The sequence below is a fragment of the Bacillus sp. SRI_025 genome (genome assembly GCF_057592095.1).
The window spans coordinates 460,761-576,103 of sequence record NZ_JBYEGB010000001.1 but is presented as its reverse complement, the minus strand read 5'-3'; the positions used below and the strand labels follow the sequence as shown (position 1 = coordinate 576,103).

General features: G+C 41.7%; 120 protein-coding genes (2 of these 120 cut by a window edge). 78 read left to right on the top strand and 42 right to left on the bottom strand.

The window, feature by feature from the left end:
- On the bottom strand, positions 1–1,100 hold the 5' portion of the coding sequence (locus AC20OE_RS02945; RefSeq protein WP_099663755.1) for a transglycosylase domain-containing protein. The gene continues 970 nt to the left of window position 1, outside the view; only the first 1,100 of its 2,070 coding nucleotides appear in the window; the start codon lies at positions 1,098–1,100; the stop codon falls past the left edge of the window.
- A gap of 224 nt (positions 1,101–1,324) precedes the next feature.
- Here AC20OE_RS02945 and speE point away from each other — a divergent pair, with 224 nt between their 5' ends.
- The 5 genes from speE to argS all read left to right on the top strand — a co-directional run bounded on the left by speE (position 1,325) and on the right by argS (position 5,739).
- The gene (gene speE, locus AC20OE_RS02940; protein WP_003214614.1) at positions 1,325–2,155 is read left to right on the top strand and encodes a spermidine synthase; all 831 of its coding nucleotides are present in this window, start codon (positions 1,325–1,327) and stop codon (positions 2,153–2,155) included.
- A 69-nt stretch (positions 2,156–2,224) separates the two neighbouring features.
- On the top strand, positions 2,225–3,097 hold the full coding sequence (gene speB / locus AC20OE_RS02935) for an agmatinase (RefSeq protein ID WP_099663756.1): 873 nt from the start codon (positions 2,225–2,227) through the stop codon (positions 3,095–3,097).
- Between the two features lie 77 nt (positions 3,098–3,174).
- Positions 3,175–3,522 (top strand): hypothetical protein, encoded by a 348-nt coding sequence (locus tag AC20OE_RS02930; RefSeq protein WP_099663757.1) that lies wholly within the window; start codon positions 3,175–3,177, stop codon positions 3,520–3,522.
- A 124-nt stretch (positions 3,523–3,646) separates the two neighbouring features.
- On the top strand, positions 3,647–4,069 hold the full coding sequence (locus AC20OE_RS02925; protein ID WP_003215400.1) for a YwiB family protein: 423 nt from the start codon (positions 3,647–3,649) through the stop codon (positions 4,067–4,069).
- A complete protein-coding gene (argS, locus tag AC20OE_RS02920; RefSeq protein WP_099663758.1) occupies positions 4,066–5,739 on the top strand; it encodes an arginine--tRNA ligase in 1,674 nt (557 codons plus the stop codon). Before AC20OE_RS02925 ends, argS begins: the two co-directional genes overlap by 4 nt.
- Positions 5,740–6,144: 405 nt before the next feature.
- Here the strand turns inward: argS and AC20OE_RS02915 are convergent, their stop codons facing one another.
- Positions 6,145–7,116 (bottom strand): S66 family peptidase, encoded by a 972-nt coding sequence (locus tag AC20OE_RS02915; RefSeq protein ID WP_487268324.1) that lies wholly within the window; start codon positions 7,114–7,116, stop codon positions 6,145–6,147.
- Positions 7,117–7,253: 137 nt separating this feature from the next.
- On the opposite strand from AC20OE_RS02915, the gene cls (AC20OE_RS02910) reads away from it, so the two are divergent.
- The 4 genes from cls (AC20OE_RS02910) (at position 7,254) to AC20OE_RS02895 (ending at position 12,072) form a co-directional block, all read left to right on the top strand.
- Entirely contained in the window at positions 7,254–8,771 is a 1,518-nt protein-coding gene (gene cls, locus AC20OE_RS02910; RefSeq protein ID WP_372555790.1) for a cardiolipin synthase, read from the top strand.
- A 105-nt stretch (positions 8,772–8,876) separates the two neighbouring features.
- Positions 8,877–10,592 (top strand): ABC transporter ATP-binding protein, encoded by a 1,716-nt coding sequence (locus AC20OE_RS02905; protein WP_047202612.1) that lies wholly within the window; start codon positions 8,877–8,879, stop codon positions 10,590–10,592.
- A 151-nt stretch (positions 10,593–10,743) separates the two neighbouring features.
- Positions 10,744–10,986, top strand: coding sequence for a hypothetical protein (locus AC20OE_RS02900; protein WP_039182177.1), 243 nt, complete (start codon positions 10,744–10,746; stop codon positions 10,984–10,986).
- An 87-nt stretch (positions 10,987–11,073) separates the two neighbouring features.
- Positions 11,074–12,072 carry a S66 family peptidase gene (locus AC20OE_RS02895; RefSeq protein WP_099663760.1) on the top strand — a complete coding sequence of 333 codons (999 nt, stop codon included), beginning with the start codon at positions 11,074–11,076 and terminating at the stop codon, positions 12,070–12,072.
- A 27-nt stretch (positions 12,073–12,099) separates the two neighbouring features.
- Here AC20OE_RS02895 and AC20OE_RS02890 read toward each other — a convergent pair whose 3' ends face one another.
- The 3 genes from AC20OE_RS02890 to cls (AC20OE_RS02880) form a co-directional block, all read right to left on the bottom strand.
- Positions 12,100–12,354, bottom strand: coding sequence for a hypothetical protein (locus AC20OE_RS02890; RefSeq protein WP_039182170.1), 255 nt, complete (start codon positions 12,352–12,354; stop codon positions 12,100–12,102).
- A 73-nt stretch (positions 12,355–12,427) separates the two neighbouring features.
- A complete protein-coding gene (gene uvsE, locus AC20OE_RS02885) occupies positions 12,428–13,390 on the bottom strand; it encodes a UV DNA damage repair endonuclease UvsE (protein ID WP_058838543.1) in 963 nt (320 codons plus the stop codon).
- Between the two features lie 12 nt (positions 13,391–13,402).
- Complete coding sequence (gene cls, locus AC20OE_RS02880) at positions 13,403–14,599, bottom strand: cardiolipin synthase (protein ID WP_099663761.1); 1,197 nt, start codon at positions 14,597–14,599, stop codon at positions 13,403–13,405.
- A gap of 143 nt (positions 14,600–14,742) precedes the next feature.
- On the opposite strand from cls (AC20OE_RS02880), the gene AC20OE_RS02875 reads away from it, so the two are divergent.
- The 8 genes from AC20OE_RS02875 to pyrG all read left to right on the top strand — a co-directional run bounded on the left by AC20OE_RS02875 (position 14,743) and on the right by pyrG (position 24,266).
- Positions 14,743–16,854 (top strand): heterodisulfide reductase-related iron-sulfur binding cluster, encoded by a 2,112-nt coding sequence (locus AC20OE_RS02875; protein WP_487268320.1) that lies wholly within the window; start codon positions 14,743–14,745, stop codon positions 16,852–16,854.
- A 103-nt stretch (positions 16,855–16,957) separates the two neighbouring features.
- Positions 16,958–18,151, top strand: coding sequence for an acetyl-CoA C-acetyltransferase (locus tag AC20OE_RS02870; protein ID WP_099663763.1), 1,194 nt, complete (start codon positions 16,958–16,960; stop codon positions 18,149–18,151).
- On the top strand, positions 18,151–19,014 hold the full coding sequence (locus AC20OE_RS02865) for a 3-hydroxybutyryl-CoA dehydrogenase (protein WP_099663764.1): 864 nt from the start codon (positions 18,151–18,153) through the stop codon (positions 19,012–19,014). The genes AC20OE_RS02870 and AC20OE_RS02865 overlap by 1 nt, the downstream gene beginning before the upstream one ends.
- An 11-nt stretch (positions 19,015–19,025) precedes the next feature.
- On the top strand, positions 19,026–20,138 hold the full coding sequence (locus AC20OE_RS02860) for an acyl-CoA dehydrogenase family protein (protein WP_099663765.1): 1,113 nt from the start codon (positions 19,026–19,028) through the stop codon (positions 20,136–20,138).
- Positions 20,139–20,154: 16 nt separating this feature from the next.
- Positions 20,155–21,297, top strand: coding sequence for an acyl-CoA dehydrogenase (locus AC20OE_RS02855; protein ID WP_099663766.1), 1,143 nt, complete (start codon positions 20,155–20,157; stop codon positions 21,295–21,297).
- Positions 21,298–21,434: 137 nt separating this feature from the next.
- A complete protein-coding gene (locus tag AC20OE_RS02850) occupies positions 21,435–21,632 on the top strand; it encodes a hypothetical protein (RefSeq protein ID WP_082700883.1) in 198 nt (65 codons plus the stop codon).
- A 247-nt stretch (positions 21,633–21,879) separates the two neighbouring features.
- Entirely contained in the window at positions 21,880–22,419 is a 540-nt protein-coding gene (rpoE, locus tag AC20OE_RS02845) for a DNA-directed RNA polymerase subunit delta (protein ID WP_058838549.1), read from the top strand.
- Between the two features lie 239 nt (positions 22,420–22,658).
- A complete protein-coding gene (gene pyrG, locus AC20OE_RS02840) occupies positions 22,659–24,266 on the top strand; it encodes a glutamine hydrolyzing CTP synthase (RefSeq protein WP_039182151.1) in 1,608 nt (535 codons plus the stop codon).
- A gap of 40 nt (positions 24,267–24,306) precedes the next feature.
- On the opposite strand, the gene AC20OE_RS02835 is transcribed toward pyrG, so the two are convergent.
- Positions 24,307–24,837, bottom strand: coding sequence for a DUF2529 domain-containing protein (locus tag AC20OE_RS02835; RefSeq protein ID WP_064498794.1), 531 nt, complete (start codon positions 24,835–24,837; stop codon positions 24,307–24,309).
- A gap of 180 nt (positions 24,838–25,017) precedes the next feature.
- Between AC20OE_RS02835 and AC20OE_RS02830 the strand changes: the two genes are divergently transcribed.
- The 10 genes from AC20OE_RS02830 (at position 25,018) to AC20OE_RS02785 (ending at position 35,411) form a co-directional block, all read left to right on the top strand.
- Positions 25,018–25,392 carry a response regulator gene (locus AC20OE_RS02830; protein ID WP_003214681.1) on the top strand — a complete coding sequence of 125 codons (375 nt, stop codon included), beginning with the start codon at positions 25,018–25,020 and terminating at the stop codon, positions 25,390–25,392.
- Between the two features lie 178 nt (positions 25,393–25,570).
- Positions 25,571–26,428 carry a class II fructose-bisphosphate aldolase gene (locus AC20OE_RS02825; RefSeq protein ID WP_024423748.1) on the top strand — a complete coding sequence of 286 codons (858 nt, stop codon included), beginning with the start codon at positions 25,571–25,573 and terminating at the stop codon, positions 26,426–26,428.
- 111 nt (positions 26,429–26,539) lie between these two features.
- Positions 26,540–27,178 carry a fructose-6-phosphate aldolase gene (gene fsa / locus AC20OE_RS02820; RefSeq protein ID WP_039182147.1) on the top strand — a complete coding sequence of 213 codons (639 nt, stop codon included), beginning with the start codon at positions 26,540–26,542 and terminating at the stop codon, positions 27,176–27,178.
- Positions 27,179–27,425: 247 nt separating this feature from the next.
- Entirely contained in the window at positions 27,426–28,715 is a 1,290-nt protein-coding gene (gene murA / locus AC20OE_RS02815; protein ID WP_024423746.1) for a UDP-N-acetylglucosamine 1-carboxyvinyltransferase, read from the top strand.
- Positions 28,716–28,747: 32 nt separating this feature from the next.
- Positions 28,748–29,713 (top strand): class II fructose-bisphosphatase, encoded by a 966-nt coding sequence (gene glpX, locus AC20OE_RS02810; RefSeq protein ID WP_012011567.1) that lies wholly within the window; start codon positions 28,748–28,750, stop codon positions 29,711–29,713.
- Positions 29,714–30,079: 366 nt separating this feature from the next.
- Entirely contained in the window at positions 30,080–31,363 is a 1,284-nt protein-coding gene (gene rho, locus AC20OE_RS02805) for a transcription termination factor Rho (RefSeq protein ID WP_008354975.1), read from the top strand.
- Between the two features lie 130 nt (positions 31,364–31,493).
- Positions 31,494–31,694, top strand: a complete 201-nt coding sequence (rpmE, locus tag AC20OE_RS02800) for a 50S ribosomal protein L31 (protein ID WP_003215407.1) — start codon at positions 31,494–31,496, stop codon at positions 31,692–31,694.
- 87 nt (positions 31,695–31,781) lie between these two features.
- Positions 31,782–32,384, top strand: a complete 603-nt coding sequence (locus AC20OE_RS02795) for a thymidine kinase (RefSeq protein WP_024426350.1) — start codon at positions 31,782–31,784, stop codon at positions 32,382–32,384.
- 279 nt (positions 32,385–32,663) lie between these two features.
- Positions 32,664–34,364: an oxaloacetate-decarboxylating malate dehydrogenase gene (gene malS, locus AC20OE_RS02790; RefSeq protein ID WP_039182140.1), complete on the top strand. Its 1,701-nt coding sequence runs from the start codon at positions 32,664–32,666 to the stop codon at positions 34,362–34,364.
- A gap of 90 nt (positions 34,365–34,454) precedes the next feature.
- A complete protein-coding gene (locus AC20OE_RS02785) occupies positions 34,455–35,411 on the top strand; it encodes an AEC family transporter (RefSeq protein WP_039182138.1) in 957 nt (318 codons plus the stop codon).
- Positions 35,412–35,459: 48 nt separating this feature from the next.
- Here the strand turns inward: AC20OE_RS02785 and racA are convergent, their stop codons facing one another.
- Positions 35,460–36,008: a chromosome-anchoring protein RacA gene (racA, locus tag AC20OE_RS02780; protein WP_058838550.1), complete on the bottom strand. Its 549-nt coding sequence runs from the start codon at positions 36,006–36,008 to the stop codon at positions 35,460–35,462.
- Between the two features lie 210 nt (positions 36,009–36,218).
- On the opposite strand from racA, the gene prfA reads away from it, so the two are divergent.
- The 21 genes from prfA (at position 36,219) to AC20OE_RS02675 (ending at position 53,169) form a co-directional block, all read left to right on the top strand.
- Positions 36,219–37,286: a peptide chain release factor 1 gene (gene prfA / locus AC20OE_RS02775; RefSeq protein WP_039182133.1), complete on the top strand. Its 1,068-nt coding sequence runs from the start codon at positions 36,219–36,221 to the stop codon at positions 37,284–37,286.
- Positions 37,276–38,160: a peptide chain release factor N(5)-glutamine methyltransferase gene (gene prmC / locus AC20OE_RS02770; protein WP_228280092.1), complete on the top strand. Its 885-nt coding sequence runs from the start codon at positions 37,276–37,278 to the stop codon at positions 38,158–38,160. The genes prfA and prmC overlap by 11 nt, the downstream gene beginning before the upstream one ends.
- Before the next feature lie 141 nt (positions 38,161–38,301).
- Positions 38,302–38,781 (top strand): hypothetical protein, encoded by a 480-nt coding sequence (locus AC20OE_RS02765; RefSeq protein WP_024423739.1) that lies wholly within the window; start codon positions 38,302–38,304, stop codon positions 38,779–38,781.
- A gap of 122 nt (positions 38,782–38,903) precedes the next feature.
- Complete coding sequence (gene spoIIR, locus AC20OE_RS02760; protein ID WP_247544068.1) at positions 38,904–39,557, top strand: stage II sporulation protein R; 654 nt, start codon at positions 38,904–38,906, stop codon at positions 39,555–39,557.
- Positions 39,558–39,621: 64 nt separating this feature from the next.
- Positions 39,622–40,065: a GNAT family N-acetyltransferase gene (locus AC20OE_RS02755; RefSeq protein ID WP_058838553.1), complete on the top strand. Its 444-nt coding sequence runs from the start codon at positions 39,622–39,624 to the stop codon at positions 40,063–40,065.
- Between the two features lie 161 nt (positions 40,066–40,226).
- Positions 40,227–41,279, top strand: coding sequence for an L-threonylcarbamoyladenylate synthase (locus AC20OE_RS02750; protein ID WP_372555783.1), 1,053 nt, complete (start codon positions 40,227–40,229; stop codon positions 41,277–41,279).
- 60 nt (positions 41,280–41,339) lie between these two features.
- The gene (locus AC20OE_RS02745) at positions 41,340–41,894 is read left to right on the top strand and encodes a manganese efflux pump MntP (protein ID WP_039182117.1); all 555 of its coding nucleotides are present in this window, start codon (positions 41,340–41,342) and stop codon (positions 41,892–41,894) included.
- A gap of 63 nt (positions 41,895–41,957) precedes the next feature.
- A complete protein-coding gene (locus AC20OE_RS02740; protein WP_059376376.1) occupies positions 41,958–42,416 on the top strand; it encodes a low molecular weight protein arginine phosphatase in 459 nt (152 codons plus the stop codon).
- Positions 42,417–42,549: 133 nt separating this feature from the next.
- Complete coding sequence (rpiB, locus tag AC20OE_RS02735) at positions 42,550–42,999, top strand: ribose 5-phosphate isomerase B (protein WP_003214714.1); 450 nt, start codon at positions 42,550–42,552, stop codon at positions 42,997–42,999.
- Between the two features lie 12 nt (positions 43,000–43,011).
- Positions 43,012–43,551, top strand: a complete 540-nt coding sequence (locus AC20OE_RS02730) for a TIGR01440 family protein (RefSeq protein WP_212043469.1) — start codon at positions 43,012–43,014, stop codon at positions 43,549–43,551.
- A 177-nt stretch (positions 43,552–43,728) separates the two neighbouring features.
- A complete protein-coding gene (glyA, locus tag AC20OE_RS02725) occupies positions 43,729–44,976 on the top strand; it encodes a serine hydroxymethyltransferase (protein WP_034281450.1) in 1,248 nt (415 codons plus the stop codon).
- Positions 44,977–45,123: 147 nt separating this feature from the next.
- Positions 45,124–45,753 (top strand): uracil phosphoribosyltransferase, encoded by a 630-nt coding sequence (gene upp, locus AC20OE_RS02720; RefSeq protein ID WP_003214553.1) that lies wholly within the window; start codon positions 45,124–45,126, stop codon positions 45,751–45,753.
- Between the two features lie 499 nt (positions 45,754–46,252).
- Positions 46,253–46,636, top strand: a complete 384-nt coding sequence (locus AC20OE_RS02715; RefSeq protein ID WP_024423731.1) for an ATP synthase subunit I — start codon at positions 46,253–46,255, stop codon at positions 46,634–46,636.
- 7 nt (positions 46,637–46,643) lie between these two features.
- Entirely contained in the window at positions 46,644–47,378 is a 735-nt protein-coding gene (gene atpB / locus AC20OE_RS02710) for a F0F1 ATP synthase subunit A (RefSeq protein ID WP_024423730.1), read from the top strand.
- A 48-nt stretch (positions 47,379–47,426) separates the two neighbouring features.
- Entirely contained in the window at positions 47,427–47,639 is a 213-nt protein-coding gene (atpE, locus tag AC20OE_RS02705; RefSeq protein ID WP_003214968.1) for a F0F1 ATP synthase subunit C, read from the top strand.
- 120 nt (positions 47,640–47,759) lie between these two features.
- Entirely contained in the window at positions 47,760–48,281 is a 522-nt protein-coding gene (gene atpF / locus AC20OE_RS02700; protein WP_034281220.1) for a F0F1 ATP synthase subunit B, read from the top strand.
- Positions 48,278–48,823, top strand: coding sequence for a F0F1 ATP synthase subunit delta (locus AC20OE_RS02695; protein ID WP_024426340.1), 546 nt, complete (start codon positions 48,278–48,280; stop codon positions 48,821–48,823). The genes atpF and AC20OE_RS02695 overlap by 4 nt, the downstream gene beginning before the upstream one ends.
- A gap of 16 nt (positions 48,824–48,839) precedes the next feature.
- Positions 48,840–50,348 carry a F0F1 ATP synthase subunit alpha gene (atpA, locus tag AC20OE_RS02690; RefSeq protein ID WP_039182105.1) on the top strand — a complete coding sequence of 503 codons (1,509 nt, stop codon included), beginning with the start codon at positions 48,840–48,842 and terminating at the stop codon, positions 50,346–50,348.
- Positions 50,349–50,436: 88 nt separating this feature from the next.
- Positions 50,437–51,303 (top strand): F0F1 ATP synthase subunit gamma, encoded by an 867-nt coding sequence (locus AC20OE_RS02685; RefSeq protein WP_024423727.1) that lies wholly within the window; start codon positions 50,437–50,439, stop codon positions 51,301–51,303.
- A gap of 24 nt (positions 51,304–51,327) precedes the next feature.
- Positions 51,328–52,749: a F0F1 ATP synthase subunit beta gene (gene atpD, locus AC20OE_RS02680; RefSeq protein ID WP_008354929.1), complete on the top strand. Its 1,422-nt coding sequence runs from the start codon at positions 51,328–51,330 to the stop codon at positions 52,747–52,749.
- A 24-nt stretch (positions 52,750–52,773) separates the two neighbouring features.
- The gene (locus tag AC20OE_RS02675; protein WP_003214592.1) at positions 52,774–53,169 is read left to right on the top strand and encodes a F0F1 ATP synthase subunit epsilon; all 396 of its coding nucleotides are present in this window, start codon (positions 52,774–52,776) and stop codon (positions 53,167–53,169) included.
- 42 nt (positions 53,170–53,211) lie between these two features.
- Here the strand turns inward: AC20OE_RS02675 and AC20OE_RS02670 are convergent, their stop codons facing one another.
- The gene (locus AC20OE_RS02670; RefSeq protein ID WP_058838604.1) at positions 53,212–53,688 is read right to left on the bottom strand and encodes a hypothetical protein; all 477 of its coding nucleotides are present in this window, start codon (positions 53,686–53,688) and stop codon (positions 53,212–53,214) included.
- A gap of 170 nt (positions 53,689–53,858) precedes the next feature.
- Between AC20OE_RS02670 and AC20OE_RS02665 the strand changes: the two genes are divergently transcribed.
- The 6 genes from AC20OE_RS02665 (at position 53,859) to AC20OE_RS02640 (ending at position 59,355) form a co-directional block, all read left to right on the top strand.
- Complete coding sequence (locus AC20OE_RS02665; protein WP_341084755.1) at positions 53,859–54,089, top strand: DUF1146 family protein; 231 nt, start codon at positions 53,859–53,861, stop codon at positions 54,087–54,089.
- A gap of 129 nt (positions 54,090–54,218) precedes the next feature.
- Positions 54,219–54,953: a YwmB family TATA-box binding protein gene (locus tag AC20OE_RS02660; RefSeq protein ID WP_341084753.1), complete on the top strand. Its 735-nt coding sequence runs from the start codon at positions 54,219–54,221 to the stop codon at positions 54,951–54,953.
- A gap of 32 nt (positions 54,954–54,985) precedes the next feature.
- A complete protein-coding gene (gene murA / locus AC20OE_RS02655) occupies positions 54,986–56,293 on the top strand; it encodes a UDP-N-acetylglucosamine 1-carboxyvinyltransferase (protein ID WP_024423722.1) in 1,308 nt (435 codons plus the stop codon).
- 254 nt (positions 56,294–56,547) lie between these two features.
- Positions 56,548–57,573, top strand: coding sequence for a stage II sporulation protein D (gene spoIID, locus AC20OE_RS02650; RefSeq protein WP_041087858.1), 1,026 nt, complete (start codon positions 56,548–56,550; stop codon positions 57,571–57,573).
- A 322-nt stretch (positions 57,574–57,895) separates the two neighbouring features.
- Positions 57,896–58,594, top strand: a complete 699-nt coding sequence (locus AC20OE_RS02645; protein ID WP_039182096.1) for a VWA domain-containing protein — start codon at positions 57,896–57,898, stop codon at positions 58,592–58,594.
- An 83-nt stretch (positions 58,595–58,677) separates the two neighbouring features.
- The gene (locus AC20OE_RS02640; protein WP_059376383.1) at positions 58,678–59,355 is read left to right on the top strand and encodes a VWA domain-containing protein; all 678 of its coding nucleotides are present in this window, start codon (positions 58,678–58,680) and stop codon (positions 59,353–59,355) included.
- A 50-nt stretch (positions 59,356–59,405) separates the two neighbouring features.
- Here AC20OE_RS02640 and AC20OE_RS02635 read toward each other — a convergent pair whose 3' ends face one another.
- Together AC20OE_RS02635 and AC20OE_RS02630 are read right to left on the bottom strand one after the other, a co-directional pair.
- Positions 59,406–61,754 carry an FdhF/YdeP family oxidoreductase gene (locus AC20OE_RS02635; protein WP_341084750.1) on the bottom strand — a complete coding sequence of 783 codons (2,349 nt, stop codon included), beginning with the start codon at positions 61,752–61,754 and terminating at the stop codon, positions 59,406–59,408.
- A gap of 82 nt (positions 61,755–61,836) precedes the next feature.
- Positions 61,837–63,102 (bottom strand): L-lactate MFS transporter, encoded by a 1,266-nt coding sequence (locus tag AC20OE_RS02630; protein ID WP_039182087.1) that lies wholly within the window; start codon positions 63,100–63,102, stop codon positions 61,837–61,839.
- Positions 63,103–63,236: 134 nt separating this feature from the next.
- On the opposite strand from AC20OE_RS02630, the gene fdhD reads away from it, so the two are divergent.
- Together fdhD and moaA are read left to right on the top strand one after the other, a co-directional pair.
- Entirely contained in the window at positions 63,237–64,025 is a 789-nt protein-coding gene (gene fdhD / locus AC20OE_RS02625) for a formate dehydrogenase accessory sulfurtransferase FdhD (protein ID WP_064497921.1), read from the top strand.
- A gap of 10 nt (positions 64,026–64,035) precedes the next feature.
- Positions 64,036–65,043, top strand: a complete 1,008-nt coding sequence (gene moaA, locus AC20OE_RS02620) for a GTP 3',8-cyclase MoaA (protein ID WP_411210386.1) — start codon at positions 64,036–64,038, stop codon at positions 65,041–65,043.
- 254 nt (positions 65,044–65,297) lie between these two features.
- On the opposite strand, the gene rpsN is transcribed toward moaA, so the two are convergent.
- The 4 genes from rpsN to AC20OE_RS02600 form a co-directional block, all read right to left on the bottom strand.
- Positions 65,298–65,567, bottom strand: coding sequence for a 30S ribosomal protein S14 (gene rpsN, locus AC20OE_RS02615; protein WP_025093900.1), 270 nt, complete (start codon positions 65,565–65,567; stop codon positions 65,298–65,300).
- A gap of 16 nt (positions 65,568–65,583) precedes the next feature.
- Complete coding sequence (locus AC20OE_RS02610) at positions 65,584–66,780, bottom strand: GTP-binding protein (protein ID WP_064497923.1); 1,197 nt, start codon at positions 66,778–66,780, stop codon at positions 65,584–65,586.
- 81 nt (positions 66,781–66,861) lie between these two features.
- Positions 66,862–67,011, bottom strand: a complete 150-nt coding sequence (gene rpmG / locus AC20OE_RS02605; protein WP_003214771.1) for a 50S ribosomal protein L33 — start codon at positions 67,009–67,011, stop codon at positions 66,862–66,864.
- Between the two features lie 144 nt (positions 67,012–67,155).
- Positions 67,156–67,578: a DUF5362 family protein gene (locus AC20OE_RS02600; RefSeq protein ID WP_039182073.1), complete on the bottom strand. Its 423-nt coding sequence runs from the start codon at positions 67,576–67,578 to the stop codon at positions 67,156–67,158.
- Between the two features lie 525 nt (positions 67,579–68,103).
- Between AC20OE_RS02600 and AC20OE_RS02595 the strand changes: the two genes are divergently transcribed.
- The gene (locus AC20OE_RS02595; protein WP_487268295.1) at positions 68,104–68,499 is read left to right on the top strand and encodes a hypothetical protein; all 396 of its coding nucleotides are present in this window, start codon (positions 68,104–68,106) and stop codon (positions 68,497–68,499) included.
- Between the two features lie 46 nt (positions 68,500–68,545).
- Here the strand turns inward: AC20OE_RS02595 and AC20OE_RS02590 are convergent, their stop codons facing one another.
- Positions 68,546–69,055, bottom strand: a complete 510-nt coding sequence (locus AC20OE_RS02590; RefSeq protein ID WP_369880019.1) for a thioredoxin fold domain-containing protein — start codon at positions 69,053–69,055, stop codon at positions 68,546–68,548.
- A 98-nt stretch (positions 69,056–69,153) separates the two neighbouring features.
- On the opposite strand from AC20OE_RS02590, the gene AC20OE_RS02585 reads away from it, so the two are divergent.
- From AC20OE_RS02585 to AC20OE_RS02575, 3 genes are read left to right on the top strand one after another with little or no spacing between them, the layout of a single operon-like run.
- Positions 69,154–70,953, top strand: a complete 1,800-nt coding sequence (locus AC20OE_RS02585) for an ABC transporter ATP-binding protein (protein WP_487268293.1) — start codon at positions 69,154–69,156, stop codon at positions 70,951–70,953.
- A gap of 1 nt (position 70,954) precedes the next feature.
- The gene (locus AC20OE_RS02580; RefSeq protein ID WP_268473618.1) at positions 70,955–71,512 is read left to right on the top strand and encodes a MauE/DoxX family redox-associated membrane protein; all 558 of its coding nucleotides are present in this window, start codon (positions 70,955–70,957) and stop codon (positions 71,510–71,512) included.
- Complete coding sequence (locus AC20OE_RS02575) at positions 71,509–72,039, top strand: TlpA family protein disulfide reductase (protein WP_106025526.1); 531 nt, start codon at positions 71,509–71,511, stop codon at positions 72,037–72,039. The genes AC20OE_RS02580 and AC20OE_RS02575 overlap by 4 nt, the downstream gene beginning before the upstream one ends.
- Positions 72,040–72,071: 32 nt before the next feature.
- Here AC20OE_RS02575 and AC20OE_RS02570 read toward each other — a convergent pair whose 3' ends face one another.
- Complete coding sequence (locus AC20OE_RS02570; RefSeq protein ID WP_047202534.1) at positions 72,072–72,581, bottom strand: GNAT family N-acetyltransferase; 510 nt, start codon at positions 72,579–72,581, stop codon at positions 72,072–72,074.
- 116 nt (positions 72,582–72,697) lie between these two features.
- Between AC20OE_RS02570 and spoIIQ the strand changes: the two genes are divergently transcribed.
- On the top strand, positions 72,698–73,594 hold the full coding sequence (spoIIQ, locus tag AC20OE_RS02565; RefSeq protein WP_034281210.1) for a stage II sporulation protein SpoIIQ: 897 nt from the start codon (positions 72,698–72,700) through the stop codon (positions 73,592–73,594).
- An 87-nt stretch (positions 73,595–73,681) separates the two neighbouring features.
- On the opposite strand, the gene AC20OE_RS02560 is transcribed toward spoIIQ, so the two are convergent.
- From AC20OE_RS02560 to AC20OE_RS02540, 5 genes are all read right to left on the bottom strand, one after another.
- On the bottom strand, positions 73,682–74,029 hold the full coding sequence (locus AC20OE_RS02560) for a P-II family nitrogen regulator (RefSeq protein ID WP_039182051.1): 348 nt from the start codon (positions 74,027–74,029) through the stop codon (positions 73,682–73,684).
- Between the two features lie 18 nt (positions 74,030–74,047).
- A complete protein-coding gene (locus tag AC20OE_RS02555; RefSeq protein ID WP_058838570.1) occupies positions 74,048–75,256 on the bottom strand; it encodes an ammonium transporter in 1,209 nt (402 codons plus the stop codon).
- A gap of 192 nt (positions 75,257–75,448) precedes the next feature.
- Positions 75,449–76,189 (bottom strand): amino acid ABC transporter ATP-binding protein, encoded by a 741-nt coding sequence (locus tag AC20OE_RS02550; RefSeq protein WP_073978880.1) that lies wholly within the window; start codon positions 76,187–76,189, stop codon positions 75,449–75,451.
- A gap of 10 nt (positions 76,190–76,199) precedes the next feature.
- Complete coding sequence (locus AC20OE_RS02545; RefSeq protein WP_487268288.1) at positions 76,200–76,877, bottom strand: amino acid ABC transporter permease; 678 nt, start codon at positions 76,875–76,877, stop codon at positions 76,200–76,202.
- A gap of 41 nt (positions 76,878–76,918) precedes the next feature.
- The gene (locus AC20OE_RS02540) at positions 76,919–77,806 is read right to left on the bottom strand and encodes a transporter substrate-binding domain-containing protein (protein WP_064497930.1); all 888 of its coding nucleotides are present in this window, start codon (positions 77,804–77,806) and stop codon (positions 76,919–76,921) included.
- Positions 77,807–77,976: 170 nt separating this feature from the next.
- Between AC20OE_RS02540 and AC20OE_RS02535 the strand changes: the two genes are divergently transcribed.
- Positions 77,977–79,365, top strand: coding sequence for an MFS transporter (locus AC20OE_RS02535; protein ID WP_487268286.1), 1,389 nt, complete (start codon positions 77,977–77,979; stop codon positions 79,363–79,365).
- A 38-nt stretch (positions 79,366–79,403) separates the two neighbouring features.
- On the opposite strand, the gene AC20OE_RS02530 is transcribed toward AC20OE_RS02535, so the two are convergent.
- The 3 genes from AC20OE_RS02530 to AC20OE_RS02520 form a co-directional block, all read right to left on the bottom strand.
- Entirely contained in the window at positions 79,404–80,003 is a 600-nt protein-coding gene (locus AC20OE_RS02530; RefSeq protein WP_024423699.1) for an undecaprenyl-diphosphatase, read from the bottom strand.
- A 114-nt stretch (positions 80,004–80,117) separates the two neighbouring features.
- Complete coding sequence (locus AC20OE_RS02525; protein WP_039182032.1) at positions 80,118–81,305, bottom strand: MFS transporter; 1,188 nt, start codon at positions 81,303–81,305, stop codon at positions 80,118–80,120.
- 15 nt (positions 81,306–81,320) lie between these two features.
- Positions 81,321–81,734: a MarR family winged helix-turn-helix transcriptional regulator gene (locus AC20OE_RS02520; protein ID WP_024423697.1), complete on the bottom strand. Its 414-nt coding sequence runs from the start codon at positions 81,732–81,734 to the stop codon at positions 81,321–81,323.
- 347 nt (positions 81,735–82,081) lie between these two features.
- On the opposite strand from AC20OE_RS02520, the gene spoIIID reads away from it, so the two are divergent.
- The 4 genes from spoIIID to AC20OE_RS02500 all read left to right on the top strand — a co-directional run bounded on the left by spoIIID (position 82,082) and on the right by AC20OE_RS02500 (position 85,358).
- On the top strand, positions 82,082–82,360 hold the full coding sequence (spoIIID, locus tag AC20OE_RS02515; protein WP_008343327.1) for a sporulation transcriptional regulator SpoIIID: 279 nt from the start codon (positions 82,082–82,084) through the stop codon (positions 82,358–82,360).
- Positions 82,361–82,544: 184 nt separating this feature from the next.
- Positions 82,545–83,546, top strand: a complete 1,002-nt coding sequence (gene mbl, locus AC20OE_RS02510) for a cell shape-determining protein Mbl (protein WP_007497573.1) — start codon at positions 82,545–82,547, stop codon at positions 83,544–83,546.
- A gap of 124 nt (positions 83,547–83,670) precedes the next feature.
- Positions 83,671–84,510: a flagellar hook-basal body protein gene (locus tag AC20OE_RS02505; RefSeq protein WP_039182029.1), complete on the top strand. Its 840-nt coding sequence runs from the start codon at positions 83,671–83,673 to the stop codon at positions 84,508–84,510.
- A gap of 29 nt (positions 84,511–84,539) precedes the next feature.
- Positions 84,540–85,358 (top strand): flagellar hook-basal body protein, encoded by an 819-nt coding sequence (locus AC20OE_RS02500; protein WP_059376406.1) that lies wholly within the window; start codon positions 84,540–84,542, stop codon positions 85,356–85,358.
- A gap of 14 nt (positions 85,359–85,372) precedes the next feature.
- Here AC20OE_RS02500 and AC20OE_RS02495 read toward each other — a convergent pair whose 3' ends face one another.
- Entirely contained in the window at positions 85,373–86,428 is a 1,056-nt protein-coding gene (locus AC20OE_RS02495) for a tetratricopeptide repeat protein (protein ID WP_059376409.1), read from the bottom strand.
- Positions 86,429–86,647: 219 nt separating this feature from the next.
- Between AC20OE_RS02495 and fabZ the strand changes: the two genes are divergently transcribed.
- Together fabZ and mscL are read left to right on the top strand one after the other, a co-directional pair.
- Positions 86,648–87,082, top strand: a complete 435-nt coding sequence (fabZ, locus tag AC20OE_RS02490; protein ID WP_012011512.1) for a 3-hydroxyacyl-ACP dehydratase FabZ — start codon at positions 86,648–86,650, stop codon at positions 87,080–87,082.
- A 127-nt stretch (positions 87,083–87,209) separates the two neighbouring features.
- Positions 87,210–87,605 carry a large conductance mechanosensitive channel protein MscL gene (mscL, locus tag AC20OE_RS02485; RefSeq protein WP_024423693.1) on the top strand — a complete coding sequence of 132 codons (396 nt, stop codon included), beginning with the start codon at positions 87,210–87,212 and terminating at the stop codon, positions 87,603–87,605.
- Positions 87,606–87,631: 26 nt separating this feature from the next.
- On the opposite strand, the gene AC20OE_RS02480 is transcribed toward mscL, so the two are convergent.
- Positions 87,632–88,042, bottom strand: coding sequence for a YwpF-like family protein (locus AC20OE_RS02480; RefSeq protein WP_024423692.1), 411 nt, complete (start codon positions 88,040–88,042; stop codon positions 87,632–87,634).
- Positions 88,043–88,159: 117 nt separating this feature from the next.
- Here AC20OE_RS02480 and AC20OE_RS02475 point away from each other — a divergent pair, with 117 nt between their 5' ends.
- The 3 genes from AC20OE_RS02475 (at position 88,160) to ytvA (ending at position 90,721) form a co-directional block, all read left to right on the top strand.
- Entirely contained in the window at positions 88,160–88,516 is a 357-nt protein-coding gene (locus AC20OE_RS02475; protein ID WP_041087904.1) for a hypothetical protein, read from the top strand.
- Positions 88,517–88,918: 402 nt separating this feature from the next.
- Positions 88,919–89,779, top strand: coding sequence for a Cof-type HAD-IIB family hydrolase (locus tag AC20OE_RS02470; protein ID WP_218963693.1), 861 nt, complete (start codon positions 88,919–88,921; stop codon positions 89,777–89,779).
- Positions 89,780–89,932: 153 nt separating this feature from the next.
- Complete coding sequence (gene ytvA / locus AC20OE_RS02465; protein WP_039182012.1) at positions 89,933–90,721, top strand: YtvA family blue-light photoreceptor; 789 nt, start codon at positions 89,933–89,935, stop codon at positions 90,719–90,721.
- A 69-nt stretch (positions 90,722–90,790) separates the two neighbouring features.
- Here the strand turns inward: ytvA and AC20OE_RS02460 are convergent, their stop codons facing one another.
- Positions 90,791–93,568, bottom strand: coding sequence for a DEAD/DEAH box helicase (locus AC20OE_RS02460; protein WP_039182010.1), 2,778 nt, complete (start codon positions 93,566–93,568; stop codon positions 90,791–90,793).
- The gene (locus tag AC20OE_RS02455; RefSeq protein ID WP_059376411.1) at positions 93,555–95,162 is read right to left on the bottom strand and encodes an SWIM zinc finger family protein; all 1,608 of its coding nucleotides are present in this window, start codon (positions 95,160–95,162) and stop codon (positions 93,555–93,557) included. The genes AC20OE_RS02460 and AC20OE_RS02455 overlap by 14 nt, the downstream gene beginning before the upstream one ends.
- Positions 95,163–95,348: 186 nt before the next feature.
- Between AC20OE_RS02455 and AC20OE_RS02450 the strand changes: the two genes are divergently transcribed.
- On the top strand, positions 95,349–95,492 hold the full coding sequence (locus AC20OE_RS02450; protein ID WP_003214884.1) for a YwzD family small protein: 144 nt from the start codon (positions 95,349–95,351) through the stop codon (positions 95,490–95,492).
- Positions 95,493–95,608: 116 nt separating this feature from the next.
- Positions 95,609–96,928: a UDP-glucose dehydrogenase family protein gene (locus AC20OE_RS02445; RefSeq protein WP_487268276.1), complete on the top strand. Its 1,320-nt coding sequence runs from the start codon at positions 95,609–95,611 to the stop codon at positions 96,926–96,928.
- A 33-nt stretch (positions 96,929–96,961) separates the two neighbouring features.
- Here the strand turns inward: AC20OE_RS02445 and chrA are convergent, their stop codons facing one another.
- The 5 genes from chrA to alsS all read right to left on the bottom strand — a co-directional run bounded on the left by chrA (position 96,962) and on the right by alsS (position 101,231).
- Positions 96,962–97,501, bottom strand: coding sequence for a chromate efflux transporter ChrA (gene chrA, locus AC20OE_RS02440; protein ID WP_369880011.1), 540 nt, complete (start codon positions 97,499–97,501; stop codon positions 96,962–96,964).
- Complete coding sequence (chrB, locus tag AC20OE_RS02435) at positions 97,498–98,079, bottom strand: chromate efflux transporter ChrB (RefSeq protein ID WP_081258417.1); 582 nt, start codon at positions 98,077–98,079, stop codon at positions 97,498–97,500. The genes chrA and chrB overlap by 4 nt, the downstream gene beginning before the upstream one ends.
- A gap of 16 nt (positions 98,080–98,095) precedes the next feature.
- Positions 98,096–98,572, bottom strand: a complete 477-nt coding sequence (gene chrS / locus AC20OE_RS02430) for a chromate efflux transcriptional regulator ChrS (protein ID WP_039183339.1) — start codon at positions 98,570–98,572, stop codon at positions 98,096–98,098.
- Between the two features lie 152 nt (positions 98,573–98,724).
- Complete coding sequence (gene budA, locus AC20OE_RS02425; RefSeq protein ID WP_064497937.1) at positions 98,725–99,495, bottom strand: acetolactate decarboxylase; 771 nt, start codon at positions 99,493–99,495, stop codon at positions 98,725–98,727.
- Positions 99,496–99,530: 35 nt separating this feature from the next.
- Positions 99,531–101,231, bottom strand: coding sequence for an acetolactate synthase AlsS (gene alsS / locus AC20OE_RS02420; RefSeq protein WP_059376416.1), 1,701 nt, complete (start codon positions 101,229–101,231; stop codon positions 99,531–99,533).
- Between the two features lie 150 nt (positions 101,232–101,381).
- On the opposite strand from alsS, the gene alsR reads away from it, so the two are divergent.
- The 4 genes from alsR to AC20OE_RS02400 all read left to right on the top strand — a co-directional run bounded on the left by alsR (position 101,382) and on the right by AC20OE_RS02400 (position 104,585).
- The gene (gene alsR / locus AC20OE_RS02415; RefSeq protein ID WP_039181993.1) at positions 101,382–102,269 is read left to right on the top strand and encodes an acetoin biosynthesis transcriptional regulator AlsR; all 888 of its coding nucleotides are present in this window, start codon (positions 101,382–101,384) and stop codon (positions 102,267–102,269) included.
- 59 nt (positions 102,270–102,328) lie between these two features.
- Positions 102,329–102,946, top strand: a complete 618-nt coding sequence (locus AC20OE_RS02410; RefSeq protein ID WP_099663735.1) for a flavin reductase family protein — start codon at positions 102,329–102,331, stop codon at positions 102,944–102,946.
- A 530-nt stretch (positions 102,947–103,476) separates the two neighbouring features.
- Entirely contained in the window at positions 103,477–103,899 is a 423-nt protein-coding gene (locus AC20OE_RS02405; RefSeq protein ID WP_059376417.1) for a hypothetical protein, read from the top strand.
- 65 nt (positions 103,900–103,964) lie between these two features.
- Entirely contained in the window at positions 103,965–104,585 is a 621-nt protein-coding gene (locus AC20OE_RS02400) for a VanZ family protein (protein ID WP_059376420.1), read from the top strand.
- 32 nt (positions 104,586–104,617) lie between these two features.
- Here AC20OE_RS02400 and rbsB read toward each other — a convergent pair whose 3' ends face one another.
- From rbsB to AC20OE_RS02355, 9 genes are all read right to left on the bottom strand, one after another.
- Positions 104,618–105,535 (bottom strand): ribose ABC transporter substrate-binding protein RbsB, encoded by a 918-nt coding sequence (rbsB, locus tag AC20OE_RS02395; protein ID WP_058838584.1) that lies wholly within the window; start codon positions 105,533–105,535, stop codon positions 104,618–104,620.
- A gap of 13 nt (positions 105,536–105,548) precedes the next feature.
- Positions 105,549–106,502: a ribose ABC transporter permease RbsC gene (gene rbsC / locus AC20OE_RS02390; protein ID WP_039181984.1), complete on the bottom strand. Its 954-nt coding sequence runs from the start codon at positions 106,500–106,502 to the stop codon at positions 105,549–105,551.
- 1 nt (position 106,503) lies between these two features.
- A complete protein-coding gene (locus tag AC20OE_RS02385) occupies positions 106,504–107,985 on the bottom strand; it encodes a sugar ABC transporter ATP-binding protein (RefSeq protein ID WP_058838585.1) in 1,482 nt (493 codons plus the stop codon).
- 15 nt (positions 107,986–108,000) lie between these two features.
- A complete protein-coding gene (gene rbsD, locus AC20OE_RS02380; RefSeq protein ID WP_039181978.1) occupies positions 108,001–108,393 on the bottom strand; it encodes a D-ribose pyranase in 393 nt (130 codons plus the stop codon).
- Positions 108,390–109,268 (bottom strand): ribokinase, encoded by an 879-nt coding sequence (gene rbsK, locus AC20OE_RS02375; protein WP_487268269.1) that lies wholly within the window; start codon positions 109,266–109,268, stop codon positions 108,390–108,392. Before rbsK ends, rbsD begins: the two co-directional genes overlap by 4 nt.
- The gene (locus AC20OE_RS02370; RefSeq protein WP_151284871.1) at positions 109,265–110,251 is read right to left on the bottom strand and encodes a LacI family DNA-binding transcriptional regulator; all 987 of its coding nucleotides are present in this window, start codon (positions 110,249–110,251) and stop codon (positions 109,265–109,267) included. Before AC20OE_RS02370 ends, rbsK begins: the two co-directional genes overlap by 4 nt.
- A gap of 117 nt (positions 110,252–110,368) precedes the next feature.
- Positions 110,369–111,511, bottom strand: a complete 1,143-nt coding sequence (locus AC20OE_RS02365) for a Ger(x)C family spore germination protein (RefSeq protein WP_126682399.1) — start codon at positions 111,509–111,511, stop codon at positions 110,369–110,371.
- Positions 111,501–112,598, bottom strand: a complete 1,098-nt coding sequence (locus AC20OE_RS02360) for a GerAB/ArcD/ProY family transporter (RefSeq protein WP_126682398.1) — start codon at positions 112,596–112,598, stop codon at positions 111,501–111,503. Before AC20OE_RS02360 ends, AC20OE_RS02365 begins: the two co-directional genes overlap by 11 nt.
- Positions 112,588–114,069 (bottom strand): spore germination protein, encoded by a 1,482-nt coding sequence (locus tag AC20OE_RS02355; protein WP_126682397.1) that lies wholly within the window; start codon positions 114,067–114,069, stop codon positions 112,588–112,590. Before AC20OE_RS02355 ends, AC20OE_RS02360 begins: the two co-directional genes overlap by 11 nt.
- A gap of 746 nt (positions 114,070–114,815) precedes the next feature.
- On the opposite strand from AC20OE_RS02355, the gene pgsB reads away from it, so the two are divergent.
- Positions 114,816–115,343: the 5' portion of a poly-gamma-glutamate synthase PgsB gene (gene pgsB, locus AC20OE_RS02350; RefSeq protein WP_039181962.1), read on the top strand. It continues 654 nt past the right edge of the window; 528 of the gene's 1,182 nt are visible here — the first part of the coding sequence; it begins with the start codon at positions 114,816–114,818; the stop codon falls past the right edge of the window.

The window sequence follows — 115,343 nt, the reverse complement described above, 5'->3', positions numbered from 1 at the left end:
GAACCGGGCTGCCTTTTTGCTTGTGTCACCCGGTTGAATGGACTTTTCTCATAATCTCTCCCACCTATGAGGGCAAGTACATGGCCTGTTTGAGGATGGATGGCGGCAAAGCCAATTTGGATATCTGATTTGGAATCCATCGTGTTTTTTAACGTCTTTTCTGCGATTTTCTGTAATTTTGGATTAAGGGTCGTTTGGATATGAAGTCCATAGGTTTCGATCTGTTCCTCTGTTAACCCCAAGCTTTGTTTCAACTCTCGAATCACATCGTCATAAAAATATGGGGCTTGCTTTGCTTGCAGCTGCTTCTTCTGCAAAGGGCGATAGGACAGCTTTTCTTTCGCAGCGTCATTGGCTGCTTTTTTCGTAATCATGCCATCCTCTTGCATTTGTCTCAAAATCATATTCTTTCTTGCGCCGGCTTTCTCCTCATTCACATAAGGGGAATAGAGAGAAGGCCCCTTTGGGATACCGGCAAGAAGGGCAGATTCAGCGAGGGTTAAGTTCTTTGCTTTTTTTCCGAAATACAGACGTGACGCTGCTTCCACACCGTACGCTCCGTGACCATAATAAATGGTGTTCAAGTATCCTTCTAAAATCTCATCTTTTGTATAGTTTTGCTCTAAACGAATCGTGTAAAAGGCTTCATTCCACTTCCGCTTCCACGTTTTATCATGATCTAAATACAGATTTCGTGCATATTGCTGGGTGATCGTGCTGGCACCTTGTACCTTAGCCATGGCACGAATATCGGCCACCGCAGCACCTGCCATCCGTTTCACATCAAAGCCATGATGCTCATAAAAGGTTTTATCCTCAACAGCCACAACAGCCTGTCTCATATGAGGAGACATATTCTTTAATGGCACCCAATATCTCTTTTCTCCAAAACTGGATTCTCCAAGCTTTGACCCATCAGCTGCATAAATGGTCGTGGATTGGGGAACTTGAACAGAAGGGGCACCTTGCCATTTAGCTATTAATAGAATCGTCAAAAAGACAGTGCCTGCAAATAGAAAAGCGAGCAAGCCGATAAAAAAACAGGCTCGAATCGTTTTCACGGTCATGCGGATTTTTTTATTACTCATGATTGTGTCCATGCAAAGCCCCCATTTTGACGGTTTTTTATCAGTATGGAACAAAGAAAACCGTTTTAAACAAGCGATTGCAGGAGCACTTTAAAAAATGAAGAGAACTCAAGCGGTTCTTTACAATTTGATATGAATCCACTATACTTTTTTCTTGGACAATCGATATAGTCAAAGCCGATAAAAGGCGCTAACAATAGATGTTTGTTTATTATTGGATGAGAGGAAGATGAACAATGAGCGAACTTTGGTATACAGAGAAGCAAACGAAGAATTTTGGTATTACATTGAAGGTGAACAAAACCCTTCACACAGAACAAACAGACTTTCAGCATTTAGAAATGGTGGAAACAGAAGAGTTTGGCAATATGCTGTTTTTAGACGGCATGGTGATGACATCTGAGAAAGATGAGTTTGTATACCACGAAATGGTGGCTCATGTTCCTCTTTTCACTCATCCAAACCCGGAAAATGTTCTTGTCGTAGGCGGAGGAGACGGCGGTGTTATTCGTGAAATCCTCAAACACCCAAGTGTGAAAAAAGCGACACTTGTTGATATTGACGGAAAGGTTATCGAATACTCGAAAAAATTCCTTCCTTCTATTGCTGGGAAATTAGACGATCCTCGTGTAGATGTCAAAGTCGGAGACGGTTTTATGCACATTGCTGAAGCTGACAACGAGTATGATGTGATCATGGTGGACTCAACTGAGCCGGTTGGACCAGCTGTGAACCTATTCTCTAAAGGATTTTACGCAGGAATCTCAAAGGCACTCAAAGAAGACGGTATTTTTGTTGCACAAACGGACAACCCTTGGTTCACACCGGAGCTGATTACAAATGTACAGCGTGATGTAAAAGAAATTTTCCCAATTACGAAGCTTTACACAGCGAATATTCCAACGTATCCAAGCGGTCTTTGGACATTCACCATCGGTTCTAAAAAATATGATCCACTTGCTGTAGAAGACAGCCGTTTCTTTGATATTGATACGAAATATTACACAAAAGAATTGCACAAAGCGGCATTCGTTCTGCCGAAATTTGTGAGCGACTTAATCAAATAAATCAAGCGAAATGGGAATGCGCAAATGACAGTTTGCGCATTTTTTGAAGCGTAAAAGGAGGAATCTTGCATGAGATTCGACGAGGCTTATTCAGGAAAAGTGTTTATTGGAAGTCATCCGACATGGGAAGATGCAAAGGTCATTTTATACGGCTTGCCGATGGACTGGACAGTCAGCTACCGCCCAGGTTCACGTTTCGGTCCGAACCGCATTCGTGAAGTATCGATCGGTTTAGAGGAATACAGCCCTTATTTAGATCGTGAGCTGCACGAGGTGCCATTCTTCGATGCGGGTGACATCCCACTTCCTTTTGGGAATGCACAAAAGAGCTTAGATTTAATTGAAGAGTATGTCGACAGTATTTTAGAAAAAGGAAAGTTTCCATTAGGAATGGGCGGCGAGCATCTTGTGTCTTGGCCGGTTTTCCGTGCGATGTATAAGAAATACCCTGATTTGGCGATCATCCATATGGACGCACATACAGATCTTCGTGAGGAATATGAGGGTGAGCCACTTTCACATTCAACACCAATTCGTAAAGTTGCAGGACTTATTGGAGCTGAAAATGTATTTTCTTTCGGCATCCGTTCTGGAATGAAAGAAGAATTTGAATGGGCAAAAGAAGCGGGTATGCACATTTCTAAATTTGAAGTGCTGGAGCCATTGAAGCAAGTATTGCCAAAGCTAAAAGGGCGTCCAGTATATGTGACGATCGATATTGATGTACTTGACCCAGCCCATGCACCTGGTACAGGAACGGTAGATGCTGGCGGTATTACATCAAAAGAGCTGCTTGCATCCATTCATGCGATTGCAGGATCTGACGTCAAAGTCGTTGGGGCAGACCTAGTCGAGGTAGCACCTGTATATGATCACTCTGACCAAACAGCGAATACAGCGAGTAAGCTTTTACGCGAAATGCTGCTTGGGTTTGTGAAATAATCAGTTGATAGAGGAGCTTGTCATCTCATGTGGACAAGCTCTTTTTTTACATTGATCAAACTTAAAGGAGGCAGCTCATGTTTTCTTCAATATTGATGGTGTCCCTCGCTTTATGCGTATTAGCGGCAGGCTTTCTCACACTGAAACGAGAGCTCGCAGCTGATCCGCCTGTCTTTGCTTCTAAAAAGGAAGCAAAGGAGGAGTTAGTTGGTTTATTTCAGGATCGGGGCTTTTTCTATCTGACGGCCATAGCGTTATTCATGCAGGTGGTATTTAAGAAGAATCAAATCGCACCAATTGATTTTTTTCAGGCATTTTTGGCAAGTTCAGGCATACAGGCTCTTTTTTATTTACTGAAAAGAAAAGACTTAGGCGTAAAGGCTGGACTTGTCGTATTGGTCAGTTGCATTTTTCTTTTTTTCTAAAGGGATGGCTGAAGATGAAAAACGAAGTTTAATCACCGTGAAGAAGAGAAATGATGGTATGATAGGCGATCATGAATATGGTATACTATTTTAGTTAAACGGGTCTTAGCAAAGGAAGTGCAAAATGACACAAAACCAAATTTCAATTCATGTAAAGTCAGTGATGAAACCAGAGACGGAGCCGGCTGAAACGATCGAATTCCGCACGACTGGAACGTATCAAGAGAAGAATGACAAAACGTATCTCACTTACCATGAAGAACATGAAATGGGTCAAGTAAAAACCGTTGTGAAAATGAGTGAAAAAGAAATTTTTGTCATGAGATCAGGGGCTATTCAAATGAAGCAGCGCTTTCTCATTGGAGAAACGACCGTCACACATTACACGATGCCATTCGGTACACTTCAGTTAGATGTGCACACACATGGCATTGATCTCGATGTGGACAAGGGGCTGCTGCACATTACGTACGATATGCTGACAGGAGAAGATCAAAAGCATTTACATACATTATCGATTTCGTATAAGGAGGATTTACGTTCATGAATATCGCAGAACAGGTCAAAGATGCGTTAAAAGAAGAAATCATTGCGGCAGTCGTCAAAGCAGGACTTGCCGATGAAAGCCAGGTGCCAGATGTCCTTTTAGAAGTGCCGAAAGACAAAACTCACGGTGATTACTCTACCAACATGGCGATGCAGCTTGCCCGCATTGCGAAAAAAGCACCTCGTCAAATCGCAGAAGACATCGTCAATGCGTTTGATAAAGGGAAAGCTTCCATTGAAAAACTGGATATCGCAGGTCCAGGATTCATTAACTTTTATATGAACAATCAGTATTTAACAAAGCTGATTCCAGCTGTCCTTGAAGCAAAAGAAGCGTATGGCGAAACGAATACAGGCGGCGGTCAAAAGGTGCAAGTCGAATTCGTCTCAGCCAACCCAACAGGTGATCTTCACCTTGGACATGCCCGCGGAGCAGCTGTAGGAGATTCCCTTTGCAACATCCTTGATAAAGCAGGGTTCGATGTGAGCCGTGAATACTATATCAACGATGCAGGGAATCAAATCAATAACCTCGCTTTATCTGTCGAAGCACGTTATTTTGAGGCACTCGGTCTTGAAAAAGAAATGCCTGAAGACGGCTACAGAGGGGAAGACATCAAAGGCATCGGACAAAAGCTTGCGGATGAATTTGGTGACCGTTTCGTTCATGAATCGGAAGAAGAGCGGATGAAGTTCTTCCGTGAATACGGATTGAAATACGAATTAGAGAAATTACGTGTAGACCTTGAGAATTTCCGTGTACCATTTGATGTATGGTATTCAGAAACCTCTTTATATGAAAACGGAAAAATCGAACTAGCGCTGGAAACACTTCGTGAAAAAGGCTATGTCTTTGAAGAAGACGGCGCAACATGGCTGCGTTCAACTGATTTTGGCGATGATAAGGACCGTGTGCTGATTAAAAAAGATGGCAGCTTCACTTACCTGCTTCCAGACATCGCATATCATAAAGACAAATTGGACAGAGGCTTTGACCAGCTTATTAACATTTGGGGAGCGGACCATCACGGCTATATCCCTCGAATGAAAGCGGCGATCCAAGCACTTGGATATCCAGCTGGCAAGCTTGAAGTAGAAATCATCCAGCTTGTGCATCTTTACAAAAACGGTGAAAAGATGAAGATGAGTAAGCGTACAGGAAAAGCTGTCACAATGCGTGATCTCATTGAAGAAGTCGGCTTAGATGCGACTCGTTATTTCTTTGCGATGAGAAGTGCGGCGACACATATGGACTTTGACCTAGACCTAGCCATTTCTACGTCTAACGAAAACCCTGTGTACTATGCACAATATGCGCATGCGAGAATTTGCAGCATGCTGCGTCAAGGAGAAGAAAAAGGCTACGAACCAAACCTTGAAAAAGCCGATTTCTCTCACATTCAATCGGAAAAAGAATACGATCTTCTCAAAATCATTGGCAGCTTCCCAGAAGTTGTAGCAGAAGCAGCTGAAAAGCGTATTCCGCACCGCGTGACGAACTATATTTATGACCTTGCATCAGCCCTTCACAGCTTCTACAATGCCGAGAAGGTCATCGATGTAGAAAACGAAACAAAAACAACAGCACGTCTTTCACTCATGAAAGCAACACAAATCACGCTCACTAATGCATTAAAACTAATTGGTGTATCGGCTCCGGAAAAGATGTAATGAAATGAAAGAAAGCCCCACTCTATTGGATGAGTGGGGCTTTTTCATATAAAAAACCCGCTATCTTCAAGCGGGCTTTGAAAATTATCCAAGCGTATTAATTATGTTAGAAATAGAATCAAATAATTGGCTAAGTACATCAGAGAACATAGAGTGTGCCTCCCTTCGGTAAGCATGTAGTATGTGTGCGTCAAATGGAATTATCCAAGTGTGTTAATAATGTTAGAGATAGAATCGAATAATTGGCTAAGTACATCAGAAAACATATTTTTGCCTCCTCTCTTTTCTTTTTACATCTACTTAACGAAGGGAATGAAGGGTTGGATCACTTTTTCTAAAAAAATTTTAAAAAAGATGGTGGCATAGAAAAAAGCACCGGCTATTCGGGTGCTTTTTTGCCTTTAGTTATGAATGAATGCGTAGCTTTATGTCTCCATTTGTACACGCTAGCTGAACGTTTCCACCAATCGGGAAGGTGAAGACGGGCTGTGTATGTCCGATATCGACATCGTAAATCACTGGGATGTGTTTGAGCATTGGGTGCTTATCTAGAATGAACCTCAAATGTTCCTCTGTCATCTTGGATTTCTTCTGAAATCGTCCGATGATCAATCCTTTGATTGATTGTGCATGCTGCAAGAGGGAGGTAAGGTCTCTGGCGAACATTTCAGGGAATACCAGCTCATCATCCTCGACAAATAAGATCGCATCCTTTACATTCGGCATAAACGATGTCCCTTGCAGTAAGTTCAGTGTACAAAGGTTTCCGCCATACAAGGTGCCTTCAGCTGTTCCTTCCTGATAAATCCCCCATGTTGTCGGATGAAACTGCCTGTTCGCTTGATCGAGATACCAAGCATCATCACTCCATTTTGTCGAAGGAATCACATCAAACGGTTCGCCGCCGTTCATCAAGCAAGCTTGAAACATGGCAGTCTGCTCCTCCTGCCCCTGCTCCATGTAAAATCTGGAAAAATGGGGGCCGGAATATGTCACCATATCACATTTCGCTGTAATGGCGTTTGCAAGTGCAGTGATGTCACTATAGCCGCAGAGGACTTTAGGGTGCTGACGGATCAAGTCGTAATCAATATAAGGCAAAAGTTCATTGCAGTTGAAGCCTCCGATGGCTGTCAAAATACCATCGACATCATGATCTCTGAACGCCTCATGCAGATCAGACAAGCGGTGTTCAATAGACGATGAGGAATGAAGGTCACATTCAAACACATGCTGTCCCAAAGAGACAGTGAAGCCTAATGCCTCTAAACGTTTTTTCGCTTGAGAAATTCCTTCTTCTGATAAAATGCTGGCACTTCGGCTTGGGGCAATAACACGTATATGGCTCCCTTTTTTAAGAGGTGAGGGGGTATGCATAAACAGATCTTCCTTTCCATCACATATTTCTCTATTATATCGGATCAAATAGCGAAAGTCTGTAAAGGCTAGGAGAAAGGAATGGGTCGTGCGTTTCATACAAGCTGTGCAAAGGGTATGGAAGAGAAAAAGACAGAATGAGGGCGGAGAATGTGAAAAAGAGAAGACTGGAATTTTTATTTTTATATTTTATGATATTTGGGGCATATGTGGTGTATTGGTGGACTGTGCCGGCGTGGAGCGTTCAGCTGTACGCAGCGATTTATATCGCCATTATTTTATTTAGTATCGTCTCACTCATGCTGGAGAATCGTACATCACAGCACACGTTATTATGGATATATGTGCTGATTTTTTTCCCGATCATTGGCTATATGTTCTATCTGTTCTCAGGACAGCTCTATGTAAAAGGTCATTTATTCAAATCAAAGAGAATGTATAACCGTGAAAAATTAAGAAGAATATCTGAGCTTGAGAGCAAGCCGGATGAATCACGTTTAACTGATAATCAGCGTGGTTTTTTTCAATACACAGAAAAAGCTACAGGCATGCATGTGAATACAAATAGTGATATGGACATTTTAAAAAATGGAGAGGAGACGTTTCCCCGAATTTTTGAAGAGTTAAAAAAAGCACAATCATTCATTCATATTGAATATTACATGTTTAAATCTGATTTCCTCGGCCACCGGATGATGGAGATTTTGATTGAAAAAGTGAAAGAAGGGGTAGAGGTTCGCTTCATATATGATGCGGCGGGCAGCATTCGTTTCTCACGAAAAGATATTAAACGCTTGAAGCAGGCAGGGGTAAAGGTCGCTCCTTTTCTACCTTTAAAATATGGATTTTTTAACCAAAAATTCAATTTCCGAAATCACCGAAAAATCGTCATTATTGATGGAGAAACAGGGTTCGTCGGCGGATTAAATGTTGGCAAGGAATACGTAGGACGGGATGAAAAGATCGGCTTTTGGCGTGATACGCATGCCATGTTAAAGGGTGAGGCTGTTCAGACCCTTCACTCCGTTTTTATGCTCGACTGGGAATATGTATCAGATGAAGTATTAATTGATGATCCGAAGTATCATACGCCGCATCCTGTGACAGGAGAGGATGTCATTCAGGTTGTACCAACTGGACCTGATATGAAAGAAAGTATGAGTGATTTATATGATGCTCTCATTTCTAATGCGAAACAATTTGTCTGGATTGCCACACCTTATTTTGTACCAAACGAATCGATTCGCACTGCGCTCAAAATCGCTGCCACAAGAGGGGTGGATGTGCGGGTGATGGTACCGGAGATCAATGACGGATTTCTCACGCAATATGCCACACGTTCCTACTTTTCTGAGCTTCTAAAAGAGGGCATCAAGGTATATCACTATCAAAAAGGGTTCATGCATCAAAAGGTGATGATCGCAGATGGAGAACTCGCCTCTGTCGGCACCGCAAATGTTGATATGAGAAGCTTTCAGCTTAATTTTGAGGTCAATGTCTTTACAGCAGCGAAAAAGCCAATTGATCAATTGATGGCCCACTATGAGGAAGATATGAAGGAATGTGAGCAAATGGGTCCTGTTCATTTTTATAAAAGAGGCTTAAAAGAGCGGTTGAAGGAATCATTTGCCCGATTGTTTTCTGGCGTATTATGAGGGTTTCCAGTCAAAGAAATCATTTCCTGATCTAGTATTTTGCAGAGGATTCCTCTATAATTGAAAATGATTATCAATTATAGAGGAAATGAGGTCCTTTTACATATGCTAAAACGCTTTTTCGCCTATTACAGGCCCTATCGCGGTCTGTTCTTTTTAGATTTCTTTTGCGCTGTCGCAGTTGGATTAATGGAACTTGGTTTCCCGCTGATCGTGAACTACTTCATTGATACGTTATTACCAACAGGGAACTGGACAGTCATTGCCTGGACCGCACTTGCTCTGTTTATCATTTATGCCCTCAGCTCAGTGATGCAATTTATTGTGTCGTACTGGGGACACATGCTTGGCATTAATATTGAAACAGATATGAGGAAGAAGCTGTTTGATCATTTTCAGCGTCTCTCATTTAAGTTTTTTGATAACAACAAAACGGGTAAGCTTATGTCTCGGATGACAAATGACCTCATGTACATTGGGGAGGTGGCTCATCACGGACCTGAGGATTTGTTTATTGCGATTATGACGATTCTTGGCGCCTTTGCTGTCATGCTAATGATTAACTGGCAGCTTGCTATTTTAACCTTCTTGATCATGCCCGTCATCATTTGGCTTGCCCTTCATTTTAATAAAAAGATGACACAGGCGATTACACAGCTGAACAATGACATTGGAGACTTTCATGCAAGGGTTGAAAACAATATCGGCGGTATTCGTCTTGTTCAAGCCTTTGCCAACGAACATTTTGAGAAAAAGCGTTTTGCTGAAAACAACAACCGCTTTCGGAAAGCGAAGCTTCTTTCATATAAAATCATGTCGGTTAACGGCTCAATCAGTTACATTCTGACACGTCTTGTGACACTGTTTGTCCTTCTAGCAGGGACATGGTTTGTTCTGCAGGGTCAATTAACGGCAGGTGGATTTATCGCGTTTGTTCTGATTACAAACGTCTTATTCAGACCGATTGATAAGATTAACACAGTGATTGAAATGTATCCAAAAGGCATTGCGGGCTTTAAAAGTTATGTCGACTTACTTGAAACAGAGCCAGATGTGAAGGATACAGAAGGAGCTCGTGATGTATTCGGGCTGAAAGGTGAAATTGAATATCGAAACGTGACATTTGGCTACGATGAGCACAGTCATGTGTTAAAGGATATCGATTTGAAGATCAAACAAGGAGAAACCGTTGCGTTTGTCGGGCCCTCAGGAGCCGGGAAATCGACGATCTGCAGTTTGCTGCCACGTTTTTATGATGTGGATGAAGGGGAGATTACGATTGATGGCGTGAGTACAAAATCGATGACCCTCTCTTCTTTAAGACAGCAGATTGGCATTGTGCAGCAGGATGTCTTTTTATTCTCAGGCACCATTCGAGAAAACATTGCGTACGGCAACCTAGAAGCCAGTGATGCAGAGATTTGGGAGGCTGTACGTCGTGCGCATTTAGAGGAACTCGTTCAGCGTTTCCCAGAAGGATTAAATACTGTCATAGGCGAGCGCGGCGTCAAATTGTCAGGCGGTCAAAAGCAGCGCCTGTCCATTGCGCGGATGTTCCTAAAAAATCCTTCAATTCTAATTTTAGATGAAGCCACATCAGCACTTGATACAGAAACAGAAAAAGCTATACAGGATGCACTAAGCGAACTGGCTGTCGGCAGGACGACACTCGTTATTGCCCACCGCCTCGCTACAATTAAGCACGCCGATCGTATCATCGTCGTAACAGAAGAAGGCATTCAAGAACAAGGCCGCCACCAAGAACTCATCCAAATGGGCGGCGTGTACAGCAGACTGCATGAAGCGCAGTTTGGTCATTGATAGTAAGGCGTAAATGAGTTCAGCTATTGAGTTGGACTCATTTTTTTACATGTGATAATAAAAAGTGGTTCGTCCTGCAAATATTTAAATCACCATTTAAATGGAATTCTGATATAATTTAAGGAAATTAGATCCAAAAGGAGAGGGTTGTTTGAGCGAAACAGCAAAAACATTCATGCTGAAAAGCATTCACTACGTGACTCTTGTTGGTTTATTTATATTGATCATTCCAGCTGGAATCAACCCAGTATTTTTTTATATCGGGATTATTTTATTTGGCATTCACCTTTTTGTAAACGTTATAGACAGTTCTTTAAGCAAAGTCAAAATATCGATAGCATTGATTATTAGTTTTACGCTCATATTACTTGGCCTTTTTAAAATATTTTTTTGAAAAGATTTTCATTCGTTCAGTAGCCCTTTTGATAAAGGGCTTTTTTTGTTAGGATAGAAAAAATGCGTGTAGGAAGGATCTGATGGAATGAAGGGGCTTCGGCGATTACAAAAGGGCGATAAGATCGGTATTTTTTCACCTTCTAGTCCTGCATCAGCGACCTCGCCTCTTAGGTATGAGCGGGCGAAGAAGTGGCTTGAGCAAAAAGGTTTCATTGTGATCCCAGGATCATTAACTGGGAAAGAGGATCACTACCGTTCCGGTACAATTCAAGAACGAGCTGATGAGCTGAATGAGCTGATGGCTAGAGAGGACTTGGCGTGCATCATGTCAATGATTGGCGGTACGAATTCAAATAGTTTGCTGCCTTATCTTGATTTTGAGCTGCTGAATCAACATCCGAAAATCATGATCGGTTATTCAGATGCGACAGCGATTCTACTAGCGGCGTACGAAAAAACGGGACTGCCTGTTTTCTACGGGCCGGCGCTTGTCCCTTCTTTTGGCGAGTTTGAACCGTTTGTCAATTTTACATATCAGTCATTTGAGGACATCTTGATGTCTCCTCAAAGCATTCCTTATCAGATTGAAAAACCGCCTTTTTGGACAGATGAACGAATCAATTGGGAAGAAAAGACGGGTGATAAAAAGCAGCGTCCGAATGATTGGCTGTGCGTCATAGAGGGACAGGCAGAAGGCAGATTGATCGGCGGGAACCTGAATGCGATGTACGGCATTTGGGGAAGTGAGTTCATGCCAGCCATCCAAAACGGAGACATCCTCCTCATTGAAGATTGCATGAAAACCGCTTCTGTTGTAGAAAAGAATTTCTCTTTATTGAAAGTAAATGGAGTGTTTGAACGGGTGTCAGGGATTCTTTTAGGAAAACATGAGCTGTTTGATGATGAAGGGACGGGCAAAGAGCCTTACGAGATTTTACTTGAGGTGCTCGGAGAGACAAAAAGACCACTCATCGCTGATTTTGACTGTGCCCATACGCACCCAATGCTTACGATGCCAATTGGGGCACAAGTGAAAATAGATGCAGCTTCTAAACAAGTTTGGCTGACAGAAGAGTGGATATAAAAAAGAGCGGCCCGAGGCTGCTCTTTTTTATGAAACCTTTTCTTTCTCAAACGGCTGTAGAAGGTCTTGCGCTTTTTTCCCCTCTACGACAATTAAATAATCAGATTCTAAATGAGTGAGCCTGAAGGTTTCAAGCTCTACGATGTTCTTAATGCTGCACATTGTTTTTTTAGAATACACATATATACGATGCTGAGCCTGCTGGCACTTTTCATAAAGAGAAATAAGCTTATGTAAATTCAACGCTTTTGCAGCGATTCGGATTGAATAGATTTGAGACATCTTCATATCCTCCTGTTAATTACTTTTTCACAATAGCTTTGTTACCCCCATTTGCACAAAGGTAAACCTTTCTCTATGATTTCCACTCAATGGTTCCTCCGCCCGTCCGCTTATTGCCCCTTATCGCAGACAGCTCTTCGACTAGACGGAGCAGAGCCTGATCCTTTAATTTTGCTTCAATCATAAAATCTACATCACGGCCATACGGTTTTAATGCTTGAAAAAGCGGTAAGACAAAGGCCATATCTACACCATCTGCATGACTACGTATGGCTTTTTCTGATTTAGGTGAAGACAAGTGGATTTTGGGTGGAATGCCAGTCTTTGTCCAAGTGTCGAACATTCTTGGAAGGATGTCATCGAGTGCGGCATCGTCATCTTTATTTGCCACATGATGATGGTAATCAAAAACAAATGGAATGTCATGCTTTTCACATACGCCAAGCGTTTCGAGCGACGTATATGTTTTGTCATCGTTCTCAAGTGTCATCCTTGCTTTGATATGAGCCGGAAGCTGTTTGATATTTTCATCAAAGCGTTGAAGAGCCGATTCTTTATCGCCGTACGCTCCGCCTATATGAATATTCATGTAACCTTCCTTTTCGAGCTTCATTGCCTCAAGCATCTGATAATGGTACGTCATATCGATGACGGCATTGTCTGTAATTGAAGGTTTTGGGCTGGTAAACAAGGTGAATTGATTGGGGTGAAAGCTTACCCGTAAGTTGTGCCGTTTCACCAACTTGCCAATCTCAAGAAATTCTTTGTGAAAAGGGGTCACGAAGTCCCAGCGCACCTCGGGATGGGTAGCGAGCGGGACGATCGAGCTTGAAAAACGGTACAGCGGGATATCATGAGCAATGGCGAAATAAAGTGTTCTTAATGTATTCACGAGATTGGCTTTCGTTGTTCGCAATAAAGCCTCTTTTCTTTCTTCCTTAGAGAGCTTGCTGTATCTTGCAAAGGTCAGCGACTTGGCAGGAGAAGCTTCCCACAAGGTGACGGCATTCGATACATAACCAAATCGATAACGCATAGGTCATCTCCTTTATAAAAAATACGATAACATGGCGGCAACCCACTCAAGCGGCCGTGTGATAAGAGGGCGCTTTGACAATGTTTCTTCTGTCAGGATCTCAGATACTTCCATATGCTCCCGAATTTTTTCCTCTACGTGTGCAGTAAAGTCGGGATCATCAATGGCTACATCTACTTCTTCGTTTAAAAACAAGCTTCGTTTATCAAAATTCGCGGTACTGATCATACAGCGGCTGTGATCAATCAATATGGCTTTCGAATGATAAAATCCTTTATAAAAACGATAAACAAGACATCCAGAGGCAATGAGATCCTTTAAATAATGAAAACCAGCCTCTTTGACAAGTGGATGATCCGCTTTCATTGGAATGATAATTTCAACTGTGACGCCCCGTTTTCGTGCATCCATCAGCGCCTTCAGAAGAGGAGCTGATGGAATAAAATACGGCGTACAGATGATGATTTGTTTCTTCGCCTGCTCAATATCTTGGAGAAATAAAGCTTCTAAAGAAAAACCGGCAGTCGCGCGTGTTGTGCATTGTAATGTTCCCGGTTCCAATGCAGGGAAAACCTCATATTGCAGCTGATGAATGCCAGACGACCGGTACAAATCATTCAGAAACACATGCTGGAGATCTGCGACAACCTGTCCAGTCATCCGCAAATGATAATCTTTCCAAATGCCAAAGCGGCCTTTTTTCCCAACATATTCATCACCTATATTAAATCCGCCAATATAGCCAATCTTCCCATCAATCACCGTAATTTTACGGTGATTTCTCATGTTTAACCGGTAAATCAAAAAAGGAAAACGAGGCTTATTTAAAAAGTAAAATTGAATGCCGCTTCTTTCTAGCATGTCAATCGACTTTTGATCAAACGGATAGGAGCCTAATCGGTCGGTCAGCAAAAAGACGGAAACGCCTTGCTCCGCTTTGGCTTTCAATGCTTGGAACACCCTTTGACCAATCTTGTCGTTCTTTACAATAAAGAACATCATATGAATAGAAGAAGAGGCCTGCTGTATATCCGTAAGCAGCTGATCGAAAAATGGTTCGCCATCATGATAAAAGGTGGCATCGCCGCTTGTTTGGTCAAAAGACCGTTCAAATGCGTGCGTAGAAAAATATTTCTTTCCCATATAAAGGTCTAACATGACGAGCAAAACGATGGCAATGAGTACGAGTAGGATGATCAATGCGATCATGAAACTTCCTCCTTTTTTGCATATTTCAATAGTGTACCCAAACGCACAAAAAATATTGACTGAATACTCATTCATTATTTATGATAGAGGTACAACATGGAAACGGAACAAAGTGGGTTTTGGGGAATGAAAGGGGGAGCAAGATGAATAGCCTTTTAATCATCAACTTGATCGCATTTGCGGCGGTGACCGCTTACGCTCTGTATTTGTTTGTTTATCTCATTCGAACACGAGCGGCGTATATTCGTCTTGGTAAAAAAGAAGAGTTTCAACAAGACATGAAGAAACGCTTAGAGCGTGTTTGGGTCAATGTATTTGGGCAAAAGAAGTTGTTAAAGGACAAGAAGAGCGGCATCATTCATGTGCTGTTTTTCTACGGTTTTATCCTTGTACAGTTCGGAGCCCTTGATTTTATTTTGAAGGGGCTTATTCCAGACAGCGGGCTTCCTTTAGGTCCGGTGTACGGCGTCTTTACGTTTTTCCAAGAGGTGGTCACACTTCTCATTTTAGTGGCCGTTGTATGGGCTTTCCATAGAAGATATGTGGAAAAACTTGTCCGTTTAAAACGAGGTTTTAAATCGGGTCTAGTGCTTTTATTTATTGGCGGATTAATGCTGACAGTCTTACTAGGGAACGGCATGAACATCATCTGGCATGGACACTCTCTATCATTAACTGAGCCAATCGCTTCTGGTATTGCTTTCTTGCTGGGCGGAATTTCACCTCTTGCGGCTGCGATTGTTTTTTATGCCGCATGGTGGATGCATCTGCTCATTTTGCTGACATTTTTAGTATATGTTCCTCAGTCAAAGCACGCCCATTTGATTGCAGGGCCTGTCAACGTATTTGTCAGCAGATTAGACCCGCCAGGCAAGCTGCAAAAAATCGATTTTGAAGATGAGACACAAGAGACCTTCGGTGTGGGAAAAATTGAAGACTTCCGTCAGTCTCAGCTGATTGATCTTTACGCCTGTGTGGAATGCGGGCGCTGCACGAATATGTGCCCGGCAACAGGGACAGGAAAGATGCTGTCTCCAATGGATTTGATTTTAAGGTTAAGAGATCATTTAACCAATAAAGGGGCCGCTATTACATCGAAAACACCTTGGGTCCCGCAGCTTGCCTTCAAGCAGACAACAGGAAACCAGTTGGCACTGCAGGCGAGAGGAGCAGGTGCGGAAGAGTCGGCTGCCAGCTCTATATACCATCCTTCTCTTATTGGAGAGGTCATTACAGAAGAAGAGATCTGGGCATGTACGACATGCCGAAACTGTGAAGACCAATGCCCTGTCATGAATGAACATGTCGACAAGATTATTGATATGCGCAGATATCTTGTGCTGACCGAAGGAAAAATGGACGCGGATGCACAGCGTGCCATGACAAGCATTGAGCGCCAAGGAAACCCGTGGGGATTGAACCGGAAAGAAAGAGAAAATTGGCGTGAACTGAGAGAAGATGTGCATGTGCCGACAGTGAAAGAGCTGAAAAAAGCAGAGCAAACCTTTGATTATTTATTCTGGGTTGGTTCAATGGGGGCATATGACAATCGAAGCCAAAAGATTGCACTTGCCTTTGCAAAACTCCTCAATGAAGCGGGGGTATCCTTTGCGATCCTAGGCAATAAAGAGAAAAACTCAGGCGATACACCAAGAAGACTCGGAAACGAATTTTTATTCCAAGAGCTTGCTGCAAAAAATATTGAAGAATTTCAGAAAAACGGCGTCACAAAGATCGTCACGATTGATCCACACGCCTACAACTTATTTAAAAATGAATATCCAGACTTTGGACTTGAGGCAGAAGTGTACCATCATACAGAATTATTGGCAGAGTTAGTGAAAGAAGGGAAAATAACGCCTGTACATGAAGTGAACGAGGTAATTACCTTCCACGACTCATGCTACTTAGGCAGATATAACGAAGTGTACGACCCGCCAAGAGACATTTTAAAAGCCATTCCAGGTGTGACGCTGAAAGAAATGGAACGCAACCGTGAAACTGGTATGTGCTGCGGTGCAGGCGGGGGCTTAATGTGGATGGAAGAAGAGACGGGTACCCGGATTAACACTGCACGAACGGAGCAGGCGTTACAGGTTCAGCCGTCCATCATCAGCTCAGGGTGTCCTTATTGCTTAACGATGCTGGGAGATGGGACGAAGGCGAAGGAAGTAGAGGAGCAAGTAGGCACATTTGATGTCGCCGAACTTCTTGAAAAATCAGTGTTTGGTGAGCCTGGAAAACAGGTGTCGTAAAGATGACAGGCCGATGAATAGGATGTTCATCGGCTTATCCATGGCGCTGTTTCATTAGCTGTCTAAATGATATGTAAGCGTTAACAAATGGGGAGGGGCATACATGAGTACGACGGTCATTGTATCTGGTGCAAGAACACCATTTGGAAAACTAGGCGGTGCTCTCAGTGGTTTGACTGCCGCAGAACTAGGCGGTATAGCGATCAAGGCTGCACTGGAAAGAGTTTCGGGTTCTCATGAAATAGATGAGGTCATTATGGGAAGTGTTTTACAAGGAGGGCAAGGGCAGATTCCTTCAAGGCAAGCAGCAAGATATGCTGATCTTCCTTGGTCTGTTCCAACACAAACCATCAATAAAGTCTGTGCATCGGGCATGCGCAGTGTGAGCACGGCAGATCAAATCATTCGAGCCGGTGATGCTGAGGTCATCGCGGCGGGCGGTATGGAATCCATGTCTCACGCTCCTTATCTGCTAAAAAAAGCGCGATGGGGCTACAAAATGGGAGATGGTGCAGTACAAGATGCGATGATTTTAGATGGCTTAACCTGTTCGTTTACAGGCGTTCATATGGGTGAGTATGGAAGTATGGCTGCAAAGGAGCTTGGCATCACGCGGGAAGAGCAGGATCTGTGGGCACTCAGAAGTCATGAACGGGCCATCGAAGCGCAAAAAAGTGGCTTTTTTCAATATGAAATCACCCCCGTCACCGTCAAAACAAAAACGGGAGAAAGGCTTATCACAGAAGATGAATCTCCGCGGCGTGATACCTCATATGAACGGCTGTCAAAGCTCATGCCTGTTTTTGATCAGAAGGGTACCATCACCGCTGGAAATGCACCAGGTGTCAATGATGGTGCAAGTGCACTTCTTCTAATGAAAGACACGTATGCTGCACGGCATGGTGTAAAGCCAATGGCAGTCATTCTCGGTCATACTCAGGTTGCTGTAGAGGCGAAGGATTTCCCGAAAACACCAGCCCTTGCCATCGAGAAGCTTTTAAAGAAAACAGGAAAGCGCCTAGAGGATATCGAATTGTTTGAAATCAATGAGGCCTTCTCAGCTGTGGCTCTGGCATGTGAAAAAACGACCGGGATCGACCGGCGGAAAATGAATATCAACGGAGGGGCTGTCGCACTCGGTCATCCGATTGGGGCAAGCGGAACACGTATCATATTGACATTGATACATGCATTAAGACAAAGAGGCGGTGGCATTGGCATTGCGGCGATTTGCAGTGGAGGCGGTCAAGGAGATGCGTTCATGATAAAGGTAGATGAAAAGGGGGGCGTTTTTTGATGAGCATAGAAGAGACCGTTCTGGTCGTTGGAGCCGGTCAAATGGGATCAGGCATTGCCCAAGTGTTTGCACAGTCAGGCTATACAGTCCTGCTCCATGATGCATCAGAAAAGCAGATTCATCGAGCGATTTCCTCCATGACCAAACAACTGACAAAGCAGGCAGAAAAAGGAAAGCTGGCACATCAGGCCGTCCGAGATATCACGCAGCGGCTTGCCGTATCCACAGATTTAAAAGACGTCCAGCAGGCTCATTTAGTGATTGAAGCTGCTTCTGAACAAATGAGTGTGAAAAAACAAATCTTTGAAACACTTGATCAATTTGCAGAGGCGGAGGCCATATTTGCGACAAACACGTCTTCCTTGTCGATCACAGAATTAGCAGCTGTGACGAGCAGACCGGAGAAAGTGATTGGCATGCATTTTATGAATCCCGTCCCTGTCATGAAACTCGTTGAAGTCATTCGCGCGCTGCAAACGAGTGATGACACATATCAATTTGTTTATGAAACAGCGAAGACATTAAACAAAACCCCAATTGAAGTGGAAGACTTCCCAGGGTTCGTCTCAAATCGCATATTGATGCCAATGATCAATGAAGCCATTTACACCCTATATGAAGGCGTGGCAGATGCAGAAAGCATTGATGGCGTGATGACACTTGGGATGAATCATCCAATGGGGCCGCTTCGTCTAGCTGATTTCATTGGACTGGATACATGTTTATTTATTATGAATACCCTTCACGAAGGACTTGGAGACAGCAAATATCGACCTTGTCCTCTTTTAAAAAAATACGTGAATGCAGGCTGGCTGGGCAAAAAGACAAAGAGAGGTTTTTACACATACCACGACCACTCATAGGGGGAGTCAAGATGGATGTTTTGCTTACGGATAAACAGCGTCTCTGGAGAGAACAGACAGCAGAATTTGCACGCCAGCGTATATTCCCTGAAGTAGAAGCCATGGAACAAGGCCGGTTTCCAAAAACCCTTTTAAGTGAAATGGGAAGGCAAGGCTATCTAGGGATTCCAATACCAGCTTCGTATCAAGGCTTAGGAGCAGATTTTACAACGTATATCATCGCAATCCATGAATTATCGAAAGTGAGTGCGACCATCGGTGTCATTGTGTCCGTTCATACATCTGTTGTGACGATGCCTATTTTGACTTTTGGAACGAAGGAACAAAAAGAATCCTATGTCCCGCTGCTTGCATCAGGAGAGAAGCTAGGCGCCTTTTGTCTGACTGAACCAAAGGCTGGATCAGATGCCTCCAGTATTCAATTAAGAGCAGAGCGGATGGGCGGCGATTATGTATTAAATGGAACGAAAATCTTTATCACAAGCGGCGGAGAAGCAGAGCTATATCTTGTCTTTGCGGTGACCGATCCGGCTTCTGCGAGAAAAAATATATCGGCGTTCATTGTCGAGAAAGATACGCCGGGATTTACGATTGGAAAAGATGAGAAAAAGATGGGACTGCACGGTTCAAAAACAGTCACGCTTCATTTTGATGGCGTGCGGATTCCAAAAGATCAGCTGCTTGGTGCAGAAGGAGAAGGCTTTCAAATTGCCATGTCTAGCTTAAATGCAGGGAGAATCGGAATTGCGGCTCAAAGCCTTGGCATTGGAGAAGCTGCTTTAACCGAGGCAGTCAGCTATTTAAAGCGACATCCAGCAGGTCTTGAAACGACCATTCGACTGGGCGATTTGGCGGCGAAGCTTGAGGCGGCCAAACTGCTCGTCTATCAAGCTGCTTCTTTCAAAGAGGCCAATCGTCCCGTCACAAAGGAAGCATCAATGGCAAAGCTATTTGCGTCAAAAACGGCGGTGGAGATCAGTACAGAAGTGATCCATTTGCTAGGCATGGATGGTTATACGAATCGCTATCAAGCAGAACGTTACTTTCGTGATGCAAAAATTTGTGAAATCTATGAAGGAACAAGTGAAATTCAAAGGCTGGTCATCTGTAAACAGCTAATATGAAACGAGGTGGCTCACGATGCAGTTCCAATTAAGTGACGAACATGAAATGATTCAAAAAATGGTGAGAGACTTTGCGAAAAATGAAGTGGAGCCAACAGCAGCAGAGCGAGACGAAACAGAGACATATGATCCATCTATTTTTCGCAAAATGGCGGAACTCGGTTTAACGGGTATCCCTTGGCCGGAAGACGTGGGCGGAATCGGCAGTGACTATTTAGCCTACGTTATAGCAGTTGAGGAGCTTTCAAGAGTATGCGCCTCTACAGGCGTCACCCTGTCTGCCCATACCTCTCTTGCTTCATGGCCAATCTATACATTTGGAACAGATGAACAAAAAGAGACCTATTTAAAGCCGCTTGCAGAAGGGCAGAAGATAGGAGCATATGCGCTCACAGAGAGTGGTTCAGGCTCAGATGCTGGCGGAATGAAGACAACGGCTGTCAAGGCAGGCAGTGAATATGTTCTGAACGGGGCGAAAATCTTTATTACAAATGGAGGCATTGCAGATTATTATATTGTGTTTGCCGTAACAGACCAAGGAGCTTCATCTCGAAATACAACTGCTTTTATTGTAGAAAAAGAGACACCTGGTTTTTCCGTTGGCAAAAAGGAAAGCAAACTGGGCATACGCTCATCGCCAACAACTGAAATTCGATTTGAAGATTGCCGAATCCATGAAAGGAACCGGCTCGGTCAAGAAGGAGAAGGATTCAAAATAGCCATGATGACGCTCGATGGCGGCAGAAACGGCATTGCTGCACAGGCAGTTGGGATTGCTCAAGGCGCTCTTGATGCGGCGGTTGATTATGCCAAGGAGCGTAAACAATTTGGCAAACTGATTATTCAGCAGCAAGGGATCGCCTTTAAGCTGGCTGATATGGCCACCGCGATTGAAGCATCAAGGCTGCTTACTTACCAGGCGGCATGGCTCGAAACGAAAGGCCTCCCGTATGGAAAGGAATCAGCCATGTCCAAGCTCTTTGCCGGTGATACAGCGATGAAGGTGACAACAGAAGCGGTTCAAATCTTCGGCGGGTACGGCTACACAAAGGATTACCCAGTCGAACGATACATGCGTGATGCGAAAATCACTCAAATATATGAAGGAACACAGGAAATCCAGCGTCTGGTCATCTCAAGGAAACTGCTAGATATGTAGAAACGAAGCAAAGACCACCTGAATGTGAGGTGGTCTGTTTTGGTGGGTCATGCAGTTAGTATGTAATGTAATTTCCAATCATAATCCATAAGCATGTGGTATTATGTTAAAAATAGGAATAATATGGGGGTGTGATATTGAACTCAACATTTATGGGCATTACAGCAATCGTCACAATGGTTATCTGGATTATGGTTTCCGCAGAGCTTACAAAGTCTACAAAAAAGAAGGAAGAAAAAAACAACAGCCGCAGAAAACTAATCGTACTCATGTCAGCGGGAATGTTATTCACGATTTTTCTCGTTCTCTCATCCATTCAGAATATCCAGTTTTAAAATAGACGTGATCAACTGAAAGACAAAAAGTATGCCGTATACAAGAACCGGTCCATTTTCATACAGATGATGGACCTCTTGGCGCTACTCGTGATAAAAATCAAAAATTAACAACAATAAAGGTGGCATAAACTCCCCTAATTTGTTTATAATGAGAGGTATGGTTTGTCGTAAGAATAAGGTATAAATACTTATTATTTCACTGATAAATGGATACATACATGTAATAGAAAGGGAGTGTCTGACCTTGAGTTTGAAAGAATACTCACAGGAACAGCTCAAACAAATGTCTTTAGTTGAACTTGCTTATGAAATTTTCAGAGACAGCAAAACACCAATTACGTTTTCCGAGTTAATAGATGAAATCGTCCGTTTGCAAGGAATACAAAAATCCGATCTAGATGATCGACTTGCTCAATTTTATACAGACTTAAATATAGATGGCCGCTTTATTTCGTTAGGTGATCAGAGATGGGGACTTCGCAGCTGGTATCCAGTTGATCAAATCGAAGAAGAAGTTCAGCCAGCTGTGAAAACAAAAGCGAAAAAGAAAAAAACAAAAGCAGCTGTCGTTGAAGACGACTTCGATGAAATCGAAGAGGAAGAAGAAATCGACGAGCTTGAAGAAGACCTTGATCTTGTTGAAGACGACGATGATCTCGACCTAGACGATGATGAAGAAATCGATGAAGATCTTGAAGACTTCGACGAAGATGATGATGAAGATGATGACGGCTTAACGGAGATTGATGAAGACGATTTAGACGATGAAGAGGAAGAGAAATAACCCTCTCAAACCGGTCCTCAAAACAGGACAAAACCGTCTTGACTTTCCTGAGCGAACTATGTAGTATGTATTTTGGGCTCTCTAAAAAAGAGTACGTAAAGATACGTTCATTTACGCTCCCTTTCATTTATTTGAAAGGGAGCTTTCTTATTTTTCAAGAGATTTAGGGATACACTCTAAAAAGGATGAAGCTGTGCATGCGTAGACATGCAAGGGTAAAAAAGAGAGGAGCATACGAAATGACAAAGTATATTTTTGTAACAGGAGGAGTTGTTTCCTCACTTGGAAAAGGAATCACGGCTGCTTCGTTAGGCCGCCTTCTGAAAAATAGAGGGATGGATGTCACCATTCAAAAATTCGATCCATACATCAACGTAGACCCAGGGACAATGAGTCCATACCAGCACGGTGAGGTTTTTGTCACAGATGATGGTGCTGAAACAGACCTTGACTTAGGTCACTACGAGCGTTTCATTGATATTAACTTAAATAAGTACAGCAACGTCACAACTGGTAAAATCTACTCTACTGTTCTGAAGAAAGAGCGCCGCGGTGACTACTTAGGTGGAACAGTACAGGTCATTCCCCACATTACAAATGAAATCAAAGACCGCGTGTACCGTGCCGGAAAAGAAACGGGTGCAGATGTGGTTATTACAGAAATCGGCGGAACAGTAGGAGATATCGAATCCCTTCCATTCCTTGAAGCCATTCGTCAAATGAAGAGTGACATCGGCCGCGAAAACGTGATGTACATTCATTGTACCCTCGTTCCTTACATCCGTGCAGCGGGTGAATTGAAAACAAAACCAACACAGCATAGTGTAAAAGAACTTCGCAGTCTTGGTATTCAGCCAAATGTCATCGTGGTCAGAACGGAAATGCCATTGGCACAAGATATGAAGGACAAAATTGCACTGTTTTGTGATATTGATACAAAAGCTGTTATCGAATGTCAGGATGCAGACACGCTTTACTCTATTCCGCTTGATTTACAAAAACAAGGGCTGGACAAGCTAGTATGTGAACATATGAAACTTGACTGCCAAGATGCGGACATGACAGAGTGGACAGCACTTGTTGATAAAGTGCAAAACCTTTCAAAACAAGTCACAATTGGTCTTGTAGGGAAATATGTTGAGCTGCAAGATGCTTATATTTCTGTCGTTGAATCACTTCGTCATGCTGGTTATGCGTTTGATGCAGATGTTCAAATTAAATGGATCAATGCAGAAGAAGTGACAGCAGAGAATATCGCTGATTTCGTACAAGATGTTGACGGCATCATTGTTCCTGGAGGCTTCGGAGACCGCGGAGTAGAAGGGAAAATCATTGCTACACAATTTGCCCGTGAAAACAAAGTGCCATTCTTCGGAATCTGCTTAGGAATGCAAGTGGCATCTATCGAATACGCAAGAAACGTATTAGGCCTTGAAGGAGCTCATTCAGCGGAAATTGATCCTGAAACAGCATTCCCAATCATTGACCTTCTTCCAGAACAGAAGGATGTAGATGATCTAGGCGGAACACTTCGTCTCGGTCTATATCCTTGTAAATTAAATGAAGACTCAAAAGCATTTGCTGCATACAATGACGAAGTGGTCTACGAACGCCACCGTCATCGTTACGAATTTAATAACGAATACAGACAGCAAATGGAAGCAGCAGGCTTCGTCTTCTCTGGTACAAGCCCAGACGGACGTCTTGTTGAAATTATCGAGCTCAAGGATCACCCTTGGTTCCTTGCTTCTCAGTTCCACCCAGAATTCGTTTCAAGACCGACAAGACCACAGCCATTATTTAGAGATTTCGTTGGTGCTTCACTACAAGCATCTGAATCAAAATAAAACAAAAAACTGCCGAGAATATCACTTCTCGGCAGTTTTTTTATTCATATTCCTCCACGATCTCCTTCACAGTAAACGATAGGGCGTGGTAGACGTATAAGCAGGTCATTAAAGCAGGAAAACCAAACCTTGTCCCATCTTCAGCGGGCACAAGCGGTTTCTTGAGCTGGAAATCAATGTGGACATCACAATGCTCTTCAATCGTGGACGGCTCCTTTTGTGCCGGCCCTACACCAACAACGGGCGTACCTTGTTCGTGCAATTCTTTAACAAGAGATTGAATTTCCTGATCTTCTGGGTCTGAATAAAATAGCAGCACCCTGTCACTTGGTTGAAGTAAGCTGCGCTCCTTTTGATCGAGCGGCAGCACTTTCGCACCGGGAAACGGCTCATTGCTTTCAGATGCCTCTAGGGCGACAGCAGCCAGTTCATTCTTTCCGTGAAAATAAACGGCATGTCCACTGACAACAGCCTGTGCAAGAAGGCGTGCACCGTCCTCAATCGCTTCAGTCTGCTTTTCTCCAATACGTGAAAAAATACCTGATAACTGGGTCGTAAAAATTTTTAACAAGACTCATTTCCTCCTTCGGTCAGATCATTTTATAATAGAATATAAAGAGAATATTAGGAAAAATGCTCAGAAAATGTCGTAAAGTAAACTATTATAATTAAAGGAAATGTGAAAATCAAACAGAATTATTTAACAACAGCTCTTTTTATGGCGAAAAATGAAAGCAATGGGGTGTAACAGATGAATGAGAAAATTTTAATTGTCGATGATCAGTACGGTATTAGAATATTATTGAATGAAGTGTTTCATAAAGAAGGCTATCAAACCTTCCAAGCTGCCAATGGACTACAGGCATTAGATATTGTGAAAAACCATAGACCGAACCTTGTCCTGCTTGATATGAAAATCCCCGGGATGGATGGTATCGAAATTTTAAAACGGATGAAATTAATTGATGAAGATATCCGTGTCATCATTATGACAGCCTATGGCGAATTAGATATGATCCAAGAATCCAAAGAACTAGGTGCATTGACGCACTTCGCTAAGCCGTTTGATATTGATGAAATCCGAGATGCTGTCAAAGAATACTTGCCGCTTGAAACAAATGGCTAGATGGAAATGATTGAATCGAGTCATTCTGTTGCCGATTTGTCGAATAATTGGTATCCTATAAAGGAAGAAGAAAGCGATCTGACTTTGAAAGTTTACATATGGCGAGAAATTCTGGTCATGCTAGGGTGGAGAGCTTTTTTTAGCAAGCAAATTAGCTACATAGGGAGGATTTTTCATCATGCCTTTAGTTTCAATGACAGAAATGTTGAAAGACGCAAAGGAAAAAGGTTACGCTGTTGGACAGTTTAACTTAAATAACTTAGAATTCACGCAAGCGATTTTACAAGCTGCTGAAGAAGAGAAATCTCCTGTTATCTTAGGAGTATCTGAAGGAGCAGGACGCTACATGGGCGGCTTCAAAACAGTTGTCGCAATGGTTAAAGCGTTAATCGAAGAATATAATGTAACAGTTCCTGTTGCGATTCATTTAGATCACGGTTCAAGCTTTGAATCATGTGCAAAAGCGATTCATGCAGGATTTACTTCTGTCATGATCGATGCTTCTCACCACCCATTTGATGAGAATGTGGAAACAACTGCGAAAGTTGTTGAACTTGCACATTTCCATGGTGTGTCTGTTGAAGCTGAACTTGGAACTGTTGGTGGGCAAGAAGATGACGTCATCGCTGAGGGCGTTATTTATGCTGATCCAAAAGAGTGCCAAGAGCTTGTAGAACGCACTGGTATTGACTGCCTTGCACCTGCATTAGGTTCAGTACATGGTCCATACAAAGGTGAACCAAACCTTGGTTTCGCTGAAATGGAAGAAATCGGTAAAACAACTGGTCTTCCACTTGTTCTTCACGGCGGAACAGGTATCCCAACTGCTGACATCAAGCGTGCAATTTCACTTGGTACAGCAAAAATCAATGTAAACACTGAAAACCAAATTGCTTCTGCGAAAGCAGTACGCGAAACACTTGCTGCAAAAACAGAAGAGTATGATCCACGTAAATATCTTGGACCAGCTCGTGACGCAATTAAAGCGACTGTTATCGGCAAAATGCGCGAATTTGGTTCTTCTAACCAAGCATAATTTGATGAGAACCGAAAGCCGCCTGAGTCACAGGCGGTTTTCTCCATATCTCGAGAAAGCGCAATCAAATTTACATTTCAGACAATTTATTGATAGGAGAGTGGCACAGTTATGTTATTTTTCGTAGATACAGCGAATATTGAAGACATCAAAGAGGCGCACGAGCTTGGCATTTTAGCAGGCGTCACAACAAACCCTAGTTTAGTAGCGAAAGAAAAGAACGTATCATTCCACGACCGCCTTCGCGAAATCACTGACGTGGTATCAGGCTCTGTCAGTGCAGAAGTGATTTCCCTAAAAGCAGAGGAAATGATTGAAGAAGGAAAAGAGCTTGCTGCTATCGCACCAAATATCACGGTCAAAATTCCAATGACTACAGATGGCCTTAAAGCTGTTAAAGCATTAACGGACCTTGGAATTAAAACAAACGTCACATTGATTTTTAGTGCAAACCAGGCACTTCTTGCAGCTAGAGCTGGTGCGACGTATGTTTCTCCATTCCTTGGCCGCCTAGATGATATTGGCCAAAATGGTCTTGATCTCATCAGCGAAGTGAAAACTATTTTTGATGTTCATGGATTAGATACACAAATCATTGCTGCATCCATTCGTCACCCGCAGCATGTGACAGAAGCTGCGCTTAGAGGTGCTCATATCGGCACAATGCCGCTGAAAGTCATCAAGCAGCTGACGAAACACCCATTAACGGATGCAGGCATTGAGCAATTTTTAGCAGACTGGAATAAATAAATGATTGTGGCAGGCGGGGTCGTCTCTCGTTTGCCGCAGTTTTCCTTATAAACGCTAAGAAATGTTTTGTGCAAAGAAGAGAACATCACAGCCTCGCAAAGCTTCGATTATTTTTCTTCCGACAAATTTCGTTTAACCTGTATTCTTTCTCTTGATATTGGCTAAATTTTGGACAAGACCTTTTAAAGCGCGACATCCACAAACAGTATAACTCCAACAGTGATCTTCTTTAAGAAGGGAGACAAATATGGAAAAGTTAAACATTGCCGGCGGTGATCCCTTGCGCGGGACCGTACATATTAGTGGTGCGAAAAATAGTGCTGTGGCACTGATTCCTGCCACGATTCTCGCTGATTCTCCAGTAACCATTGAAGGCCTTCCGCATATATCAGATATCGACACATTGCGAGATCTGTTAGAAGAAATTGGCGGAAAGGTCACTTTTGAAAAAGGTGAAATGGTTGTTAATCCTGTTTCCATGATCAGTATGCCGCTTCCTAATGGAAAAGTGAAGAAACTGCGTGCATCCTATTATTTAATGGGAGCCATGCTGGGAAGATTCAAGCAGGCTGTCATCGGACTGCCAGGAGGATGTCACTTAGGACCTAGACCGATTGATCAGCATATCAAAGGCTTTGAAGCACTCGGAGCCGAGGTGACAAACGAGCAGGGTGCGATTTATTTGCGCGCTGAAAAATTAGTCGGAGCCCGGATTTATCTTGATGTTGTCAGTGTAGGTGCGACAATCAACATCATGCTGGCAGCCGTACTGGCTGAAGGAAAAACCGTGATTGAAAATGCTGCAAAGGAACCCGAAATTATTGATGTAGCGACACTGCTTGCAAGCATGGGTGCCAAAATCAAAGGTGCGGGGACCGATGTCATTCGAATCGAAGGTGTAGAATCCCTTCATGGCTGTAAGCATTCAATCATCCCTGACCGCATCGAAGCAGGAACATTTTTAATAGCTGGTGCAGCGATGGGAGATGAAGTTGTACTTGATAATGTGATCCCAACTCATTTAGAATCAATTACGGCGAAACTTAGAGAAATGGGGTTCACCATTGAAACGAGCAACGATCAGATGCTGATCGTTGGCAGAAACGAAGGACTCAAGCCTGTCGATATCAAAACCCTTGTGTATCCGGGCTTTCCGACTGACCTTCAACAGCCGATGACGGCGCTGTTAACAAAAGCGAAAGGCACGAGTGTGGTCACAGATACGATCTACTCAGCTCGCTTTAAGCACATTGACGAATTGCGCCGAATGGGTGCAAACATGAAGGTCGAAGGAAGATCCGCTATTATTACCGGACAAACGCAGCTTCAAGGAGCAAAGGTCAAAGCAAGTGATCTGCGTGCAGGAGCTTGTCTTGTTGTCGCAGGGCTAATGGCAGACGGTGTGACCGAAATCACAGGGCTTGAACATATAGACAGAGGATATAGTTTGCTTGAGAAGAAGCTTGAAGGCTTGGGTGCAACCATCTGGCGTGAAAAGCTGAATGACCAAGAAATAGAAGAACTTCAAAATTCATAAGGCTTTGACTGTGAGAGGAGATTTGGACAAAAATGGAAAGAAGTTTATCGATGGAACTAGTACGGGTGACAGAAGCAGCTGCATTAAAATCTGCCCGTTGGATGGGAAGAGGATTAAAAGACGAAGCGGATGATGCTGCAACAAGTGCAATGCGTGATGTATTTGACACCATTCCGATGAAGGGAACAGTGGTGATTGGCGAAGGGGAAATGGACGAAGCACCAATGCTTTATATTGGGGAAAAGCTTGGGAACGGATATGGACCTCGCGTGGATGTCGCTGTTGATCCATTAGAAGGAACAAACATTGTGGCAAGCGGCGGCTGGAATGCCTTAGCTGTCATTGCAGTTGCAGATCATGGCAACCTGCTGAATGCACCTGATATGTACATGGATAAGATCGCAGTAGGTCCAGAAGCGGTAGGCTGCATCGATATTGAAGCGCCTGTCATTGATAATCTTCGCGCTGTTGCAAAAGCGAAAAACAAAGATATTGAAGATGTGGTTGCAACGATTTTAAACAGAGATCGACATGAAAAAATTATTGCTGAACTGAGAGAAGCAGGAGCAAGAATTAAACTGATCGATGATGGTGACGTTGCAGGAGCCATTAATACAGCATTTGATCACACAGGTGTTGATATTCTATTTGGTTCAGGCGGAGCGCCTGAGGGTGTCCTTTCTGCTGTTGCATTAAAGGCACTTGGTGGTGAAATTCATGGTAAGCTTCTTCCTCAAAGTGAAGAAGAATTAAGACGCTGTGAGAAAATGGGGCTGGATGTTGGTAAAGTCCTCAGAATGGAAGATCTCGTAAAAGGAGATGACGCCATTTTTGCAGCGACAGGTGTAACAGACGGGGAATTACTTAAAGGTGTTCAATTCAAAGGCTCTGTTGGAACAACGCATAGTGTTGTCATGCGTGCGAAATCGGGTACAGTTCGTTTCGTAGACGGCAGACACAGCTTAAAGAAAAAACCGAATCTTGTCATTCGTCCGTAATCTGAAAGCGGGTATTCATTACCCGCTTTTCATATAGGTGTCAAATGTATATCATTTTCTTTTTAAAGTTGAATATTCTCTGCAAATGAGGTAAAACTAAAGAGTGCTGCGAAATTTTCTGCGAATTTACTTCTTTTAAGCTTCAACAAGTTTAAATACTGCCGCATCATGACGATATACTCATTATCCTTCTCTATGTTAAAAAAGCTCTATTTCACATTGTTCCTATCTTTCACGATAAAACGAGTGGGAGCGTTACCATCAGAGCGAGGTCATTCCAACAACAACGGAATTAAAAAGCTAATCAAATACAATGGTCATGCATTTGTAAAGAAATACATTGACTAGAAAAGTGTGGTGTCCATATTGAAAGATGTTTCGATTTCATCTTTGGAAAATATGAAATTAAAAGAGCTGTATGAGTTAGCAAAACGATACAAAATCTCTTATTACAGCAAACTAACAAAAAAAGAATTAATTTTTGCCATCTTAAAGGCGAATGCTGAGCAAGAGGATCTCTTATTTATGGAAGGGGTTCTTGAAATTATTCAATCTGAGGGATTTGGTTTCTTAAGACCGATTAACTATTCCCCAAGCTCAGAAGACATTTATATTTCTGCTTCACAAATCAGACGCTTTGATTTACGAAATGGAGATAAAGTGTCTGGAAAGGTACGACCTCCAAAAGAGAATGAACGCTACTATGGCCTCCTTCATGTAGAAGCGGTAAATGGGGACGACCCAGAATCAGCAAAGGAACGTGTTCACTTTCCTGCACTCACACCGCTATTTCCTGACCGCCAAATGATTCTTGAAACACAGCCTAATCACCTGTCTACTAGAATTATGGACATGATGGCGCCAGTTGGATTTGGTCAGCGTGGTTTAATCGTTGCACCGCCTAAGGCTGGGAAAACCATTTTGCTTAAAGAAATTGCCAACAGCATTTCTGAAAATCACCCAGAGGCAGAGCTGATTGTCCTTTTAATTGACGAGCGTCCAGAGGAAGTAACAGATATCGAACGTTCTGTTGCAGGGGATGTTGTTAGTTCAACCTTTGACGAAGTACCGGAAAACCACATTAAAGTAGCAGAGCTTGTCTTAGAGCGTGCGATGCGTCTTGTTGAACATAAAAAAGATGTCATCATCTTAATGGACAGCATCACAAGGCTTGCTCGTGCATACAATCTTGTGATTCCGCCAAGCGGCCGAACGCTTTCAGGTGGTATTGATCCTGCGGCTTTCCATCGTCCAAAACGCTTCTTTGGTGCTGCGCGTAACATTGAAGAAGGCGGAAGCTTGACGATTTTAGCCACTGCACTTGTTGATACAGGATCACGTATGGATGACGTGATTTATGAAGAGTTTAAAGGAACTGGAAACATGGAGCTTCATTTGGACCGTTCTTTGGCCGAAAGAAGAATTTTCCCTGCGATCGACATTCGCCGTTCTGGTACGAGAAAAGAAGAACTGCTTGTGCCAAAAGAGCATCTTGATCGTCTATGGGCGATGAGAAAATCGATGTCAGATACACCTGACTTCGCTGAGAAGTTCATGCGTAAAATGAGAAAAACAAAGACAAACCAAGAGTTTTTCGATATTTTAACGCAAGAATGGAAACAAGCGAATATGTCTGCATCAAGAAGATAGCTTCTTAAAAAATACATTTGCAATCATAGACTTACACTGTTATAATTTTATCATGTGCGTTTCAGAATTTATTTCTGAGATATTAACTCTGTTTCCGAATTGGATTCAGGGCGGAAGGAGATGACAGTAGATGAAAACAGGAATTCATCCTAACTACAAAAAAGCTACAGTCAAATGCGCTTGTGGAAATGAGTTTGAAACTGGATCAGTAAAAGAAGAGGTACGCATCGAGATTTGCTCTGAGTGCCATCCTTTCTATACAGGCCGTCAAAAATTCGCTTCTGCTGATGGACGTGTTGACCGCTTTAACAAAAAATACGGTCTTAAGTAATAATAGATACAATAAACAGGCAGGAATCCGTTCTTGCCTGTTTTTTTACGTGGATTGATGGAACTTTAAAACGGGGGAGAAGACCTTATGTATGTGATGAAACAAAGCGGTTGGCTTGAAGTCATCTGCGGTAGTATGTTTTCTGGAAAGTCGGAAGAATTGATTCGGAGAGCCAAAAGGGCCACCTTTGCCAAACAAGAAGTAAAAATATTCAAACCATCGATTGATAACCGATATAGTACAAGCTCAGTTGTGTCACATAACGGTTCATCATTAGATGGGATTGCAGTAGCCTCACCAAAAGACATAATAACGCACATATCAGAAAGAACCGATGTCATTGGCATTGATGAGGTGCAATTTTTTGATGAGACAATCATTGACATTGTCACTCAATTGGCTGACCAAGGCTACCGAGTCATTGTTGCAGGCCTGGATCAAGACTTCAGAGGAGAGCCATTTGGTGTTGTTCCGCATTTAATGGCATGTGCAGAGCTTGTAACAAAACTTCAAGCAGTTTGTTCGGTATGCGGCTCCCCAGCGAGTAGAACACAACGCTTGATCGACGGTAAACCCGCATCCTATGATGATCCTATTATTTTAGTAGGTGCGCAGGAATCATACGAAGCACGATGCAGACATCACCATGAAGTACCAAGACTTGATGTTGGTACAACACTTGACAAATAAAAAAATAGCAAATGCCGCTGTGTTTCGTTTTTCGAGATTTTGGCTGAACACCCATCATTTGTACTTAAATAAATTAAATAACACTACGATTAAATTATCTAATTTTCAACGCTTGCGTTTTGTTATAAGCAGGCATAAAATGACTAACTGTAGTGTAAAGCATTTAAACGAAAAGTTCGATTTCTTGTCATAATTTTTTTGATTAAGGATTTTTCTCCTTAATCGTTCTTTGGATTAATAGTTCACTTTATTTATATTTTAGAAAGAGGGTAGTTTTTGATGAACAACGTGAAGAAAACAAAAGAAGGGTACCTCGAAACCACTTTGACAGGTAAAGATGTATTATCGATTCCAACGTTGAACAAAGGCGTTGCTTTCTCTGAAGAAGAAAGACAAGAGCTTGGACTAGAAGGCTTACTTCCTCCAACGGTTCTCACTTTAGAACAGCAAGCAGAAAGAGCGTACAAGCAATTTCTAGCTCAGCCGGATCGTCTTCGTCAAAACGTATACTTAAGTGATTTACAAAACCGTAACGAAGTATTGTTCTACAAGCTTTTAACAGAAAAGCTTCGTGAAATGCTTCCTGTTGTCTACACACCAACTGTTGGTGAAGCGATTCAAGAATACAGCCATGAATACAGAAGACCTCATGGTGTCTATCTTTCAATCGACGACATTGACGGCATCGAGAAAGCATTTGAAAACTTGCACGCAACTGCTGGAGATATTGACCTCATCGTTGCAACTGACTCTGAGAGTATTCTTGGAATTGGTGACTGGGGTGTTGGTGGTATCAACATCGCAATCGGTAAATTAGCTGTTTACACGGCTGCAGCAGGTATTGATCCTAGCCGCGTGATTCCAGTTGTATTAGATGTTGGAACAAACAATGAAAAATTATTGAATGATCCATTATACATCGGGAACCATCACAAACGTGTACAAGGTGAAAAATACGAAGAATTCATTGATGCTTATGTAAAAGCAGCACTTAAATTCTTCCCGAAAGCATTGCTACACTGGGAAGACCTTGGAAACAAAAATGCGCGTAACATCATGAAAAAATACAATGATAACATCTTAACGTTCAACGATGATATTCAAGGTACTGGTGCCATTACTTTAGCGGGTGTTCTTGCAGCTGTCAAGAAAACTGGTACTCAATTGAAAGATCACCGTGTTGTCATCTTCGGAGCTGGATCAGCTGGTATCGGAATCGCAGATCAAATGCGTGACACAATGGTTCTTGAAGGTCTAACAGAAGAAGAAGCAAACAATGCATTCTGGACTTTAGACTACAGAGGATTGCTAACAGACCAATTTGAAGATGAAGTGCTTGATTTCCAAAAACCATACCTTCGTTCTTCTGATGAAGTAGAAGGCTGGGCACGAGATGAAAAAGGACAAATCTCATTTGCTGAAACGGTTCGCCAAGCGAAGCCAACAATTCTTATTGGTACTTCAGGTCAAGGCGGCGCATTCACTGAAGAAATCATTAAAGAAATGGCAGCTCATACAGAGCGTCCAGTGATCATGCCAATGTCTAACCCAACACCGCTTGCTGAAGCAGTGCCAGAAGATCTATTTAAATGGACTGACGGCCGTGCACTTGTTGCAACAGGAAGCCCGTTCGAAAATGTTGAGTATAACGGAATCGAACATGAAATCGGACAATCAAACAATGCGTTCGTTTTCCCTGGACTTGGTCTTGGTTCAATCGTAACAGAATCAAAAATCATCACAAAAGGCATGTTCGTTGCTTCTGCGAATGCAATTGCTGAAATGGTTGATCATGAGAAACCAGGTGCTGGTCTTCTTCCAAGTATTGATAAATTGCAAGAAGTGTCAATTCATGTGGCTGTTGAAGTAGCGAAAGCAGCAATTGAAGATGGTGTCGCAAGAAAAACGCCGGATAACATCGAACAAGCTGTGAAAGACGCAATGTGGATTCCTGAATATAAAAAAATTGTAAGAGCATAATAAAATGTGTAACGCGGCATTGCTTCGGGTAATCTAAGCAATGCCGCAATAAATAAGAAACATGTAAAGGATTTAAGGAGGAATAGTAAGATGGACTTTTTAAATATTTTGATCCTCCTAGCACCGATTTTTTTCGTTATCGCGCTGGGTTGGTTCGCAGGACACTTCGGCAGCTATGACGCTAAATCTGCAAAAGGTGTAAGTACACTTGTAACAAAGTATGCTTTACCAGCGCACTTTATCGCCAGTATTCTGTCAACACCAAAAGATAAATTCTATAGTCAAATTCCATTTTTCGTTGCATTGATTTTCGGAATCGTTGGTTTTTATATCATTATCCTTTTAGTTACGAAATTTGCTTTTAAATATGATTTAACAGACTCATCTGTTTTCTCATTAAACTCAGCACAACCGACCTTTGCATTTATGGGGATTCCGGTCTTGGGCAGTTTATTTGGGGCTCAAGAAGTTGCAATTCCGATTGCGATTACCGGAATAGTTGTAAATGCAATGCTTGATCCAATTGCAATTATTGTATCAACTGTCGGTGAAAAAACAAAAGGGAAAACCAAAGACGGCGAAAGCTTCCTGAAAATGACGACAAAAGCAATTTTGCACGGTTTATCAGAGCCGCTTGCACTTGCACCGTTAGCCAGTATCATTCTTGTTCTTTTAGGATTTAAACTTCCTGCAATTGGACACGAAATGTTAGAGGAAATTGGCAGCGTTACATCAGGGGTTGCGCTATTCGCAGTCGGTGTCACTGTTGGTATCCGCAAAATTAAATTAAGCTTGCCAGCCTTCAGTATTGCATTGCTAAAAGTAGCTGTACAACCAATACTTATGTATCTTATTGCGGTTCTTATGGGTCTTTCGGCTGATGAAATTACAAAAGCTGTATTACTTGTAGCCTTCCCAGGTTCAGCTGTTGCAGCAATGATCGCAACACGATTTGAAAAACAAGAGGCGGAAACTGCATCCGCATTTGTCATCAGTGCCATCATGTCACTTATCACATTACCGATCATTATTGCTCTTACCGTATAATATATCCGTATAATATAGTAGAAAGGCTGCCTATTGAGGCAGCCTTTCTTAGCGAAATGAATGAAACAGAGGGAATAGTACACGCTTTTTTTTGAGGTCAGGGGGTGCGATTTCCTTTTTTTCTTCTGCTTGTGACGGTTGTTTCAAGGTTGCGGCGAGGCGGTCAAATTTTGTGGATAAATCTTCAATTTCTCTGCGGTGCTGAAGCAGCTGATACGATACACCTTCATCTGCTTTTTTAGCCAATTTCCGTTCAAGTTCTTGCAGGCGGTCTTCTACATCGGTGACGTGTAATTGCTGCTGAATGAGCGCTTTCACTTGTTTTTCTAATGCTTCAATCCGCTGTATAGAGACATCAGCTTCGACAGCAGGTGCTGATTGACGAACGGTTTCCTTATGGATTGGCAGTTGAATGTCTTGGAGGATCACACCTTCACTCATCTGGTGTTTGACCTCTTTGAGCAGCTGTACAATATCTTCATGAAATTCATAATGTCCAAGTTCATTCCGGGCGACAGGGATGTTGAGTTGTTTGACCCAACGCTGAATCGTCTTTGAAGAAACACCAATTTCCTTTGCAACCTCATTTGTATTCAAACCAAATGCCCTCCCTTTTTTCAATTACAAGTACCATTCTCTTTAAGGAGGACCTGTTCCTTCACGTTAGACAAAACAAGTAACCAATCGCCAAAGATCGTGTTTTCTAGCGAAAAATTGCAGAAAATCAATTGTTTTGGAAATTTTTTTGACTGTCATACCCCGCTATACTATAATTAGACTGTTACGCACAAAACAGAGGTGAAGACCATGTTAGACCGTTTAAAATCAATTGAAGAACGTTATGAAAAACTAAATGAATATTTAAGTGACCCTGAAGTGGTGAACGACACTACGAAGCTTCGTGAATATTCGAAAGAACAATCCGATATTCAAGAAACTGTTGAGGTATATAGACAATATCGTGCGGCATACGACCAGCTGAATGATGCGAAAGCAATGCTCGAAGAGAAGCTGGATGCTGAGATGCGCGACATGGTCAAAGAAGAAATTTCAGAGCTCACTGAGGAAACGGAACGTTTAGAAGACGAGCTGAAAATCTTGCTGATCCCGAAAGATCCGAATGACAATAAAAACGTTATTGTGGAGGTTCGTGGTGCAGCGGGTGGAGAAGAAGCTGCTCTTTTTGCAGGAAACCTTTACCGCATGTACAGCCGTTATGCTGAAATGCAAGGCTGGAAAACAGAAGTCATGGAAGCAAGTGTCACTGGCACAGGCGGTTATAAAGAAATCATCTTTATGATCAGTGGGAAAGGCGCATACTCCAAACTAAAGTTTGAGAATGGCGCACACCGCGTGCAGCGTGTTCCAGAAACGGAATCAGGCGGACGGATTCATACATCAACTGCGACAGTCGCTGTATTACCTGAGGCTGAGGAAGTTGAAATTGATATCCATGAAAAAGACATCCGTGTCGATACTTTTACATCTAGCGGACCTGGCGGACAAAGTGTCAATACAACCATGTCTGCTGTTCGATTAACTCACCTTCCAACAGGTGTTGTTGTATCCTGTCAGGATGAGAAATCACAAATTAAAAACAAAGAAAAAGCCATGAAAGTACTGCGTGCGAGAATTTATGATAAATTCCAGCGTGAAGCACAGGCTGAATACGATCAAACACGTAAATCTGCGGTTGGAACAGGGGATCGTTCAGAGCGTATCCGTACGTACAACTTCCCGCAAAACCGTGTAACAGACCACCGCATCGGATTGACGATTCAAAAGCTTGATCAAATTTTAGAAGGAAAACTTGACGAGGTCATTGATGCACTAATTATGGAAGACCAAGCAAGAAAGCTTCAAGATGCAAAATAAAGAGCGAACAATCTTCGAAGCCCTTAAATGGGCTTCTTCTTTGTTAACGGAAGCTGGCAGAGACCAAAATGCAGCAGAACTCCTGTTGATGCATGTGCTCGGCTGGAGCAGAAGTGAGCTTCTTGCACGATTTCATGATGCGCTGCCTGAGGAGCAAGATCAACTGTTCAGCAAATTTGTGACGCAGCATAAGGCAGGTGTTCCTGTTCAGCATTTAACGGGTGTTGAATTCTTTTACGGACGTCCTTTCGAGGTGAATAAGCATGTTCTTATTCCTCGTCCTGAAACGGAAGAAGTTGTGTTGGCGGCGCTCAATTTGGTAGGTGACGTTTTCCCGCCCGATCAGCCGCTCAAAGCAGTTGACGTTGGCACAGGAAGCGGCGCCATTGCGATTACGCTCGCTCTTGAAAAAAAATCACTATCTGTCACAGCGACTGATATCTCACAAGAAGCACTTGCGGTAGCAAAGCGGAATCAACAAGCGCTCGGTGCAGACGTTCATTTTTTACATGGAGATTTACTTGAACCGGTTATAGCTCAAGGTATTAAAGTAGATGTATTTATTTCCAATCCACCTTATATTGCGGCGGAAGAAATGGACAGTCTGTCTGAGGTTGTGACGAAGCATGAGCCGGTGAATGCGCTGACGGACGGACGTGATGGCTTGTGGTTTTATAAACGTCTTGTTCGTGATCTTCACAGCGTGCTGAGTGAACAGGCAGTTGTTGTCTTTGAAATTGGACATACGCAAGGTCAAGATGTCACAGCGCTTCTCGTGCAGGCTTTTCCTAAAGCGCATGTCTACACCGTCAAAGATATTAATGGAAAAGATCGAGCTGTTTGCGCACACATTCAAAACGGAAAGTCCGGCTGAATATAGCCGGACTATTTTATTATGTAAAGATGAAACTTATGGTAAAAGAGAAACGTATATATAGAAGAATGAACATTCTGATCATGATTTTTTACATAAATTTGTTTTGAAGGAGCGAATGGTGTGAACAAAAGGTATGCGATGGTGTTGGTCATCGTCAGTGTACTATTGATTGTGAGTGCTTGTGGTAAACCGAGCTTTAAAAAAGAGGCAGCAGCATTTGGAGAAAGCTATAAAAAAGCACAATACACAGTGAATCGAACGGATGACCTATCTGATATGAAAGAGAAGCTGAAGGTTTATTTAACCGAACATGAATATCAAGAATATACACAAGACAGCATGTTCCCGAGCATATTAGAAGCGGCGAAGGATCAAGATTGTCAAATTAAGCTGAAGAAAATTATGTTTACGCCTTCAGATGAAAGCGATGACAGAATTGAATTTAACTATGAAATGGTGATCCAATTTATCGATCAAAAAGGAAAAGTCAAAAAAGAAATCGAGAAAAAAGGGGCCATGACTGTTATTAAAACAGAATCTGGTTTAAAAATCAGCCGAGATTGGGATGGGAGACTGTACCCTTCTGACTACCAATCCTCACTCAAAAGTCGTTCTTAAAGAGAACGGCTTTTTTGTTTTGACTCATAATCTATTAAAAAAATCATATTGACTGTTTATGAAATGAGTTTCCTGGACACAATGTTTGTAGCGAAGAGAAAAAGTGGGGGGAACACACAATGTTGAAAAGTAAAACGATGATTTGTCTTTATATGTTTCTATTATTATGCGGTGCTTTTGCAAACCTTGGCAGAGAGGAGACGGCGGCTGCTTCTGCAAATCAGCCTGTTGTTATACCAGATGAAGCGATTCGATTACGCATTTTAGCAAATAGTGATCGTTCAGCGGATCAGGATGTGAAAAGAAGTATTCGTGACGAGGTCAATGCGAATATGACGGAGTGGGTCAAAGACCTCAGATCCATTGAAGAAGCAAGACGTGTCATTCGATCAAAGCTGCCAGAAATCAATCGTATCGCCAAAGCGAAATTGAAGGAACAGCATATTGATCAATCTGTATCGGTCAGTTTTCAAAAAGCTTCATTTCCAACAAAACTCTATGGAAATTTCGTCTATCCTGCTGGGAAATATGAAGCCATTTTAATTACGCTTGGAGAAGGGAACGGAGCCAACTGGTGGTGTGTGTTATTCCCGCCGCTCTGTTTTATCGATTTTTCAAACGGAGAAGCCATCGCCTCACCAGAAGGCGATGATGATAAACAAGTGACAGCGCAGCAAACGAAAGAGTCTGTCAATGAAGTGGTGAAAGAAGAGGAAGAAGAGACAGGTGAAGTGAAGTTCTTTTTGTTCGAATGGGTCTCTAGTCTTTTCTCTTAAAAAAGGTATAAATCGGTTTTTGCCTCATAGAGTTGAAGTAAGAGATCAAAAAAGAGGTGAAAGCATGTATTATCAATTAAGAATAGCCACAGAGGAAGATGTCCCGTCGATCAATGCTTTTCTTGAAAAGGGACAAGCAAAAGGCGGAGTAACGCTTGCAGAGCGAACAACATTTGTCGTGATGGAAGATGCGGATGGTCAGCTGGCAGGCTGCTTAGGTCTTGAACAGCTCAATGAACAAGAGGGATTGCTGCGGTCGCTTGTCATATCAGATAAGCTCGGTCAGGGGCACATTGTCTCCTTGTTCCAAAGCGTTCAAACGCTCGGAGAAAAAATAGGTGTGGATACTTTTTATGTCGTTGCAAACCATTCCTCTTCTCATGATTTTTTGGCATTGATGGGCTTTGCGCCTTTAGAGGAAATCCCAGAAAGCATATGGAGCTCTGCACATGCAAAAGAGACATTGGGGAAAGAACAGGCTGTGATCCTGCAAAAAAAAGGCAGTTAATCACAAAATGATGGACTTATACACATACTTATCCACTACAAAACAAGCGTTATCCACAAATTGTGGACAACGCTTGTTTTATTGATCATCATCTTTTATACTTTCAAAAGGATAATTGAGATATATCAACAGTTTTATCTTTTTTAAAAGGAGTTTGTAGGATGTTAAATACAAAAAGGTGGTCTGTGGATTTAGAAAAGGATTTATCCACATACTATCCACAAATTAAACAGGCGGCCGATCTGCTGCAGCAAAATGAAGTGGTTGCTTTCCCGACAGAAACCGTTTACGGACTCGGGGCAAATGCGAAAGAGACAGAAGCCGTGATGAAAATTTATGAAGCGAAAGGACGTCCGAGTGATAATCCGTTGATTGTTCACATTGCGGAAGTTCAGCAGCTTCACGAATTTGCACAAATAGAAAGCGAAAAAGCGAAGGCGCTGATGGATGCCTTTTGGCCGGGCGCCTTAACCATCGTTCTTCCGTGTAAGCCGGACACTTTATCCAAGCAGGTTACAGCAGGTTTATCCACAGTAGGTGTGAGAATGCCTGACCATCCCATTGCGCTTGAGCTCATCCGAGCAGCTGGTCTGCCAATTGCTGCACCAAGTGCGAACCGTTCAGGGAAACCTTCACCAACACAAGCCGACCATGTAGCGAGTGATCTCGAAGGAAGAATCGCTGGAATTGTGGATGGAGGTAAAACTGGAATTGGGGTTGAGTCAACGGTTGTATCCTGTGTCGGTGAGACCCCAGTGATTTTAAGACCGGGCGGAATTACAAAAGAAGCATTAGAAGAGGTTGTGGGGACGGTGAGTGTGGATCCGGGGCTGACAAAAAAGGACGAGGCGCCAGTATCGCCAGGTATGAAATACACACACTATGCACCTGAAGCCCAGATGTATATCTTTCATGGAAGTGATGAAGACATGCAGCGGCACATTCAGAAATACAAAGCTGAAGGTCTAAAAGTCGGAGTACTGACAACAGAAGAAAAGAAATCGCTGTTTGCGGCAGATGTTGTGTACAGCTGTGGATGGAGAGAAAAACCTGAAACAGTTGCTGCAAACCTCTATCGTGTACTGAGACAATTTGATGAAACGGATGTAGACTTGATTATTTCAGAAGCCTTTCCAGAGAAAGGAGTTGGTTCTGCTATTATGAACCGTCTGCAAAAAGCCGCAGGAGGGCGTACACTCCCTTCGTTCCAATAGTTCTAACCTTTCTTGGACAAACATAGGTTAAAGGAGAATGTGTGTCCAAGGGGGATTTACATGAACGAACTAGCTGGCGAATTGCTGACGCTCAGCATCATGGCTTTTGCACTTGGAATGGATGCTTTTTCGGTTGGACTTGGTATGGGGATGATTCAGCTGAGGTTCCGCCAGATCATTTATATTGGACTTGTTATTGGGATATTTCATATGTTTATGCCGCTTTTTGGTATGCTGACAGGTCAGCTCTTATCCGGATGGCTCGGTCTTCTTGCCACCTATATTGGCGGGGCGCTGCTTTTGGTGCTGGGACTGCAAATGATCGTTGCTTCTATCCGCAAAGAGGATAAGCCCTTTATCGCACCTGTTGGGACTGGTCTCGTTCTTTTTGCTACAAGTGTCAGCCTAGACAGCTTCTCTGTTGGTTTAAGCCTCGGGATTTACGGTTCCCAGGTGTGGATGACTATATTATTGTTTGGTTTTTTTAGTATGCTTCTCACATGGCTCGGATTATTACTCGGTAAACAGGTTCGGTCATGGGTGGGTTCATATAGCGGCGCGCTTGGCGGAATCATTTTACTAGCCTTTGGTATCAAATTATTATTTCCGCTCTAGCCAGTCTCCTTACATAACATGTAGAATGAAATGCTATATAATAGAAGAAAAGGAGGGCGAAAGATGAAAATCTTATTTGTTTGTACGGGAAATACATGCAGAAGTCCAATGGCTCAAGCCCTTTTTGCTTCCATTGCAGATGAAAAAGGTTTAGAGGTCACTGTAAAATCAGCGGGCATTTTTGCCTCCGATGAAGGGAAGGCGTCTCCTCAAGCGATCGAAGCATTATTTGAGAAAAGCATTCCACTGAATCACTCATCATCAAAATTGACAGAGGAGCTTCTGCGCGAAGCTCATTACGTCTTCACGATGACTATGCAGCATAAACAGTTGATTACTGAGCAGTATGCGCATGCAAAAGGCAAGGTCTTCACTTTAAAGGAATTTGCGACAGGAACAGAAGGTGATGTTTCCGACCCGTTTGGCGGAAGTCTTTCTGTTTATCAGGAAACTCGTGATGAACTTGAAGCTTTACTGTATCAGCTCGCTGAGAAATTGAAAAAAGATCATCATCATAGATAACCTGTAAAACCGTTGCGTCAACGGTTTTTCTGCTTTTGTTTGCAAATCACTAGGCAGAGGTTAAAATATAACTGTAAATAAAGAATGAATGTAAGATATAACAGATCAACTCACCCTTAGGAGGAATTGCCCGATGAAAGTAGCCATTGCATCCGATCACGGCGGAACGAATATTCGTGAAGAAATCAAACAACTGATGGATGAATTGAAGATTGAATACATTGATATGGGTTGTGAATGCGGATCAGGTTCTGTAGACTACCCAGATTATGCATTCCCTGTAGCCAATATGGTGGCAAACGGAGAAGTCGACCGCGGCATTTTAATTTGCGGGACAGGCATCGGCATGAGCATCTCGGCAAATAAAGTAAAAGGAATTCGCTGTGCATTAGCACATGATACATTTAGTGCAAAAGCAACTAGAGAACACAATGATACGAACGTTCTTGCAATGGGAGAGCGAGTGATTGGACCAGGATTAGCACGTGAGATTGCGCACATTTGGCTGACAACAGAGTTTACAGCAGGACGCCATGCTGTGCGGATTGGCAAAATTGCTGATTACGAAGAAAAGCACCTATAAGGAGCGCTTAATATGAACATTGGTCAAGATTGGCTTGAAATGTTAAAAGAGTTTCATCAAACAGTTGAATTGCGTGCCGGGCAAATCTTAGTCATTGGCTGCAGTACGTCAGAAGTGGCTGGTGAGCATATTGGTACTGCAGGAAGTGAGCAAATTGCTACGTCCATCTATCAAGAATTGGATCAGTTAAGACGAGAGACCGGCATTGAGCTCGCCTTTCAATGCTGTGAGCATCTAAATCGTGCCCTAGTCGTTGAAGAAGAAGTGGCTTTCCGTTTTAACTTGGAGATTGTAGCTGCAGTACCTGTCCGTAAAGCGGGTGGTTCGATGGCGGCTCACGCGTATCAGCAAATGGAACATCCTGTATTAGTCGAATCCATTGAGGCGCATGCTGGAATTGATATCGGCGATACGTTAATTGGGATGCACTTAAAGAGAGTCGCAGTACCTGTCCGTCTCAGCCGTCATCAATTAGGACATGCACATGTGACTTTTGCGAAAACACGTCCGAAGCTGATTGGCGGAGAAAGAGCGGTTTATACAAGATCATAGCTTCGATATATTTCTAATATAATGTTGAATGATGAAGACGCTTTACCACTTGAATATTCGGGTTTTCATAAAAAAGAAGTCGATTTTCCAAAAAAAACTTTTACATTTTACTCAAAAACCGTGTACAATGAGATGGTGAAAACATCGAATGGAAATAGATTGGAGAGGATTTCGCTGATGAAACATTTACCTGAGCAAGACGCACAAGTATTCAAAGCAATTCAACTAGAGCGGAAACGCCAGCAGGACAAAATCGAATTAATTGCATCAGAAAACTTCGTAAGCGAAGCAGTCATGGAAGCACAGGGCTCTGTATTAACAAATAAATACGCTGAGGGTTATCCTGGTAAACGCTACTATGGCGGCTGTGAACATGTAGACGTTGTGGAAGATATCGCACGTGATCGCGCAAAAGAAATTTTTGGCGCTGAGTATGTGAACGTACAACCTCACTCAGGTGCTCAAGCGAACATGGCTGTTTACTTTACTATTCTTGAGCATGGCGATACAGTGCTGGGCATGAACTTATCACATGGCGGACATTTAACACACGGAAGCCCTGTAAACTTTAGTGGTGTACAGTACAACTTTGTAGAATATGGTGTAGATAAAGAAACTCAGCATATCGACTATCAAGATGTACTTGAAAAAGCACGTGAACATAAGCCGAAACTAATCGTTGCGGGTGCAAGTGCATACCCACGTCAAATTGATTTCAAAAAGTTCCGTGAGATTGCTGATGAAGTCGGTGCTTACTTTATGGTCGACATGGCTCACATTGCTGGTCTTGTTGCAGCAGGTCTTCATCCAAATCCAGTTCCTTACGCAGATTTTGTGACAACGACAACTCACAAAACATTACGCGGACCTCGCGGCGGAATGATTCTTTGCCGTGAAGAGTTTGGTAAAAAGATCGACAAATCGATCTTCCCTGGTATTCAAGGTGGACCACTCATGCATGTCATCTCTGCAAAAGCTGTTTCTTTCGGTGAAGTATTGAACGGAGATTTCAAAACATATGCACAAAACGTCATTGATAATGCAAAACAACTAGCTGAAACTCTTTTATCTGAAGATATTCAGCTTGTATCTGGCGGAACAGATAACCATCTTGTTCTCATTGACTTGCGTTCTCTTGGCATCACAGGAAAAATTGCAGAAAACGTTCTTGATGAAATCGGTATTACAGTGAACAAAAATGCAATTCCTTATGATCCAGAGAAACCATTTGTCACAAGTGGTGTACGTGTAGGGACAGCTGCAGTAACAAGCCGCGGTTTCGATCAAGAAGCGATGAAAGAAGTCGGTTCCATTATTGCACTTGCGCTAAAACATCATGAAGATGAAGCGAAATTAGAAGAGGCGAAAAAGCGTGTATCTGATCTTACGGCTCGTTTCCCTCTATATAACGAATTAGATTATTAAAAAACAGACCCATTTGCCTATTTTTGGCATGTGGGTTTTTTTTGTAGGATTTGCGAATCATATTGAAAGATGATGTCTTTTTATGTAGAATTGTAGGAAGTGTGCAAAGTTCACCGGAAGATGACAGAAAAGGAGTTGTAGCAAGCTATGGCAAAGGTTTATGTATTTGATCACCCGCTTATTCAGCACAAACTTACATATATTCGTGACGTTCATACAGGAACTAAAGAATTTAGAGAGCTAGTGGATGAAGTCGCAACATTAATGGCATTTGAAATCACAAGAGATTTACCGCTTGAAGAGGTAGATGTAGAAACACCTGTACAAGTAGCGAAATCAAACGTGATCTCAGGTAAAAAACTCGGTGTTGTGCCAATTTTAAGAGCAGGTCTTGGAATGGTAGACGGGATTTTGAAACTCATTCCAGCTGCTAAAGTGGGACATGTTGGTTTATACCGCGATCCGAAAACATTAAAGCCTGTTGAATATTATGTGAAGCTTCCATCTGATGTGGAAGAGCGTGAATTTATCGTAGTAGATCCAATGCTTGCAACTGGCGGCTCAGCAGTCGAAGCGTTAAACAGCTTGAAAAAACGCGGTGCGAAAAACATTCGCTTCATGTGTCTGATTGCTGCCCCTGAAGGTGTAGAAGAAATGCAAAAGCATCATCCAGATGTTGATATCTACATTGCAGCATTAGATGAGAAACTAAACGAAAAAGGTTACATCATTCCAGGTCTTGGTGATGCTGGTGACCGTATGTATGGAACGAAATAAGAAAGTCTTAATAAAAGCCCACATGCAAAACGTGCATGTGGGCTTTTTTGAAATATATGACAAACGGTTGATACCGTTCATAGAAAAATCATTGTATACTGAACATTGGCTGTTTTTTTCAATGAATGTCACATCTCTCCTAAAGTTTGATGAAATTGTGAACATTTTGTGTGCTCTATCACTATAGAAAAGTTTTTTAACTTTCAACCGATTGACACATCATAGACGCTATTGTATGCTAAACGAGGGTATTATGGTAAGGTTTTCATAGCCTATAGCACTCTACTAATCCTCATTGTGAACCCTTTAATAATCAGGGTTTGTATCAACGAATGAAGCAGCATCCCATAGATCTAAAGATTTCAAGTCTGATTGTGCAATTAGACCGATGGGTGATTGATTTTTTTCGAATAGGACGGCTTATCATAAGCGTCTTCTACGCAGTTTTCATCACCATTTATCACCTTTTTTACAATATTTTTCATCGGGAGTCAGATGAATGAACGATCCAAACGCGATTTTCCGCAGACAGAGTAAATACATGTTCTATCTATTGGCAATTTTTGTGTTTGGCTATGCCATGCCTGGTTTTAAACCACTGTTTCTTGGTTTCATTATCGGCACAATTTTTGCTTTCTTTAATTTATTCCTACTTATACGGAGAATGCACGCTTTTGATCGAGCGGTTAAAAAAGGAAAATCCATTCGTTCAATGGGAAGTACAGCCAGGTGGGCCAACGCGATTCTCGCAGTAGCGATTGCTTGGCGTTACCCTAATGAAGTTCATCTGGCAGGTGTTGTTATAGGATTAATGACAATATATCCTGTCATTATGATAGATTCCTTCATTCAACTTAAACGTTCTACTATGGAAGAGAGGTGAATACTCTTTGGGTCACAGTTCAAAAACTACAGAATTTTTAGGGTTAACGTTCAACTTATCCAATGTTCTCATGATTACGATTGCTAGTATCATCGTTCTTCTCATAGCGGTGCTGACTACTCGTGTTCTGTCTATTCGTCCGACTAAGGCGCAGAACTTCATGGAATGGATCGTTGATTTTGTTCGAAATATCATAGGTAGTTCGATGGACATGAAAACAGGAGCCCCATTTCTAGCGCTTGGCGTTACATTACTCATGTACATATTTGTTTCAAACATGCTTGGACTGCCATTCTCGATTACGGTCGATCACAACTTGTGGTGGAAATCACCAACTGCTGATCCTGCAATCACAATGACACTAGCAATTATGGTCATGGGACTTACACACTTCTACGGTGTCAAGGCAAAAGGAGTCAAGGAATATACGAAAGACTTCTTCAAGCCAATCCCATATTTAGTGCCGCTGAAAATCATTGAAGAATTTGCAAACACGCTAACACTTGGTTTGCGTCTTTACGGAAATATTTTCGCTGGAGAGATTCTTCTTGGGTTACTTGCAGGACTTGCGACCAATTTCTACACGCAAAACATTGCGCTTGGTATCGTTGGTACATTAGGTGCCATCGTGCCGATGATTGTATGGCAGGCATTCAGTTTGTTTGTCGGAACAATCCAGGCATTTATCTTCACCATGCTGACAATGGTGTACATTTCCCATAAAGTCAGCGACGAACACTAAAAAATTGAGAGTCCAAAAAGGACGTTATTTTAAAGGAGGAGCTTTTTAATGAATTTAATAGCAGCAGCAATTGCAATCGGTTTAGGAGCACTAGGAGCAGGTATTGGTAACGGTCTAATCGTATCTAAAACAGTTGAAGGAATCGCTCGTCAGCCAGAAGCTGGTAGAGAACTAAGAACACTTATGTTCATCGGGGTCGCTTTAGTTGAGGCACTTCCAATTATCGCTGTCGTTATCGCATTCTTGGCATTCTTTGGTTAATATGTGAGAAGCGTTCTAATATGAATTTTAATGGCGAAGATCAGATTAGTTCGAAACTTCGCCATTCCTTTATGTTTTGTTTCTTAACATATTATTTAAAGAAGGGAGTTGCCGTACTAAATGTCTCAGTTACCAGTGGTTTTAGGAGCAGGGGGCTTAAGCTTCAACGCCGGTGATATGTTATTCCAGCTTATCGCTATGCTCATTTTGCTTGCACTTTTAAAGAAATTTGCGCTTAAACCTTTATTAGGTATTATGAAGCAGCGTGAAGATTATATAGGAAATGAAATTTCAAGTGCTGAAGAAAAGCACGTTCAAGCTGAAAAGCTTCTTGAAGAACAACGTGTCTTATTGAAAGAAGCACGCGAAGAATCACATACACTCATCGAAAATGCGAAAAAGATTGGTGAAAAACAAAAAGAAGAGATCATTCAAGCAGCACGTCAAGAATCAGAGCGCTTGAAAGAGTCTGCTAGAACTGAAATCGTGAAAGAAAAAGAACAAGCTGTGGCTGCACTGCGTGAGCAGGTTGCATCACTATCTGTGCTGATTGCATCTAAAGTGATTGAAAAAGAACTTGATGAGCAGGCACAAGAGAAATTGATTCAAGAGTACCTTAAAGAGGCAGGCGAAAGCCGATGAGCGTAACTATTGTCTCTAAGCGTTACGCTTCTGCTCTTTTTGACATCGTTCTTGCTTCTTCGGCAGTAGACGAAACTGAAAAAGAGCTGAATGAGATCAAAAAAGTTCTAAAGGCTGACCAAGAACTCAATGACTTCCTTGTTCATCCAAAGATTACGGCAGACAAAAAGAAACAGTTGATTGCTGAAGCTTTCAAAGGTGTTTCTACTTATGTATTGCACACAATGTATTTACTGATTGACCGCGGACGCACGAATATTTTCTCTGAAATGACGTCTGAGTTTGTGAAACTTGCAAACCGTACGAAACAAATAGACGATGCGGTCGTGTATTCAGTGAAACCGCTGAGCGGTGCTGAAATCCAATCTTTATCTGAAGTATTTGCCAAAAAAGCCGGAGTCACATCACTGCGTGTTGAAAATGTGATTGACAAGGATCTAATAGGCGGAGTGAAAATCCGTATCGGAAACCGCATTTATGACGGCAGTGTCAGCGGAAAGCTTTCCCGCATTGAACGTCAGCTTGCAGGCGAAAATCGTTAGAAGGGGTGAAACCTTAGTGAGTATCAAAGCTGAAGAGATTAGCGCGCTGATAAAGCAGCAAATCCAAAACTATCAATCAGAAATTGAAGTAAAAGATGTCGGTACAGTCATTCAAGTAGGGGACGGTATCGCGCGTGTACATGGCCTTGACAACATTATGGCAGGAGAGCTGGTTGAGTTCTCTAACGGTGTAATGGGTATGGCTCAAAACCTTGAGGAGTCTAACGTAGGTATCGTTATTTTAGGACCTTACAAAGATATCCGCGAAGGTGACGACGTAAAACGTACAGGTCGTATCATGGAGGTTCCAGTAGGTGAAGAGTTAATCGGACGTATTGTGAACCCGCTTGGTCAGCCTGTTGATGGACTAGGTCCAATCTTAACAAGCAAAACACGTCCAATCGAAAGTGAAGCACCTGGCGTTATGGATCGTAAATCTGTACATGAGCCGCTTCAAACAGGAATTAAAGCAATTGATGCCTTGATTCCAATCGGCCGCGGACAGCGTGAATTGATCATTGGTGACCGTCAAACAGGTAAAACATCTGTTGCAATCGATACGATTCTAAACCAAAAAGATCAAGACATGATCTGTATTTATGTAGCCATCGGACAAAAAGAATCAACGGTTCGTGGTGTTGTTGAAACACTTCGTAAGCATGGTGCGCTTGACTACACAATCGTTGTCACAGCTTCTGCATCACAGCCAGCTCCACTTCTTTACCTTGCTCCTTATGCAGGTGTAACGATGGGTGAGGAATTCATGTATAACGGCAAGCACGTACTTGTTGTCTATGATGACCTTTCTAAACAAGCGGCAGCTTACCGTGAGCTTTCATTATTGCTTCGTCGTCCTCCAGGTCGTGAGGCATTCCCTGGTGATGTTTTCTATCTTCACTCTCGTTTATTAGAACGTGCAGCGAAGCTTAGTGACGAAAAGGGTGGCGGTTCTATCACAGCATTGCCTTTCGTAGAAACGCAAGCTGGCGATATTTCTGCATATATCCCAACAAACGTTATTTCCATCACAGATGGACAGATTTTCTTACAATCTGACCTCTTCTTCTCAGGCGTACGTCCAGCGGTAAACGCAGGATTGTCTGTATCTCGTGTAGGTGGTTCTGCACAAATCAAAGCGATGAAAAAGGTAGCAGGTACACTTCGTCTGGATCTTGCTTCTTATCGTGAGCTTGAAGCGTTCGCTCAGTTTGGATCTGATCTAGACCAAGCAACTCAAGCGAAATTAAACCGTGGTGCAAGAACAGTTGAAGTCTTAAAACAAGACTTAAACAAACCGCTTAAAGTTGAAAAACAAGTAGCGATTCTTTACGCACTAACAAGAGGATACTTAGACGATGTTGCCATTGCTGATGTTAAACGTTTTGAAGCTGAGTTATTCATGTACATTGAAGAAAACCATAAAGGCTTGTTTGACACAATCTCTCAAACAGGAAATATGCCTGCTGATGAAGAGTGGAAGACAGCAATCGAAGGCTTTAAACGTACGTTTGCACCAAGCAACTAATTAGTAATCTTTCCGAGAGAAAAAGATTCTCTTTTTCTCTCTTTTCACGTAAATGAACACGGATTCCTGAAAAAAGGTGGTGAAATCTTTGGCCTCATTACGCGATATAAAGTCAAGGATCACGTCAACGAAAAAATCGAGTCAGATCACAAAAGCGATGCAAATGGTATCAGCTGCGAAACTGAATCGTGCTGAAAACAATGCGAAGTCTTTTGTTCCTTACATGGAGAAAATCCAGGAAGTGGTTGCTGCAATCGCAACTGGAACAAGTGCTAAGCACCCAATGCTTCTTTCAAGACCTGTCAAGAAAACAGGGTATCTCGTCATTACATCTGATCGAGGGCTTGCAGGACCTTTTAACAGCTCGATTTTGCGTGCCGCTTACCAAACCATTCAATCTCGTCATCAATCCGCAGATGAATATGCGGTGATTGTCATTGGTAAAATCGGACGCGACTTCTTCAAAAAGCGTGGTATTCCAGTTATTTCTGAAGTAACAGGGCTTGGAGACGAAGTAGCGTTTGCTGATATTAAAGAATTAGCAAGCAGCACAGTTCAAATGTTCTCTGATGAAGCGTTTGACGAACTTTACATGTTCTACAACCACTTTGTCAGTGCGATTTCACAAGAAGTAACAGAGAAGAAATTATTGCCGCTAACGGACCTTTCGGCCGCAGCGACACCAAATAAACGTTCCGCATCTTATGAGTTTGAGCCTTCTGAAGAAGAAATTCTTGAAGTTCTCCTTCCTCAATATGCAGAGAGTTTGATTTTCGGTGCGCTTCTTGACAGCAAAGCAAGTGAACATGCTGCAAGAATGACAGCAATGAAGAGTGCAACAGACAACGCAAAAGAATTGATCGACAGCCTGACACTCTCTTACAACCGTGCTCGTCAAGCAGCGATTACACAAGAGATTACAGAAATTGTCGGCGGAGCAGCTGCCTTAGAATAGAAATAATTGTCAGGAGGGAATGCAATGAAAACAGGACGCATCAGTCAGATCATGGGACCAGTCGTAGACGTTCGTTTTGAAGACGGTCACTTGCCTGAGATTTATAATGCGATCAAAGTTTCGCATAAAGCGGAAAGCGAAAGTGAAGTTGATATCGACTTAACTTTAGAAGTAGCACTACATTTAGGTGATGATACAGTGAGAACCATCGCGATGGCATCAACAGACGGTGTGAAACGCGGTATGGAAGCTGTAGACCTTGGAAAACCAATTTCAGTACCAGTTGGTAACGTAACACTTGGACGTGTATTCAACGTACTGGGAGATAACATTGACTTAGATGAGCCACTTGGTGTGGAAGCTCAAAGAGATCCAATCCACAGACAAGCGCCTTCTTTTGATCAACTTTCTACAGAAGTTGAAATTCTTGAAACAGGTATCAAAGTTGTTGACCTGCTTGCTCCTTACATCAAAGGTGGAAAGATCGGTCTATTCGGTGGAGCCGGTGTAGGTAAAACCGTTCTGATTCAAGAATTGATCAACAACATCGCACAAGAACACGGCGGTATTTCTGTATTCGCTGGTGTTGGAGAGCGTACACGTGAAGGAAACGACCTTTACTACGAAATGAAAGATTCTGGCGTTATCGAAAAAACAGCCATGGTCTTCGGCCAAATGAACGAGCCGCCGGGTGCACGTATGCGTGTTGCCCTAACTGGTTTGACAATGGCAGAGCATTTCCGTGATGAACAAGGTCAAGACGTATTGTTCTTCATCGATAACATCTATCGTTTTACACAAGCAGGTTCTGAAGTTTCAGCCCTTCTTGGACGTATGCCTTCAGCGGTAGGTTATCAGCCGACACTTGCAACAGAAATGGGTCAGCTGCAAGAGCGTATCACGTCTACAAACGTAGGATCTGTTACATCGATTCAAGCGATCTATGTACCTGCGGATGACTATACGGATCCAGCTCCAGCAACTACGTTCGCTCACCTTGATGCAACGACAAACCTTGAGCGTAAGCTGACTGAAATGGGTATTTACCCAGCGGTTGATCCTCTTGCTTCAACATCTCGTGCACTTGCACCTGAGATCGTTGGCGAAGAGCATTATGCGATTGCGCGTGAAGTGCAGCAAACATTGCAGCGTTATAAAGAGCTACAAGATATTATTGCCATTTTAGGTATGGATGAATTATCTGAGGACGATAAGCTTGTGGTACACAGAGCGCGTCGTGTTCAATTCTTCCTATCTCAAAACTTCCACGTAGCAGAGCAGTTCACTGGCCAAAAGGGTTCTTATGTGCCATTGAAAGAAACTGTTAAAGGTTTCAAGGAAATCTTATCTGGTAAATACGATCACCTTCCAGAAGATGCATTCCGCTTAGTTGGACGCATTGAAGAAGTGGTTGAAAAAGCCAAAGAGATGGGTGTAGAGGCCTAATCTGGTCCTTAGGAGGGTAAAAGCATGAAGACCGTTCAAGTCAATATCGTTACTCCCGACGGCCCAGTGTATCAAGCGGATGTGGAAATGGTCAGTGTAAGAGCAGAAAGCGGTGAGCTTGGTATTTTAGCTGGCCACGTTCCAATGGTTGCTCCGCTAAAAATCGGTGCAGTTCGCTTAAAACATAGTGGATCAACTGAATTGGTTGCAGTAAGTGGCGGATTTGTTGAAGTCCGCCCTGAACAAGTAACGATTCTTGCTCAGGCCGCTGAAACATCAGACAAAGTTGATGTTGATCGCGCTAAATCAGCGAAACAGCGTGCTGAAGAGCATTTGAACCACCCGAATGAAAGTGATGTACGCCGGGCGGAACTCGCATTAAAACGGGCGTTAAACCGTTTAAATGTAGCAGGGAAATAAAACAGAAAATCCTTCTTATCACAGTGATAAGAAGGATTTTTTTTAGGATGACATGAGAGATTGATACATCGACACATAAGGATGAGTTGCTTGCTTTTCTAAATATAACTGCTCGCAAAATTGCGTACTGCAATGCCATGTTTTATTGTTTCTGCGTAAGCCAAGCGTATATTGGTGCGAAGAGTCCATATAAGGCCGCACTACCCAGTCAGCATCTGAATGATGACGGATGACAACCTCTCCTAAATACACACTCATCATCGCTTCTAATGCATCTATTGGCATTTTCCACTCAGCGAACAGCTGCTTGGTCAATGCATCAAAGTATAGTGATTCTAACTGATACAGGCTTTCCTCAGAGTAATCCAAAGAAATGTTATGAAAATGACACAATTGTGCTAATTCTTCTAGCTGTGTCTGTCTATAATCAAAGTAGAAAGCAATGGCCTCCCATTCATGATCAAATGAGGGAACCAATTCTCCGTACAAATCAACAAAGTCAGGAAAAGAATCTTTCAATGTGTTCAGCTCCTTCCACACGCAGTATATCATCTCCTTGGCATCAGGATAAGAGGGGATTCACACTAAATGTAGCTCTTTTTTCCAAATGATTCATCTTTCCGATTTTCGAGGATATAATGAAAGGGAGTTTTCCTTTACAGAAATTAATAAAAGGAGGATTCAATTGTATGGAAGACGTTGGACAACAAGCAATCGTGGGCATTGTGATTCACCTATTTTTTATCGCGGTTACATGGTGGGCACTGCTTGCTGTAAATATTGATCCACTCATTAAAAAAGGGAAAATCGTTCAAGCAAGGCTGCTGATGATGCTCATTACGATTGCCATCGCATCTGCGGTCAGCAATTTTTTCCTTGATTACTTAAATTTATCCAGACAAATTCCTTATATGTTCTAACATAAAAGGTTTGGTCACGGGCTTCTGCGGGAACGTAAAAAAAAGGGTCAAAAGGCTCGCCTTTTGTTGACTTTTCCACGTATGCATTGACCTCCTTGCGGCAACACTTGTAGCAAGGGGGAATGACAGGTGAGAAAGTATTTGAAAGGTTGGCCATTATTTGCGTTTATTCTTTTTTTTGTTCTGATGATTCAAGGTGCTTGTGCGGAAGAATCTTCTCCGCTCGCTCAAATAGCAGAAGGTTTGAAAAACCAGCAAATCGAAGTCGATGGATGGACCCTTCATGCCAAAACAAATGTAGATATTTCATCCGAACAATTTTCAAAAAAAGTGAAACGTTTGAAAGACGAACTACGACAGTATGAGTGGACCGAAAAAAAAGAACAACATGTCACCAAAGTCACAGGAATTTACAAAGATGAAAAAAATGATACAGAATCGAAAATTTTACTCGTAAAGACCGACACAAAATCAAATCAAAAGTCGTATTTATTATATGAGCAAAAAGGTGCTCGCCCACTGAATACCTGGGAGCATACATATGATCAGTTCGTACGTCATGCAAAAAGCATATTACAAGAGAAAATTGTAATTTTTACTTGTCTCGATGGTCATGTAAATGGTATGATGGATGTTGTTTTGCAAAAAAAAGCTGAAACGTTAGCAAATGAATTTCAAGCAAAACCAGTTGAGTATCTCGTTGAGTCTAATTTTGTGTCGCTTTCCGCTTACACAGAGAAGTGGGAACAGTTCATTATGACTTCAAATGATAAAATGAATGTTCAAATTGCCATCAGAAGTTCGGAAATGAACGAAAATCATACGATTACGGTTGGCACACCAATCGTAACGACTGAATATTAATATAGAGAATTTGGGACGCGGAGGGGAAGACCTTGGAAAAAATCATCGTCCGCGGCGGTCAAAAGTTAAACGGCACAGTTAAAGTAGAAGGCGCAAAAAATGCCGTTTTACCAGTTATCGCTGCATCTTTGTTAGCAAGTACAGAAAAAAGCGTAATTTGTGATGTACCTACGCTCTCCGATGTATATACAATCAATGAAGTGTTACGTCATTTAGGAGCAGAAGTACATTTTGAAAATAACGAAGTATCAGTTGATGCATCTCATGCACTAGAAACTGAGGCTCCGTTTGAGTATGTCCGTAAAATGAGAGCATCCGTGCTTGTCATGGGACCACTTTTAGCAAGAACAGGTCATGCAAGAGTTGCATTACCTGGAGGCTGTGCAATTGGTTCAAGACCAATTGATCAGCATTTAAAAGGCTTTGAAGCGATGGGAGCTAAAATTCAAGTAGGTAATGGTTTCATCGAGGCTGAAGTAAAAGGCCGTTTAAAAGGTGCAAAAATCTATTTGGATTTCCCAAGTGTAGGGGCAACTGAAAACATCATCATGGCAGCAGCATTAGCAGAAGGAACAACAATTTTAGAAAACGTAGCAAAAGAACCTGAAATTGTTGATTTAGCAAACTACATCAATGCCATGGGCGGTAAGGTTCGCGGTGCTGGTACTGGTACAATCAAAATCGAAGGTGTGGAAACACTTCACGGTGCAAAACACAACATCATCCCTGACAGAATTGAAGCAGGTACTTTCATGGTGGCAGCAGCCATTACAGAAGGAAATGTTCTTGTAAAAGGCGCAGTGCCAGAGCACATGACATCACTTGTTGCAAAAATGGAAGAAATGGGTATTCAGATCATTGAAGAAGAAGAAGGTTTAAGAGTCATTGGACCATCTGAGCTCAAGCCAATCGATCTAAAAACAATGCCGCATCCTGGGTTCCCAACGGATATGCAATCTCAGATGATGGCGCTATTGCTTCGTGCGAACGGAACAAGCATGATCACAGAAACGGTGTTTGAAAACCGCTTTATGCATGCTGAAGAATTCCGCCGCATGAATGGCGATATTAAAATTGAGGGTCGCTCTGTCATTATCAATGGGCCGGTTCAACTTCAAGGTGCTGAAGTGGCAGCGACTGATTTAAGAGCAGGAGCAGCACTTGTACTTGCTGGATTAGTGGCAGAAGGTCATACACGTGTCACAGAGTTGAAGCATATTGACCGTGGTTATGTGAACTTCCACCAAAAGCTTGCAGCAATCGGTGCAGATATTGAAAGAGTAAACGATGAATCAGCAGATGTGACACAAGAACAAGTTGTATCAGATCTGAACGCGTAATCATAAAGAAATCAGTGTGTCCATTGGGCATGCTGATTTTTTTAGATTCATAGAATGCCTCATTTCACGAAGCTTATCATTAGTGTATCCAACCATCTTAAATTTTATTCATACAGACGAACAGTAAAATCCATTTGAAGAACAGCCTCATACCTCGATAAAAGACTTGTCCACTAAATGAAAGAAGCTGTCATATTAGCTTGTCCCTGCCCATAGGATAAAAGAGATTCAATGACAAATGGGGGCAGCCAAATATGAAACCAATGATATGGACAATCGCAGGAATATGCATCATCATTTTAATGATTCCAACATTACTTGTGTTGCCGACATTCCAAGGGAAGCCGGCGGCCAGCCAGCACGTAGCAGCGGAACCATCAGTTAAAAAAGAAGTGAAGGGTTCAGTCAAATTGAAGCAATCACCCGTCGCTATCCCCGTCTATCGCTCTGCTCATCAGCAGGTAGAAAACATCCCCTTAGAAGAGTATGTGATTGGTGTCGTAGCATCTGAAATGCCAGCTGATTTTGAAATGGAAGCACTCAAGGCACAGGCGCTCGCAGCAAGAACGTATATCGTCAGACAAATGATCAGTGATAAGACCGTCAAATCACCTAAGGGCTCGCTTGTAGATGATACCCAAATGTTCCAGGTGTACAAAAACAAACAGGAACTCAAGAAAATTTGGGGGAAAGCGTACAATTGGAAATTAAAAAAGGTCACGGAAGCTGTCGCCAGCACACAAGGAAAAGTGCTGACTTATGACGAGAAACCAATTGATGCTTCATTCTTTTCAACAAGTAACGGAAAAACGGAAAATGCCGAAGCCTATTGGAAAAACGAAATCCCTTATTTGAAAAGTGTCTCAAGTAAATGGGACGAAAAATCGCCAAAATTTCAAAACAAGAAAACCATCTCGGTAAGTGAATTTCAGCAAAAATTAGGTGTGACGCTCACTCAGCAGGCTCAGGTCGGACAGATAGTAGAACGGACACCAGGAAACCAAGTAGCGAAAGCCGTGATCAACGGTAAAACACTGTCAGGACGAGACATTCGAGAATCACTAGGCCTTCATTCAGCGGACTTCACATGGGAACGCCAGGGCCAGCAGATTGTCATTACAACAAAAGGATATGGTCATGGTGTAGGCATGAGTCAATATGGTGCGCATTATATGGCGCAGGCTGGCAAAAAAGTAGATGCCATCGTGAAACATTATTATAAAGGAATTCAAATCGAATCAGCCGATCGTTTTCTCAACACGTATATGGCTAAAAAATAAAGCAAAGGTGCCTCAGAAATGGGGCATTTTTTTGTGTGGTCAAAGAGGTTTGAACAGAATGTGACAAATTGCGACTTAAGACGCACCGAAGGAAAACTTAAACATTTATGTCCCGATAAGAACTGATGGCCGATACAAAGCCCCTCAAAAGGAGGAGAAATCGAGAGGATAAAGGGTCTGTTAGGTGAAAATATCTAGACATCTGACAGAATTTTAGTGATTTTGATGAAAGAGAAAAAGGGACCGAGTCCTATACCATTCCAAGACAGAATATTTTACGATTAAGATGTTTCAATTAAATACATAAGGAGGAAGGAAAATTATGTTGAAAAAAGTATTCTCACTCGTAACCTTAGCTGTATTGACATTATCTATGTCAATCTCTTCACCAGTATTTGCAGAAGCATCTACAGTCAAAAAACATAATAAAGATGTAAGAGTCACAATCTTACTTGATGCAAGTGGAAGTATGGCAAGAAAAGTTGAGGGAGAGCGCAAATTTGATCTCGCCAAACAAGAGGTATTTAAATTTGCTCAATCACTTCCAAAAGACGCTAAAATTCGTATGAGCTTGTTTGGTTCTGAAGGAAACAACAAAAATTCAGGTAAAGCTCAATCATGTGAAGTCATTAGAGGCGTTTACGGCGTACAGCCTTATGAAAAAGACAGCTTTGAAAATTCTTTAAACGGACTTGGACCAAATGGCTGGACACCAATTGCACGTGCACTTGAAAATGCAAAGCAAGCGGATGAGCAGCTTACTGAAGGAACAAAGCATATTGTGTACTTAATCACTGATGGTGAAGAAACTTGTGGCGGAGATCCAGTAAAAGTAGCAAAAGAATTGCATAACTCAAAAGGATCAACTGTTGTAAATGTGATCGGGTTAGACTTTAACGATGGCTATGAAGGTCAATTGAAGCAAGTAGCCAAAGCTGGTAAAGGCCATTACTACCAAGCAAGCACTGGTAAAGAAATGGGTTCTATCTTATCAGCAGAATCATTAAAACTACACGAATAACTTGCTGAACAAAAGGGAAACGATTGATTCATGCTTTCGTTTCTCTTTTTCTGTACAAAAGTAAAAAATGGAGGTTTTTATTGATGAAAAGAAATATCATATTAACCATTTTGGCTAGTCTTGTCCTGCTTCTTTCTTCACCAGCTCATGCTGTAACAAAACAAGAGCCGCCTGCTCATGTAGTGATATTACTCGATTTAAGCGGTAGCATGGCACAATCAGTTGAAGGTGAAAAGAAAATCGATATCGCCAAACGGTCTATTCAAAGCTTTGCGGGCATTTTATCAGAAGATACACAAGTTTTGCTTCGTGTGTTTGGTCATGAAGGAACCAATAAAAATGCAGGGAAAGCCGTTTCTTGTTCAAGTTCTGAAGCTGTTTACGGATTTGGATCATATGAGCCATCAACATTTCAGCAAGCACTAAATGTGTATAAGCCAACCGGCTGGACACCACTTGCAAAAGCATTAACTGATACGAAACAAGATTTTGAAGATCACCAGGCTGAAGGGAAAAATATTGTTTATGTTGTCAGTGATGGTGAAGAAACTTGTGGTGGAAGCCCTTCACAAGCAGCAAAGGAATTACATGAAGAAGGAATAGATACAATCGTCAATATCATTGGCTTCGACGTAAATGAAAAAGAAGCAAAAAGTTTGAAATCTGTTGCAAAAGCGGGTGGAGGACATTATCAACCGGCTGCAAATGCCGAAGAATTGAACCGCATTCTTCAACAAGAAGCGAGCGCTTTTGGTCAGTAGAGAGTGAATGGCAGCTGGGGAAACAACCCCAGCTGTTTTTAAGTTGACGATTAATTCAAGGTCGTTTCTAATTCATCAATTCGTTTCTCCACGTAATGCTGATCCTTTCTTGCATGGAAGGTTTCGGCTTTTTCTAATATGGCAGCCGTATTATACTCGGGAATCTGTGAGTAACTCTCATACACACCTTTAGGAATTAAAACGTTCCCTTCCGGCCAATAAACTGCGATATTGCCACGTCTTAACTCTCCGAATTGAGCCACTCCTTGATAGGATCCATATTGATTAAAGAGAACAACTGGATCACCTTCTTGGACATAAAGCTCTTTTGCATCTTCTTCATTCATCAGGATAGAATGACGTTTTCCACCATTAAAGGCATCCTTTTCACTGTAAATCATGGAGTTGAATTGCTTTCCTCTTCTTGTCGTGATATTGAAATGTCCTTCAGTTTTTCGATATTGAGGCAGCTGAGCAGGAAGCAGATGCCCCTTTCCGTCTGGTGTTGGACATACGCCATCTTCACAAAGCCAAGCGCCTCCCCATTGAAAAACGTCTCCCTTATGACGTAAATGCTGGATGCCATCATAGTTTCGATTGGCGATCGCTATCTCACGACGAATGTCTTCAGGTGTTTCAAAATGAATCAGCTCGGCATCTTCTGGCCGGACCCTTTTCGCAAGATCAACATAAATGTCCCATTCAGCTCTGGCTTCCTCAATACGAGGTCCTTCAATTTCTGGACTGAAATATACCATGCGTTCTGTACTGGTTGATGTGCCGCCGCCTGGTTGTTCATATCTTGTCATAGCAGGCAGCACAATTACCGCCTCTTCAGCGTCTACCAGCGTAGAGGTATTCAAAATGATATCTTGGTGGACACGGAGTTCAAGTTCAGATAATGCTTTTTCAATCGCTTCTGGGTTTGGCATCGTTTCTAAAAAGTTTCCACCACTCGTAAACAGCATTTTGAGTTTTTGTGGATGATCTTTTGGGAGAGCCATCTTCTCAAAGGATTGCCCAATGGTGTCACCATGCCATTTAGGAATGTCAAATCCCCATATATGTTCGATTCTTTCAATATTCTCTTCATCAAAATCACTACCCGGCAAAACGAATGGATCAGCGCCCATTTCACCGGAACCTTGGACGCCGCTATGTCCCCGAATTGGCATGACACCACAATGTTTTCTGCCAATGAATCCTCGCAGCATGGCAAGGTTGGCAACCTGTGATATATTATCAGTTGCAAAGCGGTGCTGAGTAAGGCCCATACTCCAAATAAAAACACCTGAATTAGCATTGGCAAGCAGTGTTGCAAAATCCTTCATTCTTTCTTTTGATAAACCTGATGATGCTTCTAGGTCCTCCCACTTCAACTGTGCGACATGCTGCTTTAAATCCTGTATGCCTGTTGTATGGTTTTGAATAAATTCGTGATCAAGAGCTGAATGGGGAGCATGCTGCTCCATGTCAAACCAATGCTTGATGACGCCGTTCATAAACGCAATATCTCCGCCTATATTGACTTGGTAAAAATCATCCGCAATTTTTGTCCCGAATAAAGCACTCTCTGGAATAGAAGGAACCCAGTACTTTTCCATGGCAGGCTCTTTATATGGATTGATGACGATAATTTTTGTCCCTTTCTTTTTAGCAGCGTACATATATTTAGTGGAAACAGGCTGATTGTTTGCTGCGACAGATCCCCAAAAAATTAATACATCAGTTCCAATCCAATCACTGTAATTACAGCTGGAAGCGCCGATGCCAAGGGACCGTTTAAGAGCGGTTTTACTTGGTGAATGGCAAATGCGAGAAGCATTATCAATATGATTCGTCCCTATAAATCGAGCTGCCTTTGCAGCGGTATAATAAACTTCATTTGTAATTCCTCTGGCGGTTAAATAGAAAGCAAGCTGCCGTTTATCAATTGATTGAATTTTAGCTGCGATTTGATCTAGTGCATTATCCCAAGAAATACGTGTAAAGGCATTGTCACCTTTTTTTCGGAGCAATGGATAAGGAATTCGCCCAAGCTTGCGAAGAGAGGTGCTGTCCATTTGCTTTAGCTGATGAATATCTTCAAACCATTTTGGATCAATAGCTGGCATTGTGTTAAGACGAAGTACATTTAGTCTTGTAGTGCATATATGGGGTCCTGTGAGCGTTTGATCATACAGTCCTGAGACGCCAAGGGCACAGCCGTCACAAACGCCCTGCGTTAAAATACGGTACGCGTAGGGAAGGTTATCTTTGTTCTCCCATGCCACTTTCATCGTATCTCGAATGTGTTTCGGTTTCACTTTGCCAAGCCCCATTGGTGCAAAAGAGGCCCATAGCTTTGGTGAGGGTTTTTTATTGAGTTTAACAGGCCCCTTATGTTTAGTTTTCCCCATGAGATCATCACCCTCCTATTACTTTGTAAAGCGTTTTCATATCTAAAAATTACCTTTAGATTGTGATTCTGTCAAATTCAAATTAAGGTCGGGCTGAGACAGAGGAAGCAGCAGGTGGGCTTGTTTCTCTCAGCTGCTGAATATCCTTCCGAATAAGAAGTGATATGATAAAAGCGATGAAAAATAAGCCAGAGAACACCATAAGACTCTGTGTGTAATTACCTGTTATATCTCGGATGAAGGATGAAAATAGGGGTCCTGCTAAACCCGCAGCGGCCCAAGCCGTCAGAATATAACCGTGTATGGCACCAAGCTGCTTTGTACCAAACAAATCCCCAATATAGGCTGGAATTGAAGCAAATCCTCCTCCATAGCACGTATAAATGATCGCCATGACGATTGAAAAGATGAGCGGTTCTTTTAAATAGGGGAGTAAAGGAAAAGCAATGAGCTGGATACTGAAAAAAATCGTGTACGTATTCGGTCTTCCTATATAATCTGAGAACGATGCCCAGCCAATTCGTCCTAACCCATTAAAAGCACCTAAAATGCCCACAAGAGTAGCTGCAGCACCTGCAGTGAACCCAACACTTTCTTGAGCAAGAGGTGACGCTACTGAAATAATAGCAATTCCGCATGTGATATTAATAAAAAGCATAAGCCACAAATAATAAAAACGTCTTGTCTTGATCGCTTCATTTGCAGTAAGCTGTGATAAATCTTGAGGAATTTTTCCTTGCTTTGTTTTGAATGCGTCAAATTGCTTGACGTCATCAGGTGTTGGTGGTGATAAATAAAGAGATGAGATCACCATGATGATAAAATAGGAGATTCCAAGAATATAAAAAGTATTTGCGATATTCACTTTTTCAATGAGAAATTGAATAATTGGGCTGCAAATAAGAGAAGCAAATCCAAACCCCATAATGGCTAATCCGGTTGCAAGCCCTCTTCGATCCGGAAACCATTTGACTAGAGTTGATACAGGTGCAATATAGCCTACACCTAAACCTATTCCAGCGAGTACACCATAAAATAAATAGAGGAGAGGCAGTGAGGACATGTGGACAGCGAATCCTGATCCAGTCATTCCGATGCCGAAGAAAATAGCTGAGAAGAGCCCCGATGCCTTTGGACCATACCTTTCAACGAAATGTCCCATGAAAGCAGCAGATAAACCTAAAAATAAAATAGCAATACTGAAGGTGAGACTGATTTCTGTTAATGACCACTGAAAGGCTTCATGTAAAGGATTCGTAAAAACACTCCAAGCATAAACAGACCCAATAGATAAATGAATTCCTACAGCACTTGTTGCAATGAGCCAGCGATTTTTCGATTTGTTCATTTTGTTCCCCCCATATAAAGCAATCAAGAAGTTTGATAAGATAGAAATATGTTACATTTTCATGACTTTTTAAAATAATATCACAATTTGATTGGATCATATAACTAAATTTGCATTGAAAGGAAGATCATACAATGAATCCTTCTGTTAAAAAGAAACGAGTCATACACCAATACCGTGAAGGCCAGTTTACATGCAAATCTGATGAAATTGTAGAAGAATTTCCTTTAACTGTGATGGTGAATGGAGAAGAATTTGTGACACTTGTTTGTTCACCAGAGCACCTGAAAGAATTGGTTATCGGTTTTTTGGCTTCAGAAGGGGTCATTCGATTTGAAAATGAGATTAAAAGGTTTACAATAGATGAAAGTCTGGGTTTTGCCTATGTTGATTTAGTTCACTCAAGTGGATTTGATTCATCAGATTTTACAAAACGAGTGATTGGTTCATGCTGCGGGAAAGGAAGACACTTTTATTTTCTTCAAGATGTGAAGACGGCAAAAACAGCCATTGATCGAATTAGTATTTCTGCTGAAACCTGTATGCATCTCATGAAATGTTTGCAAGAAGAAAGTCAATTATTTCAACATACTGGCGGAGTGCATAATGCTGGACTGTGTGACACAGAGAAGCTATTCATCACTAGAACTGATATAGGAAGACATAATGCTTTAGATAAAATTTATGGATATTGTTTACTCCAGCGAATCCCACTTAGAGATAAAATTCTTGTGTTTAGCGGCCGGATATCGTCAGAAGTTCTATTGAAGGCAGCAAAACTAGGAGTCTCTATCGTCATTTCAAAATCGGCACCTACTGAGCTAGCGCTTCAAATGGCAGAAGAATTAAATATTACGACAGTTGGATTCGTCAGAGGGAAATCCTTTAATATTTACACTCATCCTCAGCGTATTACAGAATAGGAGGCAAAGTATGGACAGTATTTTAGATAAAAGACATCGACCATTGCGCGATTTAAGAATATCAGTAACTGATCGCTGTAACTTTAGATGTACGTACTGTATGCCTGCTGAAATTTTTGGACCAGATTATCCTTTCTTGAAAAAAGAAGAACTGCTTAGTTTCGAAGAAATTGAACGACTTGCTACCCTTTTTGTAAAGAATCTAGGTGTGGTAAAAATACGCATCACGGGCGGGGAACCTTTAATGCGGAAGGATTTGCCTGTCTTAATAGAAAAGCTCGCAAAAATTCCAGGGATTGAAGACATTGCGATGACAACCAATGGAACGCTTTTACCTTTATATGCTGATCAGTTAAAGAGAGCTGGTCTTAATAGAGTCACCATTAGTTTAGATTCATTAAATCCCGATCGTTTTAAGCAAATGAACGGAAGGCACATTTCTATCCAAAAAGTGTTTGATGGCATTGAGGCGGCAAGAAAGGCTGGACTTGCTATCAAGATTAATATGGTTGTTCAAAAAGGTGTGAATGATCAGGATGTCTTACCAATGGCGGCTTACTTTAAAAAAGAAGGACACGTTCTCAGGTTTATCGAGTTTATGGATGTCGGTAATACGAATAAATGGAATCTAGAACATGTCATGACAAAGAATGAAATAATTGAATTAATTAATTCAACATATCCTATCAAACCAGAACCTCCTCAATATACAGGTGAAGTAGCCAACCGATTTTTTTACAAAGATGGTTCAGGAGAGATAGGCATTATTTCTTCCGTTTCAGATGCTTTTTGCGGAACATGTAACAGAGCAAGGCTATCTGCACGCGGGGAATTGTTTACATGTCTGTTTGCATCATCGGGTTTTGATCTGAAACGGATGATTCGTACGACAAAAGATAATGAAGAGTTAGCAAACTTGTTAAAGGAACTATGGTCGAATAGACTTGATCAATATTCAGCTGAGAGAGAGCAGAAAAAAGATCAGAAAAAGGTTGAAATGTCATACATCGGTGGATAATGACAACAAAGTATCATGATCAGGTATTTTTGAAAAGAAGGAAAAATGGCGTAATCATTGTTGAAAATCCTTTTTTGCGAACAGGTTATTTTATCTTATGAACTCATTCATTATAAAAAACCAGCAGAGATTCTGCTGGTTTTTAAATGCCTATTTTGAACTTCAAAAAGCATGAGATAAGACTTGAAAATAGATTTTTCATCGTTTTGTGCCGCTTTACTTTTCCGAGTGCTGTGATAAGATCAAATCATTCTTTACCAGCTCGATTTTTTCACCCCAGGGATATGACCCTTATAGGCAAGCTCACGAAAAGCAATCCTAGACATTTTGAATTTCCTTAAGTAACCTCTTGGACGGCCGGTTAATTCACAACGGTTTTTTAAGCGGGTAGGGGAAGAGTCTCTAGGTAATTTCCGTAAAGCTTCATAGTCACCTTTTTCTTTTAACTCTTTCCTTAATTCTGCATATTTCAATACAAGCTGCTGCCGTTTTTTTTCTTTAGCAATCTTAGATTTCTTTGCCAATTAAAACCCTCCTGGCCTAATTTTGTATTTTCCATTGAAAGGGGTCCTCAAATGTAGTCCAATCTTGATCAAATTCCTCAGGTGTGAGCAAGCATTGATCAAGAGTGCGAATAATTTCTGCTTTAGGCAAATCCACACCGATAAACACAAGTTTTGTATGACGATCACCAAACTCTGCGTCCCACTCATCTAGAAGCTCTGGTTCCTGATTTAATATCCGTGTTTTTTCTTGCTCAGACAGAGCAGCAATCCAGTATGCAATTGGTTCAATCGCAACAGATTTCCCAGCTTGTGAAATTAAAATGGTTAAATCATGATGTGTGGCAAGCCAAGTAAAACCTTTCGCACGAACGATCTGCTCAGGCATTTGATCTAACCAATTATTCAGCCTGCCTGTATGAAAAGGGAGTCTTCTTTCGTAAACAAAGGATGAAATTTGGTATTCTTCTGTTTCCGGCGTATGCTGAGCATGTCCTGCGTTGATCTCTTTGATCCATCCAGCAGAAGCACTTGATTTTTCAAAGTCAAATAAACCAGTATTCAATATGTCATCTGGCTGTACTTTACCTTGTGAGGTTCTGATGATAGATGCTTCTGGTTGTAGTTTGTTCAGCACATGCTCAAGTCGATCTAACTCTGAGGATGATACTAGATCACATTTATTGATAATGAGCACGTCACAAAATTCAATTTGATCAATGAGTAAATCTGAAATTTCTCGTTCGTCGTCATCGGAAACCGCTTCTTTACGATCTAATAAACTCTCTCCTGACTGGAAATCAGTCCAGAAGCGATTTGCATCTACTACTGTGACCATCGTATCTAGACGGCAAAAGCGGGTCAAATCTATGCCCATTTCTTCATCAATATAAGAAAACGTTTGAGCGACGGGAATTGGTTCACTAATTCCAGTTGATTCAATGACAATATAATCGATATTACCTGCCTTACAAAGGCGTTCTACTTCGATTAACAAGTCTTCTCTCAAAGTGCAGCAAATACAACCGTTAGATAATTCAACTAGTTTCTCATCTGATCGAGAAAGCTCACCGCCTTGTTTGACTAGTTCTGCATCAATATTAATTTCGCTCATGTCATTGACGATCACAGCCACTTTTAATCCTTTGCGATTTTGAAGAACATGATTTAATATCGTTGTTTTTCCTGCTCCTAAAAAGCCGCTTAATACTGTAACAGGTATACGCTTATTCATTTGTTTTTGTCCTTTTGAAAACGATCATTTTGTTTTCCGCCTCACTTAAAAAGTAATCATTACGATTTATAATCTAAAAAATTATTTTGTTTCTCTATGAAGGGTGTATTTCTTTAATCGAGGAGAATATTTTTTTAACTCCAATCGGTCGGGATTCGTTCTTTTATTTTTTGTTGTGATGTAGTTTCTGTCACCTGTTTCAGTACAGGCCAACGTAATTTTCACGCGCATAAGTTATAGGGTCCTCCTTTAATTCGTAATAGTTACGATTTGTATTTTAAAATGAATAAAACTGAATGTCAAGCATAGGAGGATAATCCAATCCAAATGATAAAAACAAAAGGGGTATCGAACGACCATTGATACCCCACTCGATTAATAAAAGTCACCGAGTTCTTGTTCGTAATCACCTTCATACTGCTGGACATCATAAGGTATTTCTTGGAGGAAGGCTAACCCGCCTAGTATAAGCATCAAAACAATGGCAATGAATGAAAGAATAACTGCGGCAATACTTGAAATGGCAAACAGTGTCTGCATTTTCATCATCTTAGCGTATTGTTCTAATAATTCTTCGTAAGAAGTATCAGGAGCCTGAATCAATTGTTCAGCTGCTTTTACAGATTTTTGTACATGGATTCCCATCATAATGAGGAAGACGCCAAGGGCTGCAGGAAGAACAAGCCAAAAACCAATAAGAATAGCCAGACCGCCTGAAATATAGAGAAAGATACTACCAACCTTTCCCCACTTTACGATTGAATGAAGAGATTGAATGATTTTCTCAGTTTGTTGCATTGGTGATCACTCCTTTATGTATTCACTCTTTATCATACTTGAGTAAGTAGTGCTTTAGGAAGAGTGAATGTTGATTAATGAAAATGTTTCTATCTTCAATTCACTATTTATGGATAAATAAATTATTTTCAAATAAGAAAAAAGTAACATTTACTATCAAAATTATCGACAAATTATGTCATAAACAAGATTGATAGTAAAAAACAATTAGTAAATTTATCAAAATATGTTGTTAGTTGTCTTGTAATTGGTTATTATTGTGTTGTACTACCATAAAAATTGGAAGGTGGAATTCATATGTTAGATCGTTTCTTAAACAAAATGACCAATGTTCAACCTGCAGCTGCAAGATGTATTTTGCAAAAATTAGTCACTTCATGCAAATCAGCACCGACTTGTTTCCTTCAAGGTGTTGGAACTTTCCGTTACTACGTGGATCGCGACACAGGTGAGATTTGTACTAGTCAAGAACGCGTTAGATGTGGCTGCTAAATTTAAGGATCTTATTTAATAGGATGTGAACGCATGAGCATATCTTCAATTTCATTCTTAACAAATGCTATGCAGACGTCAAATAGGCGTCAAGCGGGTCAATCATCAAATTCTTTTTTAACTCAAGCGGCTCAAATTGTTCAAGGTGATCATTCTCCAGAAGAGAGAAAGGCATTATTTCAACAACTTACTTTAGTTCAGCAAGGTAAAGATTTGGAACTTCATGTTTCTAAATTAAAGGAACTAGAGAAAGAGGCTCAAAAAGAGACGTCTTCTTCGTCTGTTACTGTGAATCAGTATGGTGACCAAGTAGACATTTCAAATGAGGCACGGAGTGAGTTTGAACAAGCCGAGGAACAGGCATCAGATGAAGCAAGTGAAGCTGCTGCAGTGGAAAAAGATATAGATGTTCACTCAGATCCACAATAAAAAAATGAGGCATGTGTTTGATATTCTTCACATGCCTCATTTATCTTTATTTTGCAGATATCCTTGAATAAAGACCATCCGGAAAAGGTGCTGCATATGAGATGATTTCATCTTCTTCTACCATGATGTAATACGGAAATTCTTCAATTTGGAATGTGTCTATCATTTGTTCGTCCACTGGGATAATTCGCATGTTGGTTTTATTATCACGATATAATTCTTGATCCTCTTTTTGCCCATTCTTTAGCAAAATACTAAATGAAACGTCTAATTTACGCTGCTTAATCGTTTCTAGGAATTGTTCAAGTGATGGAATGCAATGCGGACATGATGTATCAGTGAAAATAAGCAGCTGCTGCTTACTGTTGGTTTGCAGTAAATCATTCACTGGAATAGGTGATGGTTTATCAAGCAGCGGATGCACTAGTTTTTGTCCAACATGCTGTATCGGTAAAATGATCAGTTCCATTTGTTGTTTTAAATAGATGATGACTCCGATCGTTAATAATAGGCTGCAAAGAATAAGAGTGAGCTGTAAAAGTAAGATTGAATTCATCGTATATCGTCCTCTCAGAGTGAAGTTACGCAAAGCTATCATAATACAAATATCAAAAATATGTCAATTATACTAAATGGTGTAAGGTGGAGCATTTGATGAGTACAGTGAACCATTGTCTATATGCAATCTCCTATACTTGGAAAAGAAGTCGATCTTATCTTCTTCTGACCTTATTGATCCAAGTAATCGTTGGTTTTATGCCTTTGGCTAGTGTTTGGATTATTCAAACTTTGATTAATGAAATTATTTTATTCATGACGTCTTCAGGAGACATTCAAAAGGTTTTGTGGTTATTTGGACTGCAAATGGTCATTGTGGTTTTAGGATATGGGCTTCAATTCGTTCTTCAGCTTAGCCAGCAGAAAGCGACAAATTTGATTGGTCTGCATTTGAAGGGTGAATTACTTCAAAAGGCGATTAGGCTGCCGTTTATTACATTTGAACACCCTTCTTTTTACAATGAAAGTCAACGTGTGATGAACAGTCATCAGCATGTTCTGAGTATGGTTAGAAGTATCTTTACAATCATGAGCGCATTGATTACTGTTGTATCACTTCTTATCTATATGATCGGTATCCATTGGGGCTTGGCGGTCATTCTGATCATGTTTACCCTCCCTGTCTTGTGGATTGAGCTTTTCTTTGGAGGAGCGCGTTATCAATTAAACCGCATGTTAATTGCCAATGACCGCAGAGAAATGTATGTGTCCGATCTTGTTGCGCAACGAGATTCATTGAAGGAAATCCGTTTATATGGAATCGGTGATTATCTTCTTCAGAAATGGAAAGGTCATTATGTAAAAAGTGCAGATGAAAAATATAAACTGCTTAAGCGGCAAGTTCGCTGGGAGATGGCGGGCGGATTGCTTATGACATTTGCCTATGTATGCTGCGGTCTTTTTATTGTCTTTCTTATTTTTCAAAAAAAATTAGCTGCCGGGACATTTGTCGCTGTGCTGCAAGCGGTGCAAAACATCCAAAGTGGTTTTCAGGACTTAACAAGAGAATGTTCTAGTTTATATGAAACAAGTCTTTATGTTGATGAAATGAGAGCTTTTCAAAAGAGAGAAGAAGAAATTCATGAGCAGATAGAAGAAGGGGCATCGCTTCGGAAGATCGAGTCTATTCAGTCCATTACACTTGAAAATCTCTCATTTACTTATCCGAATATGAAAACACCTGCCATTGAGCATATACATTTTCATATCAATAAAGGTGAACGTATTGCATTGGTGGGGGATAACGGATCAGGTAAAACCACCTTGATCAAATGTTTGACCGGTTTATATGATCCAGATCAGCCGAATATGCAAAAAGTCAACGGTGAGTCTATTTCTACCATTCATAAAAAGTCATACCATGCGAGAATGGCTGTTCTTTTTCAAGATTTTATGAAGTACGAGTTCACTGTGAAAGAAAACATCGGGTTTGGCCGTATTGATGATATGGACGAGGAAGAGAAGATGATCTCAGCTGCACGGCAAGCAGGCATAGAGAAAAGAATTCATCAAATGGAAGAAATGTATGATGCACAGCTTGGACGGTTTTTTGAAGAAGGACATGAACTGTCTGGCGGACAATGGCAAAAGCTCGCGATGGCTAGAACCTTCTTTAGAGAGAGTGATTTTATCATTTTAGATGAACCGACTTCTGCTCTTGATCCACTATCGGAAATTTCACTCATTCGAAAGCTATTCGATCACACGCAGGATCAGGGTGTCTTGTTTATCACACATCGAATGGGAGCGGCCCGTTTAGCAGACCGTATAATCGTAATGAAAGATGGTGCTTTCGTTGAAGAGGGGAACCATAATGAACTGATGGTGTTGAACGGAGAGTACAAAAGGCTTTACGAGGCACAATCTCAATTATTTCAACAAAAGGAGATGGCGTAAGGTGAGTGTCTTTTATTATATAGGTGTCTATTTACTAGGGATCATTTTTGCGGGTGCATGGTTTGATAAAGTGAAAAAACAGACGGCACATATGCAGCAGATGGATGCTTATCGGCTGCTGCCTCCTTCTTTCACGGCACCCATGTTTTATTTGTTTTTAACTGCTGAATTGGTTTGTACTGGTTATCTGTTCATATGGCACATGACTCTTGTACCTGCGATTGGTCTTACAGCACTTTTATGTATTTATACTGGAGCGGTGACCTTCAATTTATTGAGAGGACATCGTGATATTTCTTGCGGCTGTGGTGGACTGCTTGATAATGAACGCCTTCACTGGGGAATTGTGATTCGCAATGTGTCGATGCTGTCTCTTGTGATCGGGTTGTTTTATGTGCATTCCTATGTAGAAACCATTCCATGGCAATATAACATTATTTGTTTTCTCATTGCCGTGGCTGTCTCTTTCATGATAGCGGTGAGTCAAGAAGTCTTAATGTTCAAAAGAAAATGGATCAATCAATTTGAATTATTTATAGAAGGAGACGATGTGAAATGACAGATATACTATTGATTATTGTGTTATTCATTGTCATTGCTCAGCTGGCTGTGATATTTTTGCTCGCCCGTTTTATCGGAAAATTTATGAATAAAATTAAAACACTTGATGGAATTGAATTAAAGGAAGCGGATGTGGGGGATCCTGCACCGTTATTTCGAAGCTATTCCCATTTAGGGGAGAAGGTCATTTTGAAGGAATATTTTCAAAGTGGGAGTGCTGTGATGCTGTTATTTGTAAATTCTACTTGTATGACGTGCAAAAGTATTTTGGCAGATCTGCAGCAGCAAATCGCTGGCGATGATACTCAATTCATTATTATTAATGGAGATGAGCAGGCGGATGATACGCCGATCCTTGAATTGCTTCCGTCCCAGACTGTGTATACTCGTTCTTCACAAATTATGGAGCTGTATGGGGTAACGGTTGTTCCACAAGCAATTCTCATTGATGAACATGGTATCATTCTGCAAAGAAAATCTCTTCAAAATGCGAAACAGTTTGAACAGCTGTTACATGCGTCATAAAAAAGCGTCTCTTTGTCAGGGAGACGCTCGTTTTATAATTCTTTTCCTAGGATATCTAAATCGTATCTGCTGCCGTCCATTTCTGCGATGCGTGGCAGGTGGCCCCATGTCTCAAAGCCGTGCTTTTTAAATAGTCGAATGCTGGCTTCGTTGTGCCCGAAAATAAAGGCAAGTAACGTTCGAATGCCTAATGACGGTGCTAACTCAATGGCTTCTTGTAAGAAAAGTGAGCCTAAGCCTTTTCCTCGATAGTCTTGGTTCAAATAGATACTCATTTCAACGGTCCCGTTGTATGCAGGTCTACCGTAAAATGTTTCAAAGCTCAGCCAGCCGTAGATAATTCCATCCTCATCTGTTTTCACATAGAGAGGTCTTTTTTCGGAATGATTCAAAAACCATTGCCGGCGGTCCTCGACAGAAACTGGTTCTGTATCAGCGGTCACTTCTCTTGAAGCAATGGTTGAATTATAGATATCAACGATCGCTTTGAGGTCATCTTCTGTTGCTATGCGGTTGAAAGTTTTCACAATTAAGTCCCCCATCTTTTTTTCATTTATCATACATATTATTGATGCGATTGCGCAAAATAAAAAGAAAAATGATTTCGTGTGTATATATTTTTTGAAAAGTGTTCAGAATGTTGCTGAGGTGATGAAAAATGAGAGAGGAAGAAAAGAAACGTACTTCCAAAATCACAAAAGTTCAGCAATTTTTCCGTAAGCGCTGGGTATTCCCTGCTATTTACTTGGTCAGCGCAGCGGTCGTGTTAACAGCCGTTCTTTGGTATCAAGCTGTATCAAAAGATGTGAAAGACCAACTATCTGATGGAAATCAAACAGGGCAAGAACAGCGCGATGATGCTGTTGAAGTTGGAAAGCCAATTGAAAATGTCGCAATGCCGGTCCAGAATTCTGATAATGTTTCTGTCGTGAAAAAGTTCTATGAAGCAGATGCTGACCAAAAAGAAAAAGAAGCAGCACTTGTAAACTATAATAACACCTATACCTTGAGCAAAGGTATTGATCTTGCAGATAAAGATGGCAAAGTGTTTGATGTCACAGCTGCTCTTAGTGGAACAGTGGTTCAAGCGAAAAAAGATCCAGTTCTTGGTCATGTCGTTGAAATTGAACATGAAGATGGATTATCAACTGTCTATCAATCGTTGTCACAAGTGAGTGTCAAAGAAGGCGATGAAGTGAAGCAGAATGATGTCATTGGTGCTTCTGGTAAAAACCTATATGGCGCTGAAAGCGGCAACCATGTGCATTTTGAAATTCGTATGGAAGGTTTAGCGCTTAATCCGCTTAGCTTCATTGACAAGCCTGTTTCTACGATTGAAAAAGCAGCGCAAGAAGTGACGGAACAAGCAAAAGAACCTGCTCAGCCAAAGACTGAGGAAAAAACGAAGGAACCTGCTGCTGAAGATAAAGCCAAAGAGCCAGCTGGAGAAAAATCAGAAGAAAAGTCTGATGAGAAGGGGAAATCCTCTGATCAAGAAAAGTCTTCTGATTCCTCTAAAGACAGCAGTCAGTCAGAAGAAACAAAACAATCTTAATGTCTTACAAGGTCCTCTGTGTATATAAAAATATGCAGAGGTTTTTTTCTGCTTAAAAAGATCCTCCGCCACTCGGCGGAGGATAAACTATAGGGCGGCAGGTCCTTCTTCACCTGTCCGAATGTTGATTGTATTCGCTATCTCATATATAAAAATTTTCCCATCCCCTGGTTCGCCTGTACGAAGTACCTTTTGAGCTGTTTCAACGACCTGTTCGACAGGTACTTTGCTTAGGACGATTTCGATCTTTAATCGTTCGTACACGTTGCTTTCTCTTTTGACACCGCGGTATAGCTCTGTATGTCCCTTTTGTAAGCCGCAGCCGTGTACATTTGAAAAGGTAATCGAGGTGACACCAATCTTTCCAAGCTCCACCTTTAATGTTTCAAAATTAGCTGGACGTGTGACAATCTCCACTTTATACATTTTGCTCATAGAGACACCCCTTTTTCTTTAATCTTGATAAGCTTTTTCACCGTGCATGGTTAAATCAAGACCCACGGATTCTTCTTCTTCGGTTGCACGAATTTTGAAGAAGACATTGACCAACTTGATGATCACGTATGTCACAACGGCAACAAAAGCGTACGTGGCAACAATCGCGACCACTTGTTTCCAAAGTAAGCTGGGATCTCCGTAAAATAAGCCATTGGCTCCACCGTCATTGACAGAAGTTGTGGCGAAAAGTCCTGTTGCAATTCCTCCCCAAGTACCGCCAATTCCGTGAAGGCCGAATGCGTCTAGTGCGTCATCATAGCCAAATTTGGCTTTGAGAGAAAAGACGCCCCAGAAACAGACGATCCCGCCAATGAATCCTATTATAATAGAAGCAAACGGTGTAACAAAGCCTGCGGCAGGTGTAATGGCGACAAGACCTGCGATGGCTCCAGAGATCGCGCCGAGCATGGTTGGTTTTTTGTTGATCATCCACTCTACTAACAGCCAGCCGATGATTCCTGCAGCAGCGGCTGTATTGGTGTTAATAAAGGCAAACATGGCCACGCTGTCTAATGTAAGAGCACTCCCCACGTTAAAACCAAACCAGCCAAACCAGATGACAGCTCCGCCGAGAAGTGTGTAGATCAAGTTATGCGGAGAAGAGCTTGCTGCGTCTTTACGCTTCCCGAGCACAATCGCCACGACAAGACCTGCAACACCGGATGAGATGTGAACCACGTTTCCGCCTGCGAAGTCAAGCGCACCCATCTCGCCAATCCAACCGCCGCCCCATACCCAGTGTGCGACTGGAGCGTATACAAATGTGACCCAAAGAAGTGTAAATACAACGACTGCTGAGTAGCGAATCCGTTCAGCAAAGGCACCTGAGATGATGGCTGTTGTTAAGACGGCAAAGGTCATTTGGAACATCATGAACAATGAATGTGGAATGGTCTCGCTATAGGAACCGGGCTCAAAGCCTACGCCTTTTAGGCCAACCCACTCTAATCCTCCGATCCATGCATTGCCTGGTGCAAAAGCTAAGGAATAACCGAATACGATCCATACGATTGAAACGATCGCTAGTGACGTTAAGCTGTGCATGGTTGTGCTTAACACGTTTTTACTTCTCACGAGTCCTCCGTAGAATAAAGCTAAACCCGGTGTCATTAACCACACGAGTAGTGCGCAGAAGAACATAAATACTGTATCACCCATTTGCATGCTGCATTCCCCCGAATCATTCAGAATTATTGTTTTCTTAATTCTTCATTATAGAGAGAAAAGTCATATATAACATATACATGTAAGTTTATCTAACATGGTTTTTTGGTTAAGTTCAATATAAATGGATGAAAAGTTCGTAAAAAATGAGCAAAAACGTCAGTTAAGCACTAAAAATGAAGGGCGTTTGACCTATAAAATGGAGCTGAGAAACAGTTTTGTACGTTCCTCCCTAGGAGAATCAAACAATTCCGAAGGGACGCCTTCTTCGACGATGCGGCCCTCGTGCATGTAGACGACACGATCAGCAACTTCTTTCGCAAAGCCCATTTCATGTGTGACAATGACCATGGTCATGCCTTCTTTTGCGAGGCTTTTCATCGTTTGCAGCACCTCGCCTACAAGCTCTGGATCAAGGGCAGACGTAGGTTCGTCAAATAACATGACATCAGGCTTCATAGCGAGAGATCTGGCGATGGCTACACGCTGTTTTTGGCCGCCTGATAGTTTAGAAGGATATACGTTGGCTTTATCTGCAAGTCCGACTTTTTCTAACAAGGCGCTGGCTTCGGCGATGGCTTGCGCTTTCTTTGTTCTTTTCACCATAATAGGTGCTTCAATGATATTTTCAAGAACAGTTTTGTGCGGAAAAAGATTAAAATGCTGAAACACCATTCCTATTTTTTGTCTCATTTCGTTTAATTGGTCGCGCTTTGGATGAACAGGGCTGCCATCGATGATGATATCTCCGTCATTTTTTATTTCTAAAAAGTTCATACAGCGGAGCAAGGTGCTTTTTCCAGAACCGCTTGCGCCAATTAAGACGACTACATCATTTTCATAAACGGTGAGATCGATATCTTTTAAAACATGAAGCTCTCCAAAGTATTTATTGAGTTTTTCAACACGAATGACTTCCTTTGATTCTGTCATACTACTCCTCCTATTGGTCACTGGCTGATAATTTCTTCTCAAAGGTTTGGACAGCGAATGTTAACAGCAGGACAAGAACTAAGTAATAGACGGCTACAACAAGTAAATACGTCATATTATCAAAGTTGTTGGAGCCTTGCGTAGTGGCGACGTTAAATAGTTCATTCACACTAATAAAGGCGGCGAGTGATGAATCTTTTAAACCGATAATGAACTGGTTGCCAAGAGGGGGTAGGGCGCGCCGCATCGCTTGCGGGAGAATGATGCGCCTCATGGTTAAAAAACGACCCATGCCAAGAGAGCGTCCTGCCTCTTTTTGCCCTTGATCGATGGATTGGATGGCGCCTCTAAATATTTCGGCTATATAGGCGCCATTATGAAAGGCGAGCGCAATGGATGCAGCCCAGAAGTCGGGTATATTCAATTCTGTGAGACCGAAATATAGGATGAAAATTTGAACAACAAGTGGTGTTCCGCGTACAAGAAAGATATAAGCATTGGCGATATAACCGAAAACGGCTATGCGGGATATTTTCAATAAAGCAAAGAAAAGCCCGATGAACATACCGATGAAGATGCTAATCACCGTGAGCTGTAAGGTGATCAGCATTCCTTCTAAGAAAATGCCTCTAGAATCAATGAGTGTCTGAAAAAAGTGTGCTAAGGTAGGCAAAACAATCATCTCCATTTGAAGAAAGTGCGCCTATAAAAAGGCGCACAATCGTGGTTTTAATCTTGTTTGACCGTGATGTCTTCATCAAAGTACTTTTCGCTAATTTGTTTTAATGTTCCGTCTTTTTTTAATGCATCAATCGCATCGTTGATCTCTTCTATGAGCTGTTCATTTTCTTTTGATACAGCAATTGCCTGCTCGCTTTGTCCGAGTCTTTCCTGCGCTTCGATTTTCAATTTTTTCTTCATCGCTTCTGCACCTGTGGCGAAATCTGTCACGACTGCATCGTGTTTTCCGTTGGCTAGTGCTTCTAAGGCGACGACATCACTATCATAATATTTTGGTTCTTTCCCGCTATGTTCCTTTGCAATATCAGCGTAGGACGATCCTTTTGATACAGCGATTTCTTTGTTTTTTAAGTCATCAGCATGTTGAATGTCTGATCCAGGTCTTGTGAAAATTTGTGGACCAGAGTAGTAATAGGGCTTAGAAAAAAGGACGTGTTTTTTTCGTTCCTCATTGATGGTATGACTGGCAACTGCCGCATCAAATTTACCTGCTTTCACACCTTCGACGATGCCTGCGAATTTATATTTTTTCTGTATAGGTTCGAGACCTAGTTTGTCACTAATCGCATTGCCTACGTCGATATCAAAGCCGGACATCTGATTTCCATCCATGTAACTAAACGGATGAAATTCCCCTGATGCTGCAAAAATAAATTTTCCATCCTCCAAAATTGGCGACCCTTTCGCTGTAGAATTACGTTTATCTCCGTTCCCATTTGTTTCGTTTGAACCACACGAAGACAGAAGTAATACTGCAACCGAGAAAAGGGCTGGGACCCAAAACCGTCTTTTTTTAATAATAAGCTTCTCCTCCTTTTCAGCCGTTCTCCCTGTAAGGAGAAAGTAGGCTTTTAAATATGAAATGAATATTACCATCTCTTCCTCATATTCTCAATTTTATATGTGCTTTTCCAAAAGCCGCCCTTTTTAAAATGTATGTCTAGCTTTTCCGAGAGAGAACTCGATTTGATCAGGGTAAAAAAGGGAATTGAATCTCATAATAACGGGAGGATGGGCAAAGAACATGCCAGAAAGAGGAGTAGTGTATGCACAAGTGGACAGACAATCGAAAAGTTTTTTTAACCGCTATTGCCTTTGGAACGATGTTGAATCCGCTGAATTCATCAATGATTGCTTTAGCCTTGCATCAAATTCAGCATGAATTCGGTTTGTCGTTTACGACTGTATCTTGGCTTATTTCTTCTTTTTATTTAGCCAGTGCAGTGACGCAGCCAGTGAGCGGCCGGATTGGGGATCATGTCATGAGCCGGAGAACCTTATTTTTATTCGGTCTCGTTCTTGTCGCAGTCTCAGCCATCTGCGCGCCGTTTGCCCCGACGTTTGCGGTGCTGATTGTGATCCGTCTGTTACAGGCGATTGGAAGCAGTGCCATTTATCCCTCTGGGGTCGGACTCATTCGGGATCATATTCAAGAAAGACAGGCTTCTGCGTTAGCGGTATTATCCATTTTTGCTTCAGCGATGACGGCACTTGGGCCGACGCTTGGCGGATTTTTGATGACCATTGGCGGCTGGCCGGCTATCTTTTTAGTGAATCTGCCGTTTATTTTGATCAGTTTCTTTCTCGGTCTATTGTTGTTTCCGAAGGAGCAGAAGAAGAGAAAGCTGCGCATAGGCGAAACCGTGCGAACACTCGATTTGCCAGGGATGCTTCTTTTTACTGTTTGCATTGTTCTCCTGCTTTCATTTTTATTATCACTCGGTAATGGCATTCAATATGTTCAAGGCATTCTTTGTCTCCTGAGTGCAGGCGCTTTTATTTGGTGGGAGTATCAGGTGGATGAACCGTTTATTCAAATACGGATGTTCAGAGAAGAGCAGCGGCTGTCACTTGTGTATGTGCAATTTATCATCTTAAATATCTTTTTCTATTGTCTCTTTTTTGGTTTGCCGAGTTATTTTCAGGATGAGTTAGGCTGGCGTGTGGAAATGACGGGTCTTTTTATGCTGTGTATGTCAGGGGTGAGCATTATTGTGTCGCCTCTGACAGGAAAGTGGGTAGATCGCGGGGATGAACGCCATCCAGTTTTAGCGAGTGCAGTATTGATGCTGGCTGGAGCGTCTGCAATGACTTTCTTTTTTATTCCTGCGCCATTATGGGGGAAAGGATTGGTTCTAGCGCTGCTTGGACTCAGTTATGGAATTGGGAATGTTGCGCTTCAAGCTGCGATGCTCAAAGTAAGTCCTCAGCAAATGATTGGCACGTCCTCTGGACTTTTTCAAACATGCCGCTACCTTGGTTCCATTCTGTCATCTGCTGTGCTTGGCATGCTCTTTGGGGATGAAATTGCTGGTTCTCATTTTGCGCAATTAGGCTGGACGTTGATCATCATTTCTCTTATTGGCATTGGTGTCAGTCTTTATTTTTCAAGTATGGTTAGAGGGAGACAGCCAATAAAAAAAGCGGCACGATAAGTGAGAGAAGAATCTTCATCACGTTATCGCAAAACCGCTTAAGAGTTGGACAGGTCTGAGCCCTGATCCTTTGTCTTCCTTCTGAAAATTTTCCCCACAATTGTCTCGTAAAATGTCACGATACGATCAATAGGAGAGTCAAAGAACTTCCATAATTTATTCATGATAAAGACAACCACAATCGATACGACCAAGCTGCCTAAAACATCAAATGGATAATGGTGGCCAACCCAGATGCGGGAGAATCCTGTGAGTAATCCAAAGACGAGCAAGATGTTGCCGAGCTTTTTATTACGGGATCGAATGGCTAATGAAAGAGCCAGTGCACCTGTTGTATGGTCACTTGGGAAGGAAGCGTCTGCTGAGTGCGGGATGAGTGTGTCGACTTTATGCGCCACAAACGGCCGCTCTTCATAATGAAACAATGTAATGGCAAAGTTGACGATAAGTGCTGCAATGCCTGTTACACCGGAAAAGAAGACATGCTTCTTAAATTTGTGATTCCCTAAAAACCAGCAAATCAATAAGACAAGGGCATACACAAGAATGGCCTTTTTCGTAATGAATATCATGGCCTGATCTAAAAACTCAGAATGGTGAGCCATCCCGTGTATGACTTTAAACAATTCGTAATTCAAAACATCACCTATACTTTCGCTTAATGCCAACTATTTTTCAAAAAAGCCTGTATGCTCTATTTGAAATATCCTATATTTTAGCATGTTTCCGGTGAAGTTTAAAATAGTATCCTTTTATTCTGAAAGGGAGACCTTTTGTGCTTTTGCTTCTTGGGGTTTTCGTTCGCTCCAATAAAAAACGCCCATACTCAGTAAGACCACAATACCCGCAATGAGGTACACATTTGAAAAGTCTGTGAAGCTGACAAGGAGTCCAAAGACAAATGAGCCAGCAGCAATACCCGTATCATACAGGGTGAAGAAAGTGGCCGTCGCATATCCTGTACGGTGAGCTGGTGAGTGCTGAATCGCAAGAGTTTGTAAACATGGCACGAGTGATCCGTAGCCAAGCCCAATCACAGCGCCTGATAGAAGAAGCATTGTGGCTGAATGTGTCGCTGTCAGCATCCATAAACCAATGGCAAAAAGAGCAATCGAAGGATAGATCACAACGTGAGCTCCAACTCGGTCAAAAAGTCTGCCTGTAAATGGACGTGATCCAAGCATTGCAGCCGCAAACACAATAAAGAAATAACTGCTTGCACCCATCAAATGGAGTGAATTTGCATAAACTGAAATAAATGAAATAATCGGCGAATAACAGAAGGAAATAATGATGCCGACGGCCGCTGTTTTTAATGCGCCTTTTTCAAACAGGTGAGAAAACGTGAATCGGAAGACGATGCTTCCTCCGTTTTCCGGCTCTGGCTGTCTAATCAGCATCGTAAAAGCGGCTCCGATCGTTACGATAATGGAAAAGAGAAGAAATAAGGAATGAAATCCTATTTTTCCTACTTGATTCAGTGCGATAAATGGACCGATGACAACAGCGAGGTTCATGGACATCACAAAGTATCCGAGTCCTTCCCCGCGTTTATGTTTCGGGATCATATCAGCCGCAATGGCACTGGCTACTGTCGTCAAAATACTAAAAAAGATCCCTTGTACGAAACGCAGTATAAGAAGCGTTTGGAATTGATCAATCGGGATGTATAAATAAGTGAGTAAGGCAAAGGCCGTAGAAGAGAAAATCGCCATCTGTTTTTTGCCGAATTTCTCAATAATGGCGCCCGAGAAAGGTCTTGTCACAATTGCAGACAATAAGAAGACCGTCACAAGGAGGCCGCCCTGTGATTCTGTTCCATTTAGTTCATCCATTGTGTAAATGGGCAGTAATGTCAAAAGGGCATAAAAAGAGGTGAACGTAAATAAATTCACCAGGACAATCATAATAAAGTCTTTTGTCCAAATACGTTCGTTCATGATGTATGTCACTTCCTATTCAGTTGATAATTTGTGTAAAAGTGTATGGAGGAGTTGTTTTTCTTCGTAGGTAAAATCTGAAAGACATTCTTCTTCAAATTGTTCCATCGTGCGTTTGATTTCTTCAAATCGGGCTTTTGCATCATCTGTCATCACGATCAGATTCTCACGTTTGTCTTTTCCTTGTACACGTTTCACCCAGCCGTTTGCTTCTAAACGGGTGACGGTTCTGGTGATCGTAGGTGCTTCGACGTTCAAATATGTCCAGATATCTTTTTGGGTTTTCGGGCCGAATGTATCCAAACAAAAAAGCACAGTCCACTGGGACATGTACAAGTCATAAGCAGCAAGCGCTTCGTTCGCCTTTTTAGACAGCAGTCGTGCGCCTTGATGTATTTGATGTAAACACTCTCTATTTAACGTATCCATATGCTCACCTTTTTTAAATATTTAGCTAGGTAAATAAATTCACCTTTTCTATTTTACGTGCTGAATCCTTTCTTGTAAAGTGAAAATTTTCGCGCCCCGAAATGATTTTTTGTTTTGCCTTTTCTGATAAATCCCTTGTCCCATCTTCATTTTTAGCATATTCCCTATTCAATGCTAATACACTGTTACAAACCTGACAAAGAGAGTGTTTGAGGTGAGGGATCGTGTTTGGCATTTACTACCTATTGGATGAGAAATTACGACGAACAAGCGCCGCTGAAAATGGATAATCTTCATACGGATCTCATTTCACACTTCTCACATCCATTTTAGGGAGGTCGAGTGGTGTGCACGATTACATCAAAGAGCGAACAATCAAGATAGGAAAGTATATCGTGGAGACAAAGAAAACCGTTCGTGTTATTGCGAAAGAATTTGGAGTCTCTAAAAGTACTGTACACAAGGATCTAACAGAAAGGCTGCCAGAAATTAATCCAGATCTGGCTAATGAAGTGAAGGAGATACTGGATTATCATAAATCAATCCGCCACTTGCGAGGAGGAGAAGCCACCAAGTTAAAGTATAAAAAAGAAGAAATTTTAGAAGGCGAGCCTGTGAAACAGTAAGCTTAGTTCTTTGTTCATAAACATGATATATATATCTTCCTCATATCGGTAGTTTCTAACCACAAATTTTGTAAAGACTTTTGTAAAGAAATATCTTTTTTTCTGCAAATTATGATAGAATATATAATTAGGGCAGAATGTGGTATTTGCTATGGAAACAGATTTTCAAGGAGGATATATATAGATGTTTGCTAGGGATATTGGAATTGATCTTGGTACTGCCAATGTACTGATTCATGTCAAAGGAAAAGGAATTGTGTTAAATGAACCATCTGTGGTAGCTCTTGACAAAAACAGCGGGAAAGTTTTGGCTGTTGGAGAAGAGGCTAGACGTATGGTTGGACGTACGCCTGGGAATATTGTTGCGATTCGTCCATTAAAAGATGGCGTAATTGCTGATTTTGAAGTAACTGAAGCGATGCTCAAGCATTTTATTAACAAATTAAATGTGAAAGGGCTATTCTCTAAGCCGCGTATGCTCATCTGCTGCCCGACAAACATTACATCTGTTGAGCAGAAGGCGATCAAAGAAGCTGCTGAAAAAAGCGGTGGTAAGCATGTATTTCTTGAAGAAGAGCCAAAAGTAGCAGCCATTGGTGCTGGTATGGATATTTTTCAGCCAAGTGGAAACATGGTCGTAGATATTGGAGGCGGAACGACAGATATCGCTGTCATCTCAATGGGTGACATTGTAACCGCCTCTTCTATTAAAATGGCTGGAGACAAATTTGATCTGGAAATTCTAAACTACATTAAAAAAGAGTACAAGCTGTTGATCGGTGAGCGCACGGCTGAGGATATTAAGATCCAAGTTGCAACGGTATTCCCAGACGCACGTCACGAAGAGATTTCAATTCGTGGACGAGACATGGTGACAGGATTACCAAGAACGATTACCGTCACAAGCAAAGAGGTAGAAGAAGCATTGCGTGAATCTGTATCTGCGATTGTTCAGGCTGCGAAACAAGTTCTTGAGAGAACACCGCCTGAATTATCAGCTGATATTATCGATCGCGGCGTCATCATTACAGGTGGCGGAGCTCTTCTAAATGGGCTTGATCAATTGCTTGCAGAAGAGCTGAAAGTACCGGTTTTCGTTGCTGAAAATCCAATGGACTGTGTAGCAGTTGGTACTGGCGTGATGCTTGATAATATGGACAAGCTGCCAAAGCGTAAACTCAGCTAATGATTTCCCTCATTCTTTTTAGAAAGAATGGGGGATTTTTATTAAAGAACCCTGCTAATTAGCCGATATATTTCATAGAAGATTGTGTTTAGGTCATGTGAAAGAATTTGAATGAGGTGAGCACGTGTTAAAAGGACTATACACCGCAACATCTGCCATGATTGCTCAAGAGCGGCGGACAGAAATGCTTTCAAATAATATCGCAAATGCGAATACGCCAGGTTATAAAGCAGATGAAGGGGCAATGCGTGCATTTCCAGAAATGCTGCTGAGCCGAATGGAATCAGGACGTTTCCAAACATCCTCGGGCAAAGGCTTTAGTGTTCCACTGCAATCGCCGATTGGTGGAATCAATACTGGGACATATATGCAGGAATTAATCCCTCAATTTACACAGGGAACTTTAAAAACAACAGATCAAACAACAGACGTAGCACTAGTTGAAAATAATGTGCCGATCAATCCGGAGACCAATCAGAAATCAGCGCTATTTTATGCGGTCAACACACCAGAAGGCGTTCGTTATACGAAAAGCAGCTCCATTACATTGAACGCACAAAATCAGTTGACCATTAATGGACGTGCTCTTCTTTCCGTGACCGGCCAGCCGATTACGGTTCAGAGTGAGAATTTCAAAGTGAATGCAGATGGTACTGTCACTGAAAATGGCCAAAATCTTGGTCAAATTGATGTACGAGTTGCGATGGATACAAGAAATCTAGCGCGTGAAGGAAATGATTTATATCGTACAGCTGATAATCAGCCCCTCCCAAGTGCAGTCAATAACGGTCAAATGTCCTATACGTTAAGCCAAGGGGTATCGGAGCTGTCGAACGTCGATGTGACAAAATCATATACAGATATGACAACAGCCTACCGAGCATTTGAAACAAACCAAAAAGTGGTTCAGGCATATGATAAAAGCTTAGAAAAAGCAGTGAATGAAATTGGAAGAGTGTACTAATCAAGAAATAAAAAGAAAGGAGGATACTTATGCTTAGAACGATGATAAACGCAGCTGTCTCGATGAATGAAGTGCAAAAGCAGCTTGACATCATCAGCAACAACATCGCGAACAGTGAGACAACAGGGTACCGCGCGAAAAACACCCGTTTCTCAGAGCTGATCAGACAGCAGTTTAATCAGGTAGATGAAAAAAATGATCAGGTGGCAAACAGTCGTCTGACACCTGCTGGGTTAAGGCTTGGTACGGGGACAATGGTCAATGCGTCCATTAACTCGCTGCAAGGCTCAATTAAAGAAACTGGACGTGATCTTGATGTTGCATTCGGAGCGCCGTCGCAGTATTTGCAGGTCAACGCCGGCGGTAATATCCGTTATACAAGAGATGGTTCACTTTACTTACAGCCGGGCAATAACCGTAACCAAGTACAGCTTGTCACGAGCGAAGGCTATCCGATTCTTGATGAAAATGGGAATGCAATCGTCTTAAATGCGAATTTCCGTGATATTTCAATCGATAAAAATGGACGGCTTACGGCGATTTCAAGAGATAATCAACCGAATCAGCAAGTGAATCTAGGCGTTGTACAAGTCAACAATTCGTCAGCACTTGTCTCTGAAGGAGATAATTTGTTCTCAGTCGACGGAACCTATCAAGGCGCACTAACAGCACTAAATGGAGCAAACCGAGAGGCGATTCAGCTTCAGCAAGGTGCGCTGGAAACGTCAAATGTGGACATGTCGAAAGAATTAACAGACCTCATGACAACGCAGCGTTCCTATCAGTTGAACTCAAGATCTATTACGATGGGCGATCAGATGCTGGGATTAATTAATACAATTCGATAATCAGCAGGCTCGTATCAGCCTCTCATGATAAAAAAGGCGGCTCGCTCAAAGTCGCCCTTTTTTTTATAAAAATCTGAGACATCAGCAAGCAGATCCTCAAGATCAATCCAGGCTTCTTTTCGTTCAAGACATGTGACGAGCGTGGCGATCTGCTCATCTGCCTTTGGCGTTTGGCTGTAGAGAAGAGATAAGATTTGAAACTTCATTCTTAATATATCAAACTGCGAAGCAACGGCTTCTTTCAGCCCTTTTTGAATATACTTCATCCCTTCATCGGTTAAATTTTCTTTAAAGCAGGAACGCACAGTTTCGTATAGGCACGATACATAGGAGTGTGCTGACTTTCGGTATGCTGGGAGACGAAGCGCTTTTTTAAAGTAGTCCAGTGCTTCTTTGTGACGATTTTGTCTCGACTGAATAAAGCCAGCGTCATAATAAACGATACCGAGCAGCTCTTGATCATCAATCTTTTTCACGTAATCAATAATCTCAATGAAAATAGCTTCTGCTTCCTCATATTTTTTTTGGTCGCTATAGTTAAGAGCGAGTACAATTTTACACCGATAGATGCTGTGGATGTCTTCGTGCTTTGCAAAAATATCCATGGCTTTTTGAATATGACGAATCGATAACAACGAGTAACGGTTGTTATAATAAACACCGCTTGTACGGAAATGGAACTCTGCTTCTTCCAGCTCATCGTTAAGCAATGGCAGTCGTTCCTCTGCCTTTTCGAGATAATGAATCGCATCATTTTGGTCACTTTTTAAAGATTCATATAATCCGAGAAAGAAGTAAAAATAATATTGTAGTTCTTCGTTCATTTCATCTTTGTGTGGCAGCAGTTCGTGTTTGAGTTTTTCTAAGTCCTCTGTTTGATTCATCCAGAGCTGATGACGAAAAAGCACCAGCTGATAATGGAAATAGAGCTCCTGTTTTTTTGATAATTTACGTTTATATTTTAGTAGTGTTTTTTTGATTTCTTCAGCCTTCGAAAAATGTCGATGCTTCAGCATTGTATACCAGGAATGGAGAAGTTTTTTTATGGATTTATCGCTCATAAAATTCATTTTTACCCTCTTATTTATTCAATGATGTAATATATATTACCATATTTGTGAAAAAACAATGAGTGTAGTGTGGATTATATTTGATGACAATTGGTAATGGTAGATTCTATTTTTTACCATATACGCGAGGGGAATATTGAAAAATGCCAGCATTCATAATATACTTCTATAGGAATCACATGAAGATCAGCGATATAGAAAAGAAGGAGAGATCAAGATATGCTTGATGCTCAGCAAATTCAAGACATTATTCCACACCGTTATCCATTCTTATTGGTCGACCGTATTTTAGAGGTTGAGGGAGAAAAAAGAGCGGTTGGGATTAAAAATGTCACAGTAAATGAAGAATTTTTTAATGGCCATTTCCCAGGATACCCAGTCATGCCGGGTGTGCTTATTGTAGAAGCACTCGCACAGGTTTTTGGTGTGATTATGTTAGGCAAGGAAGAAAACAAAGGGAAAATTGGTTTGTTTGCAGGGATTGACGGCTGCCGCTTTAAAAGACAGGTCAAGCCTGGAGACCAGCTTCGTTTAGAGGTTGAAGTGACGCGCCTCCGCGGACCGGTTGCAAAAGGAAAAGCAGTAGCGACAGTAGATGGCGAAGTTGCATGTGAAGCAGAACTGACATTTTCTATCGGTCCTAAAGTATCATGATTTTCCTGGCGGTTCATCAAGCATGAATCGCTTTTTTATTTAGAAACGTTCAGTTAGAACGGATAAGGACTTGCAATTTAGACAAAAAAACGTCATATTAGACAAAAAAAGATGAAGGTGATAAAGGATGCTGAAAGAATTTAGAGAGTTTGCCGTCAAGGGCAATGTCATTGACTTGGCTGTAGGTGTCATCATTGGGGGAGCATTTGGCAAAATTGTCACTTCTCTTGTGAATGATTTAATCATGCCGCTTGTCGGTATTATTATTGGAGGGCATGATTTTAGCGGTTTATCCATTAAAATCGGAGCTGCTCAAATTTTATATGGAAACTTTATTCAAACAGTGGTTGATTTCTTAATTATCTCGTTTTCCATTTTTATCTTTATTCGTTATTTGAATAAGTTAAAACGGAAAAAGGTCGAGGAAGAAGAGGTTGTGGAAACGCCGGATCAAACGGAAGTTTTGCTAACTGAAATTAGAGATCTATTGAAAAATCAAAGCCAGTCTAAAGATGTGCAATAAAAAAGAGCGGCTGACCCCGCTCTTTTTTATGTGTTTTGTTTAAAAGCATCCAGTAGTTTTTCTCCTGAAAGCCCCTCTTTGACGAGGTCTTTTAATACTTCTTCAGTTTCTGTTCTGTAACGATTTGTAATCATTTTACCATCGAGTAATACAGAAATGTTTTCTTCTAAGGCAACGATGTTTTTGACTTGGACAGATAGGTGAACAGGGCGGTTGTTTTCTTTAGTGATCGTTACAAGAATCTTCACTTCTGTGTGCTGCTGAAAGAGTACCTCAAACACCTGTCTATGTTTCTTTGGAATGAGTGCCTCGATCATCCAGTGATTTTCACCGTCTTCTTTATTAATGATTAAACCGTCACGAAGGGGAATGCTGGACATTTTATCTTGCTGTGGATCAAGTTCAATTTTTAAATCAATCAGCCTAAAGGTTTTCATATTTATCACCTCACAAGCGTTCATTATTCGTAAGTATTATTATAGCATACAACATCTGTATAAATGAAACCGCTGCCTGCTTAGAACTAGCTGCACATGAGTGAAAGGAGATGTTTTATGGAGTCCTATCAATTGAGAAATATTCATATTGGCGAGGAGAAGGCAAAGAGTGATATACGTGTTTATTCGTGGGGAGACATTCTTTCATTTTGTGATGTCTATATGGAAGAAGGAGAGTCACTCACGTTTCAATATGTCACTGAGGATCAAATGGACTGCTTTGAGTTTCAGCTGTCGGTTCATGATGGACGGCTTTGTTTTTATTGGTTTGCGTGGGACGGATCTGATTATATTCACATGCCTTCTAGTAATTGGATTCATTCAGATATTTTTTATCAATTTATGAAAAATAAGTATTTCATCAAACAAAACAAGATGATGTTTTATACGCAAGCGGTAAAAAACAGAAATTAATGAGGATATAGAGAATTTGAAGGCCTATTTTGCTATTTTCACGTTTTGTCACATCAGGCCTTTCTCCGTAGACTAGGGGTAGCTGAAAGGAAAGGAGGCAAGTCCCGATCAAAAGGTAACGTCTATCATCTGACAGCCCCCCTCTAGCTAAAGCTGATAGATGCTGCCTTGTGCATATGAACACTGCGTAATAGAACCAATGCTTCTTTGTATAGGTCATGTGTCCCCTTATGAATCCCCTTTGTGTGTATCCGGTCATAATGCGTGGCCGGATACCCTTTTATTCACTGTTTAACCGATCAGCTCTTGCAAATAGTGGATACTCATTACATAATGATGATGGATTTTGTTAACGGTATATCGGTTGAAAATAAAGACAAAAAGGAGAGAATGATGACAAACATTCAATTAATCGCAACGGATTTAGATGGCACTTTATTGAACAGTGAACACAAAGTGAGTCAGGAAAACGAGCAGGCATTAAAGGAAGCAGCTGCGAATGGAATTGAGGTTGTCGTTTCAACAGGGAGAGCGTATTTTGATGTGAAGTCTATTTTTGACCAGCTTGGTATGAATACATGGGTGATTAGTGCCAATGGAGCTGTGATTCATGATCCAACTGGACAAGTGTACCATTCAGCTGCTTTACAAGAAGAAAAGGCTAAACACATATTGTCATGGCTGGAAGAACGTGATTATTATTATGAAGTCTTTACAAACGAAGCCATTTTCACACCGAATCGCGGCAGAGAGCTTCTTGCGATTGAAATGGACCGTTTAAAAAGTGCAAATCCAGAAACGGATCAAAATGTCTTAAAGCAAGCGGCAGAAGTTCAATACAGCCAGTCTGGTTTTTCTTATATTGATACATATAAAGAATTGTTTCGTGAGGATCGAAAGCTTTCATTTTACAACATTTTAGGTTTTTCTTTCTTTCAGGACAGATTGAAAGCCGGATGGGATATGTTTGGTGATGATTTAGATTTAACATTGGTCAGTTCGGCTGATCATAATTTTGAAATTGGTTCAAAGCACGCGTCTAAAGGGCAGGCATTAACAAGGCTGGCAGAAAGACTAGGTATTCCTTTAAGTAGGGCAGCGGCTGTAGGAGACAGTTTAAATGATGAATCAATGCTTCGAGCTGCTGGTGTTGGGGTTGCGATGGGGAATGCGAGGCAGGATATAAAAGAAATCGCTGATCACGTCACGTTATCAAACGATGAACATGGAGTGGCGCATATGATCCGGCACCTTTTGAAATAGATGAATCAGATGTCGCGGTATAAATCACATAGGATGAAGCGCATTCTACAAAAGAGGAATTCAGAACCACTTCTATTTACACATGATGTGGAACATCATATAATTTAATTAAGAATATAACCCGCTTGTAAGGAAAATAAGGAGAGTAAACGAATGGCGCTGGAATCTTATAAGTCCGAAAATCTGCATTTAATCAAGGAAGCCTTGGACTATACTCAGGTTGGCCTGACGGTGACGGACCCGTCTTTACCTGATAATCCTTTAATATATGTGAACAAGGGCTTTTTAGATATGACAGGCTATCAAGAAATCGAAGTATTGGGGAGGAATTGTCGTTTCCTTCAGGGAGATGAAACTGAACAAATCGCTCTCAAACAAATTAGAACAGCCATTGAGAACAAAGAGGCTGTCACTGTTCAGCTGAAAAATTATAAAAAATCTGGACAAATGTTTTGGAACGAGTTAAGTGTCGCTCCTCTTTGGATTGACGAAAATGAAGGGAAACGTCTTTATTTCGTTGGTCTGCAAAAGGATGTCACGAAAGAGAAGGAACAGCAAGAGCTTCTTGAGCAATCAATTGATGAAGTGCTGAATATTTCTGTCCCAATCGTTCCGGTGAAAGATGGGATCTCTGTGTTACCTATCATTGGTACATTAACAGCGCCAAGATTTGATAAGATCATTTCAACGGTCTCCACCTATATCTCTCAATCCAAGGATGATTATTTTATTGTCGATCTGTCCGGATTATTAGAAGTGGATTCATTTGTGGCAGATGCGATCTTTAAGCTGAACGATTTGATTTTAATGACGGGTACTGAACTCATTGTGACAGGAATTAAACCGAATCTTGCCATGAAAATGGGAGAAATGAGAGAGGACTTCCGTGAATTAAATACGTATATGAATGTGAAATCTGCATTGAAAAAACTGAACATTTAACTTACGTTTATATCAAATGAAAAAGAGGACTTTTCATGAAACTTGAGAAAAGTCCTCTTTTTGCTGTGATTAAGATGATTGAGCGGCAGCACTTAAGGTAAATAAATCTTCTAGTTCGTTTGTCGATAGCTCTGTAATCCAGCTCTCGCTTTGGATAATTTGATCATTTAATGTTTGTTTTGTTTCGAGCATTTGATCGATTTTTTCCTCGATTGTGCCCGTTGTGATCATCTTATGGACGTGAACAAATCGTTTTTGTCCAATCCGATAAGCTCGGTCTGTCGCTTGGTTTTCCACAGCAGGATTCCACCATCTATCGTAGTGAATGACATGGTTTGCGGCGGTTAGGTTGAGTCCTGTTCCTCCTGCTTTTAAAGAAAGAATTAAAATGTTGAATTCTTTCTTCTGGAAGCGGTCCACCATTTTGTCCCGCTCCTGTTTTGAGAGGCTGCCATTTAAAAATTGGACCGGTTCTCCAAACATCTTTTCTGCCAGCTGCTTGATCATGTTGCCCATTTCAATATACTGCGTAAAGATGAGGCAGCTTTCTCCTTGCTCATGTATCGCTTTTAACAGCTCTGCGAGTTTATCCATTTTTAACGAACGTTTCAGCAGTTTCACATCTGTTCCACTCTCTTTTAAATAGAGAGCAGGGTGATCACAAATCTGTTTGAGTCTGCCAAGCATACTTAAAATAATGGCTTTTCGCTGCATCCCTGTTAATGATGCCATATGTTCAAATGTATCCTTCACGAGCTGCTCATATAAAGACGCCTGCTCAGCGGATAGCGGGATGAATTCTTTTTCTTCGAGTTTCTCAGGCAGGTTCAGAGCAACTTCTTCATCTTGTTTTGTTCGTCTTAATAAAAATGGTTTGATCAGCTGCTGCAGCTGTTCAATTCTTTTTTCTTCACGGTCTTTTTCAATCGGAAGGACGAACTTCTTATGGAAGCCGGTCAGGCTGCCGAGATATCCTTTGTTGACGAAGTCGAATATGGACCAAAGCTCTGTCAAACGGTTTTCCATTGGTGTCCCGCTGAGGGCAATGTGATGTTGCCCTTTAAGCTGTCTAATCGCTCTCGATTGTTTCGTATGGGCGTTCTTGATGTTTTGGGCTTCGTCTAAGCAAATGGTATTCCACTTTGCTGCCGTTAATTCATCACGATCAGAATGTGAGAGTCCATAAGACGTCAGAACAATATCTGTTGACTCGTATGCTTTTGTGAAGTCCTCTCCCTGTGGACGCGATGGGCCATAATGCAGGGCAACCTTCAAATGTGGTGCGAATGTTTCGAGCTCTCGCTGCCAGTTTCCTAAAACAGAGGTCGGCGCAATGATGAGAGAGGGAGTGGCATTTTGCTCCTGCTCCTTCAAATACGTGAAATATGCGATCATTTGAATCGTTTTTCCAAGGCCCATATCATCTGCTAAACAAGCCCCAAATCCATGCGATCTTAAAAATAAAAGCCAGTTCACGCCATGCTGCTGATACGGACGCAGTATGCCTTTAAAGGACTCACTCATTTCGTAGGAAGGCAGCTCGTGCGTATCATTTAATTGGTGGACAAGCCCTCTTAATTGCGATGAAAGTTCAAATTGAATATGGGCAAATGCTGAACTGTCCAATAGCTCTGGAATCGATTCAGAGGAAGCTTCTTGATCTGCCAGTTCACGTGACAAAATATCAGACATGTGAAGTCCTTCGTTTTCGGCACGCTCCATCCACTTTTTCATTTGCTGGATGAAGGTAGGATCTATTTTGATCCATTGTCCTCGAATGTTGACAAGGCGTCGTTTGCTTTGGACAAGCTCGTTGAACTCATCTTCTGTCAGTTCAATGCCGTTTGTAGCAAAGCGCCAATTAAAGTCCATTAATGCGTCCATACCGACATGCGATTCGCCTCGCGGTGTAGAAGAGATCCTTGCTTTTAACATCATCGTGCTGTCTTTAACAATTTGCCACCACGATGGGAGCAGAATCTCAATACCCATATTAACAAGGGTTTCACTCGCTTCAGATAGGAAGAGCCACGCCTCTTCTTCTGACATGAGTGTGGTGCCAGATGTGAAAGAAAGCCAAGGGACAATTTGACTGAATCGTTCCAGCTCTCTTGAAATTTTATCTTGATACGGATGCCAAGACCTTTTCAATGAACGGATGCCTTCAAAAAAGTGAAGGTCACTGTTTTTCTTATCTCGCAAAAACAATTCGATTTTCCAATCATCTCCGTCAAAATCCGGCTCATTTAAGCGCAAGCCGACAGTGAACGGCGTCTCATCATCTATCCAGCCAATCGTCTCCAAGAAATCCTGCTCATCTAGAAAATGTCCTTGGAAGGTTGAGAGTGCAGGCGATTGTGCGTTCATGCGTTCCCACTTGTGCTGCAAGGCATCATCATACTGAATATAATCCTGTACAGCAAAGGAGAACCAATCAGCCGTATAACCATCTAATAGGCCTTCTTTGTCTTTAAACCGAAGCTCGCCTTTTGTCCATGCCTCGTAATCGGGAACGAAATCTTCGTCCTCGATAAATTCGTAAATGGTGGAGGCTGTTTTCATCAGGGGCTCCGTTTCATCCGTTAATGTCACATGACTAAACGTATTAAATGAATTTTTTCCTAGCAATTCAACGGTCATCCAAGGGCTTAACAGGAAGGCAGGTGTTCCAATAAAGCTGACATCTTCTAAGAATGTTCCGTAGAAAGAAGATTCGTGCCATTGGAAAAGCTGCCTCTTCATTTCATTAAGCGGAACAGGGTGTCCGTCCTCTGCTTGCGCTGAAATGGTGAAAGAGAAATCTTCTGTTTGTTCTGCATGAATGACAATTTGTTTATGGCGTGTCATCAATCAATTTTCCTTTCTTCATTTCCTCTTGGAACGCACGCAGCCGTTTTGTTGAATCTTGCAGCTGCTTTACATACCTTTCCCAAATCGTGGTTTTTTTTGTTTTATGATAAAGCGTGCGCAGTTTCTTCAGCATTTTCACAGACTCTCGATAAGCACTTCGATTCTTTTGATCGAGAAGCAGTGAGATTTCACGGTGGTACGATGGAATGAGGGCTTCTGGCTCCTCTTTTGCAATCTGTTTGATCAGATCCTTCTCCAGTTCACTAATGGAGAAACCAACAAGGCTGTGAATCTCAATCCATTCCGCATAACGCTGCTGTGCATACAATAGCTGACTGTATTCTGTAAACGCATAGGGCATACAGATTTGGAGATAGCGTTCATATAAATGATGATCCTTCGTCTGCTTAAAATATGCATCTAAATAAAAGAAGAAATCACTGACGGCTCCCCGCAGTTCTCTGTATGAAAGGTCGAGCTGGCAATATTCCTCTAATATATAGGTGATTTCGTGATACCAGAGCTTGAGCCGCTTCCAGTCCTTTCGGTTTGTGAGATCCTTCAGCCAATTGAGCACATTTGGCAGCATGTCGGCATTGAGCAGCTGTAATTGCTGAAAGAGGCTTTCATCTTCTTTCAGTAAATAATCCATGTGCATCAGCCCGATGGTACGTTCAACCGTTTGTTCTTTTTTCTGGGCGTTCTTTAGTAATTCTGTTTCTTTTTTGACCCATTTCCCTCTATTTAATATGGTGCCCCAAATCTCCATAAAGACCGCTACTCGTTCATGCTGGAAAGGTCCATTGATTTGAAGAAGTATGCGAACGGCAGTTGGTGTGTTTTCAAGAAACGGATCGAGGGAAAAGGAAAGGGCGTATGTCTTCAAATGATCCACTGAATCAAAAATAGTGTTCATGAGCTGTTCTACATATGGATTCATGGAATAAAAGTCTTTTTCGGCATCAAGGCGGCCGAGGTCGACGAGTTCATGAAGCCTCAGCCATACATCGATCGACGTATGAATCGCATACAAGCTCTTGAATTCAGGTGAAGCAGGTGCGTGTTTTTTTAGGATCGATAAATAGCCGTAATACAAATGCTGCGGTGTTTGCTGGTGCTTCGGTGTCCGTTTCAGCCAGAGGTTAAATTCCTCTTGGAAAAAAGTCAGCCAGCTTTGGAGTGATTGTTCGTCTGGGCGCTTCACTTGGAAGTGCTGGCGAATCAGTTCTTTGCTGCGCTGTAATTCATCCTTTTCTGACCAATTTTCTGTAAATCCGGTTACACTCTCTACTTGAGCGTATAGCGAAAAGAAGACAGCGAGAATGTGTTTACAAAGTCCATCTGCTGGACATGAGCAGCTGCTTCTCACAGGAAACAGCACATGAAGGTGGACTCTTGCTGCCACGACATCATGTACATAAGCTGACCATTCAGTATCAGACTCTTGCTTGAGCCGATATACGCTGTCCTGTCTATAAGTAATCAATGCTTTTTTGATGAGTTGTTTGTTTTCATCTGTTGCAGGAAGAAGTTCTTTGATCTGTTCGGCTGTTTGTTTGATTTCTTCTTCGTTGATGTTGTGCTGAAGCATTTGATCCGCTCCTAACCAAGTAAAAGATTCCAATTCTTTTATTATAGCTCAATGGGGATTTATAAAAAAGTTTTTCATGAAAATGGTCATAAATTTCAAAAGCTGTCGAATGATGTAATAGAGTATTGCATAAACCAACCTTACAGCATATAATAATGAAATTAGTGGAATCGAAAGGATACAGACATGGATAATAAGGGTTTAAATCAAGAGGAATTTTTAAAGATTTTGATGTACGCTCATGATATTGGTGAAAATTCAAATGATGTCACAACAAAAGAAATGCTTGAAAATCTGATTGCTCATATTCGAAATGGTCTTGTTTCATAAAAGTGACCCCCTGCTAGTGATGGCAGGGGGTTTTTGTATGCTTTTAAGAATGGAATGAAAGCTCCCGGCATACGATGTCATTACAAGCATAAGGAGTATGGGGAGCTGATGGTGTCATGAATATTGCGATTGCAGGCTGTGGGTATGTGGGGCTTGTGACAGGTGTGTGTTTAGCGGAGGCAGGTCATGATGTGGCGTGTATTGATATTGACCGCCGAAAGGTCATGCAGCTGAAACAGGGAACTCCCCCAATGTATGAGCCTGGGTTAAAAGAGCTATTGAAACGCAATCTTGAGCAGGGACGAATTCATTTTCACATAAATGGAGCGGAAGCCTACACGAAGGCAGATGTATTAATGATCGCGGTCGGCACCCCGCAGCAGGCAGATGGCCAAGCTGATTTACAGTTTGTGTTTCAAGCTGCGAAAGAGATGGGGATAAAAGCAAAATCAGGTGCGATTCTTGTGGTGAAAAGTACGGTGCCTGTCGGAACGGGGGATCAAATCGATCAGCTCATCAATCAAGAATTAGGACGGAAGGAACCATTAGCGATTGCATCTAACCCAGAATTTTTACGGGAAGGCTCTGCCATTTCAGATACATTGCGGGCGGACCGGCTTGTGATTGGCGCTGAAACAAAAGCCGTATTAGACCAGTTAGAGGAGATGTATGCTGATTTCCACCTTCCATTAGTGAAAACAGACCGTAAAAGTGCTGAAATGATCAAGTATGCATCAAATGCATTTCTTGCGACAAAAATCAGTTTTATGAATGAGATTGCCTCCATTTGTGAAAAAACAGGTGCTGATGTTGAATGGGTGGCGAAGGGAATGGGGCTTGATCAGCGGATCGGTTCTTCCTTTCTAAGAGCGGGCATTGGCTACGGAGGTTCTTGTTTTCCAAAGGATACAAATGCACTTGTCCAAATTGCAGGGCATGTGTCCCATGATTTTGAGCTATTAAAGGCTGTCATCAAAGTAAATAATGAGCAGCGGGCAGGTTTTACCCGAAATATTCAGGAGCGGCTGGGAGCAGCGCTTGAAGGGAAGCGAATTGCGCTTCTTGGTCTGTCCTTTAAACCGAATACAGACGATATGAGGGAGGCACCATCTATTCCGATCGCTCATGAGCTCCATCAATTAGGTGCGGAGCTTGTGGCGTATGATCCTGTTGCTGCCCGGCGTGCAGCTCGTGAACTGCCGGATCAAGTCTTATTCGCTCAGACGATTGAAGAAGCGATCAAGGATGCCGATGCGGTCTGTCTATTAACAGAGTGGGCGGATATTCAGTCGTTTCCACTCGCGTCCTACAAAAAATGGATGAAGCAGCCGCTTATTTTCGATGGACGAAACTGTCATACACTTGAAGCGGCAGAAGAAGCAGGGGTCGAGTATCATTCGATTGGGCGCAGATCAGTTTCTCCAATTTATATGTAAAAGAAAACCGATAACAGTGAATGTTATCGGTTTTTATGAATGCGGCAGAATGAATCCACCATATAAGAAAGCAGCCACAATAAGAAAGGCAGGGTGCAGCTTGAATTTGGTCATCAAGAAAAAGGAGATCGCGGCAATAGCGAGCGATTGCGTCCAGCCGATGGCTTTCACTGCATCTCCGCCGATTTCCCATGTTAATAAAAGCATCATCATCGCAATGACAGGCTGTACGGATAAGGTCATGCCTTTTACGACGAGAGATTGGCGAAAACGGTCAATGAGCTTGAGCAATAAAATGAGTCCGGCAGCGGAAGGCAGGACAGTTGCAAGCAATGCCACGATAAAACCTGGCCAGCCCATGACGTCATAGCCGACATATGCTGCAATCTTCGTAGCGATTGGCCCCGGCAGTGCATTGGCTAAAGCCAGCATATTGGAAAATCCTTCGTTCGTCATCCAATGAAAATGATTGACGATTTCTTCATAATTGAGCGGGATGGATGCAGGGCCTCCGCCATATCCTAATAAATTAGATAAAAAGAATGCCCAGAATAAAAAGAGAATCAGTATCATGAAGACACTCCTTTCTCTTTATTTGTCCGATGCCAGCGATTTTTCAGCTTAAAATGAAAAGCGCCATAAAATAAAAAGATCATCACAATGATTCCTGGATGAATGGCCAGCACTTGCAGTCCGACAAAGGCAAGAAGGAATAGAGTGATCCCGAAGATCATGCCGAAGCCTTTCAGCGTTTTTTGTCCAAACTCATATGCCATGATGCCTAACAGAACGGCAATGACAGGGGTGACAGCACCAATCATATTTTGAATGATTTGTGAGGAGCTTAAGACGCTGACAAGTGTGACAAGGGCTACCATGGCGAGACATGTCGGTAAAATATGAGCAGCTGTTGCGACAATTGCGCCAGATACGCCCTTTAATCGATAGCCGAGGTATGCTGACATTTTGGTTGCGATCGGGCCTGGTAATGCATTGGCGATGGCGAGTGTTTCTCCGAATTCGTCATCGTTGACCCAATGATATTTCACCACCGCTTCATGGCGAATAAGCGGTATCACGGAAGGGCCTCCGCCAAAACCGAGAATCCCGGTTCGCACCATAGCGATAATGAGTTCGATATATGATTGCAAGTGGTTCAACTCCTGTCTACAATTTCATACCCATACGGCTTTTGTAACGTTTAATGAGCATTTGGCAGTCCACACTGACAACGCCTTCTAGCGGGTATAGTTTTTTTGTCAGAAATGTCTCCATTTCCTGTTCATCTTGAAAAATGCCATGCATATGCAGCTTGCTTGGTCCTGTCATATGATAAAGACTCGTGACAGCTGTTTCCTGTTCAAGCTGAAGGGCAACCGCTTCTAAAAATTTTGGCTCTACCTCTACATTAAAGAAGACAGAGACATGAATGCCGACCTTCGCGGGGTTAATCACAGCGGTGAAACGTTCAATGACTCCTGCTTCAATGAGCTGCTGAATGCGGGCTTGTACGGCAACACGTGACAGACCGACCTGTTTGCCGAGATCTGTATAAGACATGCGCCCGTCCTCGTGTAATAGGGATAAAATTTGTTTATCTCTTTCGTCTAATGTTAGGTTCGGAATGCTATAGTCTTTTGACACCATATAACCACCTTTCTTCTGTTGATATTCTATCATATTTCATTACGTATAGAATGATTGATTTCTCATTTACTATCGAAACGAAAACGTTACGGATGAAAAAACATCTTTATGCATTAAAAAACACCCCGAGCTCATCGGGGTGTCTTCATTTATTGATCCGGGCTGCTTTCTGCACTGGCAATTTGCTGTGCAAGGTCAGCTCGATCAATGTCGGCTTGAAAGAATTCCTGCGTATTCGGCAGGTGTAAATTCATATGACGTTTTTGAGATATGCGGATGGTGACTTGATCAACGGTGTAATCAAATACGTGTCCGCCAACACTTCGATCTTCATCAATAAAATGAAGGTGATATCCACTTACCGCAATGCCGTGTGCGTACTGCGGTGTACGGAAGCCTGCGATCGTACCTTGAATATCCTCGAAGTCGAAAATAGGCTGAGACTTGACTGCTTCTACCATCGGAACGTAAGGTTTTTCCTGTTTTTCAACCGTACGTGTTTGAACCTTTTTGAATGATCCATCAATGCGGACTGCATAAAAGATATTTTTACTTGGTAAAATGCGGTCAATTTCTTCTTCCAGTTCTTTGGACGTCATTGGTGCATCAATTCGATGAACAATATCTGTTTCAAAGAAAGCTAGAGAGCAGAATGGTGAATAATCTTGATCGGTGACTGGTGTCGCTGTTCCATCCGAGCGCAGCCGGTAGAATGCACCGTCAAAGCCGATCAGCTCCCCATCTAATTGATTAAATGTACCGATGCCGAAATCACCGTGTTCAGGAATATGCGCGAGGGAGAAATCTCCATCATATACGGCTTCAAGCAAGGATGTCATCGTCGATACTTGATAGACCTCTTGCTGTTTGTCATGCTGTCTTGTGTCATTCTGTTGATTCATTGGGTGCATCATACCCATATCCGCTCACTCCTTTAATGTAATGTATCGAAGTCTTATCTGACGTTCGCTGTGTGTTTTTTGCGATAGACTTCTGGCCATTTTTGACTGGCGAGGTCAGGGTTATCTTGATAGTCAATCGGAATATCAATGATCACGGGTCCTTCTATGTTTATACCCTTTTGAAGGACGGTTGAAAGCTCCTCAGGTGAGTTGACCCGTAATCCAGTTGCTCCAAAGCTTTCCGCATATTTCACTAAATCGATCTGACCGAATTCAACGCATGATGTACGGTCATATTTCATTTCCTGCTGGAACGCAACCATGTCGTATGTGCTGTCGTTCCAAACAAGGTGAACGAGGTTTGTCTTTTTGCGGACAGCTGTTTCTAACTCCATTGCGGAGAAGAGAAAACCGCCATCACCCGAAACCGAAATAATCTTTTCATCTGGATTCAATATAGAAGCCGCAATTGCCCATGGTAATGCGACGCCTAATGTTTGCATGCCGTTACTCACCAAGAATGAGTTCGGTTCATAGACGCGGAAGTGACGGGACATCCAAATCGCGTGGGATCCGATATCACATGTGACCTTTGTGTCATCAGGAATCAGGCGTCTCAATGTATGAATGACATCCAGCGGGTGAGATCGATGACTTTCTCTTTCTGGTGCCTTTTCAATGTCGATTAATAGCTCCTGTAATTCAGTGACTAATTCTATGTTCTCTTTGCATAGAGAAAGAGGAACACTGTCATGCGCTAGATGTTTGACGGTTTCAGAAATATTGCCTACAAGCTCAAGCGCTGGCTCATAAAAATGATCAATATCTGCCTGCATGTCATCAACATGGATGATCTGGCGCTGCTGCGGCTGAAGATTCCAATGCTTCGGATCATACTCGATTGGATCAAAGCCAATGGTCAAAAGGACATCTGCTTGTTCAATGAGAAGGTCCCCCGGCTGATTACGGAATAAGCCGATTCTACCTACATATTGAGACTCGAGCTCTCTTGAGAGAACGCCGGCTCCTTGGTACGTTTCAACAAATGGGATACCAAGTGTTTTTAATAATGCTCTTGTGGCATTTGCAGCAGCTGGACGACTGGCTTTCATTCCCACAATCGCAATAGGTAAGTGTGCATTTTGAATTTTGGCGATAGCCGAACTGATGAGAGCATCCGGTGCAGGACCTAATTCTGGAGAAGGGTGAGCAGACACTGCTGTTTGTGTGGTGTGTTCTGTCACGACATCTTGAGGAAAGCTGATAAATGCTGCTCCAGCCTGCCCTTTTTGTGCCGCGCGAAAAGCATTTGTTAATGCTTCTGGTATATTATGAACGTCTTGTACTTCAACACTATATTTGGTGACTGGTTTGAATAATGCCGCATTGTCGAGTGATTGATGTGTTCGTTTCAGCCGATCTGCACGAATGACGTTTCCAGCGATTGCGACAACAGGATCACCTTCTGTATTGGCTGTTAATAGACCTGTTGCTAAATTAGATGCACCAGGACCTGATGTGACGAGACAAACACCTGGTTTGCCGGTTAAACGTCCGACAGCAGCTGCCATAAAGGCTGCATTTTGTTCGTGTCTGCATAGGACAAGCTCTGGACCTCTGTCTTTTAATACATCAAATACAGCGTCAATTTTTGCACCTGGAATGGCAAAAACATGGGTCACACCTTGAGCGATCAGCGTATCGACAATCAACTCTGCTCCTCGTCTTGTTAGGGGTTGTGCTTGAGATTTCATTTACCCCGCACTCCTTTCGGCAAGTAAAATTTTTTATGAAAATATATTTTCATGATATGATTTACTATACATTTCATAAAATAAAATTTCCAATATATGTTTAACGAAGTTTTGATATGTTTCACGAATAAGTGTGTGAGGAGTGAAAGGATGGAACTGAGACATTTGCAGTATTTTGTCACAGTAGCGGAGGAGCTGCATTTCGGCAGAGCAGCCGCACGGTTGAATATGACACAGCCTCCACTTAGTCAGCAAATTAAGCAGTTTGAGGAAGAATTGGGTTTTCCTTTATTTCACCGATCGAAACGGGTGGTGGAGCTAACAGCTGCTGGAAAGGTCTTTTTACATGAGATTCGGGGAGTGCTGCAACAGCTTGATAAAGCGGTTGATCATGCCCGTCACACAGCAAGAGGAGAGCTGGGGAAAATCATCATAGGTTTTGTTGGAACGGCGACGTATGATATTCTGCCGCCCGTTGTACGTGAATTCAGGGAGCTGTATCCCTCTGTCAGTATCGAGCTGCAGCAGCTTTCTGTTCCGCAGCAGCTAGAGGCACTTTTAAATGGTGAGATTGATATCGGTTTTTTACATCCTACAGCGCCGCATGAAGAACTAGTCAGTCGTTTGATGAAGCAAAGTGAATGTATTTTTGCGATTCCAAAAAATCATCGATTGGCTCAACAAGAGACTGTCACGATTGAAGATATCCGTCATGAACCGATTATTTCTTTATCACAGGAATCGTGGCCATCCCTTTATCAGCACTTTGTCCTGCTATGTGAAAAGTACGGATTTTCTCCAAATATCGTGCAGGAAGCGGCGGAATATCAAATGATCATTGGCCTTGTCACAGCAGGGATCGGTATTGCAGTGATTCCAAAATCAGCCCGGCGTTTATTTAATCTGGATGTTGTTTATCGAGCCATTGAGGGTGAACAGCTTCTGGCGGAATGGACGATTTCCTATAGACGGGAAAATCATAATCCCGCTTTATTTCATCTTGTCCACCATATCCTGCATCGCACCGAGCTGGAATAAGAGGTATAGGGAACGGGTTATGGTATGATGTCGTTACATTAAAAGGAGGCGTACCTGAATTGATTACATTGCAAATGGATCAGCTGTCACGAAAAGAGGCATATAAATTATTATCTGGATCTATCGTTCCAAGACCAATTGCGTTTATTACAAGTCTATCTAAAGAAAATGTCGTCAATGCCGCACCATTTAGTTTCTTTAATGTCATCAGCGGACACCCGCCGCTCATTGCCGTTTCTATCGGACGACGTGATGGTCAGATGAAAGATACTGCGCAGCATATCATCGATAGGGAAGAGTTTGTCGTTCATGTGAGTGATGAAGACATGATAGAAGATATTAATGAAACAGCTGCTACATTGCCTGTTGAAGAGAGTGAGCTGGAACGAACCGGTCTTCATCAAGTAGAGAGTCATGTCATTTCAGTGCCGGGAATCAAGGAAGCGCGCATTCGTTTTGAATGTCAGCTGGAAAAGCATCTCACCTTTCAAAATGATGAAGGGGAGATCACGGTCGATCATATCATTGGCCGGGTTGTATGTGCACATTTAGATGAGGGTGTTTATGATCTAGAAAAAGGCTATGTTTCTACTAATGAACTGAAACCAGTCGCGCGCCTAGCAGGTAATGATTATGCCCATTTAGGCACGTCATTTGTGCTGAAAAGACCACAGTAATCAAAAAACCCCCGAGTGATGCTCGGGGGTTTTTTGATTACTTTTTGTTCGAATTTTAAGAAATAACCGGTTGAATTGCTGAAATAATAATGATAAACCAGTTCAATACATTATTTCTATATATAAACATTAAGCAATACTCTGAAATTTTCCGTTGAATAAAAGGATATATTTCTCCATACTGTATCATCCTGAGTAAGATCATGTAGATGCAGTGAAAATGTTGATTTTAACAGCAACGACAGATAAATACAATACTATAACAAACATCATACCATGAGATATAATGAAAATGATTTATAATAAATTAAGATTTTAATGACTCAAAGAGAGGCGAATCTAATAATGAAAATTATAAATCTGTTATAATACTTATAGTATTATAGAATAGTCTAAATAGAACAAATTTAGATTAAATAGACTTTATAAGATAAATATGTAAATTCGGGGTTTTATTTAATATATATATATGGTATTATAAATTTTGGTATTGATGGTAATCAAAATTTATAGAGAAGGTGTTGTAAAAGTTGAAAAAATCAAGTTTATTTTCAGTAGTAATGTTAGTATTATTTTCTTTTGTGATGGTTGTCCCGACATTTGCTAAAACTAATCAATATAGTTTTACGATGGAAAAAAGAGCTGTGAATGGATCAGATTTAGGGAAATATTATACTCTAAGTAAAGGATCAGCTAAAATTTCAGGAAGTCAATGGCAATCTAAAAAATTACCTAATGCAAAGGGACCTAATTTAGTATATTATGAACTAAGAAACAAGACAACCGGCAATATGTTTGGTACAGTTACTTCTAGGCCTAATGCGAATGGGAGTAGTAATAAAGTCTCTGGTACATTTAAAGGTCTTGGTGGAGGAAATAAATATTATTTGTTTATATATAAAATAGAAATAGATGGAAGGCATTTGAAAGGTTCTGGGAAAGTATATAATTAATAAAACAGAAGAGAATTTATTTATAAATTCTCTTCTGTTTTATTTACTTAGGAGAGCTATACATTATGATTATATTTTTTGAAGGCTGGATACTCTATAGTTTTTTATTTATATATATAGTTTTTGCTGCATTACTCAAATTTAAGTATAATAAAAGTTATACATATCTATTGTTCTTTTCAATTATGACCTTTTATGTATATCATGTTATAAACTTAACTCAATTCCCAATTACTATTGATGACACTCAAAGAGAAAATTTTAAAGAAGTATTCGGTGAAAAAAATAATGTTTTAGTAGAAATGAATTTAATTCCTTTTAGTGAAGGTGTTAGTTTAGCCAGTCTTTATAATGTATTCATGACGATACCTTTAGGTTTTGGTTTACCATTTCTAATTAAGGCAACATTTAAAAAGATATTTTCAGTAGGTTTGTTAGTTGGCATACTATTTGAAAGTTTTCAATTGATTGTTGGATTATATGCGGGTTATTCCTTTAGAGTGGTAGATATCGATGATATAATTTATAACCTTTTAGGCACAATAATTGGATATGTATTCGTGTTTAAACTATTTATATTGTTTTTCAAACTAATATTGAGTAAATTTGAAATAGATTTCAATCCAATTATTAGTCATATTTATGAAGCAGGCCAGCCATTAAAAAATAAGGCTGTAGATAAATAGAAAACCCCCGAGGGAAATCGGGGGTTTTCTGTTTATTTCTTCTGTTCTAGTTTCAGTGGAGCTGCGATGTTCTTTTGTACTTTTTTCCCTTTTAATACGTCGTTTGCAGCACCGACTGCCAGTTGACCGATCAGCTCTGGCTGCTGTGCAACTGTTGCAGAGAGTTTTCCTGCTTTGATTGAGCTGAGTGCATCTTCGTTCCCATCAAAGCCAACGACAAGAATGTCTTTCCCAGAGCTTTGAATCGCCTCTAGCGCGCCAAGTGCCATTTCATCATTGTGGGCAAAAACGGCTTTGATGTCAGGGTTTCCTTGAAGGAGGTTTTCCATGACATTCAGTCCTTTTGTCCGGTCGAAGTCAGCAGCTTGTTTCGCTGTCACTTTTAAGTCTTTATCTGCTATTTTATGGAATCCTTTACCACGCTCACGTGTAGCGGAAGCGCCTGGTACGCCTTCTAATTCAGCGACTTTTGCTCCTTTGCCGAGCTTGTCGATGATAAAGTTAGCTGCCATTTCTCCGCCTTTGACGTTATCTGAGGCGACAAGTGCTTCTACCTTTCCACTTTCGGCTGAGCGGTCTAATGTGATGACAGGTATATCAGAAGCGTTCGCTGATTCGACAGCGGTTGATATGGCAGATGAATCAGCTGGGTTGATGAGCAATGCGTCGACACCTTGCTGAATTAAATCTTCTACATCACTTGTTTGTTTAGCTGAATCATTTTGTGCATCTGCAATCACGACGTCAATGCCTAGCTTTTTCGCTTCTTTTGTCACACCGTTTTTCAAAGAAACGAAGAATGGGTTATTTAATGTCGAGATTGACAGCCCGATTTTGATGTCTTTTTTCTTGCCATCCTTTGATGACTTGGCCCACTCAGGTGGTTCAAGTGAGCAGGCAGAAAGCATGAACAATGAGAGAGTCAGGATGAGAATAAGATATTTTTTCATAGCAGCTGCCTCCTTAAGCAGATTTCTTTCTGTCTAGCAGGACTGCAATCAAGATGACAATCCCTTTCACAACAGATTGATAGAATGATGAAACACCAAGTAAGTTCATACCATTGTTCAGGACACCGATAATGAGTACCCCGATGAGTGTGCCGACAATTCGTCCTCTTCCGCCGGACAGGCTTGTCCCGCCAAGTACGACGGCAGCAATGGCGTCAAGCTCATAGGACGTACCAGCTGTTGGCTGTGCAGAATTCAGACGAGATGTTAAGATCGCACCTGCTAAGGCAGACATGAAGCCTGCTAATGAATAGATCATAATTTTCACGCGCGGTACTTTGATGCCTGAGATGAGAGCCGCTTTTTCATTCCCACCGATCGCATATGTTCTTCTGCCGAAAGGTGTTTTATGAAGCAGTACCCAAAGGACGATAAAGGTGAGAAGCATCGTGATCGCTGGAACAGGAATGCCTAAGAAATATCCGCGGCCGAATAACTGAAAGGCATAGTTAGAGCCAAGCCCAGTAATCGGGTTTCCATCTGTATAAACGAGTGTCAAACCTCTGAAAATCGTCATTGTCGCAAGTGTTGCGATAAACGGAGCCATTTTTCCTTTTGTGATTAAAAGACCGTTGATCATCCCAAGAACTGCACCGATGATACAGCCGACGATAATGGCTAAAATCGGGTCCATGCCAGAAACGATAAAGCCGGCAGTCAGGGCACTGGACAGTGCAAGTATGGCTCCGACTGATAAATCAATGCCTCCAGTTAAAATAACAAACGTCATCCCAAAGGCTATGAGGGCATTAATGGAGATTTGTCTCAGTAAGTTTAAGATGTTTAAAGGTTCTAAAAAGGCCGGGTTTAAAATAGAAACAATGGCGACAAGGATGATGAGTCCTAAGAATGGCCCAAGCTTTTGCATGATGTTATCAAATCGTCCATTTGAAGTAAGTGGTTTCATGTTACTTCCCTCCTGTAGCTAGTGTCATAATTCGTTCCTGTGTTGCTTCTGTTTTGTCTAATTCTCCGCTGATGGTTCCTTCATGAATGACGAGTACTCGATCGCTCATCCCGAGTATCTCTGGGAGTTCAGAGGAGACCATTAAAATGGCAACGCCTCGATCAGTCAGTTCATTCATTAACTGATAGATTTCTCGTTTCGCTCCGACGTCGACACCTCGTGTCGGTTCATCTAAAATCAAGACCTTTGGCTGTATGCCGATCCATTTGGCGATGACGACTTTTTGCTGATTTCCACCAGACAGGCTTCGGGCAGAAATATCAGAGGAAGCCGTTTTAATCGTCAGTCGTTTGATGAGCAGGTCGACAAAATCCTGTTCATTTTTCTTATCAATCAGTCCCTTTGGAGAGAAGCTTTTTAAGTTTGGCAGACCGATGTTTTCTCGGATGGATGCATCAAGCATGAGCCCTTCATCCTTGCGATCTTCTGTGATAAAGCCGATACCGAGCTTGACAGCATCACTTGGTTTTTTAATAACAGCCTTTTTTCCGTGAACCCAGATTTCTCCTTGGTCAAGAGGATCAAGGCCAAAGAGTGATCGCATCATTTCGGTCCGGCCAGCCCCCATTAAGCCTGCAACACCGACGATTTCTCCAGCTTTAACTGAGAAACTGATATCTTGAAATTGTCCTTTTTTCGTTGCTTGTTTCACCTCGAGGATAATATCTCCTGTAGAAGGCGTACGCTCAGGATATCGATCTGTCAATTCACGGCCGACCATTTTTTTGACGACTTCATGGAAATTCGTTTCAGGTATGGCTTTCGTATCGACCGTTTTCCCATCACGCATGATCGTAATCCGGTCACAGATTGCAAAGATTTCCTCCATACGGTGAGAAATATAGACGATGGAAACGCCTTCTTTTTTGAGAGATTCAATGACCTGGAAGAGCTTTTCAATTTCACGTTCCGTTAGAGCTGCTGTCGGCTCATCCATGATGATGACTTTCGCATCGGTCATTAATGCCTTTGCAATCTCAATCATTTGTTTTTGTCCAACAGAACAGCTTCCTGCCTCTTGATCAAGCGAGAGATTCACAGACAACCGGTCCAGCTGCTTTTGCGCGAGGACCTTCATTTTCTTTGTGTCTAGCAGCCCGAGCTTCGTATAGATTTCTTTCCCGATGAAGAGGTTCTCCAGGACGGTCATATCCGGCCATATATTGAGCTCCTGATGAATGAAGGCAATGCCGTGCTGTTCCGCTTCTTTTGGATTTTTGAAAGCGGTTTCTTTTCCGTCGATTTGTATCGTTCCTTGATCTAAAGAATAAAGACCTGTAAGCAGGTTCATTAAAGTTGATTTTCCCGCACCATTTTCACCCATGAGTGCGTGGACTTCGCCTGTGACGAGGTCAAAGGAGACCCCGGAGAGAACGGTGTTTTTCCCAAAAGCCTTATGGATGTTATGCATCTCTATGTTCATATCTGGCTCCTCCTTTTAAAAGATGACACCGGCATGAAGAATGCAGTTTGCGTATGGGGTGGCTTCACCCGTTCGAATGACTGCTTTTGCCTGTTTGGTCATGTCTTTGAACGTCTCGTGGTCTACTTCATGTAATGGTTTTGAGAACGCTTTCTTAAGAAATAAATGATCTCGTTCATTGGCCTCTTTGATTTCACTAGCCACAGTCATGTTTTCAACAGCCATTTCCTGAAGAAGGAGGGAGGTGACCTCCTGAAAGGACGGTGTGCCGATTGATAATGCCAGATCGATTTTGACTGGACCTTCTGGAATAGGGAGACCGCAGTCTGCGATGACGATTGTATCTGTATGGCCAAGGTCAGCAAGCACCTTGGCGATATGGCTGTTTAGGATGCCGTTTTTTTTCATTTCTTTTTCTCCAATTCTTCTCTTGTTGGCATGCCGCCTTGTGCGCCAAACTTTGTGACAGATATTGATGCTGCAAGGTTGGCAAAGGCAAGTGCGTCATAGAGGGATTTGCCTTCTGTTAGGGCGACAGCTAAGGCTCCGTTAAAGGTATCGCCAGCTCCTGTTGTATCGACTGCTTCTACAGGTACACCTGGAACTAATACTTCTTTCGATCCATCAAAATATCGAACCCCATTTTTCCCTTCTGTGACTAGTAATTTGTTAGGGTATTGACGCAAGGCATCTTCAATTGGCAGACCATCGAACATAAGAACAGCTTCGTGTTCATTCGGTGTAATGTAAGCAGCCTGTTTTAAAACCTGCTGCGATACTTTGCGGGCTGGTGCAGGGTTTAAAATCACAGGGATTTCTTTTTCACTGCAAATGGCACAGACCGCTTCGACCGTTTCTTCAGGTATTTCCTGCTGGATAAGAACCATCCCGATATCATCAATTGTAGAAAGAGCATCATTTACATAGTCAGGAGTGACCTCATTATTTGCCCCTTTGACCACGACAATGCTGTTATCACCTTCTGCTAAAATGATATGAGCTGTGCCGCTCTCCATTTCGGTAACCGGTTTCACATGTGAGATGCGGACACCTTGTGCTTGTAAATTACTGAGAATTTCCTGACCATAAGCGTCATCACCAACTCGGCCGACCATATATACATCTGCACCGAGTCTGGCACTTGCGACTGCTTGATTGGCACCTTTTCCGCCTGGGACCGTTTTAAACGATTCGCCTAAAACCGTTTCCCCGGCATTTGGCCGTTTATCTGATGTGACGACTAAATCCATTGAACAGCTTCCTACTACAACAATATGACTCATTGTGAATCCACCTTTCTTGTGGTCTCTCGTTCAATAAAAGAGACGGGCATTTGAATAACTGGCTGATCTATCGGTTGTTTCTGAATCGCTTTGATTAACAGCTGTGCCGCTTCTTTCCCCATCTCATAGGCGGGCTGCCTAATGGTCGATAAGGAAGGGAAAAGCAGCTCGCTTTGCGGAATATCATCAAATCCAATGATTTGAACGTCTCCTGGAATGGCTTTTCCGATACGAAGCGCTTCATGGATGACCGCTGTTGCGACGATGTCATTGCTGGCAATGATCCCATCTGTTTCAGGGTACAGCTGGAAGAGGGCTTTGGCGCTTTTTCGGGCTTCTTGAAAGGAAAAGGAAGCATTAGACATCACATGAAAGTCGACACCTGTATCCGTGAGAACATCGAGTGCGCCCTTGAATCGCTGCCGAGCTGTTTGTAGATGGGCAGGTCCTTTTAGCAGTGTGATCTGCCGGCTGCCGCGTCTAATTAATTCCATTGCGGCCATTTTCCCGCCAGCTCCAGCATCTGCAAAAACAGAAGGTGCATGTGGAACGGTTCGATCTAAAAACACAACAGGTAAATCATCATCGTTGTATATATCTGATTCAGGTTCATTTGTGACTGCGATGACACCGACCACTTGATTTTGTTTAAAGGTTTGTAAGTAGGCCATTTCCTTCTCTCGATCCTCATCACTGTTCCCGAATAATAACCGAAAACCGTGCGCATGAATCTCATCCTCAACACCTCTAGCCAGCTGAGGAAAGAAGGGGTTTGTGATATCAGGCAAGATTAAGCCGATTAAGCGTGATTCTCTTTTGAAAAGGGATCTAGCCACTTCATTGGGAAAGTAGTTCAACTCCTGCATCGCTTGTGTCACACGGGTTTTCGTATCTGAATGGACATATCCAGTATCATTGAGCACGCGTGAAACAGTGGCAACAGATACTTGTGCAGCTTTTGCAACATCTTTAATGGTAGCCAATGGAGAGCCTCCCTTCATGAATGTGTAACCGTTTACACACATAGATTATCATGAAAGAATCAAAATGACAATCTAAAAAAAATAAAAAAAGAAAAGAAAGATGACTTCTTCCTTTTCTTAACTAATAATACCTGTTTGTGTAATGTTCACTTTCACTTTTGGAATGATTTTCACCTTCGGATAATCGGTGACCCAGTTCATTTTCATATACTCATCATAGTGTCTTACCCGGTATTTTCTGCCAAGGCTGAGAACGTCAGAATTTGCTTCTTGCAGGGCTGCAATCACTTTTTCGGCTTCTTTTGTGAAAATAGCTGATAGCCTTTTATTTAACATTTCAATTTTTTTATCTGTATCTAAATTGTCTTTCGGGTATTCAAGAACAGAGGTGGTGAATTCAAACTCAAGAGAAAAGGTTAAGTTTCGGTGGTCAGGATTGACGATTTTAATGTCTCTCTTTGAATCGGTTACTTGAACGGTGATGTAATTGTTCTCTTTTAATTTCATATCACTACTTACTTTTTTCGTGAAGTTTGCATAACTGCCCATTTTTCCATCCATAATGGTGAGCAGAATGGCATCCTGGGCATAGAGTTCACCTTTCTTTTTTTCATTATCAAATAAGGCAACCCCCTTCACACTCGTTAACTTTTTTGACTTATCGTAGTAGAGTAACGGCAGTGTAAAATCCTCACCGGTTTGCAGCATTTTGGACCTGATGTTTTGAATGTTCTTAGGTGAAACTTGTGAGGAGCGTGATGCAGAAGTGATCAGGTTATTTAAATAGTCGCTCACAATCAGTTTTTCCTTGAGCAGAGAATTGATCAAGTCCACACAGCTCCCGCCTTGCACCACCGCCAAGTTTGCGAGTAAAGGGCTTTTCGGATCACGATAAAACATATCTAAGTAAGGGAGCAGCCGGTTTTGGGCAAATTCATCACCGATCAGCAGCACACGCATTTTCGACATATCAATTTTTTGGTCTACACTACGGCTAAAGTTGCTTCTTGCTTTTCTTAAAGTAGGCGCCTCGGTTGTGAGAACAGTGGTTAAATAACTGCCAGAATTCCCTTGCTGCATACTTTGAGACTGCTGTACCTTTCGATAGGTAATCGAATATCTTGCATTGTCATCCTCTCCTTGATCAACAGCTGAAGTTAAAACGAGAGAGATGTCTTTTAATAGGTTTTGATCCCAGCAGCCAGGCATGAAAATGAGGGAAACGCACATAAGCAGTGTCAACATGTACTTATGATGCATGTGATTTCACCTTCTTTTTGCGATGTTTGATCAAGATAATAACGGCCATCATGATCGGAAGTGTGTAAATAAATGAATATTGTGCAACGGTGGTAAAGTCATTAAAGCGTTGAATTCTAAAGTTATCAGTAGAAAGAAAACAGCTGACAGCATAAATCAAAATGGCAAAATAGTAGACATATTTCTTGTGATTTTTTTTCTTCAAAATACTGGCCACACCATTTGCACAAAAGTACAGATAATTGCTGAGTGTGGCTAAAATGACGAAACCCCAGATACTAAGAAAAATTAAATCAGTCCTTTCGATGACTCCGAAAGTAATGGTTTTTAATAAATACACAACAGGATTTGGAATCAAATCTAGCTCAGCCGGACTGAAAAACATAAAACAAATTAATGTAATAAATAGGTAGTAAAGCGTCGTGCATATATTTGAAATGGTCATCACTTTATATCGTTCCTTAATGGTTCCCTTCATCATCGGAGAGATCATCAGAATCATCTCAAATCCATTCAGTGACAGTACCACATCCTTTAATCCAAGCGGAATTTGAGAAAGATCTGTTTTGAAAAAAGGCAAGAGGTAGTCAATATTGGTGCCTTTTAATGCATAGAACATCAAAAGAGAGAGGAAGAGTATTAAGGGTGTCAAAATAAAATTAAACCTGACAACGGCTGTAATTTTCTCTTTTGCGATATAGATGATGCATATGACCAGTAATAGATTTATGACCCAGTTTGGTGTGAGCGGGAGCACCCAGATGCCAAGAATCCTAGTGAATATAGATAGTACAACAATACAAACGGAGGCAAAATAGAGCGCATAGAGCACGACCAAGGTACGTCCAATCCATTTTCCAAAGACTTCAATCAGCGCATGGAAGAACGATGTCTCAGGATACTTGTAGATGATATAAAGAAAAATCGTATTGATGATTTGGATGAAAAAACACGCTAAAATAATCGCCATCCAGCCATCGTGCCCCATGTCTTTCATCAGCAAATGGGGGAGTGCTAAAATACCGACACCAATTTGAGATTGGACGATAAAACAGACAGCTTGAGGTGGAGAGAGTTTATTTTTCATTTTTCTTTGTCCACCCTCTCAGTTGTTCAACTTGTTTTTTCTTTTGTGGATTTAAATAAACAGGGCGGTTCTTGTACATCCACATTGGGAGTCGAATCACCGTATCTTTTAAATCCTGCCAGTTAAATGGAGCAACAGGTGATAAATATGGCACCCCTAGTGATTCAAGGCGGCATAAATTCATGAGAATGAGAGTGAGTCCGAATGAGATGCCGATAAACCCAAACATTGATGCCATAAGCATGAGCGGGAAACGAAGCATCCTGATGGTGGCTGTCATTTCAAATGACGGAAGTACAAACGAAGCAACAGCGGTCACAGCGACCACAATCACTAGGACATTCGAGATGAGCCCTGCTTGTACAACCGCATCCCCAATGACCAACCCCCCTACGATTCCAATCGTTTGCCCGATTGGTTTAGGCAGACGCACCCCAGCCTCACGTATAAGTTCAATCGTGATCTCCATCAGCATGGCCTCTATCAATGGAGGAAAGGGAATGCCAATAATAGAGTTCTTCATCGTAATAGCTAGTTCATCTGGGACAACCTCATAATGAAACGCAATAACAGCAATATAAAAAGATGGCAAGACAACAGCGATGAAGAAGGCAAGATACCGAAGAATACGAATAAACGTAGCAGGAATCCAGCGGCTGTTATAATCATCTGGTGACTGAAAGAAACTAAAAAAGGTCACGGGAAGAATGATGGCCATAGGACTCCCGTCCATCAGCACTACAATTCGACCTTCAAGAATGGCAGATCTCACCTTATCTGGACGTTCTGTATCAATCAGCTGCGGAAAAATAGAAAATGAATCATCCTCAATTGCCTCAACGATAGAGCCAGGACTTAACAGTGTGTCTACTTTAATAGAAGAAATCCGTCTGTTGACCTCTTCGACCTTTTCTTGATTGGCAATATCAGATATATAAACCGTCGCAAGCTTTGTTTCCGATTTTGTACCGATCTTATGATATTGAATGGCGAGCTTTCGATCATTTAAATGGGAACGCAGTAAGTAGATATTGGTATCAAGACTTTCAACAAATCCATCATGTGCGCCTGCGATAATACTTTCCGAAGAAGGTTCAGAAATAGAGCGCAGCGGAGGCTGTCCAACAGCAAATAGCTTAATTTGTGAGGAGTTTTCATCCAGAAAGGCAATACTTCCTGCAATAATACTGTCTGTGATCAGCGTCAAGTCGCCTGTTTCAAGTGTGCTAAGAGATTTTGTATAATCCTGCTTTCCAGGAGGGCCTAACAAGTTACCGATGATGAAATCATTTAGTTTTCCTTCATCTATTCTTGTTTTAATAAAAAACAGCGCAGATTTCGTTTCATTCACCATTAATTCTCGGTATTCAAAATCGCCGCTTTGCTGAAATGTTTTTTTCAGGATCCGGATTTTTTCCTCAAAGCTTCCTGATAAAAAATGCAGGCGTGTTTGCTCATTGGAGTTTGGCATCTTGAGCCTCCTCTCACAGATTTTTTAACCATAGTGTAAGCGGAGAAGCGAATTTTATTCGTCATCATTGGGGAAAGCATGACATGAGCTGACAACTTTCAACTAAATTCATATTAAAAATGTTAAGAAATGATGAATCTTGATAAAAACAAATGAATAATGTTTCATTGTTTAGGTCATTAGGTGCGAATCTCGTAAAGAGAAGGTACACCGAAATGATCAAAGTTTTACATCTTATCCCAATTTTTTGTGACCTAAAAATAAGCAGATGACTTGATTTTTTTAGAGGTGACCTTTGTCATAGGTCAACACACAGCGATCTGACCAAGGAGAATGACTTTCTAACCTGTTCATTCAAAAATTTAAAACATTCCAAAACACGCACTATTCATTTAAAGCGCTGATATGACTGATGTTATAGAGAATAACGGGCTTTAAAACATTGATTCAAAATACATCTTAATAATTGTCGAAAAATTTAGGGAGAAAAGGACAAAAGATTTTCGGATCATTGATGTTAACGCTTTCTCATGAATTCAGCAGAAATTCAGACTGATTTTTGTCCGTCTTTTGGCCTTTTCATTTAAAGGATAGGTAGGCAAAAAAGCCTTTTGATTAGAGGAATTTGGCATACGAGGAAGTGAAAGATTATGTTACATAATACCGATTGTGATTTTATGCTGAACAGATATACTGTTGATTGAATTTACATATCACACTCATAAAAAAAGGAGATGTAGATAGCGATGTGGTTAATCGTTATAGCCTGTGTCATCATGTTAGGGATTGGCTTTATTGAAAAGAAGCGTCATCAGAAAAATATCGATGCCCTGCCGGTGCGCGTCAATATTAATGGTATTCGCGGAAAGTCTACCGTCACAAGATTGACAACCGGTATCTTAATGGAGGCAGGTTATAAAACTGTCGGTAAAACAACGGGAACGGATGCAAGAATGATTTATTGGGATACGCCAGAGGAGAAACCGATTAAAAGGAAACCGCAAGGACCGAATATCGGAGAGCAGAAGGAAGTTATGAGAGAAACAGTTGAAAGAGGAGCAAATGCCATCGTCAGTGAATGTATGGCGGTAAATCCAGATTACCAAATTATCTTTCAGGAAGAGCTGCTTCAAGCAAACATTGGCGTAATCGTAAACGTTCTTGAAGATCATATGGACGTCATGGGGCCAACACTTGATGAAATAGCAGAAGCCTTTACAGCGACAATTCCTTACAATGGACACTTGGTTATTACGGATAGTGAATATACGGAT

Coding starts and splice junctions, on each gene's coding strand:
- AC20OE_RS02870 (WP_099663763.1), top strand. CDS start 16,958: ATGAGTACGACGGTCATTGTATCTGGTGCAAGAACACCATTTGGAAAA.
- rbsC (WP_039181984.1), bottom strand. CDS start 106,502: ATGAAACCACTTACTTCAAATGGACGATTTGATAACATCATGCAAAAG.
- rpiB (WP_003214714.1), top strand. CDS start 42,550: ATGAAAGTAGCCATTGCATCCGATCACGGCGGAACGAATATTCGTGAA.
- fabZ (WP_012011512.1), top strand. CDS start 86,648: ATGCTTGATGCTCAGCAAATTCAAGACATTATTCCACACCGTTATCCA.
- AC20OE_RS02575 (WP_106025526.1), top strand. CDS start 71,509: ATGACAGATATACTATTGATTATTGTGTTATTCATTGTCATTGCTCAG.
- argS (WP_099663758.1), top strand. CDS start 4,066: ATGAATATCGCAGAACAGGTCAAAGATGCGTTAAAAGAAGAAATCATT.
- AC20OE_RS02675 (WP_003214592.1), top strand. CDS start 52,774: ATGAAGACCGTTCAAGTCAATATCGTTACTCCCGACGGCCCAGTGTAT.
- AC20OE_RS02925 (WP_003215400.1), top strand. CDS start 3,647: ATGACACAAAACCAAATTTCAATTCATGTAAAGTCAGTGATGAAACCA.
- rbsD (WP_039181978.1), bottom strand. CDS start 108,393: ATGAAAAAAAACGGCATCCTAAACAGCCATATCGCCAAGGTGCTTGCT.
- atpD (WP_008354929.1), top strand. CDS start 51,328: ATGAAAACAGGACGCATCAGTCAGATCATGGGACCAGTCGTAGACGTT.
- AC20OE_RS02610 (WP_064497923.1), bottom strand. CDS start 66,780: ATGAATAAGCGTATACCTGTTACAGTATTAAGCGGCTTTTTAGGAGCA.
- AC20OE_RS02520 (WP_024423697.1), bottom strand. CDS start 81,734: ATGGATACGTTAAATAGAGAGTGTTTACATCAAATACATCAAGGCGCA.
- speB (WP_099663756.1), top strand. CDS start 2,225: ATGAGATTCGACGAGGCTTATTCAGGAAAAGTGTTTATTGGAAGTCAT.
- AC20OE_RS02860 (WP_099663765.1), top strand. CDS start 19,026: ATGGATGTTTTGCTTACGGATAAACAGCGTCTCTGGAGAGAACAGACA.
- AC20OE_RS02930 (WP_099663757.1), top strand. CDS start 3,175: ATGTTTTCTTCAATATTGATGGTGTCCCTCGCTTTATGCGTATTAGCG.
- moaA (WP_411210386.1), top strand. CDS start 64,036: ATGGACAGTATTTTAGATAAAAGACATCGACCATTGCGCGATTTAAGA.
- AC20OE_RS02570 (WP_047202534.1), bottom strand. CDS start 72,581: ATGGGGGACTTAATTGTGAAAACTTTCAACCGCATAGCAACAGAAGAT.
- AC20OE_RS02455 (WP_059376411.1), bottom strand. CDS start 95,162: ATGCTTCAGCACAACATCAACGAAGAAGAAATCAAACAAACAGCCGAA.
- AC20OE_RS02825 (WP_024423748.1), top strand. CDS start 25,571: ATGCCTTTAGTTTCAATGACAGAAATGTTGAAAGACGCAAAGGAAAAA.
- AC20OE_RS02745 (WP_039182117.1), top strand. CDS start 41,340: ATGAACGAACTAGCTGGCGAATTGCTGACGCTCAGCATCATGGCTTTT.
- AC20OE_RS02630 (WP_039182087.1), bottom strand. CDS start 63,102: ATGAACAAATCGAAAAATCGCTGGCTCATTGCAACAAGTGCTGTAGGA.
- AC20OE_RS02695 (WP_024426340.1), top strand. CDS start 48,278: ATGAGCGTAACTATTGTCTCTAAGCGTTACGCTTCTGCTCTTTTTGAC.
- fsa (WP_039182147.1), top strand. CDS start 26,540: ATGTTATTTTTCGTAGATACAGCGAATATTGAAGACATCAAAGAGGCG.
- AC20OE_RS02445 (WP_487268276.1), top strand. CDS start 95,609: ATGAATATTGCGATTGCAGGCTGTGGGTATGTGGGGCTTGTGACAGGT.
- AC20OE_RS02905 (WP_047202612.1), top strand. CDS start 8,877: ATGCTAAAACGCTTTTTCGCCTATTACAGGCCCTATCGCGGTCTGTTC.
- uvsE (WP_058838543.1), bottom strand. CDS start 13,390: ATGCGTTATCGATTTGGTTATGTATCGAATGCCGTCACCTTGTGGGAA.
- rbsB (WP_058838584.1), bottom strand. CDS start 105,535: ATGAAAAAATATCTTATTCTCATCCTGACTCTCTCATTGTTCATGCTT.
- AC20OE_RS02365 (WP_126682399.1), bottom strand. CDS start 111,511: ATGCATCATAAGTACATGTTGACACTGCTTATGTGCGTTTCCCTCATT.
- AC20OE_RS02450 (WP_003214884.1), top strand. CDS start 95,349: ATGGATAATAAGGGTTTAAATCAAGAGGAATTTTTAAAGATTTTGATG.
- AC20OE_RS02730 (WP_212043469.1), top strand. CDS start 43,012: ATGAACATTGGTCAAGATTGGCTTGAAATGTTAAAAGAGTTTCATCAA.
- AC20OE_RS02500 (WP_059376406.1), top strand. CDS start 84,540: ATGCTTAGAACGATGATAAACGCAGCTGTCTCGATGAATGAAGTGCAA.
- AC20OE_RS02535 (WP_487268286.1), top strand. CDS start 77,977: ATGCACAAGTGGACAGACAATCGAAAAGTTTTTTTAACCGCTATTGCC.
- AC20OE_RS02545 (WP_487268288.1), bottom strand. CDS start 76,877: ATGGAGATGATTGTTTTGCCTACCTTAGCACACTTTTTTCAGACACTC.
- speE (WP_003214614.1), top strand. CDS start 1,325: ATGAGCGAACTTTGGTATACAGAGAAGCAAACGAAGAATTTTGGTATT.
- rpmG (WP_003214771.1), bottom strand. CDS start 67,011: ATGCGCGTGAAAATTACGTTGGCCTGTACTGAAACAGGTGACAGAAAC.
- budA (WP_064497937.1), bottom strand. CDS start 99,495: ATGGGTATGATGCACCCAATGAATCAACAGAATGACACAAGACAGCAT.
- spoIIQ (WP_034281210.1), top strand. CDS start 72,698: ATGAGAGAGGAAGAAAAGAAACGTACTTCCAAAATCACAAAAGTTCAG.
- AC20OE_RS02875 (WP_487268320.1), top strand. CDS start 14,743: ATGAATAGCCTTTTAATCATCAACTTGATCGCATTTGCGGCGGTGACC.
- AC20OE_RS02590 (WP_369880019.1), bottom strand. CDS start 69,055: ATGAATTCAATCTTACTTTTACAGCTCACTCTTATTCTTTGCAGCCTA.
- malS (WP_039182140.1), top strand. CDS start 32,664: ATGAACAACGTGAAGAAAACAAAAGAAGGGTACCTCGAAACCACTTTG.
- AC20OE_RS02475 (WP_041087904.1), top strand. CDS start 88,160: ATGGAGTCCTATCAATTGAGAAATATTCATATTGGCGAGGAGAAGGCA.
- AC20OE_RS02855 (WP_099663766.1), top strand. CDS start 20,155: ATGCAGTTCCAATTAAGTGACGAACATGAAATGATTCAAAAAATGGTG.
- cls (WP_372555790.1), top strand. CDS start 7,254: ATGAGGGCGGAGAATGTGAAAAAGAGAAGACTGGAATTTTTATTTTTA.
- AC20OE_RS02645 (WP_039182096.1), top strand. CDS start 57,896: ATGTTGAAAAAAGTATTCTCACTCGTAACCTTAGCTGTATTGACATTA.
- AC20OE_RS02895 (WP_099663760.1), top strand. CDS start 11,074: ATGAAGGGGCTTCGGCGATTACAAAAGGGCGATAAGATCGGTATTTTT.
- AC20OE_RS02360 (WP_126682398.1), bottom strand. CDS start 112,598: ATGAAAAATAAACTCTCTCCACCTCAAGCTGTCTGTTTTATCGTCCAA.
- AC20OE_RS02555 (WP_058838570.1), bottom strand. CDS start 75,256: ATGCAAATGGGTGATACAGTATTTATGTTCTTCTGCGCACTACTCGTG.
- rpmE (WP_003215407.1), top strand. CDS start 31,494: ATGAAAACAGGAATTCATCCTAACTACAAAAAAGCTACAGTCAAATGC.
- AC20OE_RS02540 (WP_064497930.1), bottom strand. CDS start 77,806: ATGGTAATATTCATTTCATATTTAAAAGCCTACTTTCTCCTTACAGGG.
- AC20OE_RS02795 (WP_024426350.1), top strand. CDS start 31,782: ATGTATGTGATGAAACAAAGCGGTTGGCTTGAAGTCATCTGCGGTAGT.
- AC20OE_RS02915 (WP_487268324.1), bottom strand. CDS start 7,116: ATGCATACCCCCTCACCTCTTAAAAAAGGGAGCCATATACGTGTTATT.
- AC20OE_RS02495 (WP_059376409.1), bottom strand. CDS start 86,428: ATGAATTTTATGAGCGATAAATCCATAAAAAAACTTCTCCATTCCTGG.
- AC20OE_RS02785 (WP_039182138.1), top strand. CDS start 34,455: ATGGACTTTTTAAATATTTTGATCCTCCTAGCACCGATTTTTTTCGTT.
- spoIID (WP_041087858.1), top strand. CDS start 56,548: ATGAAACCAATGATATGGACAATCGCAGGAATATGCATCATCATTTTA.
- AC20OE_RS02560 (WP_039182051.1), bottom strand. CDS start 74,029: ATGAGCAAAATGTATAAAGTGGAGATTGTCACACGTCCAGCTAATTTT.
- pyrG (WP_039182151.1), top strand. CDS start 22,659: ATGACAAAGTATATTTTTGTAACAGGAGGAGTTGTTTCCTCACTTGGA.
- AC20OE_RS02600 (WP_039182073.1), bottom strand. CDS start 67,578: ATGCAACAAACTGAGAAAATCATTCAATCTCTTCATTCAATCGTAAAG.
- AC20OE_RS02480 (WP_024423692.1), bottom strand. CDS start 88,042: ATGAAAACCTTTAGGCTGATTGATTTAAAAATTGAACTTGATCCACAG.
- AC20OE_RS02865 (WP_099663764.1), top strand. CDS start 18,151: ATGAGCATAGAAGAGACCGTTCTGGTCGTTGGAGCCGGTCAAATGGGA.
- AC20OE_RS02385 (WP_058838585.1), bottom strand. CDS start 107,985: ATGAACATAGAGATGCATAACATCCATAAGGCTTTTGGGAAAAACACC.
- glyA (WP_034281450.1), top strand. CDS start 43,729: ATGAAACATTTACCTGAGCAAGACGCACAAGTATTCAAAGCAATTCAA.
- AC20OE_RS02715 (WP_024423731.1), top strand. CDS start 46,253: ATGAACGATCCAAACGCGATTTTCCGCAGACAGAGTAAATACATGTTC.
- alsS (WP_059376416.1), bottom strand. CDS start 101,231: ATGAAATCTCAAGCACAACCCCTAACAAGACGAGGAGCAGAGTTGATT.
- chrA (WP_369880011.1), bottom strand. CDS start 97,501: ATGATACTGATTCTCTTTTTATTCTGGGCATTCTTTTTATCTAATTTA.
- mscL (WP_024423693.1), top strand. CDS start 87,210: ATGCTGAAAGAATTTAGAGAGTTTGCCGTCAAGGGCAATGTCATTGAC.
- rbsK (WP_487268269.1), bottom strand. CDS start 109,268: ATGAGTCATATTGTTGTAGTAGGAAGCTGTTCAATGGATTTAGTCGTC.
- prfA (WP_039182133.1), top strand. CDS start 36,219: ATGTTAGACCGTTTAAAATCAATTGAAGAACGTTATGAAAAACTAAAT.
- AC20OE_RS02595 (WP_487268295.1), top strand. CDS start 68,104: ATGAGCATATCTTCAATTTCATTCTTAACAAATGCTATGCAGACGTCA.
- AC20OE_RS02640 (WP_059376383.1), top strand. CDS start 58,678: ATGAAAAGAAATATCATATTAACCATTTTGGCTAGTCTTGTCCTGCTT.
- AC20OE_RS02585 (WP_487268293.1), top strand. CDS start 69,154: ATGAGTACAGTGAACCATTGTCTATATGCAATCTCCTATACTTGGAAA.
- cls (WP_099663761.1), bottom strand. CDS start 14,599: ATGATCGCATTGATCATCCTACTCGTACTCATTGCCATCGTTTTGCTC.
- AC20OE_RS02750 (WP_372555783.1), top strand. CDS start 40,227: ATGTTAAATACAAAAAGGTGGTCTGTGGATTTAGAAAAGGATTTATCC.
- atpF (WP_034281220.1), top strand. CDS start 47,760: ATGTCTCAGTTACCAGTGGTTTTAGGAGCAGGGGGCTTAAGCTTCAAC.
- AC20OE_RS02635 (WP_341084750.1), bottom strand. CDS start 61,754: ATGGGGAAAACTAAACATAAGGGGCCTGTTAAACTCAATAAAAAACCC.
- AC20OE_RS02460 (WP_039182010.1), bottom strand. CDS start 93,568: ATGACACGCCATAAACAAATTGTCATTCATGCAGAACAAACAGAAGAT.
- prmC (WP_228280092.1), top strand. CDS start 37,276: ATGCAAAATAAAGAGCGAACAATCTTCGAAGCCCTTAAATGGGCTTCT.
- atpE (WP_003214968.1), top strand. CDS start 47,427: ATGAATTTAATAGCAGCAGCAATTGCAATCGGTTTAGGAGCACTAGGA.
- AC20OE_RS02355 (WP_126682397.1), bottom strand. CDS start 114,069: ATGCCAAACTCCAATGAGCAAACACGCCTGCATTTTTTATCAGGAAGC.
- AC20OE_RS02755 (WP_058838553.1), top strand. CDS start 39,622: ATGTATTATCAATTAAGAATAGCCACAGAGGAAGATGTCCCGTCGATC.
- murA (WP_024423746.1), top strand. CDS start 27,426: ATGGAAAAGTTAAACATTGCCGGCGGTGATCCCTTGCGCGGGACCGTA.
- AC20OE_RS02525 (WP_039182032.1), bottom strand. CDS start 81,305: ATGAACGAACGTATTTGGACAAAAGACTTTATTATGATTGTCCTGGTG.
- AC20OE_RS02740 (WP_059376376.1), top strand. CDS start 41,958: ATGAAAATCTTATTTGTTTGTACGGGAAATACATGCAGAAGTCCAATG.
- mbl (WP_007497573.1), top strand. CDS start 82,545: ATGTTTGCTAGGGATATTGGAATTGATCTTGGTACTGCCAATGTACTG.
- alsR (WP_039181993.1), top strand. CDS start 101,382: ATGGAACTGAGACATTTGCAGTATTTTGTCACAGTAGCGGAGGAGCTG.
- AC20OE_RS02665 (WP_341084755.1), top strand. CDS start 53,859: ATGGAAGACGTTGGACAACAAGCAATCGTGGGCATTGTGATTCACCTA.
- AC20OE_RS02890 (WP_039182170.1), bottom strand. CDS start 12,354: ATGTCTCAAATCTATTCAATCCGAATCGCTGCAAAAGCGTTGAATTTA.
- AC20OE_RS02765 (WP_024423739.1), top strand. CDS start 38,302: ATGGTGTTGGTCATCGTCAGTGTACTATTGATTGTGAGTGCTTGTGGT.
- upp (WP_003214553.1), top strand. CDS start 45,124: ATGGCAAAGGTTTATGTATTTGATCACCCGCTTATTCAGCACAAACTT.
- AC20OE_RS02830 (WP_003214681.1), top strand. CDS start 25,018: ATGAATGAGAAAATTTTAATTGTCGATGATCAGTACGGTATTAGAATA.
- AC20OE_RS02400 (WP_059376420.1), top strand. CDS start 103,965: ATGATTATATTTTTTGAAGGCTGGATACTCTATAGTTTTTTATTTATA.
- ytvA (WP_039182012.1), top strand. CDS start 89,933: ATGGCGCTGGAATCTTATAAGTCCGAAAATCTGCATTTAATCAAGGAA.
- glpX (WP_012011567.1), top strand. CDS start 28,748: ATGGAAAGAAGTTTATCGATGGAACTAGTACGGGTGACAGAAGCAGCT.
- fdhD (WP_064497921.1), top strand. CDS start 63,237: ATGAATCCTTCTGTTAAAAAGAAACGAGTCATACACCAATACCGTGAA.
- AC20OE_RS02550 (WP_073978880.1), bottom strand. CDS start 76,189: ATGACAGAATCAAAGGAAGTCATTCGTGTTGAAAAACTCAATAAATAC.